The sequence below is a fragment of the Paucibacter sp. DJ2R-2 genome, assembly GCF_025717675.1.
Lineage (GTDB): Bacteria > Pseudomonadota > Gammaproteobacteria > Burkholderiales > Burkholderiaceae_C > Paucibacter_A.
The window spans coordinates 57,091-172,433 of sequence record NZ_JAJIRT010000003.1 but is presented as its reverse complement, the minus strand read 5'-3'; the positions used below and the strand labels follow the sequence as shown (position 1 = coordinate 172,433).

The window sequence follows — 115,343 nt, the reverse complement described above, 5'->3', positions numbered from 1 at the left end:
CCAAAGCAAGCGGTCGACGCAATAGTTTGGAGATGGAATCCGCCATCAACAAATGGCAGAGCCAATTGACTCAATATGAAGACTTATGCAAAGAACTCGGCGAACAGCCTGCGACTATTGGTTTAGCTTGGCTGCTGCACAATCCAGTTGTGACGGCGCCGATCATCGGGCCCAGAGCAATTGACCAATTGGATAGTGCGATTCGAGCAACAGAAGTGGTTTTGGATGCAGCCACCCTAAATCGCTTAGATGAAATATTCCCCGGCCCAGGCGGCGAAGCCCCATATGCATATGCTTGGTAAGGGCAACAAACTATTGAAGAAGCATAGCGACTTCGTTCAGAAAAATAGGTGGGCACGACGGAATTGACCGCCACAAAGAGAGAGTAAAGTGAATTTTACTTTGAGCACATATGGGATGCAGAAAAGAAGCAAAGCCACACATGCCTTTGTCTTCCCACCTTTTTAAAGTCCTGCTCATGCAAAGAGCCATTTCTCGAAAGTCAACATGGCCTTTTCGATGACTTCCACTCCCACTTGATCAGTTTCAGTTTCTTGATTGCTACAGCATCAAAGGCAACTGCTAAATTGCCAAGGCGCTCACCCTCTCACGCTTCAATTGCCGGGATAGTGCTGAGCCGATTAAACCTGCACCGTTTTCCTCAAATACGTTGTCAAGCAATTCATCCATCTCCACGGACAAACCAAGCAGCCCGGCACGCTTGTCGGGGGTGTCAAAGATGCATCGGGTGCCGTCCGGCACCATCAAGCTCTCAGCGAGCGCTTGATTCGCATATAGGGCATCGAGATGCCGCTGAGTCTCTGCAAGCACTGCGAGATCGGTGAACTGACCCGCGCGCAAGGCGTTCATATCTGCGTGATACATGATCGCGCCAATGTCGAAGCTTGAAAGTTGGATGCCGCGCTCGGAATCCGCCTTGATGTTCTTGCACAGCCGAATCGCTTTGCGTAGTCCTCCACCGATCAACTCGCAACGACTTCTGATTCGGTCGATGTGAACGAACGGGCGGTTTTCAATCGTCTCGCCGGTCTTCTTGTTGTAGATCGTGACGGCTCTATCCATCTCTCGGTCACTGAGTTGGTAGCTGGTCGTGTCATGCCAGTGCGAAGGCACCACATCGACGTCGCGAGGCAACGACCCGCCAGAGGCTTTCACCGACTTGGCACCCATCGTGTCGACCTTCGCAGCCGGAAACGCGTTAGGCAAGTCTGCCTCGACCTGCTGACGGAGCTCCCGCAGCAATTGAACAGAAGTCTTCTGAGATGGGTTGCGATACTCGCCTAGGCGAGCCTTGGCCCCGCTCGAATCGTATGTCCAGAGCTCCGTTGAGATTGCAAGAAGGTCTACATCACTGACACCCTGGATGTGAACGTTCAGTGGGACAGAGCCCTGAAGTCGGAATTCGGCATGGACGCCGGCCCTTGCAAGTCGATCACGAAGCTGATCAGCCACTCGCAAGCCGGTCTCCAGGCTGATTTCGGTAGACCTATGGCTCACCGCCTGCATCGAGCCGATCGCATAGCGTGTCCAGTGCTGTGTAGCGCCCCCCCGATTCTCCCAGGCCTCGGGTGTCACGACCGTCGCTGGGCGCAAACTTGCAGTCGCAGCTTTGGCAATCGCCTCCATCGAGACGTTGTCCGGGCCTTTACGGCGCTCTCGCAAACGTGTGAGTCGCGTGTTGATGTCCTTGGCCATCAGTTCCTCTTCCTCCACTGCATCGTTCCGAAGTTCAGACGCCCGCGGCCGTTGAAATATTCGCCCGTAGCGGATTCGAGTTCCTTACCGATAGTCATCACGGCACAACCCGCATGAGCCGCAAGATCTCCAGGCCCAGGCTTAGGTTCGTTCCGATAGTGGTACAGCAGCACGAAACCGTTGATGCTGTCGTGGGCCACCGCTGCGGAGATGCTGCTCGACCCTGAGGTACTTGTCTTGAGCTGAATCCTCAGCTTGTCCCAGCACTGTTTGATCGTGATTTCACCCTGCCAGCAGTGCTTCGGCTTGCCCACTGCATCGAGGGTCACGCCTTCACAATCCCAGGCCCCCGAAATATCGGGCACCTTGATCAACCACGTGACCACAGGCCATTTCCAGGCGAACCTGCTCAGCAGGTAATACAGAAGCCCGAAGAAAGCGCCCGCGCCGACAAGTGACAACACAGCAGGAGGCAAATTGACGTTCCAGCCCAAAGCCCTCGCCAGGTCTACCGCCGACAACAGCCCGTAGACAGCCCAGCTAGAAAGCACTCCCGCACCGAGCGCGAGGACCCGACCAACTCTCGCTCGGTTGACGCCGCCCATGACGGAGTATTCGTGATCGTGTGGTGCCACTTTGGGTACTTCCCTTTGAGACTCGAAAGAAGGGCCTGTCGTCAAACGGAAATGACGACAAGCACACCAACTTCATGTCTCGAAATGTTTAACTTGAGTTTGCGATAAAGGACTCGAAGACTCAGCGCTTACCAGCGCTGACGGTCAACTTTCTCGACCCAAACGGAGTGACGGTCGCGCGGATGCTGTAGCCGGCCGGCGAAAGGCCCATGATGGGCAAAATGGCAATTCAGAAGGCCCGCCGAGCACGCCACTGGTCAGCCTTAAGCTGACTTCACATTGCTAACGGTTGAATTCCTCGCTTCATCCCTATCCCCAACCCGCACTTTCCAACTGCTCCGCACCCATCAGCCGTTCCGGCAACGGATACCTGACGACGCGACGAAACGACCAGCTTGCACAAAGGCCAGTGCGATTCACGATGACTCAAAGTGCGCAACCAACAACCCTAGACTCAAGTCCGCGCGTCACTCACCACCAACTGGCTCGCGATCGTCGCCGCTGTCTGACTCAGGTGCGCCAACGCTTCATCTTGTGTACAGACCATGCTGGATGACTTGACGAAGGGCACGGTCAAAGCAGCAGCGGCAAATTCACCGCGGCAGATAGGCGCAGACAAATCGGTAACGCCAGCGACAAAGTTGCTAGGCAATACGCCGTAGCCGGACTTGCATATCTTGTTGACTCGCTTGATGAAAGCATCCATCTCAGCGTCGTAGTCAGCGGCATCAGTGTCGAACCAGCGTGCCCAACGCTCGCGCGTCTTCTCGTTCTGGAAGGCATACAGCACCGCGCCAGAAAGCGTGCTGATCAGGGGACGGCGATAGCCCACTCGTACCGAAAACCCGATGTCCTCGCTGGACTCCATACGAGCAACGACCACCATCTGGCCTTGCGAGTGCAGGACCAAATGGCAGGACTGCCCGATGTCTTGCGAAAGCTGGCGCATGCACGGTAGCGCCACTTCTACCAGCCCCTTTACCGCCGGCTGGTTCATGCTGAGGGCAAACAACTTGTCCGTCAGGTGATAGCCTTCCGTGCCCTGGGCGCGTTCCAGGAACCCACGGAACTCCAGCACCTGGATCATGCGGAAAAGCTCACCGGTGGACCGGTCAAGCTGGCGCACGATCTCAGCCACCGTGATCGGCCCACGTTGCGCGGCGATCAACTCCAAGATGTCCAGACCTTTTTCAAGGGCAGGCGCCTTGTACAAGCGCTCGTCAGCCTCAGGGACAGGTTTGGATTCGACTTGTTTGGGCATGTAGCTCAGCCTGTGTAAAGAGGGGTCATGGCCACCCAATGGGTGGGGTGCCGAAATCATATCGGACTGCTACACCCGTTAACCCACCCCTAGGGCTGCGGCCCGACGTTGCGCCCGGCGCTCCAGGCGCTTGCGAATCACCCCATGACGGGCACGAGATAGGGGCAGGCGAGAAGCACACCAGGCCGCGCCAAAAGCAAGGCATGCCGGCACAAATGCCATTGCCATACAGATCCCGAAAGCGGCAGAGGCACTGTGGGTGTTGTTGGCTGGATCAAAGCCAAAGGCACTTGCCAAGGCGAAACCAAAAGCGGCACCCAGGCCAGAGATGGCCTTGTAGAGAAAGGCGTAGATGGCATAGAAGGTGGCCGTCTGATCTACCGAGGTCTTGAGCGTGGCGTAGTCAGACACGTCGCCCAGGATGGAAGGCGGAAGAATCTGCCAGGCAGGCTGCACCAGCTGCAAAGCCGCAAACACCAAGAGGTACTGGATGAAGGCGTTCGGACCGGGCCGGATGAAGCCCAGCAGGATGAAGAAGAAGCCGCTCAGAGCGATGCCAAGCAGCAGCATATGGCTCTTCTCAAACCGGCCCATCCACTTCAGCCAGACTGGGATCATGATCAGGTTGAGCGGGAGGCACACCGCATAGATGAAGGGGGCCTGCTTGCCCAACTGCAGATAGCTGGCCAGGTGCAGATACGCCAATGCCACCTGCATGCCATTGCCGATGAAGAACAGCACCACCATCGCCGAAAAAATACGCAAGGGCCGGTTGGCGCGCAAGGTGCGCATGAGCTCTCTAGGCGAGACCCGCTTCGCGGCCTGCTCCGCCACTTCACCTTGTGGGCAAAAGCGCGTGGCCAAAAAGATGGTGAGCGGAAACACGAAGGCGATCAACATGAACGCAATTCGCAGCGTTTCACCGTTGTACTCTGCCAGCAACAGCGAGTGCACATTGCCGGTCTTGTGCAACTCGATGATGAGCGGCAGCACCAAGAACAACAAAGTGCCAGCAAACAAGAAACCGGTGCGGTAGGAAAAGATGCGCGAACGGTCGTCGTAATCCCGGCTGAGCTCGGCGCCCCAGGAGAGGTGCGAAACCTCCACCACCGTCCATCCAAGAAGGGTGACAAAGTAGGCCACGAAGAAGTAGCCGTCGAACAGCCGCTCTTGGGTGGGATTGAAGAGGAAGTAGGCCCCGATCAGCAGGATCACCGAGCCCAACACCACCCAGAACTTTCGCCCACCAGGCCAATGGCGCGTGCGATCAGACAGCATACCAACCACAGGGTCAGTCAGTGCATCGAGAATCTTGCACAGGGTGATGGCTGTTGCGATGGCGCTGAGGCTGACACCGAACTCACGCGTGTAAATGCCTTGAATAATGCTGCCTGCGGGGCCGACCATGATGGCCAGGAAGAAGATTGGCAGTGCATATAAGACTGCCCTCTTACGATCAAACATGAAGTTCCTTATGTAGCATCAAACCCACCGGTACGGACCGAATTCCTCAGGAGGCGAGCCCAGTGACGCGAAGCTTCAGCCCAGGTGTGCCCGCCGCATCAAGCACGACCGTCGAACCCAAGCAAATCTCCAGCATGCCATCCTCGGTTTCGCTGAACTTGCAGTCATGCACCAGCCCTGCAGCGTTCAGTTCAACGGACTCGACCTTGATCCCCTCGGGTGGGCGCACCTTCAGCGTCCTCAGCTTGACGCTGCCAAACTTCAAATACAGGTCCGCCTCAATTCCATAGCTGACATGCTTCTGAGAGTAGTTTCCCCAGCCCTCAGCAAACAGCACCGGTGCCTTAAAGCTCTCTTCGCCGATCTTCGGATCCATCGTCAGAGACTGGCGAGGTCCGTGGTAGTCGAAGCCACAAGCCGTGATGTACACACCGTAACTCGCCATCGCCCGCGAGTAGTGATCGCCGCATTCGACTTCGTTCCACGGATTCCGAAGCGAAGGCGCATAGCGGTCGTGAATAGCTCGGGTGAGACTCAGCCCCTCAAAGACCATACCCTCAGCCAGCATGTGCGCAGCAACCTGATACTCAAATCCGGTCATGCATTCATTGAGGTAGCCCTCCGACGTGATGCCAAGACCAATGTCTGCCTGGATCCGGCCGCTGGGGTCGTACGCTGCCTGGGGCCAAGTGCACATCAGCATGCCAGCTTCGCCTGGCATGGCATACCAACGCCCACCGCTGACTCCAGTGAACCCATTGCGATACGGACCCACATCGACCGCAAAGTTGTAGCGCCAGAGTGCGGTAAGTGCAGACACGCTGTGCTTTTGTGAAATGACACGCTCGACGCCCACCTGATGCGCGAAGCTTTGTCCCAGCACCTGATCGATATAGCACCCCTCTTGCAAGTCCACGGCCCTGGGCCTGGTCGCATCCCCAACGTGCTCAAAGTAGCGGCCGTTGAAGAGCTGCTCAACAAAGCTCTGGCGACCAACTGCAAGCAAGGCTTCGCAACGCGCTGCGAATTCTTGATCATCGATATCGATCGCCATCTGCTTACCAGCCGCCAGAGCGGCCAGGTAGAGTGAGCTGATCCATGGAATCTTGCCGTACCAGGTCGCATCCAGAGTGTTGTATTGCGGCCCCTCAAGCAGCCCGTCTCCATCACGGTCAAACTTCATGAGGAACTCAAGACTCTTTCGGACTCGGGGCCAAAGGCGACGCAGAAACTGAATGTCGGGGGAATGCTTATGCTCCCGAAGCACGCGAATGATGGTGCCGGCCGTCCCGTCCACGGCCATGATCGCTTCGCCTACAGCTTCGGCTGGCGCCACCGCCTGGTCGCCATGACTGGAGGCCTCAGCTCTGTAGTCCATGGAACCATCGGAATGGAAGGCGATCCCATAGTCCACATGCTCGCGAGTCAATCGCTCCAGGTCAGGAAAAACAGCAGCAACGGCTTGAGCGTACTGCCACACATGCTGGCAAGTTCCGGGGCAAGAGTCGACCCCCTCCCAGCCGTAGAAGCGACCATCTTCGAAGCGATGCGCAGTTTGCGTCGCCAAGATGGAGGTATTGATGAAGGTTCGGTCCATGAACCAGCGCGGCAAACTGGTGTCATACCAGGTTGAGACCCACAGCTTGGTGGCAGCAGACAGTCGTTCAAAGTGGCGCTCGACATAGCGTGCCACCTCCAAGCTGTCAGAAAACTTGGTGGCGTAATAGCGCCGCTTGCTGCTGAGCTTTGGAATCGTCTCCATCGTCGAGAAGAAGACCTTTCCGCCCGAGTACCGAGGAAAGTGCCAACTGACGACAAAGTTGAGCTCAGCAAAGCCACCAACCGGAAGCATGATCTTCTTGCTCAGGCCGCCCAGGATTCGCTCATTCAAGTCTGCACTGGCCTGTCCGCAAACTTCCGAGGCAAGGTCCAGAGTCTGCTCAGTAAAGTCACTCGGATTTTGCAAGTCAAGCTTGGCATGTCCGGCACCACCAGGGTGCAAAAGCGCCAAGGACATGGAACCCCATCCGTCAACAACAACGCTCGGGTCCTCCAACTCCGCCGTGCAATGAAGAACGACGCTGTCGCGGGAGGTATGGATCTCATTCTTGCGACGACCTTCTGGCTTGATCTCGAAGGGAAAGACCGCGTTCTCCATCCAGGCTCCAACGGTCAGTTCCTGAATCTCCGTCGAAAGATTCCTGAAGCGATAGGTGAGCACGGTAGCCGGCAGCCCCGAGTCGTCAGAATTGAGGGGCACGAAAGGTGAGAACGCTTCCAGCTCTACGCCGATGGAGCAATCCGGGTCATTGAAGCGAACCCTACCGATAGGGTAGGTCCCTTCAAAGTCAACGTTCTTGAAGCCTTGCGCATCCAGGGTGCGCAGCTCGCCATCTGAAGTTCGAAAAGCCACTCCAAGAAGGAAAGGCTGATCAGGCACCTGCGGCTCTGCGTAATGCGGCCCGTGCGGATCCCCAGTGTCCTTGCGCCCACCATAGGCCTTGAAGACATCCCAGTGGCAAAGGCGCCCATCACCACTCAAGTACACCTGTCCCGTGCAAATTCCGCTGACGGGCATTCCGACATAACGCAAATCTTCACCATGAAGTCGCAAAGCATCAGCGTCACCGCTCAGACGATCCAGCCAGTCAGCGGGCAGTACTTTGTCCGCAGGAAGCAAACGCGCGTGCTCAACGTTTTCTGGAGGCAATGCACCGTCGAGCGTGGGAAATTGGGTGAGTTTTTCAGCAGTCACAGCGAGGTCCGACATGGGAGGCAAAGGTTTCTTGTTTCGCCGACAAACATAGGCGGCGAATGAAGAGCAAAGGCGAGCCTCGTGCCGTGCACAAAGCTCGCCCTGCTCTCGACTTACACGCTTAGAACGAGCGCGTCACACTCAAACGCCAATTGCGAGGTTCGTTCCATTGCTGAATCGCGCCGAAGAAGTCAGGCACGACAGCCACAGTCGAAACTGGGCGACGCTGATTGTTCAAGTTCTGACCAATGAAATCGACTCGCCACTTTTGGTCTTCAGTGTTCAGCGAGACGCCGGCCGAAATCAAGGTCACTGCTGGGCTGATGTAATACTTGTCGGTTGCCGGATTGGCTCCAACCAAGCCCAGGCCAGAACTCTCAGACGCATTGGCTGAATTGATACCCACCTTTGAGCGATACGCCGCATTCGCGAAGATGCGAGCAGCCAGACCCGAATTGAGATTGAACCTGTAGTCAAAGCGCACGTTGCCCTGCAGGGATGGCGACAGCGTCGGGACATCCAGGAAGGTGTTCGCGATGTTGACCGGACCTGTCGGAGAGGCAGCCATCACCTCAGTGACCTTGAACTGGTTGTAGGCGACGTTGGCGGTCAACAGCAGTTCGCGAGTCACTTGGTAGCGAGACTCCAACTCAATGCCAGTGCTGTGTGCCGCACCTGCATTCTGCGGAACGCCAGCAAATCCGGTTGCGCTTACAGCGATGGGTACCGCCGTATTCACCGAGACGAGAAGGTCCTTGTATCGGTTGTAGTAGACCGACGCATTCAAGCTCAAACGGCCATCAAGGAAGGTTCCCTTGTTGCCCAACTCAAGAGCATCTACACCTTGCGCGTCGGTACTGAGTGCGGCACCCGGCACCACATTCGAGGCCGGGAAAATGCTGCCCGCTTGGAAGCCACGCTTGACCGATGCGTATGCCATCTGATTCCTTGCGTAGCTGTAGTCCACAGTGAACTCCGGCGTCACAGCACGGTACTTACGCTGCCCAGAAAGTTGTGCACCGAAGGCGGTATCAATGATGGTCGCGCCCTGAGGCACGCAGAAGCACGAATTCGTGCTGAAGTCCGCCAGGGAACCGCCAACAAAGGTCGTGCTCGGACGATTCCCTTGGGTGGCCTTGTCGTCTTCGGTGAATCGGATGCCGCCGGTCACATTGACGTCTTTGGTCAACGCATAGCCGGCATTGACGAAAGCGGCCTTCGATGTGACTTGCTGGGACAAGCCGTCAAAAACTCGGCGAATGTCAACAGCTGTCTGGCGACCATTCGGGTCCGTCACATAGCTAGCCTGGTGCTTCGAATCGAGGAACGAGAGGAAGTTATTTACCTCACCACTTCGTGAGCTGGTGTCCTCCTGATAGTAGAAAAGGCCACCGATCAGACTGAGGGCTCCGCTGGTCCAGTTGGCCTGCAGCTCGTGACTCTTGCCGCGCAAATTCAATTGCTCACTGACTGCAAGGAAAGGTGCCGCTGTGCCTTCGATGTCGAAGATACGACCATTGCTCATCTTCCGATCTGCACCGAGGTACTTGATCACCAGCTCGTCCGACACCTGCCACTGGGCAGACCAAGTCAAGCCTCGGGCCTTGACGGTCGAATTACCGTAGGTGTCGGTGTCAAGGACATCAGGATCTGTCGAAGACTGCAAGCGATTCGGCACGATCTTCGGATAGCCAGACAACGGACCCGTATTGAAGATGTCCTTCATACCGCTGTTCGTGATCTTCAGCTGCTTCGCCGCCGCATCGGCGTCGGTCTTGTCATAGGCGACAGTGAAGCGCAGCTTGTCGGTCGGGTCGAATTGCAGCTTGCCCTTCAGCACCTTGGTGTCTTCACCCCAGCCCTTTTTTCCGGTGTTCACCAAGGTCTGGTAGCCGTCACGCATGAGAGAAGCTGCGCCAAGATTGAAACGAAGCATGCCGGGCACCAAGACACCACTCATCTCGGCCTTGACATCACGACGGTTGCTATTTCCAGTGGCAACTTCAACGTAGCCATCAGCCCTGTCGTTGAGGGGCTTGGTGTAAACCTTGATCGCACCGCCAAATGCATTGCGGCCGTACAAAGTGCCCTGCGGACCGCGCAGAACTTCCACGCGATCAACCGAGAACAGATTGATGTTGGAGCCCAGGCCCGAGGGCGTGTAGACATCATCAATGTAGACCGGCACGGAAGGCTCAATACCCACGGCTGGCGTCGCCGTGCCCATGCCGCGAATGAAGAAGCGTGCCGTGTTGTTGTCCACCCCTTCTGCAACATTGAGACCCGGGATGTACTGCGTGAGGCCCGCGACGCTACTCACGCCCGCCGACTTCAGCGCAGCGGCGCTCATGGCGGAAACGGATGCCGGAACGTCGGAAAGACGTTCTTCACGGCGACGCGCCTGAACCACCACCTGCTCCAGCTGAACCGCGCTTTCACCTGTCTTGCTGGTCTCAGTCTGCTCTTCAGCAGCCATCGCACTTACGGCGAATGCAATGCTTGAAACCGCAAACAAGCCTCGTGCCAAATCTCTCATCGACGTCTCCTTAGTTGGGGGAATTTTTCAACGATTGAAGAGTATCACCAATGAATCTTAATCTCAAGGATGAAAGTAGCAGGGTTTACATCTATGCGCGAACCAAGCTCGCAACACACATGAAACGAACGAAGAAGGCACCCTCGAATGCCCGAAAGAACCCAATGGTCTACGGAGCAGTTGGCACCCATTGGTTGACCCCAGGAGCGGACATCACACCTTCGCCGTGGCAGTGCAATCACGTCATTCGATGCATCAAGCTCAGTACCCGAGTCACGAGAAATGCGTGGAAGGAACTCGTCCCGGCGATGTGGCCATACACGGTGCGGACGGCCAATGCCCCACAGCAAGCAAGCAGCACCGACGAGCTTTGGATGAAGGAGCGCCAAGGCAAGCTACGCTCGGTTTGAATGCCATCCAAAATCTGCACCATTCATGTGACTGCGCAAGCTTCTTTCGGATTCCGCAGCGCTGAAAATCTCCTTCATTCGACAAAGCCAAACAGCCCCGTGCGAAGAGACACCCACACACACTCGACTGCCATGCATACGGGATGCAATCCAACTACAAATTCACCGCAGTCGTGCTCTGCCCCAAGTAGGCCGGGAAGCCAGGCAGCACACGCTACGCAGTGCCGGGAACCCTCCCCGTCCTCTACCCGACTGGTGTGACCGCCAATGCGGATGGGAACAAGCCACGAGTTTTTCAACGGCATGAGACTGCACTGGCCAGCCCAATCAGTGCTATCACCTATAAGCAGTCATTGCAATGATGAATTTCAGGTCCGACTGACTACAAGGCCGTAAATACGGCGCTCGAGCGACTCACGTGGCTTTGTGTGCACAAAGCAACGTGAGCGAGGCATGCTGCCGACCCAAGTTCAGTGCCGACCAGCTACGATTAATTTCATCTATCAAAGCTTGGACATCTCCCTTATGCGCGACGATCTGGCCATAGTTGTTGGCGCGCAATTTCTCGTTTATGCCGTAGCCTGGGCAGGCATAGCCTGCGTGGACAAACGGCGCCGTGTTTCGAGCTCCTACTGGGCCCTCTATGCCCTGTTTCAAGCACTGTCGATAGCGCTCTTCGCTCTTTCGATGACATGGAATTCGGGGGGCGTCGGTGCCCTGAGCCTGCTTCTCGCCATTTGGGGCTACGCGCTTTCCAACGCGGGCGTTGACCACTTCTTGAACGAACGTGTTCGATTCGCTTGGATCTGGATCTGCCTCTTAGCAGCGTTCTCAATAATTGCGCTCAATCCCCTCGCAATGCTGCGCGAGCAAACAGCACAAGTCATCAGCCTCAATGGGAGCGCCATTGCGTTTTGCGCCATTGGAGCTGCAATGTTTGCTCGACCTCTGCGTCGAGAGTTCGGGACGGCCGGGCTGATAGCGCTGCTTCCGAGCATCCTGTATGCGCTGCTTCTGGCTGTTAAGACCATCGCGTTTTTTGTCGGATCAGGGGTATCCAAGACTGAAGTCCCTTCGAGCGACTCCCGTTTGGGCCTCTTTGTTTTCGTCATATCTGTTGCTGGTGCTGTCAACATTTCATTCCTGGGTCTGTATGTCTCTCGTCTGCTGAAAAGCATGAAGAAGGTCGCCACAACCGATAGCCTCACTGGGCTTCTCAACCGCTTTGAGACAGCAAGGATCTTGCGTGGCGAATGGGCGCGACATGAACGCAGTGGCAAAGTCCTCGGCCTCGCATTTGTTGACATCGATCACTTCAAGCGCATCAACGACTTAGGCGGACACAAGCAAGGCGACGAGGTATTGCGAACCACTGCAGCGCTGCTGAATCGCGAGCTGAGAACCTCCGACATTGTTGGGCGCTGGGGCGGCGAAGAGTTCTTGATCATTCTTCCCGAGACGAGTGCACAGGGTGCAGTTGCAGTGATGATGAGACTGCATCAGGCGCTTCAACTGGAGAGGGTCGAAGTACCTGCTGGATGCGAACCACTCACGATAAGTGTTGGTGTGTCTAGCTCTGAAGGCGCGCCCACCCGGAGCGATGTCGACGAACTGATTGCTCAAGCGGACCAAGCCATGTATCAAGCGAAATCCACCGGGCGCAATAGAACCGTAGTTCATGCGGTGTCAGCAGCCTCCAGCGTAAAGTGAACTTTGTGCGGGGGTTCGACAAGTCAGTACCCCACCCATTGAATGCTCACAGCCACAGAAAAATTTCACAGCCGCGAAAAATCTGTTCGCACCATCACGGGCGAAGTGGCTCTGCATATCGACCAAGTATTTTCTTCAGGGTGCCGTCGACTCGCATGGTGTCTATCGCCTTTTCTAGCTGAGGGATCAGGGCTTGGTGTTGGCTCTTCAGGCTGATTCGAAACTGAATTGATACCGATTCCCCTTTAAGTGGAATCTCGAGCAAATCGTTCTCAACCTGAAGTTGCCTGGCCGTGCTTCTGAGCATCAGGCCGTCGTCGACAATCAAATCGGTTCTCTTCAAAAGAAGCATTCGAACCAGCGCTTGTGGACTGTTTGCAAAAGAAAGCGTCCCGCAGGGCAAGTGCTTTCTTACCCAGCCATTTCCTCTGACTGCGCCAGTCTTTGGACTGCATAGAGCCTCTAGGCTGACCGCTGCACCCGACAGTTCCTCGCCATCTTTGGCTCGTACGAACACACTGGCGCGCCAAGGAATCAAGCCGCCGCCGATAGGTCGGGAAAACAGATTTCTATCTGGCGTCTCGACCGCAAAGAAGAAGTCCGCATTTCCCATGGACACATCAGCTTGTGCTCTGGCCCAGGGGAGTACACGGTGCTCGACAGCCAGACCCATGCGACGCTGCAGAATTTCTTCGGCGAGCTCAACCTCAAGACCCTGGACCTGAGTTCCTTCCTGCCACGAGTACGGCCGATACTGCTCAGCGTAAACAACCAAGATTCCCGCGTCTGCATGTGCCGGCGGTACGAAAAACACCAGGAGTGCCTGCAAGCCCCAAATGGCGATGTGCTTGAGCACCGGCAGTAGGCGCCCACCTTCATCACGACATGTGGCACTCGCGCCGGCCCGATACCTTCCTTTGCTACAGCCTAAAGCCCATCCGTGAAAGCGTTGGGGCGCACCTCCGATTTGAGAATCGCCGTCGCCGTGGTCAGAGTCCACGGCCATTGCGCAAGGTCGATCGCATCTTTCCCAGTTCTCAGACATAGAGTCTCTCTACGGTTTGAAACGTCAACAGACGCTGAGGTGGCTGCTACTGTTTCCGAAAAGTGCAGGACACGAGCAGCAGCTTTCCGAGCTTGGCCAGCACAGTGTCACCGATACGACCCGACGTGATGTGGGCAAGATAAGCGCAGTCCCTTACCCAATCAAATTGCCTGCAACGCCAAGAACAACAAGGGAAACCATGATTCCACATATCCACACGAATTGGAACTCCCATCACGAAAGTGAAAATCACCCTGACCTGCAAGTTCCCCAGAAGGCTCTTGGATTGACCACCGTTCACGGCACATTGAATCGAACTCATAGCTAATTGCGGTTCCAATGAAGCAACACGATTGCAGGCCCATTGAACCTGCAGGCAACCAGCAGGGACATACAGGCCGACTTCACGAAAGGTGACGGCGTGCTTTCCATCCTGGTCGCCCACAGTTTCTTCCTGCGCTTCGACAACAAGCAGTTCGAACGCGCTAAGCCCTACCCTCCGCTTGCGACTTTGCAAGTTGCAGCATTGCTGCAGCGCCTCGGCCATGAGGTCACCCTCTTCGACGCGATGCTGGCGGCTGGCACGCAGGACTTCGACGACAAAATCGCTGCCACACAGCCCGAGGTTGTGCTGCTGTACGAGGACAACTACAACTACCTCAGCAAGATGTGCCTGGCCAAGATGCGCGAGGCCGCTTGCCAGATGATCGCCAGCGGCCGCCAGTCCGGAGCGCGCATCGTCGTGGCTGGCTCTGACGCCAGTGACGCGCCCGAGGTTTACCGGAACGCAGGTGCGGACGTGGTACTCCGCGGAGAAGGGCTTGACGTGCTTCCAGCGCTGCTGCAGCGCCTGCAGGATAGACCTAGACTGAGCGACGCGGACCTTGTCGCCGGGCTCGAGCAGCCGATCAACTTCAGACGCAAAGAGACCACTGAGCTTGAAGCACCGGTCGCCTGGGAACTCGTTGACATCGAGCGCTATCGCACCACCTGGGTGGCAGCCCATGGCCACTTCGGTCTCAATATGGCCGCATCCAAAGGCTGTTCTTTTCGCTGCTCCTGGTGCGCCAAGCCCATCTGGGGCCAGCGATACCAACAGCGCAGCGCTGCGGCCGTAGCCGCGGAAATGGTGGAGCTGAAGGAGCGCTTCGCCCCGGATCACATCTGGTTCGCCGACGACATCTTCGGCTTCCGCGTCGACTGGGTAGAACAGTTCGCGGCCGAGCTGGCGAGGCTCGGCGGCGGCATCCCCTTCTCCATCCAGACCCGGGCCGACCTGATCACCGAGGCCATGGCCCGGGCTCTGGCCGATGCCGGTTGCCGCGAGGCCTGGATTGGCGCCGAGAGCGGCAGTCAGAAGGTGTTGGACGCCATGAACAAAGGCACCACGGTGGAAGAGATCCTGCAAGCCCGACGGGACTTGCAGGCGGCAGGCGTGGGCGTGGGCTTCTTCATCCAGCTCGGCTATCTCGGCGAAGGCCTGCCTGAACTGCTGCAGACTCGCCAGCTGATCGAGGAGGCCCGGCCCGACCACATCGGCGTCAGCGTCTCCTACCCGCTGCCAGGAACAAGCTTTCACGAGCAGGTCAAGGCCCAGCTGGGCAGCAAGACCCATTGGGACGACAGCGCCGAGCTGGCCATGATGTTCCGCGGCAGTTTCAGCACCGAGGTCTACCGCGCCGTGCGCGATCTCTTGCATGAACAGGTGGATCTGGGCCGATTGGACGCCTCAGTTCGCCAGCACGCGGGCGACGAAATCAGGCGCCGCTGGTCCCAGCTGATCGACACCCTGCAACCGGCTGCGGCTCTCATGCCATGAGCAACCCCTTCACGGCCAGCGCCCCGCCACGAGGATGGCTGCCGCGGCGCAGCTCCCAGCCATGAAGCCGCGCGCAGCGTTGGGCAAACACAGCCCAGCCGGGCTGGCCGGCCGCATAGGGCTGGCTCTGCTGCAGGCGATGGAAAAGTTCATCGGCGTCGAGGCGCCGCAGCAGTTCGCCGTCGCCCGCCGGCTCCGGCGCCGCGAACACCAGATGCGCCAAGCGCAGCGGCTCTGCGGCCAGCGACGCCCAGCCTCCGCGCAGATTCAGTTCGTATTTCTCGACGCCGCTGCGTCGGCGGATGACCGGTGCGGCTTGGATGCGTTGGCGCTGCGCTGCATCGTCCACCCAGCGCAACGCGTCCTGGCGCAGGTGCAGGAAATTCGCGATGCCCGTCGCGCGCAGCGTCAGCGGATCGACGAAGCTGGCATCCTCGGTCAGGAAGTCCAGTCCCTCGCCCAGCGCGTGCAGGGTCAAAGTCGATTTACCGGCGCCGCTCTCACCGATCAACAGCGCGCCAATGCCGCCCAGACCCACGCAGCCCGCATGCAAAGCCAACTGCCCTTGTGTCCGGCAGGCCAGCGTGAAAACGGCGAACTCGATGAGTTCATAGCGCACGTGATAGGGCCACGCCAGGAGCGCACGCGACACCTGCACGACGGCGCGACCGGCGGCTGTATTCACCAGCGCCAGGTTGTTCGCATCCATAGCTGCGCCCAACAAGCCGGCTCCGCCCAACATGCGTGCAGAGGGCGGCTCACGGCTGAACTCTGCGCCTTCTTGCACCAATCGAAGCTCGACCTGCAGCGCCGGCCCGCCCATCGCATGCGCCGGCAAACCGGCGTAGGCCTCATCCGCGAGGGCAAGCAGTTCGGCACTGTTGCTGCAGAACTCGACGTCAGCGCCGAGCAGAGTGAAGCGGTGCCGCAGGGGCAAGGAGGCTTGTTCGGCAAACGGGTCGGCAATCTGCCGGGGATCGGGGCGCCAGGTGCTCATGAAGGAGTCGTCCGTGAAGGAAGTTGAGATGGAGAAAGATACGGCGGTGCCGGCATCTGCGCTGCGAGCTGCGCTGAAGGCCACGACGGAGCGTCTGTCCGCTGAGCTGACCCAGGCCACGCACCAAGCGCCGGCCTGGAGTGATTTCGAATGGCGGGCTGCGATGGCCGTGTCCGTCATGCACGGCGTGAGCGCGCTGCTGGCCAATCGGCTTCAGTGGGCGGGGCCGCCGGCCTGGCAGGCCTTTTTGGCCGAACAGGCCGAGCAGGGGCGCCGGCGCGAGCGCAAGGTGCGCTCCTTGCTGGAATGCCTGCATCACGCGGCCCGCGACGCCGGTTTGCCGCTGCTGGCAATGAAGGGCTCGGCCCTTCTGAATCTGAGTATCTACGCGGAAGGCGAACGCCCCATGAGTGACGTGGACCTGCTGGCTCAGCCGGTCGACCTTGCCGAGAGCGGCAGGCTGATCCTTGCCGCCGGCTACGCGGTCGGTATCACCAAGCAGCGCCACATCGCCTACGAGCCGCTGCAACAAGCCGCAGACCGCGCCTTCGGCGAGCATGAGCACAACCCGATCAAGATCGAGCTTCATGAAGCCGTGCGCGAGCCATTGCCACTGCGCGAGGTCGACATCACGGCGGGGCTACTCTCTCCAGGTGCCAAACCAGGCTTGAACCCGTACTCCAGCCTCGCAGCGCTGATGCGCCATCTGCTTATGCACGCAGCGGGCAATCTGTGTGTTCGCAGCGTCAGGCTGATCCAATTGCACGACATCGCGCAGCTCGCTGAGCGCATGAGCACCGCCGATTGGAATGAGGCGCTGGCTCCGGCCAACGACGGCCGCGCCGCTTGGTGGGCCTTGCCAGTTTTGACACTGACGCAGCAACTGTTCCCTTTGCAATTCCCTAAGCCGATGACCGCCCGCCTGACGCCCAGCATCGTTGCAGCGTCTGCAGCATGCCCGCCCTGGCTGCGCCGAGCCTGCGGCGGCTGGCAGTTGGCCGACGTGTCGCTGTCGCGGCTGGACATTCCGCTGCTGCCGGGCATCGAATGGTCGCACGGGCCTGCCGATGCGCTGGGCCTGGCGTGGCGGCGGCTGCATCCACCGGAGCAGGCCGCCACCGCGATGATGCTGCAAGGCCAGCATTCCCTGGCCAGCTCGGACTGGACGCGCCGGCCGCACTGGCGCAAAGCGCTGAGCTTTGTGCTCGGCGCGCAGCCTCGGGCGCAGACGCTGTATTCCATGCACCGCGCCCTCAACTATCGACCGGCCAACTCGGCATGAAGCTGCTCGAACTGGCCATGACTGAAGTCGGCATCTTCGGCGCGCGCCAAGCGCTGAGCTTCACGCGCCAGCCGCAACCGCAAGACCTCATCACCGTTCACACGGGCGATCAGTGCCGCCATCCCCTGCACATCGCCTGGAGCCACGACCAGCGCCGCCTGCGGCGTCCACTCGACCAGATGGCCTACAGCAGTTCCAATGCTCGGCACGCCAAGCACAGCAGCCTCGAGCATGGCAAGCGGGCCAGCTTCGTGGCGAGAACTGACAACATACAGATCCGCTCGCGCCAGCAACGGCCGCATTTCAGCCTGAGTCAAAAATCCATGAAAGCGCACACGACCGCTGACCCCCAGTTGCGCAGCGAGCGCCTGCATCTCGCCGTTCAAGGTATCCTCGCCTATCACGTCGAGCTCAGCCCTCGGCACTTGCGCCAAAGCACGCAGCAGGCAGCTCTGGTCCTTTACACGGTTGAGGCTGGCCACCTGCACGAGGCGCAGCGCGGCACCGACCACGCGCGGTCGTGGTTCGCTGAGCGGGAATTCGGCGAGGTCCACGCCCAGCGGCAGGCGTTGACCCGCATGACCCAGCGCAGCCAATTGATCAAGCACCGGCCGGCTGGCCGCCGTCAGCACATCAGCGCCGCGCAGCACCAGGGCCTCGCGCAGGCGACCGCGCCACGCCAGGCGGCCGCCATAGCCGATGTCGTGCAAGGCCACCAGTTCGCCACCGGCCACATGCACCGCACTCGGCAGCCCGAGCAACTTTGCTGCAAGCACAGCCACGAGTCCGGCGGGTCCCGACCAGATCGACTGAATGAGTTCGAAGCGGCCGCGCCGGTGCTCCTTGGCAATGGCCCACAGGGCAAGGGCCTGACCCAGCGCCATGCTGGGCCCACCGATGTTGTGCACGCGCGCGCCGCACAGCCACCACTGGCCCGGATCAGGTTCCTGCCGCAGAGCGAACACATGCACCTCGTGCAGCACGGCAAGGCGCTTGAGCAAAGCCAACAAAGCCGGCACAACCCGCACCTCGCCCGAGCGATCCACACCGCCTGGCACCACGATCGCGATTTTCAAAACGAGCCCTCCGCATGAAGACACAAACCCAATTGCTTGACACTCAAGAAGCCTTCGACAGCGTCGCCGCAGACTACGACGGCCCACGCGGGAACAACACCGCCATCCAGGACATGCGAGCCGAGATGTGGCGCTGGCTGGGACGCAGCTTCGAGCCGGGCAACCGGCTCATCGACTTGGGCTGCGGCACCGGACTGGATGCTGTGCATTTGGCAAGCCAAGGCCACTTTGTGACGGCGACGGACTGGTCCGAACGCATGGTGGAGCGCACGCGCGACCGCGCACGCGCCGCTGGACTGGCCGTCGACGCGCGCGCCATCGGTGCTCACGAGCTGCAACACCTGGAAGGTGATGCCAGCTTCGACGGCGCCTACTCCAACCTCGGCCCGCTGAACTGCGTTCCTGACCTGGGAGCCGTCGCCGCCCAATGCGCGCGGCTCATCAAACCCGGCGGCCGCTTGGTCTTCACCGTCATCGGCCGCTACTGCCCCTGGGAGATCGCCCACTATGTGCGGCAGCGCCGCTGGGCACGCGCGGGCATCCGCTTTGCGCGCGACACCGTGGCTGTGGGCATGAACGGCCGTACCATTTGGACGCGTTACTACACGCCAAGAGAGTTCCATGCCGCCTTTGCATCGCACTTCGAATTGGAAGTGCAGCGTGGCCTCTGTGTCTTTGTGCCGCCGCCCTATTTGACGTGGTTGGCCGAACGCCACCCACGCTGGCACGAAAGGCTGTGGGCACTGGACAGGCGCGTGGCCGGCTGGCCGGGCATCAATCGACTGGGTGATCATTTCCTGCTCGTCATGCGCCGTCGCATGAGCTGAAGCGCCTCGTCCAGCAGCGGGTGGCGGCTCCAGCGCATGGCCGCCAGCCAGGCGATCGGTACGAAGACCAGCGGCACGGCCAAGACCGCCAAGGTCGCAAGCAGACTGCCACCCAGCGCAGCAGCCAGCGCACGCGGCGACTGGTCAAGATGCCGGGCGGCCAGCCAGAGCTGCACCGGCAGCGCCACGGCCGCCGCCCCGAACAAGGCCCAGGCAAAGGACAGCAGGCTGCCGTCGAAGAGTGCCGCGCCCAAGACCAAGCGAGCAGCCAGCGTCACGCCAATCGGCAGCGCAGCCAGCTCCGGCCGGCCGATGGCGGCCAGCGCGGCATTGAGCTGCGCGAACACCAGCCCCAGCGCGGTCATCAGCGCCAGGGGGAGCACAGCCGGCGTGCAGTCGACCCAGGCAGGACCATAGAGCAGCCCAAGCAGCGCCTCCCGGTGAGCCACGGTCAGGGCTAGCAGCGGCCAACCCAGGCCCGTCAACAGCGCCGTGGCATGGCGCAGCGCGGGCTCCAAACTTTGGCAGTTTGCATGCTGGCGGGCCAGCATCGGCAATGCACCAAAACTCAAGGCATGGCCGAACACGGCCTGCAGCAGGCCGACCACGGCCTGGGCGCGGCCCAACAGTCCCACGAGATGGGCTGAGCCAAACCGCCCCAGCCACAGATCAGGGAACGCGCCGTTCAGCCCATTCAGCAAGTTGACGAGCAAAGCGCGGAGGCCAAAACGCAGCACCTCGCCCCAGCCACGCCACGATGGCCACCAGTTGCGCCCTGACGGCAGGCAGGCATAGGCCAGTCCGCAAATGCAGACGTTGGCAACCTGGGCCCAGGCCAGGCCCAGCGCACCATAACCCTGTACTGACAGGAACAGTGCCACGACCGCATGGCCCAGCGTGCCGATGCGTGAGACAAAGGCAATGCGCGCCGCAGCCAGCTCGCGCACCTGCAGTGCGGCCATGACACTGCCGAATGCCGACGGCAGCAAGCCCAGCGCCATCACCTGCAGCAGCGCCGCCAGACCGGGTTGCGCAAATTGCCGGGCCAGTGGTTCTGCCAGAACAAGCAGGGCCAGCGTCGCCACCACGGTTGTGCTCGCCATCAGCCCCAGACATGCCGAGAAGCGCTGCGCCGTCAGCTCGGGTTCCCGCTGCAGATAGGCCGACAAGCCAACGTCACGCAGCAGCTGGGTGATACCGAACAATGTCGCTGCCACCGCATACAAGCCCAATTCGGCCGGCAGCAGCAGGCGCGCCAGCAGCAGCCCCAGCAAAAAACGTGTCGCAACGCCGCCGATCGATGAAGCGAGGTTGACGAGGAAGGCGCGCCGGAAATCGACGACTGCGGGGGCCAGGGCCACGTCGCTCATACGGCAAGCAGGTCCTGATAGGCAGCCATCAAGCGGCGGCCTAGGGCCTCCACCGAGCAGTGCGAGTCAAAACGCGCCCGGGCCAGCGCGCGACGCTGCGTCGCCGGCAAAGCGGCCAGCTCCACCAGGGCATCGGCCAGCCTTGACGCGTCACCGGCCGGCCACAGGCGTGCGGCTTCACAGCCGCCGGTGAGCGCCCGGAAGGACGGGATGTCGGTCACCGCCACGCCCAGGCCGCAGGCCAAGGCCTCGATGACGCTGTAGCCCGTGGCCTCGCGGTGGCTCCCCTGGACCAGGATGTCGGCCGCGGCCATCAAGGTCTCGATGCGCGCATGCGGCTGGGCACCCAGGAGATGCACGCGCCCGGCGAGCAAAGGGTCACGCATGCGTTCCCGAACGGCGTCATGCAGCGGTGATCGGCCATAGCAGAGCCACATTTGCAGGCCGGGCAGGCGCGGCACGGCCAAGGCCACGCCGTCAAGCACGGTCAATGGGTCCTTGTTGCGATCCAGGTGTGCCACCCACAGCAGGCAGGGTTCACCAACCAGCTGGGCGTCGGCGCGCGCAGCTGCCGGGTCGCGGGTTTCGAAGGCGCAGCTCGAACCAGGGACTTCATAGATGCGCGTCTGCGCAGCGATCAAGCCTCGGCGGCGAAAGGGCAAGGCCTGTTCGCGCGCGCAGAACATCAGGCCGCGGGCCGTCTTCAGCGCGCGCCGCCAGGCCGGCCAGTGCCAGGGACGCGGCGGTGCATCGGCGCGGTCCTGCAGCACCATGGGGCGACCTGGGACCAGGGAAGCGAGCGCCCTCACTTGCTGGACAAAGCCCAGGCCCTGGACATGCACCAGCTCGTGTCGCAGACGATCAAGCAGCTTGGCCAGTCGCTCCGGTTCGCTGTCGCAGGGCAAAAAGTGGTAGCCGATACCGCCTTGCCGCAGCTGCTCCTCAGAGGCACAGGCCTGTACGACCGCCACATCAGCGCCTGCAGCGGCCGCGGCCTGAGCGAGTTGAGGGACAGTCGGCCAGACCTGCAAAAGCTGCGCTGGCGCCCGCCCCTGCGGGTCACGATGGAAACTGATCTGAACGACCCGTGCCATCACAGTGCATTCAGTTGGGGATCCCACAACTTGACGGCGCGCTCCAGCCAGCGAAGCTCGCGCGGCCGGTCGTAGCGCGCCGTCCGGTAGCGCCAGGCCGAAGCGGCGCGCAGGGCGGTCTTCTGCCAAGCGGGCGCACGGATATCGGTCAGCGTCGGGAAGCGGCAGCCCAGCACCGTTCGGAAGTCGCGAATGCGCTCGCGCAAGGCAGGACTGAGCCAGGCTGCGTCCTTGTGGCACCAGTAGTCCACCCATTCCTTTTGCGCCCAGGCATCGGCACTGTCGGGGAACACAAAGCCCTTGGGCAATGCCGGGTCACGCGGCGTCCAGCGCCCCTCACCCAGCCGCCGCGGCGGCAGCGGCGTGTGGATGTGCAACATGATCTCGGCCTGCGGGTGCAGGCGCTTGACCTGACGGATGAAGTCAAAGGTCCTCTCCGTCTCGCCCTCGGGGTCGTGCGGCGGCGCCAGCATGAAGGACAGCTCGGGCACCACGCCGTTGGCGCGGCAGGTCTCGACGACGGCCAGAGTCTGGTCAGAGCGCGTTCCCTTGCGCATATCGCGCAGCATGCTGTCGCTGGGCGACTCGGCCCCGATATAGGCCATGCGCAGCCGGCTGCGCCGCACCTGGGCCCAAGAGGCAGCGGACAGGCCCTGCAGCGCATCTGCGCGGGCATAGCACCACCACGGCATCTGCACGCGAGCCAGGACCTCCAGCACCGGCGCCATCTCCACCTCTCGGTCAAAGAAGTTGTGGTCGTAGAACTGCACCGAGTCAGCACCGAATCGGCTCTGCAGCCGACGCAGATCCCGCTCCAGGCGCTCGGCTTCGGGTAAGGCCGTCTTGCCACGGAACATGGCGGCCACGCCACAGAAAGTGCAGCGATAGCGACAGCCCAGGGCGGCCTGATAGCCGGTGGTGCGGTGGCCGAGATAGGTCGGGCCCAGATAGCGCTGCGGCTCGTCCACCTCGTCATAGCTGAGCTCGAGCTGCAGCGGAGCGGTCGAGAAGGTGCGGTCGGCGTTGTGCACGATCTCCCCCTCGCGGCACCAAGACAGGCCGGCCACCTCGCCCAGCGGCTGGCCCTGGGTCAGCGCATCCAGCAGTTCGACAAAGCCTTGTTCGCCCTGGCCGCGTAAGGCGTAGTCCACGCAGTCGCTGTTCAAGGTGGCGTCCGTGCACAGGGTCGGGAAATAGCCGCCCCAGACAATGGGCAGTTCGGGTGCCACGGCGCGTATGGCGCGTGAGACGGCCAGCGCCCCCGGCAGCTGCGGCCCGCCCATCACCGACAGGCCCACGGCGGCATAGCCACCCTCGCGCACCGCGGCAGCAGCCGCCTCAGGCACATTGGGGTCAAGGTTGCCGTCGAGGATGCGCGTGGCATAACGGCCCCTCAGCGCCGCAGCGAGATGCATGACAGCGAGAGGGAAGCGCGCATTCGAGGTGATGCGAGGGTTGATCAGCAGCACGCGCTTCATACAGAGGTCCCAGGGTTCAACAATTCCAACCCGGGCTCAGGGGCGAGGAGATGCCGAGCCAGGGCCTTGGCGCGGCCGTCCACCCGCACCGGCATCAGCTGGAGCGCCTCGCCCAGATCGGCATCGGCATAGAGCGCCTGCCCGGCCACGACGACGAGGCGCAGGTCGGCCCGGGTCGCTTGCGCCAGCGGCAGGCCAGGCGGCAAGGCAATCAGATCAGCCCGCAAGCCGGGCTCCAGTCGCCCGCGATCGCTCAAGCCCAGCAGGCGGGCGGCGCCTTCGGTCAGCCAGGTCTCCAAGCGTTCGTCATGCCAGCCCGTCAGCGCTTGCACCAGGGCCAGCTCCGCCAGAAGATCCCGCCCGCCGCTGATGCGCGAGTCGCTGCCCAACAGCAGCCGACCCTGTTGAAACAAGGCGTCGGGGTCCAGCGTCCGGCCGAACAGATGCAAGTTGGAGCCTGGACACCAGACAACAGCAGAGCCCGCCTGAACAAGACGGTCTTGCTGCGCGGCACTCAGGCTCAGGCCATGAACCAGCAGCGTGCCCGGCGTGATGCAGCCCAGGGCTTCGAGCCGATCAAACTCCAGCGCCGCAGCGCTGTCGATCCCCTCGGCCGCATGGATGATCCAGGATTGACCGAGCGGCGTCGCCTGATGCGAAGCGCGCACGGCCTCATCGCCGTCCAGCGCCAGAGAATGCGCCCATCCGCCAGGCGCCGGCGCGTCGACCGCAAAGCCGGGCTCGTCCAGCACGGGATCCCGCGGGTCGTGATGCAAGACCGTCGTCACGCCACTCAGCAAGTTCTTCAGTCCGCCTGCACGCAAACGCTCTACACGCGGCCTGGATCGGTGCTCAAGCAGGCACGGATCGGTTGACAAGCGAGGGGTGATGTCGGCAATCCATTCGCTCGCATTGCGATAGCCCTCGCGAAACTTCAGGCGCGGCAGTGCGCCGTTGAGCTGCAAATGGTCGTGGGCGTTGATCAGGCCGGGCAGCAAGCGCGCACCGCCGAGGTCCACACGCAAGCCCCCCTCCCCGGCAGCAATCAAGCCACCTTCCGTGCTCAGGCTCATGCCATCGGCCGCATTGAAGAAGTGAAAGCTCACGGCTTCATCAGCCTCAAGGCCAAAACAACAGCCAGCCCCGCCCAGCGTGAATAGAAAGCCTCTGAGCCGGTGAAGGGCTCACACAACTCGCGCCCGACACACACTTCGCGGCTGGCCTCCAACACCAAACCAGCCTGCCCGGCAGCCGCCAGATGGGCGTCGAGGTCATAGACGGCATGCAGCAGTTCGTGGCGCTCGCCAGCAGCGTCGGTGAAGCTGCGTGTCATACCAGCGCGCGCGGCCGCCGGGTGAAAATCGGAATACACGAGATGGCCACCAGGAGCGAGCACGCGAGCAGCCTCGGCCATCCAGGCACTGAGGCTGGGCGCATGGCCGACGGCGAGTCCACTCACAATGACATCAAAGCTTGCCGCGGAGAACGGCAGCCTCCCCATATCAGCCCGCACACGGTGGGCCAGCGGCGCACGCGCCAGCATGCCGGAGGACAAGTCGGTACCGACAATCAGGCTCGCGCCGCGCGGCTGAAGCCAAAGGCCATAGCGCCCACTGCCGCAAGCCAGATCCAGCACGCGCCGGCCAATCACTTCCGGCAGCAGGCTCAGCACAGCGCTCTGCTCGGCGTGCATCAGCGGGTTGTGCGGCAGCGGCGGGTAGCTTTCGGCCCAGAGGTCATAGGCCGCTTCATTGGCAAAGCGACTCATGTCGAAAACCACTTGGAGCATACGCAATGCCGACACTCGGGCCGCAGGCCAGCGCGGATGTCCGCGCGCAAGTGGCGCATGGAGGCGGCGTTCAGTCCCTCGCTCAATCCGGCTTCGCCAAGCTGGGTAGGGCCGGCAATGAAGAAACAAGGCCTCAGTCCGCCGTCTGCTTCAACGACGATCGAGTGCTCGGGTGCATTGCAGCGTACCGGCGGTGCTTCGCCCTGGCCGAGCAGGGCCCGGTAGTGGGCCTCGATCCGGCGCAGCTTGGCCGGCGTCTCGACGATAAAGCCGCTGTCGAAGTCATCGCCATGGTCTCGCTCCAGCGCATCAAGGGCCGCGACAAGCACAGGTAAGTCCTCCGGGCGCAAGGCGACACCCTCGGCGACTTCGCTATGGCGACCAAAGGCCTCGCCATGACTGACGTCCGCAGCCAGGAAGGAAATCCCGCCCACGCCCAACTTGCGCGCGAGCCGAACCAGATCGCCCAGCTCGCTGGCATTGCGCCGCTGCACCGTCACGCGCAACCCCACGGGCACACCTTCGCGCACCAGGGCTCGGATGCCGGCGCAGACCGCCTCGAAGGCATCCAGCCCGCGGATGGCTGAATAGCTCGCGGCCGTGCTGCCATCCAAGGACACGGTCACCTGCTCGAACAGCCCTGCAACCTCAGCTGCGTTCTTGGCAAGACTCAGGCCCGCTGTCAACAGCCACAAATTGAGGCCGCTAGATTTCAGCAGTTCAGAAATCTCAGCCCATTGCGGGTGCAGAAGCGGCTCGCCACCAGAGACCAGCACGGTCTGCGTGCCGAGCTCACGCAGCCCCGGCAGCATCTGCTGCACGGTCGCAAGCTCGATGTCTCGTCGACCGTGCCGCCAATAGTCGCAGCTCACACAGCGCGAGTTGCAACGCTCCGTGAAGTAGATCGTCGCCAAAGACAGCTTGGTGAGCGGCTCGGCCATTTCTGTCCGACGTTCCAAGAAGATTTCAGAACATGCCATGGAGCTCGACGAAGCTCTGTCGCCGGTTGTCGATTGCGTTCTGCGGGATGCCGCCGAACTTTCGATAGCCCATGCGCAGCTGCAAGAAGGCAATGGGCGTGTACTCATACACGAGGCTATATCGCACTTTGTCGTCATGAGCCACGCGGCGGTCGGGATCGAGATGCTCACTCGTGAACTTCAAGTTATGGCCCTGCCGCACCAACCAGTTGGCTTCCAGTAGCGCGGCAACTTGACGACGCTTGCCCTCCGGATATCCGGCATCGCTGACCAGGTCGATTTCGGCCAGCCAGGCCACCGGCCCCGTCGTCGTGCCCGCGAACAGACCATACGCCTGGCGCCCCCCTGTCGCAGACTTGACCTGAGCAGCAGCGACACCTAGACGGCCCCAGGGTTGCATCCAGGTGGCTTGGGCCGTGGTCTGGTGCCCCTTAGAAGCACCCGTGTTGCCAGGGCCATTGCTTCGCACCAACTGAATCGACCACTCATCGCTCTCGTGCCCCAACTCCAGCCCCTTGTCGGGCACGGTCATGCTCACGCCGCTCAGCTGGCGCACAAAAGTCAGGTTGTCCTGCAGGCGCCATCCAAAGGGCAAGTAGAACTGGCCGGCCTTGGCGTACCAGCCCAGACCTGGCGTCTGCAGCCGCACGTAGGCCTCCTGCCGTTCAGCCTTGCCGGGTCCAACCTGCTGATCGAGGTAGACGCCAAGATAGTCCTTGATGAGCTGCACGTCGGCATAAAGCCGCACCTGCTCGGTGCCGCCAACGCTGCGCACGGGCTGACCAGAGACTGAGGTACGCGTCGTAGCGCTACGCGAATCGCCGCCCAGGCGCAGGCGGTCATCGAACAGCGATCCATTCCAACCCTGAAGCGCCTCGGGCAAGGAAGTAGCCGGGATGGCGCCTTGAACGAATGCATTACCAACGGCATTGCGCAGCCCTCCGCCGGTGGGGTTCACATGACAAGCGGCGCATTTGAGACCGCTTCGAACAGCGAGATAGGGCTCAGCACTGACACTTGAAAACAGCAGCACAAAAGCCATACCGATGAGCAATCGAAAGGCCTTCATTTTTGTGCTCCGTTGTTGATCCACTGACGAATGAGCCCGATGGTCTGGGCGTCCAGATAGGGACCACCCAGGGGCATGCGAGCTCCGACGGCCTGATGGCCCTCGAGCTTGTGAATCAAGTAGCTGTTGTCCGCATCACCTGGCGCCACGCGCTTGAGCGCTGGCACACCTCCGCTAGACACGCCGACCAGCATCACAAAGCTGTTGCTCGCGTCCAAGCGCAAACCGCGAGGCGCTGCAGCCCCGGAATGGCAAGCCGTGCAGGCGGGCGTGAACACATGGGACTGGATGGAGCTGAACTTGGCCGTCATCGGTCCCGCTGGATCGTCGCCCTCACCGATCGGCCTGCCATTGGCATCTAGACCTTCGCCGCTGCCGCCACCACAACCGGCGATGGCCGCCAATGCAGCGCATAGCCCGTACAACATTACCTTGGAAGCTTTCCTCATGTCCGCCCTTTCTTGGCACTCATTGCCCGGTGAGTACCCGTCCGGCGGGGTCAGGTTCAAGGCTAGGTGAAATGAACGACAGGCGGCAGGATCTGCAAATAATCAAAAGGCAGTCGTGAGTCCGAGCACCGCAGTTTGGCGACGACTCGAATCCGTCCAGATATAGGGCCCGCCACGGCTGACTGACACCCAAGCGAGTTGCAAGTCGCTGCTGGCGCCAAGCTGCCAGGACACGCCGAGGCGAAGGTCCACGCGAGTCGGTCCATGCGACCCGACATAGGACAGGATCCGCCCTCCACGCCCATCCAGCACACCGACATGGCCAATTGCAGCAACCCCATTGGCGAGTGGCCACCGCAGGTTGAACTCCGCATAGGCACTGCGGTTGCCGCTGCCATAGTAGTCCGGCGAGTGGAAAAAACGCACGCTCCAGCGCTCGCCCAACAGCCCTGCGTAGACCTCATTGAAGTCATAAGGTCCTGCCCGGTGAAACGTGTGGGCCAAGGCACCTACTTCTGCGTCGAGCCCCGGCAGGATCGCGAAGACCCGGCCACTGTAGCCCTGCAGCCAGGCGCCCTGCCGGCCTGCGGTAAAACGCGCTTGCGCCATCTGTACGCCGCCATACCAGCCCGCGTCGCCATCCCACGCCAGACCCAATTGAACGCTTGGCCGATTGCTGCTGTAGGACATGCCTCGATTCCTTGCATCGGTCTGCATAGACAAGGTCCCACCCAGATCGGCCCACGCCGGCCCGGTGACACCGAGCAGCGAGACAATCAAGAGCGTCAAACGAAGCAAGCGCGCGGAGAACATCAGTCGGAAGTTTGCCCCAGCGCAAGGCACACGGGCCCACGGCGCCCAGCATGGTGCGCCAAGGTCGCACAACCGTCGATGCGGCCTTTGTCGGTGATCAACGTCGCCTTCAACACATCCAAGGGCTGAGCTTTTGCATCCAATTCACGCACCAGCGCCAGCAAACCTGAGGCATGCGCGGCCGCAAAGGACGAACCCGTCACCACTGTCCAGCCACCGCCCGGTGCGGCGCTGGGCACATCACGCCCCGGCGCGAACAAAGTTCCTTCCGGCCCGGGCGGTGCGCTGCCAACGACCAGCACACCTCGATGGCTGGCCGGAAATGGCCCGCCCCGCATCGATTGCGCCGCAACGATGGTGGCGCCGCGCGCCTGCGCTTGGTCCAGCAATAGCGCCAGCAAGCGATCATCAGGGCCACCCAGGCTCATATTGATGATGTGCGCGCCATGCTGGATCGCCGCATGCAAGGCCTTGGCCAAGCCAAGGCTTGTGCACAGCGTCTGGTCCCGCGGTGCCTGCCAGCAGGCGCGCAATGCCAACAGCCGAGCTTGTGGCGCTACGCCGACGATGCCGGCGCCGTTGTCAGCTCTCGCCGCAATGATGGAGGCCACCGCAGTGCCATGAGCCTCCGCCTGCAGAGGCCGGTCGTCGACAAAGTTCTCGCTGAAGGCGATCTGTCCAGCAAGATCCGGATGACGCGTCTCGACGCCACTATCCACAACCGCCACGCGCACGCCACGGCCGGTGGCAAGCTTGTGCAACTCAGCCAGTTGCCACTGTTGGGCTGCGGGCTGCGCCGTATAGAGCGGCTCCTTTTGACTCACTGACGCTAGGCCTTGCGCTTCATAGAGACTCACCGCTTGAGCCCAGGCGACTCGATGGTCTTCCCCCACCTTCTGAGCCGATTCATTCGCTGAGCGAGGATCACCCTCAGGCAGACGCATGACAAAACAGTCCACGCCAGCCAGCGGCATCGCCCACTCGCTGAGCATCTCCAGCCCATGCGTACGGGCCAAGGCCTGAGCCACATGCCGGCGCGACTGCCGGCCCACGCCTTCGCCATACGTACCAGCGTAGCTACCATCCGGACGGTAATGCGCCTTGGGAAGTTGCAGCATGACAAGCACTTGACGTCGCGCTTCGTCCGCTTGCAAATTTCCTTGCGCCCACGCACCGCCAACAAGCAACCAACAGGCCCACAAAACAAGGGTGTTCCGCCAAGCCCTCATCGCGGCGGTCTCGGTTGCAGTGACTCTGCAAGCGCAACGATAGGCGCTTTGCGGAGTGCAGCGAGGCCTTTCGCATCAACGCGCAACAACCAAGCGCCGGTTTCAGTAGGTCCACCTACAACACTAGCCCCCTCGGACAGCAGCAACTTACGCACTGCGCGTTCACTCGTCTCGGGCTTGAACATGACCAATGCATCCGCAACAACAGGCACGCTGTTAGAAGCCGACAATCCTTCATAGACCGACTCAGCCGGGCTCGCCTGCAGCCACAAACCCAGCAACATGGCAATCGCCGCCCCCTGTAGGCCCAGTACCCAAGCAATCCACCGCGGCACCGTAGATGCCGTCGACTTGGCAGGCCGCATCAGTGCGTGCATCTTGGCTAAGCCCACCTCGACATCACCGCAATCACCTTGAGCTCGCGCCACGGCCAGCACCGTCTGCATGGGTTGCTCAGCAGCCAACTCATTGCGGCAAGCCTGGCAGTGCAACAAGTGTTGCCGCACTTGCTTCAAATCAGCCTCCCCGAGCTTGCCGCGCGCAAACCAGGGCAGCAGGGCCTGCACAGCCACGTGTTCATCTTTTTCCATGTGTACGACCACGCTCATCACAATTCACCTTGCCGCCCGGCCAAGTCGTCCAACAGCAGACGTAGCCGCCGCCGAGCGTAAAACATTCGCGTTTTCACGGTCTCGGGTGGACAGCGCACCACATCAGCAATTTCGGCATAGGCCATATCATGGAAATAACAGAGCTCCACAACCGTCCGATGCTCGAGCGACAGCTCTGCCATTGCTTCACGCAGCCGACCACGCAGTTGCTCGAGATCCAAACGCTGCTCCGGTCCTGGCCCGGGATCCATCGGCTCATCAACGCTTCCGTCGTCCACCGGCAAGTCCTGCCTAGCCAATGCCTTAAGCGCCTTGCGGTAGGCGATACCAAAAATCCATGTCGACAGCTTGCTGCGCCCGTCAAAGCTCTCAGCGCGCTGCCAAACAACCATCATCGTGTCATTCAACACCTCCTCGATCGCTTCCGGGCGGCGCATCATGTGCGCTAAAAATCGCCACAACCGGGGGTGATAGATCCGGTAGAGGACGTCAAATTCGCTCCGCCGTCCACGCTTAATGGACTCCAGCAGCGCCAACTCCGCGGACTCAGCCGACGGCGTTCGACCATCAACCGGGGCATCCTCACGCATTTTTTTGGAGCTGGGCCACTTCAACATTCTTGTCCTCGAAAACCCTTGAGTTCCAGACGAGCAACAAAAGGTTCAATCCAAATGCAGCATCCGTCACCGCAGCAATGGACAAAGCCTCACTTTCTGTAAGGCCAGTCCTTCGACGCATGGTTGATCTGAACTGAAGCGCACACCTGCTTAAAGAGAGCGTCGTACTGCTTGAACGTCGATCATGAGCTGTCGAACCAAACACTTCGACAAGGCGATATTTCTGCATGACTGCCTGCGCACTGAGTACACCTCTCATTGCAGGAGCTATTGCAGACGACGCAGTCACGAAGCTGCAGCCAGCGTCTCCTTGCTTGACTCGAGCGCCGACGTCACAGCTACCTCCCGCACCGCGATTAGCGCCCAAAGGCCCAGAGAGCAAGGTGCTAGCCGACACCGACTCACCCTTGAATGTGTTTGGACCGCTCGGCAATGCGTCGACGCCCCCCTGGGCGCCCGGAATGCGATTGCCAGATCTGGCCGGGGCACGTTCGCCGCATTTAAGTACGGCAGAACTGCCTAGCGACATGCCAATTCGCACTCTCGCGAGCGTCGACCTTTGGAACTTCGCGGAGTCCAGCAGATTTTTGGTATCAAAGCCTCGTAGATTTCCATTAAAACTAAGAGTCGCAGTCTCCACCAATGCCCCCTCGGCCGACTCGCCTCCACCAAAGTGGCACACGCCCAAGTGGCAAACTCCTTCAAGGGTAGACTGGCAAACACACCATCCTCCAACTGGCTGGACCTGGCCGGCGGATGAGGCATCTGCCTCCAACGGCGTCATGTCCGTGGATTTCACCAGACACCCGGCACATATAAACATGCCGAACTGAGGTGTAAGCACGCTCCATCCAATTCGTAACGAAGCCATCGGCAACGGACGCCTATCTGTCGGCCCGACTGAGGCTCGTCGTCCATCGAACTCTCAACCCATGGCTGCTCATACATAGGAACTCCGCTCTTTCATCCTTTGGGATCAGAAGATGAACAGCCTCACAAATACATGAGGTCTCTATGCATCCCCAGAACCACGGCACCACATCTGGGTTCTGCGGATCGCCGGCCTAGGAGGCAAAGGGCGATCGCCAACGGATTGAATGCACTTCAGGCCCAACAGTAGCCCGAGTCCACAAGGCAAGACTCGAGCAGAACCACTCTCTCGCCAAGGTACTTGATATGACAGAGACCCTTGACACTGGGCCAGCTGCGAGCGGGGAGCCGCAAAGTAGCGGCACCATCGAATAGTTGACCGCAAAGCATGGTGCAGGCAAGAAGGACCAGCTGCAAACTGCGCAACCGACGAGCAGAAGAAGCAGCAACAGTCCATTGCCCCCTTCTTCCGGGAAACCATCTCGTCTGGCAGGGCCTGCACCATCAAAATCAACCGCATCTGACCATTGCCACCTTGCTCTGGATTTGATGGCTGACAAGCACCCACCCCTTACGCTTGAAATCGAGCGACAGCGTCCACCAATTGGCTAGATTGATGTTTCAAGCTTTCAGCTGCGGCGGCCGATTGCTCGACCAATGCAGAGTTTTGCTGCGTAACTCGATCCATCTGACTGATGGCTTCACTGACCTGTCGAATGCCATTCGCCTGTTGCACGCTTGCTGCCGCAATGCCGCCTACCCTCGATGTAACGATTTCAATCGAATGCAACAGCTCCGCCATGGTTGAGCCTGCGTGCTCAACCATCGACGTTCCTTTTTCAACGGAAACTGCACTCGCACCGATCAGTGTTTTGACATCCTTCGCGGCGGCTGCGCACCTTTGCGCCAAAGCCCGGACTTCACCCGCAACCACGGCAAAGCCACGCCCCTGCTCCCCTGCGCGAGCGGCTTCCACAGCGGCATTGAGCGCCAGGATGTTCGTTTGGAAGGCGATCTGATCGATGGTGCCAATGATTTCAGAGATGCGGGCGGAGGCCGAGCTGATTTCCCCCATGCTCGATACGACTTCACCAACGACCTCGCGGCCACGGATCGCAGTCTTGGCCACCGCATGGGCCAGCTCATTCGCATCCCTCGCATTGTTCGCATTGTTCTGGACCGCGGCATCCAACTGACTCATGGTGGCCGCCGTTTGCTCCAGCGCACTGGCTTGCTCTTCAGTGCGCTGACTGAGATCAGAGTTTCCAAGGGCGATCTGAACACTTGCAGTGGCGACGCTGTGAGCATTTTCTCGCACGCTGAGTACCAAGCCAGAAAGTGCCCCTTGCATCTCGCGCAGCGCCTGAGACAGCACACCCAGCTCATCACTGGTGACGTTGTCAATTCGGGCTCGTAGATTTCCGTTTTTGATTTGCTCAGAGAAGTCAATGGCCAGCGCTAGAGGCTTGGTGATGGAGCGAGTAACCAGCCAAGCGAAGAAGAGTGCAGCCGCGATACCGACGGACGAAGCGCCAATCGTCAGCTTCATCGCTGTAGCCCGGTCCTCCGTTGCCTGCTCGTACTCGTTCTTCGCTACATCGGTTTGCAGCAAGATCAATTCATCCAATGCTTTCTGCGCCATGGGTGCAATTGGATGAATAACGTCTGAATTGACCTTCAAGCTCTCTTCCAACTTGCCAGCTTGCATCGCCCGCATCGCTGGCAGTATTCCTTCTTTCACGTAACGCGAGCGCACAGCAATGAATTGCTCAGCCAAACGCTCTTCGTCCGGAGCCATCGCTGTAGATTTGTACGCGTCCCAGGCCTTCCCTACACGCTCGACGTTGCTCAAGATCTCAACGCTTCGCTTTGTCAAATTCTCTTGATCTGGCCTCTGTTGCATGTCGAGAACGAGAACTCGATTGCGCACCATGAGGTAGTTGATTTCCGCCAGAGACTGGATCGCCTTCGTTCGATCCAAATAGACAGTCTTCAGTCGACCGTGAACCTGGTCGATCAAGGACAGAGACAAAACAGCGCTAATCGCAAGCAGAGCTGCAATTGCGCAAAATGACGCCATCAAACGGGTTCGAATACTGACTCTGTTTAGTACGTACATCCTGGCTCCTGAAATTGGTCCTACCCCGCATCAGCTCAATAGGCCATCGGCTTGCGCACTCTTGATTCAAGGCAAGCGATGCGCCACCTTATTTTGGGAAACAATGATTCCATAAATGCGCGACAATCGGTAGACGGAGTTGCACGGAATTTCCAGGCAAATCTTGGTCTACGAGAATCTATCCAGTTGAGCAGAGCTTGTCTCTATGCCAATGGTCGCAAGAGCGTTCTTGAACCAACCTCACCTGAGCAAAGCGCTGGTGTTCGGTACGCGCTCGAACTCAAGCCGAGAGAACCCACTGAGTCAAACGCCCTACTGGAGCAGCCAGGTGCTTGAGACCATCAACCCAAACACATGGGATCCATCAGCCAATTGCATCTTTCAGGATGGGGCCAAGTTGGCGGCAGATCGCAGGCCGTTGCGACCACGGCTATTCAACGAAAGCCACGCTCCACATTCCGTGAAAGCTATGTCGACAATTCTCGCGACAGAAGGTACGCCGACGAAAACGCTAGTCTTGACCGCAATTTTCTCCGCGGCTCGTCCGCGTCCAGTTGACTCACGAGGTGCCACCGGATGAGGCTTTACATCGACGAGCCCTTACAGGATTTCGATGAAGAAGCCTTCAACCATGTCGACGCTACTCTTGAATACTCAAACACCAGCAAGAAGGGAGTGTCCCCGTGAAGTTTGGAGGTTATGCGCCAGAGATCCGTAGTTTCGAAGTACATCAGATCAACGAAACCCTGATGGCCTGCCTGTCCCCGGTTGGGGAAGTGGTCTTCCTGTCCCCGATTGAAGTCGAGCAACTTCTACGGGATCCCGCCGGCCTTCCAGCAGCCACGGTCCGCGAGCTCAAGTCCAGGCACGTGTTGAAAAGCGCTGGAAACAGCCCAGGCCTGGATCGCCTGTATGCCGCCAGACTGAGTGCGAAGCGCTCGATCGCCGCCAACGGGCCGGAACTACATATTCTTGTCCCAACCCTGCAGTGCGCGCACAGCTGCCAGTATTGCCAGGTCAGCCGAGCAATCGATTCAGAAGGCTTTTCGCTCACGCAGGATCAACTTTTGATGGCCTGTGACACCATCATGGACAGCGGCGCGAGCTCCCTCACTGTCGAGTTCCAAGGGGGCGACCCCTTGAATCGATTCGACCTTGTTGAGTTCGGAATCGAAGCGCTGGCACATCACCACAATCGCCGAGGACGCCCCATTCGCTTCGTCATCGCCTCGACGCTCCACCAACTCACTGCCGACATGTGCCGATACTTTGCCCAGTACGACGTCAAGTTATCGACAAGCATTGACGGGCCCGCCTGGCTGCACAACAAGAACCGCCCTATTCCAAGTCGTGACTCCTACGATCGCACGGTTGCTGGCATCAAGTTGGCTGTCGAAGTACTGGGCCGCGAGAGCATTTCTGCCTTGATGACAACCACCAAGACCAGCCTTGATCATCCTGAGGACATCGTTGATGAATATGTGTCGCTCGGGCTGCACGAGATCTTCCTTCGCCCGCTCAGCCACTACGGATTTGCGCGCCGCAACCTTGGACTACTGGGATACACCACAAACGCCTTCATGGCTTTCTACCGACGAGCGCTCGACCGAATTCTCTGGTGGAACGACAGAGGAGTGCCCATCCGGGAAGTCCACGCGAGCCTCGTATTGAACAAGCTGATTGGCAGCTTCGACGCGGGCTATGTGGACCTGCAAAGTCCGAACGCAGCCGGCAGCGCCGTGCTGGTCTACAACTACGACGGGCATGTCTACCCAAGCGACGAGGCGCGGATGCTCGCTGAAGCGGGTGACACCAGCTTCCGGATGGGACTCATCGGTACGCCTCTCACCACCTTGCTGGCGAGCGAAGCCGCTCAACGCATCGCCCGTGAAGGCTCCGCCGATGCTGATAAGGCCTGCAAGGCCTGTTCGTTCAAGCACCATTGCGCTCCCAGCCCTGTCGATGCAGCATCATTGAGTGGCACTGCTCGGCCAACGGCCAGCACTGAGCACTGCCTCAGGAGCAAAGCACTCTTTGGCGAGATGCTGCAAAGACTGGTTGCGACCCGGGAATGCGGGGGCAGCGCTGGGGTGCTCTTTCATGCCTGGGCAAGTCCGGCCGGACAGGGCTCGTAGTCATGCGGAATGTGCACCTAACGACTGAAGCACATGCCTCTGGCATGTTCAGGGTGGACCGGATCGACCCTGACCTGGCTCAATTGAGTGGGTCTAACTGGACAGGCCCTATCACCATCGAAGTTCGAACGCGAACTTCAGCTCAGGAACCTGGTGCGCTCGGCTCCCTCGAGGTCGGAGACATTGTGAAACTGGCGCAGGGTAGCTCCCGCGCCGTCGTCTGCTTTCGCCCCAGCGACCGCCATCACACTCTGTTCGTCACCAATCAGTGCAATAGCCGCTGCCTGATGTGCTCGCAGCCACCGACTTCAGACGATGACGGTTGGCTTTTCACCGAGGCAGAGCGCATTGTCGAACTGGTGTCCGTTGCGCCGGAAGTGGTCGGGATCACAGGAGGGGAACCGACGCTCCAGCCAATGCGGCTGCGAAAACTCCTCGATTGCATCCATTCGCGGTGGCCGGATACCAAAGTGGAGGTGCTCACGAACGGCCGCTGTCTTGGCGATGACCAGGTGGCGGAGGCCCTCCTCAGCGGACTGCCACCTGGTCGTACCAACTGGCTTATCCCGCTGTATGCAGGCAACGATGAAGTCCATGATTTCGTCGTGCAGTCCGCCGGAGCCTTTGACGAAACGCTCTCGGGGCTGCTCAATCTTCAGCAATTCGGCCAAGGCATTCAGCTCCGAACCGTGATGGTGAAGCCCGTGATTGAGCATCTTGAGCAATGGGCCCGTTTTGTAGGGCACAGTTTGCCATTTGTTAAAGCGGCAGCCTTGATGGCCACGGAACCGATCGGGTTTGCGTTGGCCAACCAGGAAGCGTGCCTCGTCGACGTCACTGAATATGCCGACGAATTGGGTGTCGCCGTCCAGAACTTGGTGCATAGCGGCATATGCCCAGTCCTGATGAACATGCCTCTTTGCAAAGTACCCGAACCACTGCGGCGATTCGCAGCTCGAAGCATTTCAGACTGGAAGAACGACTACACGCCCGCATGCGAAGGCTGCGCACTCAAAGGAGCGTGTGCAGGCTTCTTCGTTTGGGACAAGAGCTCACTCTATCGAACGGGCATCAAGCCCGTCCCTGTGCAGGTTTTTGGAGGCGCACATGTCTAAATTCATTCATACCCTGGCTCTCTTCATCGCCAGTGCCCCGCTACTCGGCACAAAGGCCAATGCCGAGGCCGCGACAGGATCCGCGTCCCCGCCACTCGAACCCAAGCCCGTGTCTCTGAGGCCGCTGAACCTTGAGATGGACAACCTGTTCGCTGGCCACCGATCCCATTCCAGCCACCGATCGCACGCCAGCCACAGTTCGCACTACTCCGGGTCTGGTACAGGGTCGGCGGCGCCAAGTCCACCACCGTACTATGTACCAACGCCAGCCCCCACCCCGACGCTGACTCCGGCTCCGCCGCCGCGACAGTCTTACTCCTTGGTGCCTGAAGACTCGGGAGCGGATCAGAAGGGTACGAAGTCAAAGGCTCCAATCCCCGCGGCAGCGCAGCCACTGGGAAGCGCCTCAAAGGCGTCGGCTCAGCAAGACGAGGGCGCGGCACCAGACTTGACCCGAGGCGAGAAGCTCCGTTTACAGGTCATGCGTGTGCAAATCGCATTGAAGCGCCTGGGCCTGTTTCATGGGGTCGTGGACGGCGTCTTCACTGCTGAAACGCGGGAGGCCTTGTCGAACTTCCAGACGGTGAAGAACTTGCCAACCACCGGGATGATGACGACACAAACAATGAACGCGCTCGGTCTTCCTGCTGTGAACTAAGCGAGCATCTCAGCGATGCGTATTGGTAAGCTCATTCAGCACTTGCAGTTACACCAAGTCGAAGAGCTGGTGGATGCCGGCGAAGCCCATCCCTGGCCACTTTCGAGCGTAGACGCCCCATTTGGATGAACGGTGACGTTCGGGCTGGAGCTCTGGCATCGATGTCTAGCCTGATGCTGATGGAAAAGTCGATGAAGACGCGCCAGCAAGCACCACCAAGGCATGGACTTCGACACAAACCAAACCCATACCCCAAGCCCGAATGTGAGACCTGTCATCAAGGTGCCCTTCGCACACACGCTGGGGCGACATCCGTACACCTATGCTGCGACACATCCAATGGCGCACATTCCGAAGCCTGGGTATTTGTCTAAGCGCAGTCGCTGGTCACTCGACCGTCAAGGTGGCGAGGACTCTGCTACTTCCTCTCGCAGCTCGACGAAGAGGCAGCTGTGCACTGCCAATAGACACTAGAACTTCTGCCTCCTTCTTGCCTCGCGACTGCGAGTCTCTCATCCAGGCAGCTTGAAGGTGCCCACCTCAGTAGCCAGCCCGGCCGCTTGCTCCATCATCGTGTTGGAGGCCGCCAGCGTCTCCTCAACCAAGGCCGCGTTTTGTTGTGTCATTTGATCCAGCTGGCCCACCGCTTCGCTCACCAGACTGATGCCAATGGATTGCTCTGCGGTAGCCCGAGCGATATCAGCAAGCAGTTGATTTATTCGACCCGCTGACAAGACAATCTCCTCCATCGTCGCGCCGGCCTGACGCACAACCCGCACGCCGGATTCGGTCTGCTCGACGCTGACGCCGATCAGCCCCTTGATCTCCTTCGCTGCATTGGCCGATCGTTGGGCCAAACTACGCACCTCAGACGCGACCACAGCAAAGCCTTTGCCCTGTTCACCCGCACGAGCCGCTTCGACCGCCGCATTCAACGCCAGGATATTGGTCTGGAACGCGATCGAATCAATCAAGCCGATGATGTCATTGATGGTGTTGGCTGAAGACTGAATGCGCTGCATCGTCGCCACGACCTCGCCAATCACCTCACCGCCGCGCGACGCCACGCTGGCATTTCGCTCCGCAAGCGCGGCCGCTTCCCGAGTCGTTGCAGCAGTGCTGGCCACTGTGACTTGCATCTGTTCCATGGAACTGGCCGTCTTCTGCAATTGCGCTGCGGTCTGCTCGGTACGATTGGATAGATCTGATGTGCCGATTGTCAGTTGCTGGCTGGCCGAAGCGACTTGATCGGCTGAGCGCTGCACCTTACCCAGCGTTCCGGACAGACGTTGCTGCATATCGCGCATATGCAACAGCACCTGGCTCAATTCATCACGACCGCGCACTCTGACTGCTGTCGTCAAATCACCATCGGCCACTGCGATTACCTCGCGTGTCACCGCGCGCATGCCTGCATTCATGGCCAAAGCAAAGGCATAAAACAGATAAGCCGCCAGCACAATGAAGCCGCTCACCAGCGCCAGGGTCGATGTCAGCCGGCCACCCAAATCAGCTTCCCGCATTTCCAACATGGCGGCCAACAATTGGTTGTACTTGCCTTGCAGCTTCCAGAGTTGCGAGACCAATGCATCCGCACTGGCGGAGACCTTCTGCGCCTGCTCCACACCACCCGCACCCGGTGAATCGGTGGCCAAATCGCGGAACTTGGCAATCTGCTTTGGCAATTCGGCAAGGTCCAAGACAGCCGCGAGTTCCGTCCGGGCCTTGGCCACTTTAGAGGCATCGTCGATGAGGCGGGCTTCGAACAGTTCGATCAGCGCATCCATTCGCGCCAACTCCTGCGCCGCAATATCAGCCCCCTGTCCGGCGGCCGAACTCGTGGCCGAAAGAATGCCCATCTTGCTCACGTGTTCGATCAATTCCGGGAGCACCAGAAAGGCAGCGTCCATCGTGAAATAACTATCCAGATCAGGGTCGAGCACCAACCCGCTGGAATCCACCACCGCACCCAGAACCCGCGACCAGCCAGCCACATGCTTCGCATGTCCAGCATAGAGCTTGAAGAGGCCCTCGCTGCTGCCCGGCAAGCTCGCCAAGGCCTGCTCAGCCTTTGCCAATGGTTCGGCCGTCTCGAAGGATGCGCCAAACTGCGCATCCAGCGGCTTCAGCGCCTTGATCGCGTGAGTCAGTGCCGTGGCGCCACCTACTTCACCGCCAGCCATTTTCACGCTCTGACGCAACACTGCATCGCGATGCACTTGCGCTTGCCGCAGCACAGGCAACAGCTTGGCTACGTATTCAACGCCTCTGCGCTCCACACGCGTAGCCTCGATCAGTTCACGCTTGGTCTGCCAGAACGAACTGAGCAAGACCAGCATGGGAATCAAGAAGGCCGCGCTGATGATGGCGGCTTTGGCCGAAAACTGGCAGCGCTGCATAAGGCGCAGCGCTGGCGAGAACAAGCGCTTGAATCCTTGGTGATTCGAACCCGACCTGGAAACATCCCTCGGCATTTAAAACTCCTCAATTTAGAGCGCTGCGCCACTTCCGGTCAGGTTCCAACCAGAGGGAAGCGCGAAAAGCAAACATGAAGCGGCACCCGGTCAGACTCAGACGGGTCCCTCAATGGGCGGTTGTGGTCGTGATCTATGGCAAGTGCGGTCGCTTGAGAAAATAGGAGCCGTGCCTGCTGGGTCAACGTTATGGAATCGTCCATCTGCCTTGGATGAGCGCAGTTCAGATAGGCCCATTCGGCACCACATGCGGACAGGTGAAAGAGGCGCGGCACAGACAAAGGGACTGGCGCTGCGCTACCCGTCAACCATCAAGCCCGCATGAAACTCTCCCAACTGCGAGAAATCACCCTGGCCTTCGCCTTGGCCAGAACCCTGTCGCGTCCGACTGTTGCGGCAGCGAAGGACAGCAAGGGGACCAAGCGCATCTCGGCGCCTCTAGCCAAGCACCAATGAAGCTTCAGCGTGATCGAACAACGGAATCCGCACCATGAAAGCGCCGATCTCCGCCCGAACCTGAATCGACTTCGCTAGTTCCAAATAGACAACCTTGAATCGACCGTGAAAGCGGCCGCTCAAAGACAAAACAGCGCCAACCATGGGAGAAGCTCTGATCACGCAAAACGACCTCATCGAACGCGCTCGAATGCTGACTCTACTTAGGACGTACATCCTGATTCCTGCAAATGTTCCGCCTCCTTGGATCAGCTCGATAGGCCTGCGGCTTGCGCGCACCTGGATTGAAGCCAGACCGGCGCCACCGATTTTAGGGAAACAATGATTCCATACATTTACAACAATCGGTATCGAAAGTTGCAAAGAACTGGCGGACCGTATTGTTTTATGCGACAAACAAAGGTGAGCCATTTGCCTAGGATGCGTCACTTCCAGCTCGCTCTCTTTAACCGCTTCTGCCGTTGTCCGCATGAAGCGACCCGCCGCCCCGAAACCGGACCGCTCACCCCACTCAACCCATCTTCTACGGAGCCCGAATGAAACTCTCCCGACTGCGCGTGAGCGCCTTGGCCGTCGCCTTGGCAAGCGCCTACACGCTTCCAGCTATGGCAGCTGCCAAAGACAGCAAGGAAGCAGAGCGCATCAAGGCGCTCGAAACCAAGTTGGAGAAGAGCCTCGCAGTGATCGAGCAACTGAACCAGCGCCTGGCCGAGTTGGAAAAGCAGCCCAAAGCGGCGATGGCGTTAGCACCTGCACAGCCGGCAAAGACGCCAGTTGTCGAACCTGACCCGGTAGCCCAAGCTCGAATCGAAACACTGGAGCAAGGCGTGCGCGACCTGGCAGCCGCCACCGCAAGTGCTAATAGGGGCACAGACACTGGCGTGCCCCTGCATGGCTTTCTCGATGTCGGCTATGTCCACCACAACAAGAGCGCCGATGGCCTGCGTAGTGGCAGCAAGCTCGGTGTGATGGACATTTACCTAACCCCTCAGTTCGGCAGCAACGTGCGCAGCTTGATCGAACTGGCGTTCGAGTACGGCGAAGGTGGCTCGCTGGCCACAGACGCCGAACGACTGCAAATCGGCTATGCCTTCAGCGATGACTTCGTGCTCTGGGCGGGTCGCTTCCACACCCCCTATGGCTACTGGAATACCGCCTTCCACCACGGCGCGCAGATCCAGACCGCGATCACCCGGCCGCGCTTCATCGCCTTCGAGGACCAAGGTGGAATTTTGCCGGCACACACAGTCGGCGCCTGGGTGACCGGCCGGGCATCCACAGATTTAGGTCGGGTGAACTACGACTTCTACACTGGCAACGGCAATCGCATCAGCGAAGGCGTTCTGGACTTCAATGCCAGCGGTGATGACAACCGCAGCCCTATGCTCGGCTTCAATGTCGGTTTGAGCCTGAAGGCGGTGCCCGGCCTGACTCTCGGTCTGCACGGCATGCGCCAAACGGTCGGCGGAGAAAATGCCAACGGCAGTACCCAGGGCAAAGCCCGCACCCAGTTCCTTGGGGGCTACGGTTTTTGGGAGGGCGACAGCTTTGAGCTGATCGGCGAGTACTACCGATTCAACAATCGCGATCTCGCCAGCGGTGGTGGTAAGCATCGCTCCTGGGCCGCGTACATGCAGGTCGGCTACAACCTCGCCAGCAGGCTGACTGGTTTTGTCCGAGTCGAGAAGGCCTCGCTGGATAGCGCCGACCCCTATTTCGCCCTGCAGGAGAGCGGCAGTTCCTACCGTCAAGCCAGCATCGGACTGCGCTATGACCTTGATCCAAGGTCGGCTGTGAAGGTGCAGCTGGACAACAACCGGGATGCCGCCAATCCCTTGGGCACCGTCAATTCGCTGCGTGCGCAATACGCGATCCGTTTCTAAGGAGCAGGCCGTGCACAAACCCACTTCTCTGCTTGCCGCCGCCCTCACCACCTCACTGCTGCTGTCGCAAGCGGCTCAAGCCGGTGATGTGTTCATGATCGCCAATGCCAACGTCACACTCAGTGCGGACGAAATCCGGGAGGTCTTTGTCGGCGACAAACAAACCGCCGGCGGGACCAAGCTCGCTCCGATGGACAACAGCGCTGCGCAAGCCGACTTCCTCGCCAAGGTGATCAAGGTCGATGCGGCAAAGTACGCTTCCATTTGGGCCAAGAAAGGTTTCCGCGAGGGCATCAATCCGCCGCCAGTACGCGCAAGTGATCTTGAGGTGATCGCTGCGGTCAAGTCCACACCGGGCGCCGTAGGCTACGTGTCCAAAGCCTCGGCTGACGTCAAGGTGCTGCAGAAATACTGAGCAGCCCATGCGCCAAAACTGGTTCAATGCAACGCTGCTTTTTGCCCTGGTGATGGCCGTGCCGGCGGCAGCGCTAGCCGGCAGCACCGCAGATAGCGGCACGATGCTGTGGCGCCTGCCTGGTCGCTTCGTCGATGACCACGAGCGCCAACACAACCTCGCTGACTTCGCTGGCCAGCCGGCCATTGTGGCGATGGAGTACAGCGAGTGCCGTTTTGTCTGCACGGTCAATTGGCGCAAATTGACCGAAATCCAGGCCGAAGCTGACCGCCGTGGCCAAAAGCTGCGCTTCTTCGTCATCAGCATCGACCCTGAGCACGATACGCCGACCCTGTGGCGGGAATACCGCGAGATGCGCGGCATGAAACGAGAAAACTGGCACTTCCTGACCGGCAAGCGTGCCGACACGGATCTCGTCGCCAAAACTCTGGGCATACGCTGGTGGCTCTACGACGGCCGGGTGATGCACGACTTCCGCATCTTGCGCCTCGACGCCCGGGGTCAGGTCTTGCGCGCGATGGACGCCTTCGACATCTCGGCCGCCAGCTTCCTGGCTGATTGAGTTCACCACGTCCGCCTCAGGCTGCAATGCCGCGGCCCTTGCAACTCGCGGCCTGCTTAGGCGGTCTGCACGCTGTCATTCAGCAGCATCGCAGCGTGCTGCAGCGCCAAATGTTGGGCGGCATGAACTCAGTCCTACATACGTTCGCTGGCGTTCGGCCCAAGGGCGTCAAGAATTTGAGGCGACTCGTTCGCCCCCTGCCATCGAGCCACACGGGACCGATGCAAATCAGCAACGGGTACCGTTTAGAAGCCAGCAATAGTCGCGATTGGAGTGCATGCGAGCTTGATTCGTTCAAGCTCCATGCGTTCGAGCGTTCGCCGGAAACTACGCGTCCCGGCGATCAGGTAGGTACTTGGTTAATATTCCTGCGCATGCGCTTCAGGTGGACCGGTCTCGGGGAATTCCATGAATTGCATCTGCGCCCCGTGAATTCGCAGTCGGCTTTCACACCACTCAGTCAAGTCAGGTCGGTCGGCATGCAGTGCCTTCAATCCTATGTACGCTTGGCAGATGCGTCGAAGGCACTCTGGGAACGTTGCTGCTCGCGCCATTTCACCAATACGGCGCGCCTGCGCAATCTCGCAGGGGCAAACGTTGAGCCTTTGCGCGAGCTGTAAAACCTGCTTCTGTTCGTCCGCCAAAATCCGACATGCTGTCTTCGCTCGCCGATATCCCATCAGCTGGAGTTGGTGTTTGGCGCTGTCCGTGCTGCATGCAACTTGAGCCAGCCACAACAGTGCGAGCAGGTCCGCCCAAACGGAGCGGACCTGCGGCGACGTCGACACCTCCAACGTCGCGGAACGCATCACTTCAAGTCGAAGCGATCAAGGTTCATCACCTTGTCCCAAGCACCGACAAAGTCGCGGACAAACTTGGCCTTGCCGTCCTCTTGGGCATAGACCTCGCACAAGGCGCGCAGCTGCGAGTTCGAACCAAAGGCGAGGTCAACGCGCGTTGCCGTCCAACGCACTTGGCCACTCTTGCGATCGCGTCCTTCGTACAGGTTGTCCTCGACCGGGCGCCATTGCGTCGACATGTCGAGTAGATTCACAAAGAAGTCGTTGCTCAATTGGCCCGGACGTTTTGTCAGAAGTCCTGCATCGGCATTGCCGACATTGCCGCCCAACACCCGCAGACCACCGATCAAAACCGTCATTTCCGGCGCCGACAGCGTCAACAGTTGCGCACGATCCAAGAGCATCTCTTCCGGGGAGACACTCAGGGCCATCTTGCGCCAATTTCGGAATCCATCAGCTTGCGGCTCAAGCACGGCAAAAGACTCAATGTCCGTTTGCGCCTGGCTTGCATCTGTGCGACCTGGCTTGAACGGCACCACGACCTCATGACCGGCTGCCTTGGCAGCCATTTCAATGCCAGCGGCACCACCCAACACGATCAGATCGGCGAGCGACACTTGCTTGCCGTCGGTCCTGCCCTGATTGAAGCTGCTTTGAATGCCTTCCAGCACAGCCAGCACTTTGGCCAGTTGCGCCGGCTGATTGACCGCCCAGTCCTTTTGCGGCGCAAGGCGCAGGCGAGCGCCATTGGCTCCGCCGCGCATATCGCTGCCGCGGTAGGTCGAGGCTGAGGCCCATGCAGTACTGACCAACTCAGTCACAGTCAAGCCGCTCGCTCGAATGCGGGCCTTCAATTCGACAACATCGTGCATCTCAATGAGCGCATGCTCGCGAGTCGGCACCGGGTCTTGCCAGATCATCGTTTCGCTTGGCACTTCCGGGCCGAGGTAGCGCCCCTTCGGGCCCAAATCCCGGTGAGTCAGCTTGAACCAGGCACGTGCATAGGCATCGGCGAATTCTTCCGGCTGGGCAAGGAAACGACGAGCGATCTTCTCGTAGGCAGGATCAAACCGCAAAGACATGTCGGCGGTGGTCATCTGCGGCGCATGCATCTTCCCGGGGACATGTGCATCCGCAACCATGTCTTCGGGCGCGACGTTCTTGGCCTGCCACTGAATTGCGCCCGCCGGGCTGGTGACCTGCTCCCACTCATACTTGAAAAGCACTTTCAAGTAGCCCATGTCCCAGGTGGTCGGATTGGGTTTCCATGCGCCCTCGAAACCGCTGGTGGTTGTGTCAACGCCCACGCCGGTACCCAGCTTGTTGATCCAACCAAAACCCATTTCTTCGATTGGCGCAGCTTCAGGCTCTGGACCGACGAGCGTGGGATCGCCTGCCCCGTGCATCTTGCCGAAGGTATGACCGCCAGCCACCAGCGCGACGGTTTCTTCGTCGTTCATGGCCATACGGGCAAAGGTTTCGCGCACATCGCGACCCGAAGCGATCGGATCTGGATTGCCATCAGGGCCTTGCGGGTTCACATAGATCAAACCCATTTGCACGGCCGCCAGCGGATTGGCCAACTGGCGCTCGCCGCTGTATCGACTGTTGGGTTTATCGCTGGTCGCCAGCCATTCCGACTCCGCGCCCCAGAAAATGTCCTCCTCCGGTGCATAGATGTCGGCTCGCCCACCGCCAAAACCGAAAGTCTTGAAGCCCATGGTCTCCATGGCCACGTTGCCGGTGAGGATGAACAGGTCAGCCCAGGAAACAGCGTTACCGTATTTTTGCTTGATCGGCCAAAGCAGTCGCCGGGCCTTGTCGAGGTTGCCGTTGTCCGGCCAGCTGTTCAGCGGTGCAAAACGCTGATTGCCATTGTTGGCGCCGCCACGGCCGTCAGCCGTGCGGTAGGTCCCGGCAGCGTGCCAGGCCATACGGATAAAGAGCCCGCCGTAATGCCCCCAATCAGCAGGCCACCAATCCTGGGAGTCCGTCATCAGCGCAGCCAGATCAGCCTTCAACGCCGGGTAGTCCAGAGTCTTGAAGGCTTCGGCATAGTCGAAGCCCTCATCCATCGGGTTAGAAGCAGCTTGGTGCTGGTGCAGGATCGCCAGATTGAGCTGATTCGGCCACCAGTTGGCGTTGGACTGCGCGCCATGTGTGCTGCGGGCCGCAGTCTGGTGAAAAGGACATTTAAGTTCTTGGGTCATCGTTCGCTCCTGTGGTTGACAAAACGAGCCCTATTGTTTTTGCTATTGGACTCCTCAGTCTAATTGGCATTGCCTATGCCGCTGATTGATGGAATCTGAGTACCTCTGATGGGGCCTCTAGGTTCAAACTGCTAACCCCTGGGCTCACTGACACCGACAATCCAGGCACGATTGCATGTCCTTGGTACACGACCACCCTCGCCTGCGCCCTTTGGCCCTGCTTCCATCTCAATCAGCCCGAAGCGGCACACACTGCAGCCCGACCGAATGGGCCCATCGATCCATGCGCAAATAATTTGCAGACATCCCATCAAATCAGCCTTGCTTGAGTGACGGCGATGTCGTACGGACGCTAGAGGCGTCCGAAAAGGAGCTACGTCGTAGCCCCTGAGATGCGCACGCAGGTCAGGGCCGCCATGGCCAGACCCTACGTAGACGGTACGAGCGGGTCCATTTACGCCTCTTGCGTGGCCGTCGATCCCCGTGAAACCAACTACGCAGGCCAATGGTCGCGAGCAGTGTGCTGCCCAACAGTACCCAGGCTTGCAACTGAAACGCCATGAAAGCATGCAAGCCGCGTGTCAGACGGCGCAGCAGCGCGTAGATCACCTGAGGACGCATGCTGCCCCATTCAGGCAGGTGGACAGTCTCAAATCGTGAGCATTGCAGGCTCTATCGGATGTCAAACACTCCGTACTGGACGGATTCAATATGGATGGGCCGATCCAGGTTGAGATTGCCGCGCGCCACGATCTGTTCCTTGAACACCGCAACTCTGTCGGAAGACGAACGCCACGTTGGATCTGCAACGAGTACGCGATAGCGGATGTCCAGATAGGCATTGAGCCAGCGGACTTCGTCGATACCGCTCGACGGAGTGCCAGCCAGCTCCTGTGTCGCTTGGGACACCAGTGCGTCCACCCCTTCCAATCCATGATTGATCGCACTGTCGTAGATTTGGGCGATCGCAGCTGCAGTCTTCAGGCCCAGCTTTTGGGCGACCTTCAGCGCGGGAAGGTAGTACTTCAGGTCGCTTTGGTGATTCTGGGCTCGTTCAAAATCCGCATTGAACTCGCCACTTGCTGAGGCATGAACTGCTCGAATGAAACCGGCCTCATCGCTGACTGCCATGGCCCGCAGCTGCGTCAAAAAAGGACTCAAGGGGTTATTGGGATGCAGGCTTTCAAACTCTTCCAGCACGGCGATGGCATCGCCATCGGCCGTGGTGAAACCGACCCAGCCCCAAGTCACACCACGGCCATCCCGAATGTTCTCGGCATATCCATAGGCCTTCTCGATTTGCCCGTTTTCCCAAATCGCCATCAATGACTCTGCGCGCCTTCGCTGCTCGGGCTGCAAAGCCCGAGCAGCCGCGACAGGAACCTCAACTGAAGGTGCGCTGCTTCCATCTGGGCTGGTGACAGCACTGCCGCCACCGCAAGCACAAAGCGCACAGACACTCAGCAGGGGCGCCACCCACTTTCGAAGCAGAGTTCTCAAGATCTAGACTCCGAGAATGGGCAGCACCGCTGGGCCAGTTGCGAGCAATCCGCTGAACTCACTGCCAAGCCATGTTCTTCGACCACCGAACTCCCGAGGTCGGGCATTTTCCGGAGTTGTTCGGATAGCTGCCGTTGATGACTTGATTGACAACGGTCAGACTGGACATCGTAGGGTCCTTCTTATAGATGTCCAGAGCCATGTTGGCGCGCCAGCAATTGGACGCGTCATCGCCCAAGCTCGGCGACTTCAACCAGCGAATGTATTGATCGGTCAGGTAGGTGGCAAAGCAGGTCTCTGCGCTCATGCTGCCGCAGTTGCCTGCCTGGCGCACCGAGGAGAAGGAAGAAGCGCTGGCTATGGAGCCGGTGTTCACCTGCACCTGAAAAGCCAAACCGACCAGATTGAAGCTGCTGAAGTTCGTGAAGCCCAGGCCCTTCAGAGCAGTAAGCACGGGTTGTAGCTTGTCGTTGTCGATGTGCGCGTAGTGGCTCATCACATACTGGACTTGCTTGGTGTCAAAGGCTGCCTGCAAAGCCTGACAGATCTTGCCCAGAGCTGCGCGTTTGGTGGCATTGGAACGCGCAAGATTGGGATACGGATCCAGCCTCGAATCGTCAGCCTTGAAGCTGGCTGCCGGCACGCCCGTGACCTGAACGCCCCAGGCCAACATGTCAGCGTTAGTGGCGTTAGGCTTGCCCAGAACATTGGGGGCAAAAGCCTTCTTGAAATAGTCAGGGAAGTCACCGACCGTGGTCACGCCAACGGGGCCAAAGGTGTTGCCGCGATAGTCTGAAATTCCCTGTGCAGCTTCGTAGTCCACCTCGCAATAGCGCCAGGGACCGGGGTCTTGGTAGTTGGTCGTGCTGTTCTCAGGGTAAGCGTCCATGCTCAGGACCGCTTGCCACTGGTTGACGCTCAGCTTGCGCCCCTTGTCAAAGGCTGCGCCGTAAACACGCGTGTCGCCCACACCAATGACACCTGCCACCGCTGCGGGCTTCACCGCGGTCACGAGCGCTTGCCCGGTCGCAGTTTGAGTGTTGGTGTAGAGCCAGCCATCTTTGATGACCGCGGTCGACTTGGCACCTTCGTAGTGCGTTGCTGCGGTGGCCAGAGAGGCCATGCTTGCCAGCGCCATCAGCGCGCACAGTTGCAAAGGTCGGAATGCATGCATAGTGTCGGTCTCCATTGCTGTCGGTTTGTTGCTATCGGTCGTGCTGCCCCCAACCAAATTGATCGCCAAGTTGGTCGTGCAGGAATGCCGCCTGAATAGCGACATCGGGCCCTGCTCTCAATGCACACGGGCGAACCCGTCTTGCATCAAATGGTTTCCGTCACCTTGCGCAGCAGAGGTGGCTTATCTGGATCCAGGCCCCGGGCAACGGCGAGGGCTGCGGCGAGCTGATAGGCCGCTTGGGCGCACAGTAGCGGCACCAAGGCCGCCGAGGCCTCCGCGAGAGGCAAAGAATGGGGTCCCGAAGCCTGGATACCGGCCAGAAAAACGCGGTGCCCATCGGCGCTAAGCTGCTCCGCCAACTCCCGCGTAGCGGGCTCACTGGCGTCCCGCTGGCCGAGTTGCAGCACCGCGATATCGTGCTGCAACAGCGCCATAGGTCCATGGCGAAATTCGGCGCTGCTGAATGCTTCAGCGTGCAGGCCGCAGGTCTCTTTGAACTTCAGGGCAGCCTCTTGCGCCACGGCCAGGCCCACACCACGCCCCAGTACTATCAGATGCTGGGCCGACAGAAGTGCTGCGCCAAGAGCATCCCAGCGGTGATCCCAAGACTCCCGTAGCTTCTGCGGTATCAACTCGACGTCACGGCGCAGTCCCTCGTCCTGCGTCCACTCGGAAACGAGCCGCAAAGAAGCCGCCAAGGTGCAGAGGAAAGACTTAGTCGCCGCCACACTCAATTCGGGACCGGCTCGCAAAGGCAAAGTGTCATCCGCCAGAGCAGCCAGCGGCGAGTCCTCGACATTGACCAAGGCCAGCACATACGCACCAGAGGCCTTGGCTGATCTCGTGGCAGCAAGCAAATCGGGGCTGCGCCCTGACTGCGAGATGGCAATGAACACACAGCCGGAAAGATCCTGCTGCTTGCCGTAAATCGAGCTCACAGATGGAGACAGCGAGGCCCCTAGCACCCCCAACTCCACCTCCACCAAGTAGCGCAGATAGGTCGCTGCATGACCCGAGCTGCCGCGCGCACAAGTCACCACGGAGCGCGGCCCCAAAGCGCGCAGCTTCTCCCCGATGCGTCTATAGAGATAGGCATCTTGCGAGCCCTGTAACGTGATTCGATCAGCAGCTTCGCGCGCCTCTCGCATCATCAACGTTGCACCCAGCTTTTCTTGGAATGAGAGTAGATCGGACATAGAGAGGGTGGGATTCAAATGTTGGAGTCAACTCACCTAGCGCGTGTTGCGAAGGTCGGTCGGTTTTCAATGCCCAGGGCCGAGGACTTGCTGGTCAGTTCTCTGAGTCAACACATTGCCGCCAAGGAGCAAACAGAGGCGGCTGCAGCGACTCCTATCAGCCGCACTGCGCGCCCCTCCAAGCCAACTCCAGCGGAAGCCACGGTTCGCCGAAGGCCAACACGGACGGTCGTCTTGCTTTTCATGAGAAGCACTTTAGGACGCAAGCCATCTTGCGTCAATACTTACATCCAGTGGGTGTAATAAATTGAAAGCGCTCTGAGCAGCTGCACTTCAAGATTGATATGCCAGCCAGGGCAGGCTTCGCCGAACTCGCCCGTGGAGGCACCAAGGTTAAGAACAAAGGTTGCAATCACATTGAAGACGAGCGGCCGCGCTGGCGAATGGATTCACAACGTAACAATTCCCCTGGCCCCTCGACCAGGCCAGGGTCGTAGCTCTCCAGACAAGATCTGGCAGAACGGGTAGAACTTGAAAGCGACACGCAAGCAGCGCGCACTGAAGCTTGGGGAAGCCAAGCATTCGTGGAGGCACAGGCAGCACTGCAAGCAGAAGGCAGATACAAGCCAAGCGCCAGCGGCTCCTCACTGAGGCCACCCAGACGTGACGGCCCTACAGCGCCCGAACCTCTCCATACATACTCGCTGGCCGCGCAAGTTGCGGACCTCGCAAGCACCAGATTGGTTCATCTGGCCACGCTTCAGCATTCATGTATGAAGTGCCAAGTCAGGCATGAGGTGGTCACACCAATAAGCGGAGGCTTGTCGCGGAGCGCCACGTCAAACGATCCACGAATTCGAATCTTCAGTGATACATTAATGAAATTGTGTTTTACCCATGAAATCATGAGCACGATCACTTGCATTGAAGACCTGCGCCAGCTTGCCCAACGACGTGTGCCTCGAATGTTCTATGACTACGTAGACAGCGGCTCCTGGACTGAGTCTACGTACAAGGCCAATGAAGCTGACTTTCAGAGCATCCAGTTCCGCCAGCGCGTGGCCGTGAACATGGAAAACCGTTCGACCGCGACCCGTATGGTCGGACAAGCGGCACGCATGCCCGTAGCCATCGCACCCGTTGGTCTCACCGGCATGCAGCATGCCGACGGTGAGATCCATGCCGCTCGAGCCGCTGAGAAGTTCGGTGTCCCCTTCACCCTGTCCACCATGAGCATTTGCTCGATCGAGGACATTGCAGAAAACACCAGCAGCCCATTCTGGTTTCAGCTCTACATGATGCGCGATCGTGATGCAATGCGAAAGATGATCCAGCGCGCCCATGACGCAAGGTGTAGCGCTCTGGTCCTAACACTGGACTTGCAGGTCATTGGTCAGCGACACAAAGACATCAAGAACGGACTGAGCGCACCACCCAAACCCACAGTTCGAAACATTCTCAACCTTGCCACCAAACCAAGTTGGTGCCTGGGAATGTTGGCCACTCAGCGCCGAACGTTTCGCAACCTGGTTGGCCATGTCAAAGGCGTCAGCGATATGCGTTCGCTCTCTGCTTGGACGAACGAGCAATTCGACCCGCGACTCTCCTGGTCCGATATCGACTGGGTTCGGGATCAGTGGGGGGGCAAACTGATCCTCAAGGGCATCATGGAAGTGGAAGACGCTGAACTGGCAGCAGAACATGGAGCCGACGCCATCGTTGTGAGCAATCACGGCGGCCGCCAACTGGATGGCGCGCCATCCACCATTCGAGCACTCCCTGCCATTGTCAAAGCCGTCGGTTCCAAGACTGAAGTTTGGATGGACGGCGGCATACGTTCAGGCCAGGACGTCCTCAAAGCTTGGGCTCTTGGCGCTCGAGGCACGATGATTGGCCGTGCGATGGCCTACGGCTTGGGTGCGATGGGCGAGGCCGGAGTGACGAGTTGCTTGCAACTGCTGCACAAAGAGCTGGACACCAGCATGGCGTTCTGCGGCCGCACAAACATTCAGACAGTCGACCAGAGTATCTTGGTGCCAGGCACCTTCCACTCTTGACTCACCCACCTGAAGAATACTCAGGTGCAAATTTTCAGGTATGGCCTGCGCGACTTCGATCTGCGAATGCCCGTCCGGCAGCCCTCCCCGGGGCTGTTCGTCGAGCGCGGGTCAGCATTGACCTGCGAGGGCATGGGCCGGCGCTGAGCGCCATGGCGAAGTCCCACCCCACCAGTGTTTCCGCCCTTGTGAGCCTGGTCCTAGCTGATTGGCTGAGAACCCGCTCTTTTGCTGGCTTCGAATGGGGTTAGAGATGCCGTTGACCGGCACCGTGTTCTCGCGGCCCCTTTGATGGCTGTGCTGACGCCAGTCCTGCGCGCCAGTGTCCGGTTGCAGGCGCCTTCATCCAGTCTGTGGACAGCATGGCGTCGCTAAGCAATGGCCCTAGGATTGACGGCGGGCTGATGCAGTGGGGAGATCGGTAGCTGAAACCAGGCAATCGCATAGGCAAAGCGCCACGCACGCCTCGCCTGGACTCTGGATGCATTGCCGAGCTGATGCGATCCGTCGGCGCATCGAGTCCACCGCGGTCAGGCCAGCGCCTCAAGTGATGGTCAAGACAACGTCATGCGCTGCCGCGGCGACCGCTTCATGCCGAAGGAGGAGATAGGCAAGAAACAGCCCAAATCCGGCGTAGGCGCTGCCCAGAAATCTGTCGTACTGAATGAGCTCCAGCAGGTCAGTGCCAACGAGTCTCCGTAGAGTCGGGATTCCTTACCCTCATGGCATCAACGTTCGCCGCCTTGCCTCCAGGATCGCATCCTCTCGCGTGCGCACGTTCAGCTTGGAGAAGATCGCCTTCAAGTGATGCTTGACGGTTTCTGGGGACAACAGCAGGTTCTTGGCGATCAGCTTGGTTGTGTGGTCCTTGGCGAGTTCGCACAGCACGTCAACCTCGCGTGGTGTCAGCGGGCTGTCGGCGTCTCCCAGAGCGCGGCTGCGGAAGCGTTGCTCCCAAGTGTTTACCAGCGCCTGCGCCCATAGCAGCTCGGGGCTACTATCGGCCGCCGAGGCAGTCGAAAGCCAGCTGCGTACCTGGGTGATCAGCTCGGCGCCGAAGTCGAGACAGGGCTGGATTGCACCGCTGTGTGTGCCCAGGACCAAGACATGCAGCAGCGCGCGCTGGGCAGCGCCGGCATTACCTAGCGCCTCGCGTGCACGCGCCGCCATCAAGTGAGCGTGCAATTCGCCGAGGCGATGACCGGTGCGTTTCGCCAGGCCCAGCAACGCTGTTGCGGTCGAATCAGCCGCCGCTGCATCGCCGTACCCCATCTGCAAGAAGAAGCTTGCCTGCGCCAGCCCTTCGACCGAGATCCAGGGCAAGGCGAAGGGTTCCTGTGCCAGGGCCCAAAGCTCGTCGAGCTTGATGCGCGCGGCCAGCGCCTGCGCACCGTCCAAGTTGCCCAGGCGTGCCAACAATTGCACTTGCGCGGCACCAGCCAGCACCTCCAGATGCGCTAGGCTTTCCTCGAAAGCAAGGTGGCGGGCAACTTCTAACAATTCCATCGCACGATCCGCATGACCCAGCGCGAACTCACACAGCGCGGTCTCGATATGGCCGGCGTACAGCACCTCCAGCAGCCGCGTGGGTCCCCACGGCACCATGGCCGAGAAATGTTCCAATGCGACCTCGGTCTCGCCGCGCAGGCGGGCGATATGGCCCAGCAGGCTGCTAACCAGTCGGCTCAGCGAACCCTGGCGGAAGTTGAGAAAATTCGCGTCCTGCTGCAGCGACTGACGGATGTCACGCTCAGCCTGCGCCAGGTCGCCGCGTGCCAAGGCACTGCGAGCGTGGTAGACCCATATCCAAGGGCTGTTGTAAGTGTAGGCACCACTGGCGAACACTGCCTCAACCTCTCGGATGCGGCGCTCGCAGCGCTCGACCGGGCCGTAACGGTGCAAGAAAAATATCTCGATCGGCACGGTGCAGCCCAACGGGCGCTGGTCCTGCCCAGCATGAGCGCGCGCCAGCCGCCGCGCCTGGTCCAGCACCGACCAGGGCGAAAAGCGCAGATTGTGCTCGGCCGGGTTCATCTGCATCATGCAGCGCGACACCTCCAGGTCAAATCGTGCCGGGTCGTCGGCGCCGGTGTCGGCCGCGCGGATCTGCTGCTCCAACCGTTCGAATTCCAGGGCCGCACTAGCCGGGTCGGCCTCCAGCACTTGCAGTACCAGTTGCAGCAGGCGCAGCCGCGGTCGCTTGCGTATCGTCGCCTCGGGCAATTGCTGTAGCAGTAAACGCGAGCGCACCGCGCCCTCGTTGGCAAGCAGCAGAAAGCCGCCCGCAGCCTCGATCAGATCGGCCCCCATGTCTAGCCGCCCACCGGCCACCGCATGGGCCACCGCCTCATGAAGCTGGCCGCGCTCGGCCAAGTGACGGGCCGCGCGCAGGTGCAGGCTGGCCATGCGCCCCGGTGAAATCAGTTCGGCAGCGTCGACCAGATAGTCGCGCAGCAGCGGATGAAGCCGCGCCGACCAGGGAGATTCATCGACCACGGCAATCGGCTTGATGCGCGCCAGTTGCTGGATAAGCGCCAGGCTGTCGTCCCGGCCGCGCAAAGCATTGGCGCTGGCCACATCGACGATGTCCAGCACCGCCACGTCACCCAGGAATTCGAGCAACTCCGCAGGCAAGGTGGCCAGCACCTCTTCGGCCAGGTAATCAAAGATCTGCCGGCGCGGAATCTTCGCCTGCGCATCGACCGTCCAGTCGGTGGTCGCCGCGCCGCCGCTCACGCGCAGTCTCGCCAGTTGCAGCGCGAACGGCCAGCCATCGGCGTAGGCAGCGACCTGCTGAGCGGCGGCCTCGGGCAAGGCGTCGGACAGCAGCTGCACCGACTCAACGCGGGTGAAGCGCAACAGCTCGGCATCGACCAGGCGCACCTTTCCGGCCAGCTGCAGCCGCGTCAGGTGTTGATGGGGCGCTTCGCGGCTGGCCAGTACGATGTTGACATTGGCCGGCGCGGCCAGCACCAGCTCCTCGACGATGGCGTCCACCGCAACGCTGGACGCGCATTCGTAGTCGTCGAGGCAGATCAGCAAGGGCTCGCGCAGCTCGGCCAGGCGAAGAGCAGAGGAGGCAGAGGAGGCAGAGGGTCCAGACGGGCTGGCACTTTGGCTCAGCTTGCAGCGGCCCAGCGCGGCCTGCAGGTTCTCGGCGAACAGCACCGGGTCCTTGTCGCGCTCGTCGCAGTTCAGCCAAGCGACAACAGAGCCTTCGCCGCGTGTGTAGTCGGCCAGCTGTGCCAGGACCGTAGTCTTGCCGAAGCCCGCCGGTGCGCTCAGCAGGGTCAGCCGGGCTGAGCTGGGGGCGGCGTTCAGCAGCCGGTCGATCACGCGTTGGCGCCACAAGGCCTCGTCCACATGCACGAAGGGTTCAAAGCGCAGGGCGGGCTCGGCGGTCGATGTCATGCCGGTTCATTGTGCATGGCACGTTCGGCCGCCGCTCGGCGTCATGCGCTCGGGTTTGCCCCATCCCCCGTTTTTTCCGGCCATGCCCCCCGCCAGATGCGTTGCCCTAGCGGGCTGCCTCGCCCAGACTTCATTCATCCCCTTGCCAACCTCGAAGGACCCTTACATGAAGTGCTCATCGCAAGCTCGCCACGGGCTGAAACCCCTCACCCTGGCCGCGCTAGCCCTGCTCACCAGATCGGCTTGGAGCCAGGTCAGCGAGCCGCCCGCCGCTGCCGATGCACCGCCCAAGCTGGAGACGGTGGTCGTCAGTGCACAGCGTCGGCTTGAACGCCTACAAGACGTGCCAGCCTCGGTGAAAGCCTTCTCGTCCAAGCAGATCGAGAGCATGGGCATCAGTAGCACACAGGACTTCGTGAACCTGACGCCGAACATGTCCTTCGACAACTCCTTCACCTACGGCAACTCCTTCATCGTGCTGCGTGGCGTGACCCAGATCAACAATGCCGACTCTCCGGTGGCGGTGGTGGTCGATGGCGTGCCGCAGAACAACCAGAAGCAGCTGAAGATGAATCTGTTCGACATCGAACGGATCGAAGTTCTGAAGGGCCCGCAAGGAGCCTTGTATGGCCGCAACGCCATCGGCGGGGCGATCAATATTGAGACCAAAGCACCTGGCAACAAGCTGGTGGGCTTTGTCGGCGCGGAGGTCGGCAATGGCAATGTACGCGAACTGTCTGGAGGCGTCAGCGGCGCGCTGGCGCCGGACACGGCACTGTTTCGCGTCGTTGCGCAAACCAAAAGCAGCGACGGTCTGATCACCAACACCTACAGCGGGGCCAAGGTCGATGCCGTCGGTCATGACAACTCGCTTCGGGCCAAGCTGCTGCTAAAGCCCAGTGCCGGCCTGCAGATCGACCTGCGCGCCAACGTGATCGACTATGCCGCCGGTGCGACCTGGGACAGCATAGTCACTGACCGCAATCCGGCGACGATCGTGGCACCGCGTTCCAACATCCTGGGCCGCACCGAGGGCCACACCGATGACCTCAGTGCCAAGGTCCAGTATGAGCTGAATGTAGGTACGCTAACGTCCATCACCAGCTACACAAATCTGACCGAGCGCTACCGCGGCGATGTCGATTTCTCCAACCCGACCGACTCGCGCGGCGGTTTTCTGGGTCTGGGTTTCCAGGCCGGCCAGGGCCAGAACCTCGGTGTACGCATGACCAGCCAGGAGTTGCGCCTGACCTCGCCAGACGACCTGCCTGTGCGTTGGATCGGCGGCCTCTATTACCTGAACACCCTGCGCAATCTGGAAACACGCGCCTTCATCGATATCGATAGCTCGACCGGCCAGTGGGACGATGCCGCCAAGACCATTGTCCATCTGCAGGAATCCAACCACAACCGCTCTTCGGCCCTGTTCGGCCAGGTCGATGTGGACTTCAGCAAGCAGCTGACTCTGTCCAGCGCGCTGCGCTATGACCGCGACCAGCGCAAGCAGACAAATGTGCTCAATGGCAACGAGCGCTCGGCCACCTATTCCAAGTGGCAGCCCAAGTTCACTTTGACCCAAAAGTACAGCCGCGACACCCTGGCCTACGCCACGCTGAGCACCGGCTTTCGCTCCGGCGGCTTCAACGCGCCGAGTATCCCGGACTTCAAGGCCGAGACCTTGAGCAATGCCGAGATTGGCGCGAAGACCATCTTGATGGAGGGACGCTTCTTGTTCAATGCTGCACTGTTCGTCTCGCGCTCGAAGGACTTCCAGTTCTTCAAGGTCGATATCGCCAGCGGCTCCCAGGTCATTACCAATATCGACTCAGTGGCGCTGAAGGGCCTGGACATGGACTTCCGCTTCCTGCCGATGAAGGGCCTTGAGTTCGATGGCGGTCTGGGCATCACCGCCAGCAGCATCCGTCGCAGCACGGCCGAACCAGGCACGGTCGGCAACCACACGCCGAAGACAGTGCCCTTTAAGATCAACTTCGGTGCGCAGTACACGCAGCCGCTGGGCAATGGATTGGAAGGCCTGCTGCGCGCCGACTACGAACACCGTGACAAAAAGTATTGGCACCCGGACAACTTAGCTGTGTCGCCAGCACTCGATCTGCTGGGCCTGCGCATTGGCGTGCGTGACGCCAAGGACCGCTGGTCGGTCACCTTGGTCGGTCGCAATCTCGCCAACAAGCGCTACTACGCCGACTACAACTCGTCACGCTACAGCGGCCTGCCCTACGACATCGGCTCGCTGGCCACAGGGCGCACTGTCGGTCTCGAAGCCAAGTTCCGCCTGTGAGGAAGAGCGCCATGATTCGAGTGGGTATTGACGTCGGCGGCACCAACACCGACGCCGTCGTGATGCGCGGCCGCGAGGTTTTGTTCGGGCTGAAGACGGCAACCACCGCCGACGTGATGAGCGGCGTGGTCGATGCACTGAAAGAGGTGGTGGCCGGTGCCGCCATCGAAAGTGCCAACATCGGCGCTGTGATGATAGGCACGACGCACTTCACCAACGCCTTGGTCGAGCGTCGTCACCTAGCGCCGGTGGGCATGATCCGCTTGGGCCTACCGGCTACCAGCGGCCTACCGCCCACCTCAGCCTGGCCCGAGGACATGCTGGACGCTGTACCGATGCACTGGCGCCTGGCCCAGGGCGGCTACGAGTTCGACGGCCGAGAGCTTGCCACCATGCAGCCAGAGCAAATCCATGGCTTTGCGCAAGAGTTCGCGGCGCTGGGGCTGCGCGACGTGGCGATCGCCGGCGCGTTCTCCTTCATAAACGATGCGCAGGAACATACTGCCGCCGCACTGGTGCGCGCGGTGATGCCCGACGCGCGCATCACCCTGTCCTCGCAGATCGGCCGCATCGGCCTGCTGGAGCGCGAGAACGCGGCGATCCTGAACGCCTGCCTCGGCCCGCTGGGACTGGACGTCGTGGCCGCCTTCGAGCAGGCCCTGAAGGACAGCGGTATCAACGCGCCGTTCTACCTGACACAGAACGACGGCACGTTGATGAGCGCCAAACAGGCGGCGAGCTTCCCCATTCTGACCGTGGCCTCCGGGCCGACCAACTCGATGCGCGGCGCGGCCTTTCTGTCTGGGCTCGCCGACGCCATCGTGGTGGACATCGGCGGCACAACCTCGGACGTCGGCGTGCTGCAGGCGGGCTTTCCGCGCCAGGCCGGCATTGCGGTCGAGGTCGGAGGAGTGCGCACAAATTTCCGCATGCCCGATGTTTACAGCATCGGCCTGGGCGGTGGCTCGCTGGTCAATGCCGACCAAACGACCTTTGGCCCGCGCAGTGTCGGCTACAACATCCACACTGAGGCACTGGTGTTCGGGGGGCGCACCTTGACGGCCACCGACATTGCCGTGGCGGCGGGCGTCGCAACCCTGGGCGATGCAGGCAGGGTCGCGCACCTGGCTGCTGACGCGGTGCAGCGCTGCCACGCCCGGCTGCAGCAGATGGTCTTTGATGCGGTCGAGCGCATGCGCACCTCGGCGGTGGTGCTGCCGGTGGTGGTCGTCGGCGGCGGCAGCATCCTGCTTCGGGAGCACGTCGGCGAAGCGCTGGTGACGATTCCGCCGCACTTCGGGGTGGCCAATGCGGTCGGTGCGGCGATGGCCCAGGTCAGTGGCGAGAGCGACCGCGTCCTGCGGCTGGACGAAGGCATGACTCGCGAGCAAGCAATTGCCCGGGTGCGGGCCGATGCCGAACTGACGGCAGTGCAGGCCGGTGCCAACCCACAAACTCTGACCCTGCTCGATGTCGAGGACGTGCCGCTGGCTTACATCGGTGGCAACGCCACCCGCATCCGCGTGCGCGTGATCGGGGACCTGAACGAAACTGGAACTGCGACTGGAACTACGGCATGACCCTGATCGAAGCAATAGATATGGAGGCCATTGCCATCGGCGGCGCGGTCTACGGCACAGGTGGCGGCGGCGACCCCTACCTCGGCAAGCTGTTGGCCCAGCGGGCGATCCGCGAACATGGGCCGGTGCGGCTGATCGAGATCGACGAGCTTGACGACGACGACCTGATCGTGCCGGTGGCGATGGCCGGTGCACCGGCCGTGATGCTTGAAAAGCTGCCCGAGATAGGACCGATGATCGCCGCGCTGCGGAGCCTCGAAGCACTGCTGGGCAAGAAGGCCAAGGCGGTGATGTCGATCGAGGTCGGTGGCCTCAATTCGACGATCCCGTTCAGCATCGCCAGCGCCACCGGCCTGCCCCTGATCGATGGAGACACGATGGGCCGCGCTTTCCCCGAGATCCAGATGACCCTGTGCACCCTGCAGGGCATTGCGGCCAGTCCGCTGGCCCTGGCCGACGAGAAGGGCAATACGCTGACGATAAGCACAATCAGCAATGCATTCACCGAGCGCTTTGTGCGCAGCGTCACGATGGACATGGGGGGCTCTTGCTGCATGGCCATATACCCGATGACGGCGGCGCAGGCGCGCAAGGCGCTGGTGCGCGGCTCGATCACGATGACGCAGCGGGCCGGCCAGGCGCTGTTCGACGCTCGCGCCCGCCACCTCGACCCGGTGGCCGAACTGGTGCGCGTGACCGAGGGATTCTGTCTGTTCAAAGGCAAGATCACCGATGTACAGCGCACGACGGACGGCCGCTTTGGCCGCGGCGTAGCCCAATTGCAAGGCCTCGACGACAACGCTGGCCAGCGCCTGCAGCTGCAGTTCCAGAACGAGTTTTTGATGGCGCGCACCGACGAAGCCGTGCTGTGCACGACGCCGGACCTGATCGTGCTGGTTGACTTGGAAACCGGCGAGCCGATCACCGCCGAGCAGGCTCGCTTCGGCCTGCGCGCTGCGGTGCTGGGCCTGCCCTGCGTGCCGGCCTGGCGTACGCCGGAAGCCATAGCCTTGGTCGGGCCGCGCTACTTCGGCTACGACCACGATTACAAGCCGGTGGAGCAGACGGTGATGGACCGTTGAGGCATGCAAACAATGACGCCCTTGAATGCCCCCCGCGCCAGCGCCTGGCGCATCGTGCTGATCCTCCTGGCGGTAATGATTGCGCTGCCGGCCTTCGTGATGGGCGCCGAGCTGAGTCATGCGCTCGGTGCCGTCCGCGCGATCCAATCCAGCCTAGCAGGCGGTGCGATCCTGGCACTGATCGCCGCTCTGGCCGGTGCCGCCGGCGCACACACGCGCAAGACCACTTACGAGCTGATCACCGATGCCTTTGGCGAATATGGTGCACGGCTGGCCAATGGCGTGCTGGGCCTGAGCATCCTCGGCTGGTATGGCGTAGTGGCGATGATGTTCGGCCAGGCGTTGGCCTCAGTCAGCCCGGCCTTGGCCAGAGCGCCGATCTGGGCCTTGGCGCTGGGCGGCTGCGTGCTGACCACGGTGACGGCGATGATCGGCTTTCGGGCGCTTGATCTGCTGTCGGCCATAACCACGCCGCTGAAAATGCTGCTGCTGGCCTGGACCTTTATTGCCGCGCTAAGCGGTGGCCTCTCCCCGGTCTGGTCTTTCGTGCCGGCCATCGCCATGCCGATGGGCATGGGTGTGTCGATGGTGGCCGGAGGCCTGATGGTCGGGGCGGTGCTGTCACCAGACATCTGCCGCTTCGCCCAGTCGCCCCGCCATGCGGCCTTAGCCTGCGCCTTAGCCTATGGCCTGGGCTTTCCGCTGGTACTGACCTTGGCCGGTCTGCCTAGTTTGGCCAGTGGCGACAAGGATCTGGTGCGAATCATGTTGACCCTTGGGCTGGGCGTGCCGGCACTGTTGATCGTCGCTCTGACGGCTTGGTCCACCAACAGCTTCAACCTCTATGCCACCACCCTGATCGGTAGCACCCTAAGACCGCGCCAGCCCCCCTGGCAGCTGACCTTGGTTGCCGGTCTCGTCGGCACAGGCCTGGGCCTGGCCGGCATCGGCGAGTTGCTGGTGCCCTATCTGCTGTGGCTCGGGGTGTGCATTCCGCCGATTGCCGGCATCTACCTGGTCCATGTAGCGCTGGCCCCAAGTGATGCAGCCATTGCATCGCGCTGGCGAGCCGACGCGCTGATCGCCTGGGCTGTCGGCAGCACCTGGGCAGCCCTGTCACCGCCCTGGAATCTTGCATTGACCGCGGTGCCGGCACTGGACTCGATAGCGGTGAGCGCGCTGATCTATGGCGTTGTTCATCGATTGCTGCGATACCCCGGCGCAGAAATTTCAGTGGTCGCGAAGCTCGGGCAAGGAACGACGCTTTCCGCAGCGGACCGTTCGGTCGAGAAGTTCTAGCCGAATTCCTGGTGCCGGTTGGTTGAAAACACTCCGGATCAACCTTGGCCATGCTGACGAGCCAAATGATTGCCAAAGCTGAAGCAATAAACCGCGCTGAGGCAAGGCCATTGAACGACGACGAACTTGCCTTCCCATCACTCCAAATAGACCCGGCGGCAAGTCACCGCATACCCGTCGCATGCGTGCCCCAGGAAGAAGGCTGGTGGTGAGTACTCAAATTGCCAACAGCAACTTGATGAACTCCACGCCATGAAGGTGTCCAACCCAGTCAGGCGAGCACGAACACCTCGGCAGACAACCAATGCATGTATCGTGTGCGTTAGAAGTTGCTTTGATCAACGACCGATGCCGCACTCGAGAACACGGAATGCGGCATCGTGGTTTCACTGGGAGGTGAGGTTATGCCATCAAGAGCAAAGAAGGAAAACACAGAGCGGATTCACAAGATTCTGAGTATCGTTCGGCACAAAAACGGCGCAACGATGCAGGAGCTCATGAATGAACTCGGAGTGTCACAGTCCACGATCAAACGCGACATAGCTGTTCTACGTGACCGCATCGACTGCCCAATCGAGTTTGATCGCGACATTGAAAAATGGGTCGTCCACGATCTTCCCGGAGGGAAGCGATTTGAGCTACCGGGGCTGTGGTTCAACGCAAGCGAGCTGTACGCTCTACTGGCAATGCAGCACTTGGTCAGTGGCATCCAACCCGGACTGCTGGAGTCTCACCTTCACCCGCTGCAGCAGAAGCTTGAGAGCCTGCTTGGAGAATCGTTGGCTGCCGCGAAGGATGTTAAGAAGCGCGTCAAGCTCATCCACTTCGCTGGCCGGCGCATCGAGGTGAAGAACTTCGAACTGTTGACCCAGGCTGTCTTGGAACGCAAGCGTGTGGTGATGCGCTACTTCAACCGAGACAGGAACGAAGAGACCCAACGCGAGGTGTCGCCGGTGCGGTTGGTTCACTACCGCGAAAACTGGTTGCTCGATGCTTGGTGCCACCTACGGAACGAGTTGCGTATCTTTGCCTTAGACGCCATCCAGGAAGTGGATCTCACGGAAAAGGCGACCTTCGAGGTGAGCCAGGAAGAATTGGACGGACATTTTCGGAGTGGGTACGGCATTTACGCGGGCAAAGCCGACAAGCGCGCGGTGTTGAAGTTCAGCAAAGCCCGAGCCCGTTACGTCTCACTAGAGCGCTGGCACTCGAAGCAAACCAGCAAGTGGCTTACCGACGGCTGCTACCAATTGGAGGTCCCGTACTCCAAGGATCAAGAATTGGTCACAGATGTGCTGAGGTTCGGCGCCGACGTCGAGGTCCTGGCGCCGCCAGAGCTTCGTCAGCGTGTGGCAGAACTCTTGAGGGCCGCGGCGGAGCTCTACTCGTAGGCTGTGGTTTTATCCAGGTCACTCCGTGATCTAGCGACCGTTCAGACTTCCCCCATGCCTGCACTTTTACGCGGGCAGGGAGTTTGGAATGCAGATCAATTTTGCGCATCTTCGGCAACCGGCAGTTAGCGGCGGCGACGTCAATTTCGCAGTATTCGACGCACGGTCGAGCAGCGGCACCACAACCGCGAACAGCGAGCTACTGGCGCAGCTGACAGCAAGGGCTCGGGCAAATTCGCTGCGCATTGACCAATCGGCGCTGGCCTTCCGCTCAGGCGGCCAGATCCAGTTCTTCGGCAGCAAGCACCTGGTGGACTTCCTAACCCGCAGTGGTTTGCCTCGTTGGACCCATACCCTCAACGTTTAAGGAGTACATCATGGCTAAGAACCCACCCGTTGGCGACAATGCTCGCCGTGGCGCCGTACGCGACCGCTCGCAGACCCACAACCCCGTCACGGATACCTGGGTGAAGCGGGACACCGATACAGGACGCTTCATGGACCAGAAGAAAGACGGCACGCCTTTCAAGGGCGTGCGCAAGGAGCACGGCAAGTAGGCCTGTTGCCCTGCGGTGGTCGAGCCCTTCGGGCTCGGCCCCCGGGGCCTCGTCCAAGTCTATTCCCCTAGCTTTTAGCTAGCAGGCTGGAACGCGGCCTTCCAGGACTTTGTCATCGCCTTCCCGGCACTGAAGGCGTGATCCAGGCTTTCTCTGGTAGATCCGAAATCAGCGACTGGCCTGTTTCACAAAAGACCGGCTGGGAACAAGAGGCTTGTCACGCTCTGAATTCGGCTGCTGGCACATCGCAACATACCCAGCACTTTCAGGTCACTATGGCGTCCGCTCGCTGCCAACAGGCCTTCCTCTCTACGCCACAAGCCTGCATCCGCATTGAGCAGCCCCAGTAAGCAGGTCCTTTGCGTGTGTCAACAGTCGCCAGCTGAGGCAAGGCTCTCGCGAATGCTGCGCGCAAGTCCATTGGCAATCTTGACTGCAACGCGAGTCGGTGCTTCACATCTCCCCTTGGAGATTGAAAGTTCTGCTGCGCGCAAATGGTCACAAATTGCGCCGACGGCATCATTCAGCTCCACCGATTTGCCCTCCATCGACACACACAAGCGCGCGAGCAACATTTGTTGATCGGCTTGGGTCAGCAAATCATGCAGCTTGAGTTCCCAGGGTGTGGAAGTCCTAACGCTTTTGCAAAGCAGCTGCAGCAGATTGTCGAGGTCAGCAATGCGCTTTGCTATTGAATCCAAGGATGTCATCGATGGTTGAAGCTCAATGCGAGCTTCCGGTAAGTCGGGGCGAGTCAGACTCGATGGACCCCATCGATAGAAAACCCCAGGCAAGAATGCGTGCTGAACCAACGAAACCGCGGCGAGGTCCAGCGCCAGTGGCCGGCTCCCGACCAAGCCTTCATTGTCATCCATCCTGACAGCAAGAAACTGCTCTCGGTCCCTGCACACGGGTATCTTGAAGCTCCAGCAGCTAGTGCTCCACAGAGCTTCATGTTGAAGATTTCCCACCCCAACGCCGCTGCCTGACTGCAATGCTTCTGGTGCAAAGACACCGGAAGCTTCCAACGGCTGTTCAGCTGGTGCTGCACGCCAACCTGGAGAGCCCGTCCGACTGACATGCCAGTCACGCCACTTCGGAATCTACCGAGCCGTCGCGTGAAAGTGGGGAATTGGGCACAGGACGTTGACGGTGATGGGCTACTGGGCGTTCTTGATGAAAAGCTCCCAAAGAAACTCCGCGGCACCTTCCGGCGTCAACTGCCTGTCGCGGTCGCTGTTGAATGACATTCCCATCATCGTCAAGAACAGGGACTGCTCGTCTGCCTTCACGTTCAGCAGCTCGTTAAACGAGCCCTGGTGTACCGATGCATCGTAGGAAAACACTATGCCGTTTTCGCGGCTAAAGCCATCCACCCTCACTGAACACTCAGCGATTTTCTTGCCGCCGCGGTAAAGCAGTGCCGCCATGCGCCTGGAGTCGATGCGTTCGAAACGGCCTGTGACGTCAGGATTACGTTCACCCACAGCGTGAATTGACCCGTCGAAGAAATTGCAAACGTACTCGAAGGACGAGCTAAGGAACTCGTCGCGGTCCTGCTCGGTGTACTCTTTCTTCAGGCGCAGGTTGCTCGAACGGGGCAACGAATTGATGAGGCTAGACGACGGTGCGCGTTGGGTGGCTGGCACGACAGTGGGAAGCCGAGAGGCCGAGCCGGTGGCGAGGACAACTTCGACCGCCTTTCGAATCTGCTTGGACACGTCGGCCAGTGCTTCGTCGCGATCGGGCCACGAGGTCACAGGCTTGCCGTCTCGAGGCGCGGCCATGAGCTTTCCAAAGGGCGCGCTAAGCCAGTCGCAGTGACGCAGGATGACCGGGATGACGCGGGCCTCATTGGCGTCGTGTCGCTCCATCGCCCGCTGCATCTCCCGGGAGTAGCAGTATGTTGAGCTAAGGAAGTCCGAGCTGACCAGCAGCAAGATGATGTCCGCCGTCTCGAGCTTCTCGAAAATGCTGTCGTCGACATCGCTGCCGGCGACGATTCTGCGGTCGTACCAAGCCTCAATCAGCCGCTGGTTCTTGAGCAATGCCAGATGGGTTTCAAGCTGGTCTCGCAGAGCTTCGTCCTTGTGGCTGTACGAGAAGAAGACGCTGGCCATTTCCTACCTTCAACTATTGATGACCCCTATTCTCGCGTAGGCCTCGGCAGCCAATGTCATGACAACTAGGTTCGGTGCTTCCTACTATCGCGCTTTGCCCTCGCCTTCCCGGCTGTCCGCGAGATCACTGCACGTGAGTGCGATGCATGCTGGCTGTTCAAAGGGATGCGCCACTCGCAGCTCGATGGATTAGATGGCACTGCCCGAGCGGCAGGATCGCCAACAACCTGGGCATGATGTGCACACCCTGGATGTGCTCGCTCCTGGCGCCGGTCTCGCTTGCGCTAACGTTTTGTATTGGCGTGCGCGAGCGCCGCAAAGGCCTGCGGAAACGATCCATTAGGCCGTGCCCGTCCTGCCACTGAGCGGTATTCACCAGCGTCAAACAGAAGTCGCCCCTCAACATTGCCAGTCACGATGCACACAGGCAAGGCGTGCTTGACCCCGACGGATCGCGCGATGTTTTGTGTGTTGGATCTGCCCTCGGCCAAGCGCACCCCTTCGCTGACCTAGGCTCTCATCAACTGTGCGCCACCCTCCTCACCTGCCGAACGGCGACTGCAGTCGGCGTTGTGATGCCCGTGCCGAATACATAGACTTCTGTTTTTAACGAATAGAAATTCGCCTATATTTGCGTTTGTGAAGTTAAAAGACGAGCAAAAACTAGAGGCTATAGCCCAGGCCACCTACCGATGTGTGCTTGCGCGGGGGATCGGTGCGCTCAAGTTGTCCGAAATTGCCCGAAGTGCCGGAATCGCGACCAGCACTTTGTACGTCTACTACCCGTCCAAGAAGGATCTGTTGGACGCGCTTTACGAACGAGCCAAGACTGTCACGTTTGCCCGATTGCTCGAGGGGGACCTCAGCCAGGCGCCCATCAAAGCTCGAATTCGCCAGCTGTGGCTAAACAGTCTGGAAAACCGCCTGGCCAATCAGGCGGAGCTGGTCTTCATGGAGCAATACGCCAGCTCGGAGTACATGAGCGAAGCCAACCGTTCCCTGAGTGCGCGCCTGGCTGCTGTATTTCAGAGCCTTCTGGCGGCTGGTCAGCAAGAAGAGACCTTGAAGGATGTGCCTTTGCCGTTCTTGATTGCCAGCCTGGTGGGCTCTGTGCATGAGACCGCCAAACTCATAGGCCAACACTCTGTAGCCAACGACACCGCCACACGCAACACTGCCTTCCAGATGTGCTGGGACGCCATCAAGGCATAGCCATCCACTTTTTTTGATTATTAAGCGAATTTTCATTCGGCAATGATCGATATTGAGACTCCTCAACCACCAACAGAACTCTGAGCAAATATGAAAACCATTTTGATCACCGGAGCCTCCACTGGCATCGGCCACGCCGCCGCCCTACGTTTCCATGCAGAGGGCTGGAATGTGGCGGCCACTATGCGCAAGCCCGAATCTGCAGGCGATCTGGCTGGCTTGGAGCGTGTTGTCGTGCTACCTCTGGATGTAACAGACCGCGCCAACATCGCGCAGGCCGTGCAATCGACCTTGACGGCATTTGGAGGTATCGACGTATTGCTCAACAACGCAGGCTATGGCCTCGTGGGCCCGCTGGAAGCCGTGCAAGCCGCGCAACTGGAGCGCCAGTACGCCACCAATGTGTTTGGTCCCATCTACACCACCCAGGCCTGTCTGCCGCACTTCAGGGCACGCAAGGCGGGCCTGGTGATCAACGTGTCTTCCATCGGCGGGCGGCTGGCACTGCCCTTCAACTCGATCTACCACGGTACAAAGTTTGCAATTGAAGGGCTGTCCGAATCGCTCGCGCTGGAATTGGCGCCTCATGGCATCCAAGTCAAGCTGATTGAACCTGGCGGTGTGAGAACCGACTTTGGCGGGCGCTCGTTAGACTTCATGCAGCAAGCCGGCTTGAGTGCCTACGATGCCTCGCTGAAGGCTGCAATGTCGACTTTCATGGAACCAGATCGGGCAAAAGACTACTCTGATGCCAGCCAAATTGCCGAGGTCATTTACCAAGCCGCGACCGACGGCTCAGCTCAACTGCGCTATTTGGCCGGCAAGGATGCGCAGGCCATGTTGGCCCACCGAGCAAGCCTGACCGACGAAGAGTACAGAGACTGGGTGGTAGCTAAATTCCATTTATGAAAGTCCACGATTACTCCCGCACACAACTCACTCCCGAGTCTGTTGTCTTGCTGGATGGCTTGACCGCCCTTGGCCAAGATTTTGTCCATACCGTGCCAGTAGGCGGGTTTGATTCGGCTTGAATCGCCTCGGGGCAATTCGAAGCGGGTTTTTACTCAATGGCGGAGGAACAAAAAAAGGCCCGGTCCATCACAGACCGGGCCAAGCCAGGGGACATCTCTATCTTCGGTAGTTCTTCTTCTTCCTCACGCCCTCACTGAATCAAGCCGGTCGCGGTGATCTTCTGAACGTTCTTTCCGGATGTGAACACAGCTCGCACGGAGTACGGCTCCGTGTTGGCACCCGTCGTGAAGCTGACGTTTCCACTGACACTGCCACCCACAGGGACCGTGGCGGTAGCAGTGGCACTTCCCATCGTCCCGCCAGCCCCCGAGAAGGCCATGCTTGGCGTCGCCGCAGAAGAACCGAAGTTCTGCACCGTCCAGGTCATGGTGTAGTTGGTGCTCTTGGAAGCGGTGGCAGGCACCCCAGTGAACGCCGCACCGAGGTAGTTGCTCCAATCCACCACCCAGGCCCCAGAGCCACCACCCACCGTGTTGACCGGCAAGGCAAAGCTGGCAAAGCCTGGCCGCTGCGCCTGCAGCACCACCTTCTGACCCAAAGGCAAGTCAGTGATGGTGAGTTTGCCGCTCGAAGGCACCGTGTAGCTGCGGGTGGCGATCGATGCATTGGCCGGGAAGCTGGCCTGAACCGTCGCCCCAACGGTGGCTGCGCCCTCGGAGAAGTCAAGCTCCACGCGATGAGGTGCTTCCAGATTTGCCGCCCCCATCACGTAGGCATGGCTATGTGCAATCCAACTCTCGTCACTGCCGCCGAACACGTTCGGTCCATCTGCCGGGATGACGTGCTCATTCGTCACTTTCGTGTAGAACGCGGTGTTAAATGTTGTGGTCGAGTTGAATCCGTTGTTGATGGACCCTTTGGGGGCATATGGCTCCATGAAACCCGCGGCCAAAGATGTTGAAGGCACACCCTTGATCATGGATGTAGGTTTCACTTCACCGGTCGAAGCAAGCACGGCACCGGGATTCAGGCCCGTGTACATCTGCACATTGGCATTGGCGAGCACCTGATAACTCTCGTCATTCAAGTAGTTGCCCATACGCAGCAAACTGCGAGCCGCTTGCCCGAAGACATCGCTGCCCCCATGCAGACGATTGCCGAACCAATAAATAGAAGCATCGCTCGTCGAACCATCACCATTGGGGTCGGGATAGACCGTGTTGGGTGCGATCTTGAAGGGATTGGCCGCTGCTGCGGGGCGTTCATACGCTTCCGCCCAGGCGCGCGCTGCACGATCCCACGATGCGGCCTTGGCGTCGGTCGGGGCCAACTTCAGAAGGTCCAAGAACCCATCCAGGTTGGTGTAGATGTAATTGCCGAGATGCACCCACCCGGCCTGTGCTGACTCACTCAGGAATGCCGCATGCCCCCCTGAATTCGCGTCGGTCTGGCTGAATTCCCGGAACATGCCATACACGCCATCGAACTTATTGCCGTGGTCAAGGTACTGGCGACTCATCAACTCGTCTGCGACGGCAACGGCTTCGTCCAGGTACTTTTGCTTGGCACTGCCCGACTCATCAGTGATTTGGTACAGCGAGGTAGATGCCCAGAGGAACTCTAGCAATTCACGCGAGCGCAATCCCTTGTAGTTGGTGGTCTGCTGCGACACAGCCTTGAAGCTCCAGTTGTCGTCTGTGATGCCATAGAAGCCACGAGCCAACTCATTCGGGTTTTCCCAAAAGGTATAGCCAGCGTAATAGCCCGGTAGGTTGCTGATCTCAACGTCTTCGGCGAGGTAGTACGGGCGAGCCTTGGCCACTGTCCAGGCCTTCTTCGCGGCGGTCAGATAGGCAGTCGCATTGCTGTTGAATCCGGTCTGATTCTTGAGTGCGGTGTACGCCTGCGCGAGGGTCACAATGCCCACCCCTTGGTTGTTCCAGGGGTGGACGTTGCCAGCCCACCAGGCCGATTCGGCGCCGACTTCACTCGCGAGATTGACCATGAGCGAATGCCGGAACCTGCCGTCTCGCAAACTGTCGCCGGGATGCGACTCCTGCAATCCCACGATGTAGTCAGCACCTCGCTTGATGTTGGTGAGCATCGTCGACTGATTGGCTGCCGAGAACTGGCTCTTGTTCAAGGTGTACAGCTCCACCAAGGCTCGAGTTGCAATCGAAGCGGATCCCATTTCGGTGTAGTTGCTGCTGCAGTCAACCCAAATCTTCGGGATCGCAGGAGATGCGTCCGCCGTGGAGCCCGCCGAAACCGGACCGTTGCCCGGATTGTTGGAAAGGCGGATATCCGAACGAGCAGTCCCTGTGGCCGGCAAATAGCCGCCGAGCAGGGTCATGCCTGTCGTAGCGAGCGCAGAAGGAGTCGGTCCTGCGTATCGGTCTTCCAGCTGCTGCACGGCAATCGTGTACATATCCGTCTGCAGCAATGGAGCGTCACCAATCTTGAAGCTGCGCGATGTCTTCAGGCTCCCGTTGACCGTCACCTCCAGCGTGTAAGTGCCCGCGGCCGTCACCGAAGAGAAATCGATCGGATAGAAGTCAATGCCCCACTTACTGGTCTTTGCGCCGACCGTACCTGTGGCGACCGCCGTATTACTGCTGTTCTTCAAGGCCCAGGAAGCCCCCGCGATGGAAAGCAATGCACTGCCTGCAGGCGTGGCACGCAAGAGGCCACGCTTTTCTGCATAAGTTTGGTAGCCCAGCTCCGACGTATGCAACGTCGCGCTCAACGCCGTCTGGGTGATGTTGTTGAAATTAGCACCCGTACCGGCTCGGAACAGGCCAAACTTTCCGGAGGTGTATGGCGTCGAAGTGTCTGTGTAGGTCAGCGTCGGTGTGCTGGAATTGTTGAAGTACACCTGCAAGGTGCTTCCAACCGCGTCAATGCGAAGGTGGTATGCGGTGTTCCAAGCGAGTGCTGAAATAGCCTGACTGGTTTTGAACACACCGTTCTTAAAGACTTCCACGGTGCTGTTGCCATTGGCCAGCCGATGCAGAAGCACCAGATAACCGTTGGCATAGCTACCGGAGCTTCGGAGGACCAGGCCCCCTTGCGATGCTTGAGAGCCTGAGCCCTGCAGCATGATGTCTGCCTCAATGCGGGCATCACTGCCCGTTTGGAAGGTGGAGATGTCCAAGGCCGCAGTGGCCGAGGCGGTAAGGCAAGCTGAGGTATCGAGACTGGCCGTCCATCCAGTAGCTGGCCAAGAATCAAAGCCAACGTTCAGACAGGCCGCGACAGCAGTCTGCGCGACGCAACTAGATCCGATCAGTGCGGCAATTACCAATGCCTGTTTCAGAGATTTAGCCATTTGATTGCTCCGTGAATTGTTGTCGGTCGGTACCCGGCGAGCTGTGTAATCCGCAATTGCCGAATCGACCATTTAGAAACGAGTGGACCTGGGGCCACTCCACAAACCGCCCCGTATTGGCGACACGGCAGGCATCAAACATGGCCCACATGGCTATGTCTTTCAGAGCTTGACTTGCGCTCCAGCCGCATTGCAATCGTGTGAATGGTCTGCACTCTGTAGGTGCACGCCGGCCCAAAAGGCCGGCGCCCGGCTAGACGATCCAATCACGCCCGAAAAATATCACCCATAAAAATCATTTGCAAGGGTGAATTTACGGAGAATGTAACTTTGTGTCGCGTGCGGCCAGGCACGTCAACCAAGACTGAACACATTGCGCGCAAGTCCTATAGGCCGCGTGATGCGGCAAACGCTGACGTGCTCGACCATTCGAACCATCGCCCTGACGGCAAGATCGCATCGAGCGTTGATCGCCCTTCCCCCCAGTTTCAGAGCCCAAGCATTCGTGCCCAGTTGCTAGGATGACGCCATGACCTTGAATACCAACAACGAACAGTTTCGCGATCTTGTCGCCTCGACCGGCCTTCCTTCTGCGGTGGCCATGACCATCTTCAACCGAGGCTTGGGTGCCAATGCCTGTACAGCGAGTGCTTGGGCAGGCTATCTCAGCGAACCGGGATCGCCACAGTACCGGGAACTGAATGCTGACCTACTGAAACACGCAGAAGCCCAGTTCGCAGCCGCAGTACGTTGAGCCACCGCGACCCTAACAACACCGCCGGCGCAATCGCTCAGCCTGGGGCGCTGCACCGGATCAGGCATCCCACCAGGGCCATCGCGAACAAGAGTTTGGCCACCAGCCAGGTGGTGAAGCGGTAACGCCCGTTCATGGCGACAGCCCGGTGCAAGCGCGAGCACAAACTGAGAAAGGCGAACCCGCAAACCATCAGCCACAAGTCGCCCGAAGCCGGGGGCAAGGACCTCGAGCCGACCATCCAAAGACCGGGCCACAGCACGGCATCCAAAGCAGCCAGCAATCGGCGCCCCGGCCAGTAGGCGGCATCCGGTTCCGGCTCAGGTTCGCGCACCCAGATCACCCACATGACTCGCTCCTTGATCCCCTGGAGCGGCAAGGGCGTCACTCCATCGTCCCTGTATTGACGTTTGACGGAGCATCACCCTCAAGCGGTCCCGCTTCCGAGGTCATACCTCCCAAACTTGACCGGCCCCACGACACGCTGAATTTGAGGCAGAAGTCATCGCAGGGTCCCCAGCAACGTCGTCCTAGAGTTTCAACACGCAGCCCGAGGTGGACTGCAAAGCTCCTGGAGACCATCGTGTCGACTTCGCTACCCCTTTGCGATCTCAAGCAGCCTCACGCCGCGTCACTCGCACTACGAGGATCGCTGGGGTTCAGCATGGCGAAGCGGGCAGCCGGGCTGCTGCTGGCCGCGATCACGCTGACAGCCACACCGGCCTTCGCCGTCGACGGTTGCCTGGTATTGCTGTGCTTTGCCGCGCCGAGCTGGCGGGCGATTCCCCAATGTGTGCCCGTGATTCGCCAGCTGCTTCGCGATCTCGCACGCGGCCGCGTTTTTCCGCACTGCGGCATGGCTGGCGCAGGCAATAGTGGCACCCACGAATGGGCCCAGGCCCCCGGCAACTGCCCACCCCAGTACGTCCACTACGTCGAGCGGCCGAACGGCGTCATCCCCGTCTGCGAATTCGACGGGGCCGTGGCAGTCAACCTTCGCAGCGACTTTTGGTCCCGCACTTGGTGGTCTCTCAATGGTGACAGCGTGACCGAATTCAGCCCGGAGGCCAAGCGGCAACTGAGCACATGGGACCCACGCTTCGACGAAGACTACGCCCGTTGGCTGTCCATGCAGCCACCACCCAACGAGTGCCCAGGCTGCTGACGCCATGGACGCCGCCACCTTTGCAGCCCTGGCCCTGGCCTGCGCTCCGGCCGTCCATGTGGACACCGCGCGCGCATTGGTCGCCGTCGAGAGCGGCTTCAATCCCAATGCAATAGGCCTTGTCGGCGGCATGCTGGATCGTCAGCCCCGCCACCTTGCCGAAGCCGTGGCCACGGCTCGCGCCCTGCATGCCGTGGGCTGGAACTTCAGCGTCGGTCTCGGCCAAATCAACGTCAGACACTTCAAACGCCTGGGCATGGCCCTGGAGACGGCATTTAGCCCTTGCGCGAATCTTGCTGGCATGCAAACCGTTCTGACCGAATGCTTCAAGAGAGCGGCGCCAAACAAAGGCCAAGGCCTCGACCCTCAATCGGCACTTCGGCGCGCCTTGTCCTGCTACTACAGCGGCAACGTCATAACTGGATTTCAGCACGGCTACGTCCGCAAAGTGATGGCGGCCGCCCAGCGATCCACATCCCCTTCCCCAACACACCCACCGAAGGAGAAGACATGAAACGCATCGATCTTGTGCGGCGCGACACGCCGATCTTCATCGCCCTGGCGCAAGCACTGGTGTCCTCGTCCGCCATGGCCCAGGGCTTCGAAAAAATCAACACCACGGTCACCAATGTGAATGCCATCCTCGTGACCATCTCAGTGGCCGTCGTGACCATGGCCATCATTTGGGCTGGCTTCAAGATGATCTTTCAGGGGGCGCGTCTGGTTGACGTGGCCAACGTGCTGATCGGCGGTACCTTGGTCGGCGGCGCCGCGGCCTTCGCCAGCTTCATCGTGCTCTGATCGCTGACGAGCACCATCATGCAAAGCGAGGCCATCTACAAAGGCGCTACTCGTCCGGCCATGAAGCTGGGCGTTCCATTGGTGCCACTGGTTCTGCTCTCCGGCAGCGGCTTGCTGATATGCCTGTGGGGCGGCCTCCTGCTCAGCGGTTGGATCGCACTGGCCGTGCTGGCCGCTCTGCTGCCCACCTTCTTCTGGATGCGCATCGTCACCAGCCGCGACGACCAGCGTCTGCGACAGATGCTTGTGGCCTTGAAGCTGCGCCGCTGGGACCGCAATCACGGCCTCTGGAACGCACGCAGCTATGCACCCAACCTGTACCGGGGGGCCTCCGATGCTTGGCATACCTGACACCAACGCCGCGGACCACGCGGCACCGAACCGAAGCCTCTTTCGTGGCCGCCGACCGCGACACTGGGAACAGATCCGAGCCGAGAACCCCATGGCGCGCTTTGTGCCCTTCTCGTCCCTGGTCAGCCCTCATGATGTGATCACCCGCGGTGGAGACTATCTGAGGGTGTGGCGGCTTGAAGGCGTGGCTTTCGAGTGTGCGGACGATCACCAGATCACAGAGCGCCATGAAGCCTTGTGCAGCCTGCTGCGCAACCTCTCGGGCGGCCAGTGGGCGGTTTGGACCCACCGCATTCATCGGACCGTTGGCGACCGCCTGCGCGATCCGGCGCATCCAGGCTTTGCGCAAGACCTGTCACGCCGCTACCAGGACGGTTTGAATCAACGGCCCATGATGAGCAATGAGCTCTATCTGACCTTGGTCTACCGCCCCCATGCCTTTCGCATCAGCCGGGCTCTCCAGGCTCGACAACGCACGCGAGCTGCCATCGCCGAGGCACAAGCAGAGGCCTTGCGCGTCATGGAAGAACGGTCAGCCCTCGTGGAGCGGGTCTTGCGTGGCTTTGGTCCGCAGCTGCTGGGTACCCGACAGCATCAGGGGCGCAGCTGGTCCGAGGTGGCCGCCTTTTTGGGATTTCTGGTGAATGGTTGCTGGCGGCCAATCCCGATGACGCCGACCCCTCTCTATCGAACCTTGCCTACGGCACGTCTGTCCTTCGGAGGCGACAAGCTTGAACTCCGGCAAGGCAGCCACATCCGCTACGCCGCACTGGTCGACATCAAGGAATACGCCGATGCCGTGGAGCCTGGCATCTTGAACGCATTGCTCTACGAACACAGCGAATTCATCGAAACCCAGAGCTTCTCCATCCTTCCGCGCCGGCAGGCCATGCGCGCACTGGAACTGCAGCGCGACCAACTGATCGCCAGCGACGACGCGGTCGCCAGCCAAGTGGCCGAGATGGACCTGGCCATGAACGAGCTCGGAGATGGCCAGTTCTGCATGGGCGAGTACCACTACTCACTGATCGTCTTCGGCAAGGATGTCGCCGATGCCGGCCGACGGGCAGCCCAGGCCATTGGGGCTGTCGGTGAAGCTTCGGCACTGCAGATGGCACCGGTGGATCTCGTCGCCGATGCGGCCTGGTTCGCCCAAATGCCAACCAACTGGCAGTGGCGTCCGCGCGAAGCCAAGCTCTCATCGCGCGCCTTTGCCGCCCTGGCCAGCGGACACAACTTCGCGCGCGGCAAGCGTGACGGCAACCCCTGGGGAGAGGCCCTGGCGTTGCTGCGCACACCGTCAGGACAACCTTTCTACCTCAACCTGCACAGCAGCCCCGATGGAGAAGACTCGATCGACCAAAAGCTGCCAGGCAACACCCTGATCATCGGCTCCACCGGCGTCGGCAAAACCACGCTGGAGATGTTCCTTCTCTCCCTGACGCAGAAGTGGCAGCCTGCTCCGCGCCTGGTCCTGTTTGATCTGGACCGCGGATGCGAGATCGCACTGCGAGCACTCGGCGGCCGCTACTTCACGCTTGAAGCCGGCAAGGCAACCGGATGCAACCCACTGCAGCAACCACCCACGCCAGCACGTCTGCAGTTCTGGGAGCAGCTGATTCGAACCTGCATCACCAGCACTGCTCTGCCGCTTCTACCCGCCGACGAGCGCGCCATCGCCGATGCAGTCAAAGCCGTGGCGATGATGCCGGCGCCGCTACGCCGCTTTTCAACGCTGCGCCAGAACCTGCCCAAGGCCGGAGAAAACAGCCTCTATGAGCGCCTGGGCCGCTGGTGCGAAGGTGGCCCGCTCGGCTGGGTGTTCGACGAAGCGCCTGATCAGCTGGGAGACATGCCGCAGGCCACCATCCTGGGCTTTGACACCACCGAATTTCTGGAGCTGCCCGAGGTCCGCACACCGATCATGATGTACCTGCTGCATCTGATGAACGAGCTGGTCAATGGAGATCGACTGATCTATGTGATCTCCGAGTTTTGGAAAGCGCTGGACCACGACATCTTCAGCGATTTCGCCAAGCACCAGCAAAAGACCATCCGCAAGCAAAACGGCCTGGGCATCTTCGACACCCAGAGTCCCTCGGACGTCCTGCGCCACCCCATCGGCCGGACCTTGGTCGAGCAGAGCGTGACCAAGATCTTTCTAGCCAATCCTGAAGCGGTGCGCGAAGAGTACGTAGATGGCTTCGGCCTCAGCGACGCGGAATTCGACATCGTGCGCAGCCTGAGCGCCCAAGGCGGACGCCGCTTTCTAGTCAAGCAAGGTCACCACAGTGCCATCTGCGAGCTCGACCTGACAGGTCTGGATGACCTCATCACGGTGCTTTCCGCCACCACCGACAACGTGGCCCTGCTCGAAAGTCTGCGCTTGGCTCATGGCGAAGCGCCCGCGCAGTGGTTGCCCCGCTTGCTCCAGGACGTGCAGCTTCGCAAGGCCCGCAACTCAAGGAGTTCCGCATGAATCTGGCTCACCCCACGATAGCCCTGCTGTGCCTGGCAGCGCTGACGGCCCAAGCCCAGTACGTCAAGGGCAATGAGGCGGTGCGCATCCTTCCCGGCGGCAGCAAGCGTATCGAAACACCGCCCACCACTCACGCACTATTGCCAAAGCCTTGCGCCGCAGCGAGTCCTGGCTGTCTGGGGGGAGGCTGGCGCATGGTTGAAACCCCAGAAGGACTGATGGAGTGCACCGAGATCTATGCCCGACCCACCACCTGCCGTGCGTCTACCTATGGCGCACAGAAGCGCTCACGCTTGTGGATTGTGAAGACGGGTGGGCAATGGATGCATTGCAGCTACCCCGACTTGAACCAGGACTGCGTGAGCACCAAAAGCCTGCCGTCCCCGGCTGTGCAATAGGCAGTCGGGAGCCACGCCATGTTCACCTGGGTCGGCAATCAGCTACATGCAGTGCTCGGCACCTATGTGCTGGGTGTGGTGACAGCATTGATGACGGCCATCACCCCGCTCGCACTGACCTGTATGACTGTCTGGGTGACGCTCTATGGCTGGGCGGTGTTGCGCAATGAGGTGTCAGAAAGCATCCCGGTGTTCGCGTGGAAGGTCTTCAAAGTGGGCTTGGTCCTGGCCTTTGCACTGCAGTCTGCCTTCTACATACGCCACGTATCCGAAACCGCGGAGGCATTGGCTTACGGTGTAGCAACAACATTCTTACCTTCGTCATCAGATCCTCTAACGGTGACCTCGCCCTACTCGCTCTTGGACACCTTCAACGACCAGGCCAGCCAACTGGTCTCTGACCTCTTCCGGGAAGTCAGCCTCACACGACTGGACCTGCTGTTCGCCGTTGTCTTGACATCAATCGGCAATGCAGTCTTTCTTTGCATCGCCCTCTATGTGGTCACACTCGCAAAGCTCTTCCTCGCCTTTGTCCTCGCTGTCGGGCCCTTGTTCATTCTCTGCCTGGCATGGCGGCCCACCGCTCGATTCTTCGACAGTTGGCTGTCTATGGTCTTGAACGCCGTGGTCCTGACCTGGTTCTCCTTCTTTGCCCTGGGCCTGAGCCTGCACATGGGTCAGGCGATGGTCCACACCATTGAAGACCACGGCGGCTTTCTTGGCCCCAGCTTCAACGCTGTGACCGAGTCCATTCGGTACTGCATCGTCATGGTCTTGATGGCCATCATCTGCTTCCAGGCGCCAAACCTGGCCTCGGCGCTGACGGGCGGGGCAGCCGTCCAGCAAGGCATACAAATGATTCAGAACGCGATGACGGCTTCGCGTGGACGCTCGGCACCCTCAGCCTCTGAATCAGGCTCCGCCCCAGGGGGCGTGATGCGAGCAGGCGCAGGTCTTCCCTATGCAGCAGGACATCGGGCGGCCAACACGGGCCGTACTGCCAGCGCGGCAGTGCAGGAACTTGGCGACATGGCTCGCCGTGGCTACGGCGCCGTCCGAAGCGCCGCCTACAAACTGGCCGCCCAACGCGGCCGCAGCTGATCTCCGCAGTCCACAGGAGGACTCAATGGCTCACACCTTCCAACTCATCTCCGCACTGTCGGCTGCGCTCAGCGCTGCGCCTGTTCTGGCCCAAGGCATCCCCGTGATCGATGTGGCCAACCTGGCCCAAACCGTTCAACAGGTGGTCAACGACATCACCCAGATCAACAACCAGGTCGCCCAGATTCAGCAGATGCAGCAGCAAATCCAGGCGAGCACCGGCAGCCGCAACCTCGGCACCGTGTTCAACAACCCGCTGCTGAAGAACTATGTGCCTGCCGAGGCCTACACCCTGCTCAATGCGAGCGACAGTTCCGGCTACGTCGGCTTGAGCACCACAGCCAAGGTCTTGCGCGACCGCGGCATGGTCTACAACTGCTTGGATCTCAATGGCGAGGCACGCAATCAATGCCAGGCGCGGCTGGCGCAGCCGTACCAGCACAAAGGCTTGCTGCAGGACGCGATGCGAGCCGCAGCTGGCCGCTTGACCCAAATCCAAACCCTCATGGCGCAGGTCAACGCGACGACCGATCAGAAATCGGTGCTGGAAGTTCAGGCGCGCATCGGCGCAGAGAACGCCTTGCTCTCCCATGAGATGTCGCAGATTCAGATGTTGCAGGGCATGGCCGACAGCGAAGAACGCATCGCCCGCTCGCGTGACCGCGAGCGTCAGTACCAGATGCTCTCCCGAAGGGGCAAGGTATCTGACTTCCTGCCCTAGAGCCCCCACTGGCCCACCTCGCAACCCACCACACGCCATCAAGCAGAACGCACGCTGAGCGGCCGGTACCGCAGTGCCATCGGAGATCTTCATATGAGTGCCATCCTGAACAGAGGTCACGCTGCCGCATGGCCAGACCCCAAGGCCGTTTCAAATCCACCACCAGCTGATGTGGAGGCCATAGAGTGCAATCGAGCCTGGGAGATTGATCGGTCCGTGATGCTCGAAGCCTCTGAGCGCCGCGCCTGGTGGGTGGCGATCGCAGGCCTAGGTCTGGGTCTCATGGGCATCGCGGCCGTCTTTGTGCAAGGGCCACTGCGTCGCGTGATCGAGATCCCCATCGTGGTGGACCGCGTCACTGGCGAGGCCACCATCCAGCAGCGACTGAGTGTGGAATCCATTCCGCCTCTGGAGGCCCTGGACAAGCACAACCTGGCCACCTTCGTGCGTGCTCGCGAGGGCTACAGCTGGATGTTCCTTCAACGCGACTTCGACCAAGTCGCCCGCATGGCAGTTCCCACAGTGTTTTCCGACTACAGCCGGCAGTTCGAAGGTGATGCTCCGCTGCACAAGCGTGTGGGTTCCAGCGAAGACTGGCGCATTCAGGTGATCCACATTCGCCTAGCCGCATCGGGCCGCAGCGGCAATCGCGGTGAAGCCACGGTCACCTACGACAAGATCGTTCGAGCCAGCGAGCGCAACATGCCGGAGCTAAACAGTCGCCACGTGGCCAGCGTGGTTTACCAATACCAACCTGAGGCACTGGCAAAGGAACGCGACCGCCTTGAGAACCCGTTCGGCTTCGTCGTAACGGCCTACCGATCCGACCCCGAAATCAATACCAACGTGCCGGGGCAACGGCCATGAATCCGCGAACACTGCTTGCAGCGGCCACGGCGCTGTTGACCTGCCGCGCAGCACTGTGCACGCCACCAGGCATTCCGGCAACACCCGAGCCGCGCCTGCGCGAGGTGATCTACAGCGCTCTGTCGGTGGTCACCGTGCCGGTACGGCGTGGCATCGTGACCCATGTCGTCTTGGACGGCGACGAAACCATCCGGGAAGTGGCGGCGGGGCTCGGTGGTGACTGCCTCAGGGCCGACTCCGCCTGGTGTGTGGTGGCCCAGGCGGGTGACCGTCATCTGTTCATCAAGCCCAAGAGCACCGCCTCAGCGGCCAACAACCTGGCTGTTGTCACCGACCAGCGCGTGCATGCCTTTCGCTTTGAAGTCTTGAGCGACAGGAACCCTCATCCGCCGGTGTACCGCCTTCGCGTCAAGGCCCCATCGACACGAAAAGAAACAGACAACTCGCAAGAAATCGCTGCGCCGACACGCCCGTTCTCCTGGCCGCCCCATGTGCTGCACAGCTTGCAGCAAGCTGCCCTGCAGCCGCCCCTCTCCGACTCGCAAGTCGTGGCGGAAAGGCTCCATTCCAAAGCGCAGCCCATCAACACTCAATACTCGATGGCAGAGGGCTCCGATTCCCAGGAGATCCTCCCGTCACTGGTGTTTGACGACGGTCGCTTCACCTACCTGCAGTATCCCGGCAATCGTGAGGTGCCCGCGGTCTTCCAGGTCCAGGGCGACGGCAGCGAAAACGTGGTGAACGCCCGCATGGAAGACGACATGCTGGTGATTGATCGCGTCAGCAGGCATTGGATGCTCCGCACCGGCGCGGCCGTGATTGGCCTTTGGAACGACGCCTTCGATCTGGACGGGAATCCGCCTTCTCATGGGACCACCGTGCCGGGTGTGGTGCGCTCGCTGAAGCCTGGCTTTGAAGCAAGGCGCGCTGCCAAATCTGGAGGCTTGCCATGAGCCCAGACACCTCCACGAAGGACCGGACCGGCTGCGCTGAGCCCTCCACACCCAGTGGCCACAGAGATGCCGACGCCCAACCAGGGTTCGACAGCCAAGCACCCGGCATGGCTCCACTTCCAGGCGAGCCTGCCATTCCTGATGTGTGCGACAACACGAGGCGCAAGTGGTCAAAGAAGGGACTGTGGGCGGTGGGTCTGCTGATTTTCGCGCTGAGTGCGCTGACAGCGATGGGCATTCAGCGCCTGATGACATATCTCAAAAAGCCGGCAGGCACTGAGACCCGGTCGCTACGAGACAGGCCCATGGCCGCCTCGCTCGAGCTACGCAAGTTCGACCTTGTAGCCAACTCCGCTGATCCCTCCTCCATCAGCTTCCCTCCCGCCAAAAATCAAAACCCGAGCCCCTCGGGCACTGTCGCTACGGTCACCATCCCTGCACCTATCCCCACTTCGGAAGACCTGGCAGATCCCATCGGAGTTCGGAAAACCAGCGCCTCCAACCCGGGGAGGTCTGAGCGATCAACTATGCATCCCGAGGATGCCCCGATTCTGCTGGTCAGCACGCGACCTGTTCCAAGCACGCTCATCTCAATGGCAACGCTCCCCCGAACTGCCAATGAATCAGGCGACGCCCCGCAGCAGGCAGCAGGAGCAATCGGCACGACGGATGCCCTGGATGCCACCGCCCGCAACCTTCAGGAATACCAAGCCCGTCTGCAAACCCTGCTGGCTTCTTTGACTCAAGGCGCCGAGCTGGCTGCAAGCCCCAAGCTCCAATTGAATGAGATGCCCGCTGAAGACCGAGACGGCGAGCTGGCCGTGCGATCCGCCGCTTCGCGGGGTTCACCCATCTCAACCCCTGGCGATCAGGCCCTCGCCGGTTTCCGCCCCACCGAGAGGGCCGCATCCGGCAACGGACTCTTTGGAGGACAACTCCAGGCATCCAGCACCGCGAGAGTGATGGCCTCGCGCCTGAGCCCTCGCAGCCTGATGCTGCCCAAGGGCACCGCCTTTACCTGTGCACTCAAGACACGCGTCATCAGCGCCACCTCTGGCCTGCTTGGGTGCCAGGTTCAACGCCATGTGTACAGCGAAGACGGCCGCGTGTTGCTGATCGAGCGCGGATCCCACTTGGACGGAGAGTACCGGGTCAGCGGCATGAAGCCGGGCTCGATCCGCATTCCGGTCCTTTGGACACGTATACGAACACCACTGGGCATCGTCGTGGACTTGGATTCACCCGGCACAGGGCCGCTGGGTGAGTCCGGCATCGAGGGACATGTCGACAAACGCTGGGGCGAACGCATAGGCGCAGCCCTCCTGCTTTCGTTGATCGACGACTCAGTGAAGCTGGTGATCCAAAACCAGAGCGAAAGAGAGCCCAGGCGGGGGGGCAACGACACCGTCGTGCTGCCCTCCACCACTGCCAACACCAGCAAGCTGGCGGAGAAGGTGCTGGACAGCACCATCAACATCCCCCCGCTGATCTATCAGAACCAAGGTGCATTGGTGGGCATCTACGTCGCCCACGATGTGGACTTTTCGTCGGTATACGAGCTGAGGCCGGCGCCGCGCAGCAATCCGCGCCAGGAAGCGCCATGAGCGAGATCATCAAAGAGTCTCCTGGGGAGTTCAAGGACGACTCCAAATGCGACGCCGCCTGGCTCGGAGATGCCACCTCCGTCACTGAGTTCCTGCGTCCCTTGCGTGAGCAGCTCGATCAGGCCGGCGTTTACGAAGTCTGCGTCAACCGACCCGGCGAACTGATGGTGGAGACCGCCAGCGGCTGGAAAGCTGTACCGGCACCATGCATGACCCAAGAACGCTGCCTGTCTCTGGCCACCGCCGTCGCCACCTTCTGCGATCAACAAATCAACCAGGAGCACCCGCTGCTCTCCGCCACATTGCCCAGCGGGGAACGCATCCAGTTCGCCATTCCCCCTGCGGTGTCACGAGGCACGGTCTCAATCACCGTGCGCAAACCCTCGACGCTGAACAAGTGCCTCGATGACCTAGCCCTTGAAGGACTGTTCTCCCGCCTGCATCAGGACATCGAAGCCAGCGGCCTTGAACCCATCGAACAAGAACTTCTGGCCCTGCAGTCACGCGGTCGCTATGTGGAGATGCTGCGCCTTGCGATCCAGCGCCGCCAGACCCTGATCATCAGTGGGAGAACCGGCTCAGGCAAAACCACCTTCATGAAGAGCTTGATCGACGAAGTCCCAAGGCAGGAACGATTGATCACCATCGAAGACACCCCGGAGCTGACCCTGCCCCACCACCCGAACGCAGTGCATCTCTACTACAGCAAAGACGATCAAGGCACAGCGCGGGTCACTGCCAAATCACTGCTGGAAGCCTGCCTGCGGATGAAACCGGATCGCATCTTTCTGGCCGAGCTGCGTGGCGACGAGTGCTTTCATTTCGTGAGATTGGCCGCCTCCGGACATCCGGGCAGCATCACCTGCGTGCACGCAGGCAGTTGCGCCCTGGCCATCGAACAGATGGCGCTGATGATCCGCGAAACCGAAGCTGGCAGCGGCCTTAGCCTGGAAGAGATCCGACGCCTGTTGGACATTGTTGTCGACGTCATCGTTCAGTTCGAACGGGACGAACAAGGCCGATTCATCTCCGAGCTGCAGTACCGCCCACGCAGTCTGCGAGCTCGCCACCTGGGCCAGCCAAGCCGAAGGCCACTGCCAGGGATGGCAGAAGCAACGGATCTGAAGCCCATACAGAACCGTGCTGGGAGCCCAGTATGAGCCGCGCTGGTGCATTGCCGGGCCCAGCATGGTCCCCAAGTCGCAAGCTGGCTGCGGGCATCTTCGGCGCTGCAAGCCTGCTAGCAATGGCCGGTATCGCCAGCTACCTGGCTGCGGTCCTTTTCTTGGTCTGGTGTAGGGCGGACCCGCGCCTGGCCGGGCCCACCAGCATTTCTAGCTACTGGCGCCTGTACGCCAACGACCCCATGCTTCGCAAGCGTCTTCAGCTCGCCATCGGCATCGCAGGAATAGGGCTGCTGGTGCTGCCCACGGCGGCCATGGCCGCAGGCGTACGCACGCGCCGACCACTGCATGGAGACGCACGCTTCGCCACGCAGGCGGAGATTGCGCGCACAGGACTCTGTTCCAGCGACGGCTCACCGGCCATTCTTCTGGGACGCCATCGCGGCCGCTTTCTGAGCCTCAAGGGGCAGTTGTCCGTCATGCTGTCGGCCCCCACTCGCAGCGGCAAGGGGGTGGGTGTCGTGATCCCCAACCTCTTGAACTGGCCCGACTCTGTGGTGGTACTGGACATCAAAGGCGAAAACTACGACATCACGGCCGGCTACCGGGCCGCACACGGACACGCGGTCTATGCGTTTTCTCCATTCGACGAGGAGGCGTGCAGCCACCGCTGGAACCCTCTGGCCTCCGTCAGGATCACGTCCCTCCATCGTGTCGGCGACCTCCTGGCCATTGCACAGACATTCTTTCCGAGCGAGAGCGGCAGCACCTCGTCCGAAGCTTTTTTCAACGATCAGGCGCGCAGCCTCTTCATGGGGCTGGGACTGCTACTGCTTGAAACGCCTGAGTTGCCCCGAACCATGGGCGAAATGCTGCGCCAGTCCTCGGGCAAGGGGCGACCACTGAAAGAGCACTTGAGCAGCTTGATGAGCGAACGAAGCCGGAGCCTGCGACCGCTGTCCAGCGAATGCGCCGACGCACTGCAGCGCCTGCTCTCCAACTCAGACAACACCCTCTCGAGCATCGTTGCAACCTTCAATGCGCCATTGACCCTGTTTGCCGATCCCGTGGTGGATGCCGCGACCAGTGGCCAAGACTTCCGAGTTGAGGATCTGCGCCGTCGCCGAATGTCCATCTACGTGCGCATCCCTCCCAATCGGCTGGCAAATTCCAAGCCTCTGCTCAATCTTTTCTTCTCGCAACTGATCCACCTGAACACCCGACGCTTGCCTGAACAAGACAGTTCGCTGACGCTGCAGTGCCTGCTGGTCCATGACGAGTTCACATCCATGGGCCGAGTGCCCATCATCAGCAGCGCCGCCGGCTTCCTGGCGGGCTACAACCTGCGACTGCTCACCGTGGTCCAGGCCATGTCCCAGCTCGATGTGGTCTACGGGGACAAAGACGCACGGTCCTTCGCCACCAACCACGGCCTGCAAATCCTCTACTCACCGCGCGAACAGCGAGATGCGGACGAGTACAGCGCCATGCTGGGCTACTTCACGGAGCGCAGCACCTCTCGCGGGCACAGCCAGTCCTTCAGCGCCCAGGGGCACAGCACGGTCAGCCGCAATGAAAGCGATCAGCGCCGCGCACTGCTGTTGCCGCAGGAGTTCAAAGAGCTGGGCAGTGAACGCATGGTGCTGATCTTTGAGAACTGCAAACCCATTCTGGCCGAGAAGATTCGCTACCACCGGGATCCGGTCTTCATGCGTCGCCTCCTGCCACCGCCCGTGATTCAGCCCATCAACATGGAGCTTCACCTGGCTCGCGTGCAGCAACGTTGGCGCCATATCAAAGACGAGCTGGCGCCAGGAGAGACGCTCAATGCTGACACCTTGGCATACGACTTCAGCTCACTCCCGGAGAAATTCGAAGGCTCGCCAAGCACCATCGCCGAGGCACTGCTCAACTTTCTGAGCGATGAGGGAGCAAACCTGGGCACATACGGAGGAACGATCAGCCCGCTGGCTGACGCCGACGGTGTGCTGATCCATCACGAACTTTTAGAGGACAGCGCAGCGCCCTGCCCTGCGCCATGAAACTATCACCACGACTCCAAGCCGACGGAGACCCGCCATGCCAACAATCATGGATAAGCACGACACCTGGCCTCAATCGAATCACACACCCAAGGCACCGTCTGCAGCATATCGCCGAGGCAAACCACTCCCCAGACGAGCCGGCCTCGGCCTTGCACTCGCTGCCCTACTGACTCTGAGCTCATGCAGCTCAGCGCCAAAGCCCCCAACGGTGGATGAGAGCCGGCGGCGCCCGGCCAACACTGCCAGCACGGTCAGTTTGTATGCGTGCAGGAGTGAGCTCCACAACGCCAAACTTTTGAATCAGGACGCTGAACGTGGGCGTCAGGAGGCGCTGGCGGCACGCACTGCGACGACAGCGGAACTTACGGGCTTGCTCAACACACATTTGCAGCTCCTAGCCAGCATTCCTCCACATAAGAACTTGCCACCAGGGGCCAATCAAGTGCTGACGCTGTTCTTTGAGCCGGGCAGCTTACGACTCCAATTGCCTGAACCAAGCGCCAATGCTCTGGTCGAAGCAGCAAAAGCCGCACCCCTGGTGGTGATCCGAGGACGAACCGACGGCAGCTCGGCCACTCCAGCCGAAATCCGCATCGCCAGCGGCCGCGCCAAAGCAGCATTTGATTTCCTCGTCGCGGCAGGCGTCCAGCCCGACCGCATTCGCAGCACCTACCAAGCCAACGGGGATCACGCAGCCGACAACAGCACGCCCGAAGGGAGGAGCCGCAATCGCAGGGTTGAGATCGAAATCTACCGCACGCTTCCAACGAATTGGACGCCGCCAAACGGCAGCAGCTCGACCCCGAACTGAAGTTCGCACTGGCCACATCCCACACGGAGCTAGAACATGGACGCTGACAGCGCACCGACATACGGCCCGGCATCCAAGCCCGGCGGTCTCGTTGAACCCCAGACTCGCACTGCTATGACTGGCACCATAGGCCCATCCACCACCCGCTCCGCTGCCAAGCACTACGAGCTGCGAGATCCGTTCGAGGAGGTGACCTATCGAATACCCACCTTCTCAGGCATGGTGAGCAAGGCAGAGAGTCTAGGCAGCAGCCGCTTTGTCGAAGTGGCGGAGGACGGTTCCCGAATCCAAGTGGTAAAGACCGCTGGCACATGGGTGCGAGCCGTCCAAAGGTCTGAGCCTGCAGCACCTGCCCGAGCACCTGCGCCTGGGGCGATTGACAGTGCTAAGCCTGGCCAAGCCCCCGCTTCATCAAAGGCAAGCACGCGCCTGGTTGGCGATGTTGCCCCTCCTGTGTCGACAGTTCCTGAGAAGGGCTCACGAAAAAGCCAACGAAGCCTGTTGGTGGCCCAGATCGAAGCTGCGCTGGAGGAGCGCTATGTGATCAAGCGCAGCCCTTTATCCCTCGGCCCTCTAAGCATTGGCCACACCGAGTACCGGTTCAAAGGCGACGGCGCACGTGTGGCCTTCATTGAATCCACCGTCCGGCTGGCGACGGAGACCAACAACCCCTCGGTCGCCCGGTCCATGGTGGACGTGGCAGAGGCCCGCAACTGGAAGGGTCTGCGTATCTCGGGTCATGAAGACTTCAAGCGCATGGTCTGGCTAGAAGCGTCGATGCGGAGGATCAAGACTGTCGGCTACGAGCCCCAAGCCAGCGACTTGGAGTTGCTACAGCGAGAGAAAGTGGCCCGCATGAGCAATAGGATCGAGCACGCCAAAGAAACGCCTGAAAGCGCTTCACAAGCAGCAGCTCCCAAAACATCGGCCAGAGGCAACGGAGGCAGGAAGGCCGTACTCACAGCCATCGAAGCCGTGCTGATCGCCAAGCAGGTCCCCGACGGCATGCGTGTCGCCGTCATGGCAGCAGCCACAGATCAGCTGATGCAGCGAATACAGACAGGCCGCAGCCCGAAGGTCAAGGTGTACGACATCACAGCTCCCTCGCGAGCTCGGACCCATAACCCGCCGCCTGAACCTCAACGAGCCCGAGATCGAGAGGGTTTGACCCATGCACGCTGAGACGCAAAGGAAAGATACCGACCTGACAAAGCCGGAAGCTACGAATGGCGACATCGGTTGGCACGCGGGTCGGTTCTTAGTCGGCCGCCAAGAGATCGGCGCCTCCGATCCAGGCTTTGCTCAAGCCATCCGCGATGCTCATGAATCTCACCAACGACCTCGCTGTCTGTGCACCCCCGAGGGCGTCGAAATGTATATCGCGCGTTACGGTTCCGACCACATCGTCAAACGCATGCCAGATACGGGCCATTGCCATGCAAGCCAGTGCAGCTCCTTCGAGCCACCAGCCTCATGGTCGGGCCTCGCACCCTTGATTGGACATGCCATCCGTGAAGACCCTAGAACAGGTGAGACCCAGCTCAAGGTGGACTTTTCCTTGAGCCAACGAGCTGCACGCCAGGGCAACTCAGACGCCCACTGTGATGCGCGTGAGTCCAGAGCCGCGAGCAGCGCGGGTGCCACGCGCATGTCGCTGGGCTGCCTGCTGCAGTACCTCTGGGATCAGGCGGAACTGACCCGATGGCATGCAGGGTTTGCGGGCAAACGAACCTGGAGCACGGTCAGGAGGATGTTGCTTCACGCGGCCGAGTCCAAGCAAGTTCGCGGACAGGCCTTGCTCACCCACTTGTTTATTCCCGAGAGCTTCTCCGTGGAGCGGCGCGAAGAAATCGACGCTAGGCGCCTCGCCCACTGGAACCAGCTGCGCCGCGCACGTCGGCCTCGCCCATTGATGTTGCTGATCGCAGAACTCAAAGACCTGATGCCAGGCCGTTTTGGCTACCAAGCAGTCGTGAAGCACATGCCCGATCAAGCCTGGGTACTCCAAGAGCCCCTGTTTCGACGCCTTGAACGGCGATTTCAAACGGAGCTGACGCTCTGGAGCTCGTCACCAGAGTTGCGGCAATTGATGATTGGGGCCTTTTGGGTCAGTGAAGCAGGCGTCCCCACACTTGAAAGCCTGTCCTTGATGCCAGTGACGCCCGAGTGGCTGCCCGTTGAGGACCGTCAAGACCTAAACCTACTCCACGAGCTTTTGACAGCGCGGCGCTCCTTCATCAAGTCACAACGCTACCGTTTGCCACGCACGGCGCCTTCCGCGTCTGCCATCCTGACCGACACGGGCCGATCGCCAATACCGCTCTACATCGACAGATCAACATCTCAGGATCAGCCTTCTGCACTCGGCTGCACAGGAACCACTCTGCATGGCGGCTCAGACGGCTGGTGTTGGCGACTCAGTTCAGGGACCATGCCCACGCTGCCTTCAGCCAATCCTTGCTTTCGTCAGACATAAAGGCTTGGAAAGGCGACATGCGCCCAACGCGCACGGTGCCCTGGCGCAACTGCCTCAACGGCAAACCGAAGAGCTAGAAAATCGCCACGCATCACATGAGTGCAGACTCGCATCGACCGCGTCCTAGCTCTATCGCGAATTCAACGATCACGTTTGAGATCCTGGATGGCCTGGGGCAATGAAAGAGCAGTGCCCAGCATGGGCCTGCGCGAATGCACGGCACGATCCCGCTGCGCCGCCAATTCTCTGCCAAACGTTGACTCCTGAAGAAAGCTGGAGATGCGTGCGGCGAGCTCCCGATCTTCAGCCTTTGTCGACGCTCTGAGCGCGGACACGATCTGAGCCCAAGCCTCCAGGGCGCCGACTCGATTGCGTCGATAGGCCCCACCTGACTTTATGAGCGAAGCAGGCCTCTTAAGGCGACCTTGCTCTTGAGCGCTGCTCTGCCAGAGACTTTGATAACAACGCCCCTCACCGCGTGTGGCCTGGCGTGTCGCCTCGGCCTCAATACCCAGCCCGCGAAGGCGCTCTGCAAATGTCTCCCGCCAGCGATGCAAGTCAGCCTTGCGAGGATTCAGTCGCACCCCGTCCATAGATTCAGCCCTGACACACAGATGCACATGCGGATTTTCCTGATGCTCGTGAAGCACCATCACATAGCAATGCTCTTTGAGCTCGATCCGAGCAAACTCTCGAGCTGCCTGCAAGACACTCTGCCCTGCAGTACCCCGAGGCATTGAGAGCATCAAATTGAAGGCCTCGCGCCGGGGGCTGTTCTCTTCAATCAAGGAACCTCCGAAACGCCACTGCTCCAACAAGGCGCTCATCGCCTCGCGGCCCGTGTCTCTGACGCCACGATCATCCTCAAACTCTAGGCGACCGTTCTTGCTCATGTAGCGGAAGTGAGCAGAAATGGCCCCCATGCCGCGACCGCCACCGGTCACCTTCACCATGACTTGAGGGGCCCTTCTGACAACAGTCGCCTCTATTCGCCGCCGAATGGCTCCCGCTTGACGCTGAAGCGGCGCGCCCAATCGCGGAGGTGGCTTGACCCTAAACACCCGATTGCTCGGATAAAACAGGCGATCGCCCCAGTGCACCAGAACACCATCGATGTCACGGTGTGGAAGCATTGAGCTCTCCCTGTTCTTTCCGCGCAGCTTTGGCGCTCACAGCTTGTCGAAGCGGGCCAGACCTGACGGACGGCTGCAGCGCAGTAACCATGGGTGCAAGCAATGCAAGATGTTGAACGACAGTCTCTGTCAGTTGCGCTACCGACGTGTCACAAGAGGCAGGAACCGAAGCACAGTTCGCACGAAGCGTCGCAGTCAAACCCCTCAGATCAGCAGCCAAGGCCGCAAGCATGGCGTTGGATCGAATCAACGCGGCGCGGCTTTCTCGCTGGTCTGGCGCGACTGGACGAGGTGGGCAAGACGCCATGAGCTTCGCCACATACAGCCCCTGAGGCACGCAAGCCTCGCGTGCAGCCGACGCAAGCTCAAGCGCGCAATCAAGCGGAAGCCTCAAGGTCACTTTGACCCGAGCATTCGTGCACTGTTTGGACTCGAACACCCTCATCGAAGCGCCGGACTCAATCAACGAAGCACGCTCCAGCCACTCAAGAATTGCAGCCCTCAGCAAGGATGTCACGGGCACATTCTGTGACCTCGCAACGGCCAACAGGGCGCCATGACAACCTCGCAAGTCGACGGACATCCGTACGCGCCGCCCTGGACGATTTCCTGCGTCGGCTAAACAGCGCTCGCGTTGATCTGCTTTGACCATGATGGGCAATGTGCTTCAAATGCCGACACCGCCTCGCGGTGAATCATTCGCCAAATTCACCTTTGCTCGTGGTGCGGGCACTCTTCGCAGCTCTTCTGAACCGATCTAACAGCCTGCTCACGCGTATCAGGTGAAAACCTGTTCGACTTGCTAGTAGGCTTGCGAACCTCGCAGTCGCTGCGGGCCTACACCAGGAACTGAGCGCCATGGTTCGTCCGTGTCTGCAACGCGACAGCAGGGGTGCACGATTTTCTGCCACTGAATTTGCGAGAGAGGCAGACATCAATCCCGGACTTATCGCGCTACTGCTTTGCGTACCTTTGTACTACGTGTTGTGGAAGGTCTTCTTTGGCTCGCGTGAAGAGTTCCTTGATGCGCTCAGGTACTGGTTTCAACCCAACTGACTGTCATATCTGCACGGCGATTTCAACAAGGACAAACGAACAGCCGCATGAAGGACTTCTTTGACCCGGCGGGGATTGCATGACGTACCGAACTGGAGGGCGCCACACTGGCGGCGGCCATCGCAGACACCTTTGCGAGGCGGCAAACTGATCTGCCTACTCAGCCCCCTTGGCATTGACCCAAGCGTTCAGCCAAGCTACGCCAATGGCAGCCCTTCCTAAACAAGAACCGCCTTGATGCGGCTGGCCTCTATGAAACCGTAGCGCTTCTGATTGACTCACTGTGCCCCCTACGCACGTCGAGGCCGCCAAGAGTCCGGAGACAGCCACATGGAACCCCGAGGATCTGCGCTGGATTTGAACTTCAGGCTATGGGAATTGCCCCTAACCGCGCCGTCAAGCGCAATTTCCAAATCTCCATTGCCATACGCCTGCGAGTGCTCTTGCTACTGTCTTGAATCGCCCCGGTATTGAACTGCACGCCGAGGCGATTCCAACATCCTGCCTGCCAAGTGGGGCAGGAAAGTTGGGGACGTGCGCCGTTCCCCAAGGCTCACCATGTCTCAATCGCAGCACCACTTGCAAAAGTTACACCGGAGCGAGCAGGCGGCCGCCACGCGCTCAACCCAAATTCCAATGCGCCCAGGCCGCCACCTGATCAAAGAACAGTGCATAAAGCAGAATGGGTACCGGCAGACCTATCAATGTACCGAGCAGGTAGCTGCGCCAACCTACCCCTGACAACGCCAACGCAACGTTTAGCGCCGGAACGGTCTGGAACATCAGGCGCAGCGCCGTGACGCTTTGCAGCGGGTGACTGTCAAGACGCGCGAATAGTCGTTTCGCGATCGTGCCACTGTTGCTCCATTGGCGCAGCGCGTCGCCACCCAGCAAACGGATCAAGCCGAAGGTGCTGAGGCAGGACGCACAGGCTGCCAAATATGTGATCAGGCCGCCCCATACTCGCCCAAGCGCTAGCACTGCGGCGGCCAGAAACAGCCAGCCCGGAATCTGGAGCAAATTGCCGGCCGCAAACAGGGCGGTGAAAATCAGTACCCCAGCAATTTCATGTGCATTGAAAATAGTGCGCAAGCCGGCCAGCGTGAAATGCTCGCCAAATTCGCCGAACCGCAGCATGGCCCAGGCCAAAGCCAGGAAAACGAGGACGATGCTAAGACGGATCGATCGGTTGTGCATGCCTCGAATTTAAGGCATTCGCGCGACAAGCGCCTCAGCACAGCAAGTCAAGCAGCGTGCGCCGCAGAATGGGCAAGGATGCATAAAGGCCGACATCCCGGAACCGTCCAGGCCAACGCTAGCCGAGGCGATCAAAATTGCACCGTTGTACAGCCGCCGCATCGACCCGGTTGATCCCTAAAGCCGACGTTTGGCAATGGCTACTCCATGCGGAGGGCCAGGTTTCACCAATGCCAAGCAGATGACAGCAAAAGGCTTGTTGCAGTCGGTCGGATTTGGCAATCGTTGGGCGGCAATGTGCCTATTGCAGGTATTCGCACGGATTCGTTGAATTCACGCAGCCGACCAGAACTCGCCACTCACGAATGCCTGCTTTCGGGCACACTGGGTTTTCCCAATCACTTGGCTGGATGGCCGATACACCGATACCAGCATGAACTTCGGCGCCGCCATCACGATAAGAGCATGCGATTCATCAGGCGTCTCTTCAGCAAGCGAAGTACACCCACGGCGGAACCATCCGAACTTGGCGACGCCAGGCCGGAGTTGACCCCCCAGACTTGGTTGCTCGAACTGTTCACACGCCATGGGTTGGCGTCAAACGCCCATGACGGCTGGGTGCTTCCCAAGGGTGAACTGCCTGCCATCCGTGGCACCTGGCAGCCTGGTGAGACACACGGTCGACTCGATATGCAGGTCTTGGTGCGCGACGACGTTGTCATCGAGGAGTGCTTCGCGGGTCTCGGTGCGGGCGATGCCCGGCTGTCAGTTTGGCTCGAGAACTTCACGATCAACTCATTTCATGCACTTCAGTCGTGCCTCTGGTCTTGGGAGCTTGAATCGGTTTCGTTGACACATCCACCTAACGAAGGAAGTGTTCAATGGGAACAGCAGGGCCAAGAAAAGTTCACCGTTACGAGCTGAGTTTCAAGCTCAAGGCGGTGCTGATGAGCGAGCAGCCAGGGGTGCTGATCAAGGACGTGGCGGAGTCCTTGTGCATTCATCCCTTCATGCTGTCCAAGTGGCGAAAGCAAGAGCGTGATGGCGAGCTGTCCGGCCCCATCGAGCCGGTTGAACCCGCAGCAGTGGCGGAGCTGCGCCGGCTGCGCGAAGTCGAGCAGCAGTTCAAGCGTTTGCAGACGGAGCACGATCTGCTAAAAAAATTCATCCGGTTTGCAGCAGATCAAAAGCGGAAGTCTTCGCCTTCATCGCGGCAAACCGGCAAGCCCACTCGATCCAAGTGATGTGCAAGCTGTACCAAGTCACCCGCGCAGGCTACTACGCCTGGTGCCGGCGTGAGCGCAGCGTCAGAGCTGCCGGCGACGAGCAACTCATTGAGCAGGTGCGCTTGGTTCACGAGCAAAGCCGAGGCTACTACGGCAGCCCGCGCATTGCGCAGCAGCTCAAGCAGCAGGGCGTTCAGGTGGGGCGCCGTCGGGTGGCGCGTCTGATGCGCAAGGCGGGCCTGCAGGGGCGCAGCGCCCGGCTGTACCGGCGTGCCAAGGTGGGGCAACGCAAGTTCTTCGCCAGCGTACCCAATGCGCTGCGAGACGTGGCGCTGAGCGATGCAGACCAGGCCTGGGTCGGTGACGTGACGTACCTCAAAGTGGCGGGCCAGTGGCGCTACATGGCGGCGGTGATGGATCGACACTCCCGGCGGCTGGTGGGCTGGAGCCTGAGCCGGCGTCGCGATGCTGCGCTGACGCGTCAGGCTCTGAATCATGCCGTGCGCAAGCGCCAGCCGTCGCCGGGTTTGATCTTCCACAGCGATCGGGGCATCGAATATGCGGCATACGAGTATCGGGAGCAACTGAACCGGCTGGGCATCAAGCAGAGCATGAACCGGCCCGGAAAAATGAACGACAACGCGCACATGGAGTCGTTCTTCCACTCGATGAAGACCGAGTCCTTGCATGGCATGTCGTTCGAGACGGACAAGCAACTGCGTACCGCACTGCGCAGCTACATCGGCCTCTACAACCAGCAGCGGCTACATTCCTCGCTGAGCTATCTATCCCCGGTTAAATTCGAGCAACAGCAGCGGCAGCAATCATGTGTCAACTGAATCGGCGCAAGTTCCACCAGCAGAACTGGTTGCCCCCTAGCAGGCCACAACAATCCGCTATAGAGGCTTCCGACCGTTTGCTGCAACTACCTGAAAGCAGCCTCAGCACTGAGCGAACATCCACTCATCTGACGCCCAAACCCAATGTTCGAAGTCCAAGGTAGAAAAGGACCCTAGGGCACCCACCCTGTCAGCTCAATGTCGCCGAGCTTGATCAGACGGCTGCGCTTCGCGGCCACATCAAAGTAGGCGATGTAGGTGGTCGAGCTGGAAATAATGAAACCTCTGCCAACCACCTTCCCTTCGTCGCTGAGCTCCGTGCAAACGCCGCGCTTTCCACTACGCTGGCAACCCAATTGGATCTGACCCTCCTTGTGCTTCGCCCATTTATCCGCTGCATGCTCGCCAATAATGGGCGCTACGGCCAACGCAATGAAGGCAGCCAAAACCAGGTAATACAGAAGTCCAACTATCAGCCCCGAAAGCCCAAAGGATGAGACAAGGCTCTTGAGCCAGCGAGGAAGCCGATCGGCATTACGCTTCAGCCACCTGCCCAGTCGCGTGTTTTCTGGAGGGTAGTTTCTTGTGGCGGAGGTTACCCAAAACTGAATGGCACACATGAAAAAAATGGCCGCAAGGAAAGCACCGCCTGCTGGACTATTCAACAATGTGTGCAAGCCTTCGAGTACAGCCCTATAGCCGTAGTGCACGCGAATGCTGGTATCCAGCGGCAGCAACCCGCTGTCAAATCCCCAATGAAGGAGGTACCGGTCGTAAGCCTCCTGCCCGATGAAGTGAAGCGCCGTCGCGATGGCGCCCAGAGCAGCGACAGCAGCCTTGCCGAGAGCGGACCAAGGAAGGCTTCTGCGTGATGTGGTTGGTGCGTCAGCCAAAGACCTACTCGGTTTGGCAGTCGGAAAAGTTGCATCTGAGTCGCTCATATCGTTTCCCTGTTTCGTGGTGCACAAGCGCAGAGCGTGCAGCTTGAAGTGCCCATGAAGTCTTGCGCCTCAAAAGCTCACCAGATGAGCCACCGGGGAAATACCGAGAACCAATAGAAGACGAAGCCCGTTTGCAATGCATAGAAAACTCGAAAGGGAGGGTCGCATGCATTTGAAGCTGATCGATGTCACGGGCGTATGACTTGTTGGCGCCAAATCCACAGAGCTAGGCTTCGAAGGACTCAAACACCATGCTGTGGTCCTTAGGCGCAGAACCATCGGTCAGCAGGTCTATGTCGCAGAACTGATGAACCATGGATACCTGGTCACAACGGTCATAGACTTCGATCTAAGCTACGCAGCTAACGGCGACCTCCGTATTGAACCCAATGCTGGCACCAATCTGCGCTACTCAGGTGCTCACACTCCCCGGAGGACATGCGTCGCGGGTGGAGCAGCCCGAGGCGCTGATCAACTTCATCCACGACGTTTGCGCCCGACATGAGTGAATCGTTTGAGTCGCCGTCTCAACGCAGGGCGTTCGTACAGCTTTGCGTCTCTACCTTCTTGTTGTTTACGACCGGCTCGACGCTCGCGTTGCTATCCCTCGTACTTGAAAGGAATGGACATTCGAGCCGCGAAATCGGTATCGTGCTCTCAAGCCCGATTGCCCCAGTGATCATCGCCATACTGGTGACCGGAAGGCTTCTTCGAAGCCTGAATCCACTACAGGTAGCATTTGCGGGCCAAGTGTTGATGATTCTGAGTTTCGCAGGATTCGAATGGTGGATACGCTCAACGGTCGGCGGGGCCATCTGCAGGGCAGTTTTCGGCCTGGGTTTCGGCGTTTACTTTGCCGCCTCCACGTTTGTAGCGCGCGACATGTTGAGAGGACCCAGGACCACATATCTGTTCGGACTGTTCGGAAGCATGATCACGTTGCCTAACGCCATCGGGCCGGCCGCGGCGGAGTTCGTGCTGGACCACGTCGGCCTGCGAGGTTACTTCCTGTGGTTGTCCGTGCCCGGACTGTTGGCCGTTGCAATCCTGGGTCGCCTTTGCGTCACGCACGCAGTCTCTAGGTCAACGATAGTGCCGCCCCCGGTTTCCTACCTGTCATTCTTCAGGTCAGGTGCGTTCCGACTGGCGTCAGCGACAAATTTCGTTATGGGCATCAGCTGGGGCATGGTGTTTGGATACTGCGCTTTGCACCTCAGAAGCCATGGGATTTTGGTGGGTGCTTTCTTCTCATCGATGACTCTTGCCTTCTTCACGACGCGTTTCGTGCTGATGACCTGGATACAGAAGCGGCCTCGCGAGGAGGCGGTCGCAGGGGCGTTCGTGTGCATGGCACTGTCATTCATTGCGCTAGGGGCTTTTCCCACCATCTGGACAGCAGTGGTTGCTGGCCTCGTATTCGGAATCGGCTACAGCGCGGTGTCGCCGATTCTTAGTGTGTGGGCCTCGGACGTGTTTCCAGCGACGAGTCGGCCAATGGCCATGGCCTTGTTCAACACGCACTTCCACGTCGGCTTCTTCGCCTTTCCGATCTTCATGGGAAGTCTTGCCTCCTTGCAAAAGCTGGACCGCACGTTGATAGCTCTTGGTTTGCTAAGTCTGCTTACCGCTGGTTGGTACTCGATGTGTGCATTACGGCCGAAGGCCGACGCTGCGATAGCGCCCGTCAACTGAGTCCCTAAAAACATGAAAAATCCCGCCTGGGAGGCAGTCGAACGGCTGCACCTCGATATTCCCAATGAGCTGTTTGATCAGATACGACACGGCGAAACTGCGTCCACGATCTGCCCGTGGCCAGCCGTCTTTTGCGTGTATTGACGAGAGTGGCGCATACCGCGAGTTCGTCGCAGATGTTCCAGAAGTTCCTTCTTCAAGGCGCCGAGCGCTTGAATGAACAGGCTTCGGTAGATGGTCTTGTGCGACACGTGCTGGCTCTCGTCGCTCGGATAAGTATGCTTGAGCCCGCCGGCGATCTGCTCGGGAGACCACCGCAGACGCAGCTTGCTGGCCACTGTGCGCGCCAGCTCTCGATCTTGAGTCAGTTTGCATTGCTTTGGGCGATGCGCGCGATCCCATGCGGCACTGTCGGCATGGCTGGCTCGATAGCCGATGCGCCCGCCATTGCGCTCGATCTCTCGACTCACCGTGGATGGCGCTCGGCCAATCTGTGCGGCGATGGAACGGATTGACCGGCCGAGCGCCAGTCCAATTGAAATCTTTCCCCCCGCTCAGCCAGGGGCAGCGCGAGCCGTGAGTGGCTGCGATCTGTTGGGCGAATTCCGCCGGTCCGGGCAATGATCTGTTGGAGCGACGAGTGACCTCGGTCGAAAAGCTTCCCAATCTCGTGCAGTGTCCAGCCATCCTTCCAACGCTCCCGCATCAGCTCCTTCTGGCTGTCTGAGTAGTAGATCCGCGGTCGCTGTTTCATCTCCAACACTCCTTCGGCCCGAGCGGGTCCTAGTGTGCTGCATCGACCAGTTGAATCCGCCCTGCATAGCTGCCGGCCGGCAGCCAACGACGCCTCCAGGCTGGTCGGAGTCATTCGCATCTAGGGATTGAGCGGCCGCTTTGACCGTCACCCGCCTTTCGCCGGGTAGCAACTCGTACGGCGGCTTTGCATCCGTCACCGGACACTCGACACGGCGCGGCAGCGAGGTGCTCGTCAACGACTGGTTCGGCGCAGCGCCACCTTGCGCTGCCGACCCACAGCAGAAGTTGGCGAGCCCAAATCCGGTACCGGAAAGCATTCATTGGGGGGCCGCTCCACACCAGCACCGCATGCTGACAGCGGGACATTAACCTGCCGTCACATCCAGCAGGGCTTCCGCTGGTAGACTTACACAAACCGTTGCAGAGCCACAAAATGTCTTCCCGTACCAGCCGTAACACCCTCACCGAACGCGGTATGCAGATCGTCGAGCGACGCATTCCGGCGCTGGCGGCGAAGGCTGGTCATGAGGCCTACCGGACCACGCTGCAGCAGACTGGTGCAGTGACCGTGAAGACCAGCAATGGTCAGGTCGTGAAGCGCGCGCTCGATGGGAGCGTGACGGTCATCAAGAGCTTGCCGGTCGGCAAGCGCGTCAAGACCGGCACCGTCCTCAGGCGTGTCAAGTAAGCCGCCCGGCGCGGATGCAGCGGCTAAGGCCGCAAAACCACCTCAAGCGCCAGCGGCACAGCCCGCGCAGCCTCGACTCCGGGTTCTCGCCGGTCCGAACGGATCGGGCAAGAGCACCATCAAACCAGACCTGAAGCCCCAGTGGATTGGCGTCTTCGTGAATGCCGACGAGATGGAGCGAGACCTGGTCGCCTCTGCGGGCTTCCTGAGCTTGCGCAGCCTCGGCGTCAGCGGCGAGCCAGCTGTGGTTCTCAAGCGCATCAAGAAGAGCCTGGAGACCTTCGGGCTGGAGAAGCGGCTGGACCTACAGGCCCTGTTGGCGGGCATGACACTCGATGACGCGATGAGGCTGTGGGTGCCAGGGCCCTACGACTCCTATCTCGCGGCGTCGCTTGCCGATGCCGTGCGCCAAGAGTTGCTGGAGGAAGGCCAGACGTTCACGTTCGAGACCGTGATGTCGCACCCGTCTAAGATCAATTTCATGCGGCAGGCGAGGGAACGCGGCTACCGCGTGTACCTCTACTTCGTGGCCACCGACGACCCGACGATCAACATCGACCGCGTGCACCGGCGTGTCCTGCAGGGTGGGCATCCCGTGAAAGATGAGCTCGTGGTAAGCAGGTACCACCGCTCCATCGCCCTGATGACCGAGGCATGCAAGGTGGCCCACCGGGCCTACATCTTTGACAACTCGGGCACAAAGCACAAGTTGCTGGCCGAGGTGACCGACTTCGAGGAAATCCGGCTCGGGGCCAGCCGGATCAGCCCTTGGTTTCTCGAAACCGAGCTCTGGAAGCAGTTCTCCTGAGTTTCCCGAGGGTGCCAAGCCGTGGCGCCCGCCTCACACGCTGTTGCCAACCCTCCTGCGCGTCGCGCGGTTGCAGTCGAAGGGCACGGTTGATCTGGCGCACGCGGGCGGCGCCAATGCAGCTCGAGTGGAGCTCTGCATCCAAACGGCGCACGAATAGGGTGAAGTTGGTATCCAGGATGACCGTGCGCTCGCTGTCGTTGCATTTCGCTTGGCTTCGAGCCAGACGACGATGCGAGTGCAGCCGCCATTCCTTGACACGCCGTTGCAGCGGCCACGTCAACACTTGGTCGTTGGGATGCAGACCTTCGTCCACGACCGCTTGTGGCCGGGACCGGGTGCCCAGCAGATCCGCCGTTAGCCGCCCCGGGCCCGCCGCATCCATCCACCGAAGGTCAGCTTACTGTCTCGCCAGGCAAGACCCGGTGCCGGCGACAAACTGCCGGCGGCGACCGTCGGCTTCGCGGTGGCTCAATTTCTTGCTGGCTGAGAGAACTAGGTGCTTGCGATAGGTCCGTCGAGACGGCGGCGGCGGGCTGCTCATGGAGTTCGGCCGAAAGTCGTCGGGCGACCGCTGCTCTCACCATCCAACATTCAAAAAGCATGAGCCCGAGCAAAGCGCGCCTAGCCCAGTAGGCAAGCCACCGCGTAGACCCCCGGACCTGCGAAGTCAACCGCCGGTACCGGCATAGCACTTGTCCGCATTCGGCGGGAGCGTCGTCAGGGCCGTGATGTTGGCCATGTCCGAGTCGACCTCCGCATTGCGTGCAGCCCTCTCCGTAACGTTGGCGATGCTAACGATTCCGGCCCGTAGCTCCTCGCCTTGTTTGATCGCCTTGTCCCGTGCCTCTCGTTCTTTGTCATAGGCAGCTCTAAGACTCTCCATGTTGACGCCCGAGAGCTTCAGTTCGCGCTGGTCCTTCATGAGGCGCGCCAGCGCCTTGTTCATCGTTCGGTTCACCGCGGGAAACACATCGTTGAGCGTGGCCAGGGCGCCCAGCCGCTCGCTCTCTGTCCCAGTGAGCAGTGAGGTGTTCTCCTTCTTGAAGGCGCCGGTCGCGTCCAACATGCTCCACGCGGACCTGGGCACCTTGTCGACCGCTTCGGAGATGCACAGCATCGTGGCCGAGGCGGTCTGGTAGTTCTTGGCCTGGGTCTCGACCCGATAGGTGTCCGAAAATGACCCAAAGAGCGCAGCGAAGATTCCCGCGTAGCGGGCCTCCTTCATGTGGTTCTTGACCGCGTAGTAGGCAGCGGTAAGCACCGCAACGTCTCGCCCCCGGCCCGGGATGTCGCGCCCGAGCAAGAGGTACTCGCCCTCGGTGTCGCGCCAGAACGCAGCGTAGAGCTCTAGCTGCGCTTGGAGGTTCGGCTGATCAGTGGTCAGAGGAATGCGGTTTCCATTGGTGCGAAGTGCGTCTGCATCCGCGAGCGCCTTCACCCACGGGTCCTGGATCGCACTCTTCGTACTTCCGGTCCCAGTCGTGAGCGGTACCGGTTTGGGTACCGCTACCTGGCTTGGCGTCAGTGCGCAGCCGGAGAAAAGTGCGCAGGAAATAGCTAGCGCCAGTGCAGTTTTCATTCTTCGCTCCCTCGCGTGTTTTTCCGATCATTCGGGCTACCGAGGGTTGCCGCCACGGTACTTACCCCTTCATCAAAAAAACGGATTGAGCACCAAGAACCCGACATGGTGCGGCGCGCGCGTACCCGATCTTGGGCGGTCGGGGTCAGGTCTCGCCAGCCACCCTACAAGCTGCTGATGATTCGTGTGCCGCGGCTTTAGGTAGGGTGAAAGACTTCTATACGAGCCAATGTTGTTCGCCCTTAGCGCGCGAAATTCTCCCGCCGCCCCTGTCTGGCAGAGTAGTTCTCCGCAGGCGGCCCAAAGCCAGCCAGGGCGCCTCAAAAGCGAGCATTGGTGCGTGATGACCTCGCACGTAGCTACGCTGTAGCGCTACGGCTGCGCTTCGCACCTGGCGACACCAGCCTATCAGCGCCTGAAGCATTCAAGCCGAAGTGCTTTCTGCGAAGGGAAGTGATACCTCATCAATAGTGACGAGGAGACTAGACGAACGGAAGTCACCAAGCCATAGCGTCGCAAAGCTTGGACTGAACGTTGGGGATAGGGCGTCTTGCGCAACTCCCCCGGCCTTGCCATGCTGACGCACACAGCTGGTCAAGAAGAACAACCTACGAGCCGCTGCAATAATCGTCAGCAATAAAGCGGGCATGCGCCAAAAGGCGCGGGGAGGTCAGGGATAGATCCAAGCTGCCGGATTGGTCTGGCGTCCCCTTTCGGGTTACATACTGACACGGCGACTGCGGAACCAGTTCCTGATCGTCCGGCTTGCCGGAATCAATTTCACCAGCATCTGTGGCGGCTTAGGGTGGCAGCGAAAGCTCAAACTGTAGAGAAGCTGTCGCCGGTGTGACGCCAGCCGACACTCGCGAGTCCTACGGCTGCAATACCTCGTACAGCTGACGTTCACACCACCGCCGGTCGCCAAGCCCAGTGTCCGCTTGGTACCAGTCAGCGTGAGTTCGCCGTCCGAAGGCCAACGGCCGGAACCGCTGCGAAGCGGCCTATAGGCTATCGACGTCGTCTTCAGGCACGTGCAAAACAAGCAGATTTTTGAACCTAAGGTCTGCATGGACAGAAAGCTGCCAATTCAAGGGAGCGATCCCGGGCAACCACCGATGGGAGAGACATCCCACCCTTGACCCACAGATCCCAGGATGGACCCAGAGCTTTTGAGAGCTTGCTGCAGCCGTGCAAGCGAGACGGTCCCGAGAGTCTTTGCAAAACACGGACTTCTGAGCGACCAGAACCGCATTTACTAAGCTCAAGCTGCGTTGGACGGCACTATTCTGTCGAACTCTGGAATAGAGGCGGACGCTTCGACGCACTAGCGCAACATGAGCCGAACAACGAATCAACTCAACAAATACTGGCACCAGACTGGCACCAGCACCGGGACGAAAAAAAGCACCTAGGGCCGTTTGGCGCTAAGTGCTTGATTTCATTCTTAATTTTGGTGGGCCCTGAGTGACTCGAACACTCGACCTACGGATTAAGAGTCCGCTGCTCTACCAACTGAGCTAAGAGCCCTACGCTTTTGTCTTGCTTGGCGTTAATTTCTTAGCAACCTTGCAAGCCTTGCAGTATAGCATGATTTTTTAGAATTTCCACTGTTTCAGCGAATATCTCAAAAATCTGCTTTTCAGCTTCTTCGCACTTACCGAGCAACAGAGTTGCTTTTAGCAAGATGGTGGGTCGTGCGGGACTCGAACCTGCGACCTACGGATTAAAAGTCCGCTGCTCTACCAACTGAGCTAACGACCCATCAAGCGAAGCCCATCATTATAGCCAGGATTTTTTGCTTCCGGCAATACTTTCACAAGAACTTCTTGTGCAATGAAAAGCGGCTCCTCAGCGCGCACGGGCCAGCACGGCCTGGATCAAGGCCGCCGCCGCTGCCATGCCAAAACTGGCCGTCACTGCCACGCTGGAGCCATAGCCATGGCAATTGAGCGTGCCGTCGACGGCACAGGCTTCACCGCCCTCTCCTTCCTCGGGCGGGCGGTGTACCGCCTCACGCGAAAACACACAACGCACACCGAGCTTGCCTTGCCGCGGAGCACCGTATTCCTTGCGCAGGCGCTGGCGCAGCGAAGCGAGCAAAGGATCATGGGTGGTGTCCGCCAGGTCTTCGATGCTGAGCAGATGGGGTTCGCGTTTGCCACCTGCGGCACCCACCGTCACAAAAGGCAGCTGGCGCGCGCGCGCCCAGGCCGCCAAGCAAGCTTTGGCACGCACTTGGTCGCAGGCATCGATCAGACCGTCTACCCGAGACTCGGCCTCGCTGCCGCCCAGCAGGGCCGGCCAATTGCCAGGTTCGACAAAGTCTTCGATCACCCGCACCTCGCAGTCGGGATGGATGTCCTGGATGCGCAAGCGCAGGGCCTCGCCCTTTGCCATGCCCACCGTCGACCCTAGAGCCTGAATCTGACGATTGATGTTCGATTCGGAGACCTGATCCAGATCGATCAAGGTCAGGCTGGCCACACCGGAACGCGCCAGCGCTTCCACGGCCCAGGAGCCGACGCCACCCAAGCCGACCACGACCAGATGCGCAGCGCGCAAGCGCAGATAGTCGGCTTCACCGTACAGGCGCCGCAGACCACCGAAACGACGCTCACTGTCGGCCGGGAACTCCGCCAGGCCCGACAGGTCGGTGACTGCATTCATGGCTTCGGCCATATCGTCTTGTCCTTGCATATCCATCAAGCCAGAGATCCTGTTGGCGCACAAAAAAGGCTCTGCACGCAGAGCCTTGAACGGTCGGGAAAAGCCAGCGCCCTTACTTGAGCGCGGCCAGCCGTTCCTTGCCAGCCTGCGCCGCTTCGGAGCCGGGGTAGGCCTTGATCAAATCACCGAGACTGCGCCGGGCTGCCTTGGTGTCCTTGAGCTCGATCTGGCAATTGGCCAGGGCCAACAAGGCTTCGGCCGCGCGCGGGTGCTCGGGGTTGCCGGAAATGAAGGCCTTGAAGGTGGCGATCGCTTCCTTGTACTCACGCTTGCCGTACTGGGCATTGCCCTGCCAGAACCGCACCGAGTCGCTGTAGCCACTGGCCGGGAAACGACGGGCAAAACTGCTCAAGGCCTCGCCCGCTTCGTTGAAATCGCCGCGCCGAACCAGGCCCATGGCCGCCTCGTACTGACGGCGCTCCTCTGGGTCCACCTGAAACTCGCGGCCATCGAGTGCCACTTTCTGTGGCTCCATGGGCTTCAAGCGCGAATCAAAGGCCTGCAACTGATCATTGAGCTTGCGCTGGGTCTCGGACAGCTCGCGTGCCAGCTGCTCGTTCTGGCCGCGCAGCTTGGCGATCTCGGCACGCAAGGTGTCGATCTGTCCATTGAGGTCCAGCAGGCTGCGACGCAATGGGCCGAGCTGGTCCTGCACCAGCGCGCTCAGCTGCTCGGCGCGCTGACGCTGGGCGTCCTCGCTCTGTTGCAGCTTGGCACGCAGGTCGAGGATGGCCTTGCGAGCATCCTCGTCCTCAAACAGACCGGCACGCGCCGGTTGGCTCAAGGCCAAGCCCAGCACCAGGCAGAACGGCAGCAGCCGCGGCAACTTCATCTCACTTGTCCTTCAGCTCGACGCGGCGGTTCTTGGCCCAGGCGGCCTCATCGCTGCCTTGGGCGGCCGGGCGCTCTTTGCCAAAGCTCACAGGCTCGACTTGGGCTGCACCAACGCCCAGCAGGCCCAGGGACTTGGCCACCGCTTCGGCACGCTTCTGACCCAGGGCCAGGTTGTATTCGCGGCCGCCGCGCTCGTCGGTGTGGCCTTCCAGGCTCAGAGCAATCTTGCGGTCGTTGTTGAGGCGCTTGGCATGGGCTTCGACCAAGCCACGGAACTCGTCCTTGACGGTGTAGCTGTCCAGATCGAAATAGACCACGCGCTGGTTGGCGACGGCTGCGGTCAGCTGAGCGCCCAGATCCACGGTCTGAACCTTGGACTCGGCCATGGGCTGAGCATTTGCAGTGGAATTGGTGGGGGCCACAGGCGCCACCGGGCGGGTTTCCACCGGCGCTGGCTCGTCCAGCTTCACGGCAGTGCTGCAGCCAGCCAGGGCGGCAGCGGCCAAGAGGGACAGAGCAAAACGCGTCATCTTCATGAAAAGCACTCCTGTTTCGATCACATGGATCTGTCTTGAAAAAGTTCCGCCGCTAACCGGTCCGACCGGCGCATTGACAACTGCGAATTGTCATACAGCTTGCACAAGTTTCGCTCGATGCAAGCGCAAAGAAATCAACGGCCGAAGGGACCCCAGGTCGGCTCTCGCACATCGGCCAAGGTCGAAATCAGCTTGGCTTTGATGCGGCCGTCCAGGGTGCTGGTCATCAACACATCGCGGCCGGCGGAGCGAGTGGCATAGACGATCAGACGGCCATTGGGAGAGAAGCTCGGGCTCTCGTCGTCGCTGCCATCGCTGATCTGCTGGACCACGCCCGAGGCCAGATCCATCACGCAGATGCGGAACTGGCTTCCGTTCAGGCGGGTGACAAAAGCCAGGCTGCGGCCGTCGGGGCTGACGGTCGGGCTGATGTTGTAGTTGCCGCTGAAGCTGACGCGCTCGGGCGCGCCGCCGCCCACCGCCACGCGGTAGATCTGCGGGCTGCCGCCCCGGTCGCTGACGAAGTAGATCGAGCGGCCGTCGGGGGCAAACACCGGCTCGGTGTCGATGGCCGAGCTTTGCGTCAGGCGGCGCACGCCGCTGCCGTCACGGTTCATCACGAAGAGCTGGGAGCCCCCCTCGCGCGACAAGGTCAGCACCACCGACTCACCATCGGGCGAAAACGCCGGCGCGCTGTTGCTGCCGCGGAAATCGGCCAGCTTGCGTCGCCGTCCAGTCTGCAGATCCTGCACCCAGACCACCGCCTTGCGTGTCTCGAAGGACACGTAGGCCAGCTCGCGGCCATTGGGCGACCAGGCCGGCGAAATGATGGGCTCGGGGCTGGCCAGGGCAACCTGACCGCCCTCGCCGTCCGCATCGGTGATGCGCAGGCTGTAGCGGCCGCCAGCACGCGTGACGTAGGCCATGCGAGTGGCGAACACGCCGCGCTCGCCGGTCAGCTTTTGGTAGATGGTGTCGGCAATGCGGTGGGCCGCCAATCGCACATCCTCTGCGGTCACAGCATGGGCTTCACCGCCCAGGTCAGCGCCCTTGACCACATCCCAGAGCTTGTAGCGCAGATCGAAACGACCATCGGCTAAGCGGCTGACCGAGCCGGCAGCCAGGGCATCGGCCTGCTTGCCGCGCCATTCGCTCCAGTTCGGTGCGCTGCCTTCGAACAGGCCCGGAGCCGAATCGATGATCTTGAACTGGCCGCTGCGCTCCAGGTCAGCGCGGATGATGGCGGCCACGGCCTGGCCGCTGGCCGACTCGTCACGAAAATCCGGCAGGGCAATGGGCAGCTGCGAGCCGCCAACGCCGGAGATTTCCACCCGGAACTGGGCCAGGGCAGGCCCAGCCAGCACGGCGGCGGAAGCCGCGGCGGCTTGCTGCAGGAGGGCTCGGCGCGAAAATAGGTCGGACATGGAGGTGCTCATAGAAAACAAAGCGAAGGGGTCCACAGCGCAGGCCGCGGGCCAGGGTCGGGATTTTGCCTGAGGGCGTTAAAGCACACCGCTGATGCGGGCGTTGTAGCGCCAGGCGGCACCGACGGCCGCAATCAGAGCAACACGATGTCGTAATGCTCGGTCTGATTGGTCGGCTCGGCCGTCAGCGAGATCGGCTTGCCTATGAAATCCGACAAGCCGGCCAGATGCTGGCTTTCCTCGTCCAACAGCATCTCCACCACATTGGCCGCTGCCACGACGCGGAACTCCTTGGGCGAGAACTGGCGCGCCTCGCGCAGGATCTCGCGCATGATGTCATAACAAATGGTTCGAGCGGTCTTGACCTGGCCGCGACCTTCGCAGGTCGGGCAAGGTTCGCAGAGCATGCGCGAGAGCGACTCACGCGTGCGCTTGCGCGTCATCTCGACCAGGCCCAGCTGGGTGAAACCGCCCAGGGTGACCTTGGTACGGTCGCGGCTGAGCTGCTTGCGGAACTCGGTCAGCACGGCCGACTTGTGCTCTTCGCGCGTCATGTCGATGAAGTCGACAATGATGATGCCGCCCAGATTGCGCAGGCGCAGCTGGCGCGCGATGGCGCCGGCCGCCTCGAGATTGGTCTTGAAGATGGTGTCGTCGAAATTGCGGGCGCCGACGAAACCGCCGGTGTTCACGTCGACCGTGGTCATGGCCTCGGTCTGGTCGAAGATTAGGTAGCCGCCCGACTTCAGATCGACCCGCCGGGCCAGGGCGCGGCTCAGCTCGGCATCGATGTTGTTGAGGTCGAAGATCGGCCGCTCACCGCGGTAATGCTCAAGCTTGGCCGTTGCCGCCGGCATGAAGGTCTCGCCAAAGGCATGCAGCACGTCGTACTGCAGCTTGGAATCGATGCGGATGGAGCCGGTGCGATCGCTGGTCAGGTCACGCAGCACCCGCTCGACCAGGCTCAGATCTTGGTGCAGCAAAGTGCCCGGCGGAGAGTTGAAAGCACGCTCACGGATCGCCGCCCAGGCCTTGCGCAAATAGGCAATGTCGGAACCCAGCTCCTCGTCGCTGGCATCCTCGGCATTGGTGCGCAGGATGAAGCCGCCACCGCCGCCCTCCTCGGCCTTGCCGACCAGGATCTGCATGCGCGCGCGCAGCTGTTCGCGGGCTTCGTGCGAGCCGATCTTCTGCGAGATGCCGATGTGCTCGTCCTGCGGCAGGAACACCAGCATGCGACCGGCAATGCTGATCTGGCTGGACAGGCGCGCGCCCTTGCTGCCGATCGGGTCCTTGATGACCTGCACAGTCAAGGTCTGACCCTCGAACACCAGGCGCTCGATCGGCGTGGCCACGCCGGCTTCGCCATGGTGGCCTCGTCCCGCCTGGGTGCCGGTCAGGTGCAGATCAGCCACGTGCAAAAAGGCGGCCCGCTCCAGGCCGATGTCGATGAAGGCGGACTGCATGCCAGGCAGCACCCGGGCGACCTTGCCCGAATAGACATTGCCCACCAGGCCCCGCTCCAGCGTGCGCTCGACGTGGAGCTCTTGCACCGAACCGTTTTCCACCACGGCCACGCGCGTTTCCTGCGGCGACCAATTGATCAGGATGTCTTCCATGGCGTCTCGTCTCAATCCTCGAATGCTGTCGCAAATGCTGTTGCAAGTGCTGTTGCATGAGGGCCGTGAAACGTTCGGGCCTTCATGCGACAAGACTCGGTCTGTCGTCGGCGCCCCTGCGCGAAGATCGGATCTCAGAAGCGCCAGCCCCAGGCGCTCAGCAATTGCGCGGTCTCAAACAGGGGCAGACCCATGATGCCTGAATAGCTGCCCTCGATGCGCGAAATCCAGGCGGCCGCCTGACTTTGTATCGCATAGGCGCCCGCCTTGCCGAAGGGCTCCCCGCTGTCCACATAGCGGCGCAGGGCGTCCTCACCGACCGGCGCGAACTCGACTTCGGAAACGTTGAGGGCAGCCTCCCGCCGCTCAACTTGCCCCACAGCCACCGCCGTGATCACGCGGTGCCGACGCCCGGCCAGCAGACGCAGGGTGCGCAACGCGTCCTCCACATCGACCGGCTTGCCCAGGATCTGCTGATCCACCGCCACGGTGGTGTCGGAGCACAGCACCGGTGCTTCGGGCAGGCCACGCGCAGCGCGACGCAAGAGCGCAGCATCGAGCTTGGCTTGGGTCACGCGCGCCACATACGCCTCAGGCGCCTCGCCGGGCAAAACGGCCTCCAGCGCCTCAGCATCTTCCTCGGGCCCGGGCAGCAAAAGCTCATGGCGCACGCCGAGTTGCTCCAGCAGCTGGCGCCGGCGCGGGCTTTGCGAAGCCAGATAGATGAAATTGCCGGAGCTGCTCATTCTCGGTGGTAGGGGTGGCCGGTCATCACGGTCCAGGCGCGGTACAAGCCTTCGGCCAGCAGGACGCGGGCAAAGGCATGCGGCAGGGTCAGGTCGGACAGGCGCAGGGTTTCATCGGCCGTGGCCTTGAGCTCCGGGTGCAGGCCATCGGGGCCGCCGATGAAGAGGGCCGCATCACGGCCCTCACCCATCCAGAGCTGCATGCGCTCGGCCAGCTGTTTGCTGGTGCGGCGCTCCCCACGCTCATCGAGGATGATGCGGCGCACGCCCTTGGGGCAGGCCGACTCCAGACGCTGCGCCTCGGCCGCCATCAATTGCTCGGCCGTTTTGCTGCCCCGGGTTTCGGCCTTGACGACCTTGAGCTCCAAGCGCATCTCGGGCGGAAAGCGCTTGGCAAAGTCCTCATAGGCGGTATCCGCCCAGGCCGGCTGACGCTGGCCCACGGCGATCAAGAACAAACGCATCGTTCAGACGGCGCTCAAACGTTCTTCTTGAGCGCTGTCTTTTTGGCGGCCGGTTTGGTGGCCGGCTTGGTGGCCGGTTTAGCGGCGACCTTCTTGGCCACAGCCTTGACGGCTGGCTTGGCCGCGGCTGCCTTGGCCGGGGCCTTCTTCACACCCACGGTCTTGGTCGCAACCTTCTTGGCCGCAGGTTTCTTGGCAGCGGGTTTGGTCGCCGGCTTGGTGAGGCCAACCTTGATGGTCTTGGCGGCCGGAGTCTTGGCATCGACCTCTCGGCTGCTGGCGCTCTTCTTGGCCGGAGCCTTCTTGGCCGCAACCTTCTTGGCCACAGGCTTGGCTTCCGCGGCAGCTGCCGCCGCCTTCTTGCTCACGCCCGGCTTGCCCGGCAGCGAAGGCTTGACAGCCGCTTTCTTCTTCGCCGCGCTCTTCTTGACTGGAGCTGCGTCTTCTTCTTCGTCCTCTTCTTCCGAGGCCTTGACCAGCTTGGTCTTGCCATCGTTCAAAGCCAGCTTGACCGGCTTGCCGCCCCAGATTTCTTCGAGATGGTAGTAGTCGCGGATGGCCGGCTGCATCACGTGGACGACGGCCGCGCCGCAGTCGACGATGATCCATTCGCCGTTCTCTTCGCCTTCGCAGCGCAGCACATCCATGCCACGCTCCTTGACTGTCACGCGCACGCTGGAAGCCAGGGCCTTGGTCTGCCGGTTGCTGGTGCCGGACGCGATGATCACGCGTTCGAACAGCGGCGACAGGTGCTCCGTGTTGAAGACCACGATGTTCTGGGCCTTCACATCTTCCAAACCATCGACGATGGCGCGTTGCAGCTTACGAATGTCCATTCAGTACCTACTCACTGTAAAGACGGTGCTGGGCAATATACCCCGCGACCGCGTCGCCCACCAAGGGGCGGATGTCCTCGCCACGCGAGGCCAGCTCGCGCACTTGGGTTGATGAAACCTGCATCGCTGGCAGGGCCAGTTTCAGCAAGGAATGGGGCTCCATCTGCACATCGGCAGAACCCCGAACTTCTTGACCCGCCCGTGCCGCCACCGCCAGCGTCACCCGCTGCAGCAACTCGCGCCACTCGCGCCAGCTGTGCAGGCGCTCGTACTGGTCTTGGCCGATGACGAGGAACAGGTCCTCGTCCGGATGTGCGGCCTGACGGGCCCGCACGGTGTCGATGGTGTAGCTGGCGCCGTCTCGCTCCAGCTCGCTGTCGTCAATGACAAAACGCGACTCACCCGCCAGCATCAGCGCCACCATGGTGCGCCGATGCTCGGGCGAGGCCAGGCCACGCCCCGTCTTTTGCCAGGGCCGACCGGCCGGCAGCCACAGCAGCTGATCCAGCTCCAATTGCTCCAGCGCACAACGCGCCAGGGCCAAATGGGCCACATGCACCGGATCGAACGAGCCCCCGAACAAGCCGACCCGTGCCCGGCGCGGGCCGGGTGAAGCCGACAGGGCGGGGTCTAGAGCCATAGATGGGTGGCCGGCTCATGAGCCCAGTCGCGCGGGCGCAGGAAATCGCTGTACAGCCGCGCTTCCTGCGTGCCCTCTTCCGGCGCCCACTGATAACGCCATTTGACGATTGGCGGCATGGACATCAGGATGGACTCGGTACGCCCACCCGACTGCAGGCCGAACAAAGTGCCACGGTCAAAAACCAGATTGAATTCGACGTAGCGTCCGCGACGGTAGGCCTGGAAATCGCGTTCATGCTCGCCATAGGCATAAGCATGGCGACGCTCGACGATAGGCAAGTAAGCCGGCAGGAAGGCATCGCCCACCGAGCGCATCATGGCAAATGCCGCCTCAAAGCCGCCCTCGGCGTGGTCATCAAAGAAGATGCCGCCGATGCCGCGCGGCTCGTTGCGGTGCTTGAGGAAGAAGTACTCGTCGCACCACTGCTTGAAATGCGGGTAGAGCTGTTCGCCATGCGGCTGCAGGGCCGCCTCGCAGGTCCGATGGAAGTGCTGGGCGTCGCGCTCGAAGCCGTAGTAGGGCGTCAGGTCCATGCCGCCACCAAACCAGACCACAGGCTCTTGCCCCTCGGGCAAGGCCGCGAACATGCGCACATTCATGTGCACGGTCGGCACAAAAGGGTTGTGCGGGTGCATGACCAGGGACACGCCCATGGCCTCGAAGGGCACACCGGCCAGCTCGGGCCGATGCTGGGTGGCCGACGGGGGCAAGACCCGACCCCGCACATGCGAGAAATTGCAGCCGCCGCGCTCGAAGACCGCACCGCCCTCGATCAGACGCGACAAACCATCCCCTTCCAGGCGGCTGCCGGGCTCGCGCGTCCAGCCATCGCTGACAAAGGGGTTGCCGTCCACCGCCTGCAAGGCCGAGATGATGCGGTCCTGCAGATCGAGCAGGTAGTCGCGGACCCGCTGCGTATCGAGGGTCGCCGTGCCGAAGCTGGGTGGAATGCTCATGTCTTGGTGTTCATCCGGATCGGACTGGCCAGGTGGTGGCGCTTGCCGCGATAGGGGGCGAAATGCTCGGCCATCAAGGCCAGATCGGCCTCGACATCGCCACTCAGGCGTACGAAGCGATTGAGCGCAATGGTGCGGGTGGCGAAGTCGAATGTGGCCAGGCCGACCGGCGCGCCGGCTTGCAAAGCCACCTGGTAGGCGCCCGAACGCCAGCCCTGGGCCAGCGAACGCGTGCCCTCGGGTGCAGCGGCCAGCCAGAACATCTGGCCCGCGCGTGCGGCTGCTTGCATTTGTGCGGCCGTGTCGCCGACCAGACCGTTGCGGCTGCTGCGGTTCACCGCCACGCCACCGAGCGAACGGATCCAGGGCCCGAACACCGGCACGCGGAACAGGCTGTCCTTGGCCCAGAAGCGCAGGCGCACGCCCAGCGCCGCCTTGCCCAAGAGGCCGAGGACGAAGTCCCAGTTGGAGGTGTGGGGGTAGACCAGGATCACGCCCTGCTGGCCCGGCAGACCCGGGAAATCGAGCCGCCAACCCGCCAGCGCCAGCAGGCCACGGGCCAGGCGGCTGCCCTGCGGCTGCACCGGCATAGGGCCGCTGATCCACTGCGGCACGGAGGGCAAGCTCGACTTCGCTTTACTCAACGCTTCACCGCACGGTGACCGATGTCCTGGCGGTACTGCTTGCCATCGAACTGGATCTGGACCAGGGCCTCATAGGCCGCCTGCTGCGCCGTGCGCACCGACTCGCCAAGAGCCGTGACGCAAAGCACGCGGCCGCCGGAGCTCTGCAGCTTGCCGTCGACCTCGGCGGTGCCGGCATGAAAGACCATGACATTCTCCGCGTCGGCCGGCAGGCCGCTGATCGCGTCGCCCTTGCGCGGAGTGAGAGGGTAGCCGTGGGCGGCCACCACCACGCCGAGCGCCACGCGGCGGTCCCATTGCAGCTCGACCTGGTCCAGCGTGCCATCGGTTGCATGCAGCAACAGATCGAGCAGATCGCTCTTCAGCCGCATCATGATGGGCTGAGTTTCCGGGTCGCCCATGCGGGTGTTGAACTCGACCGTGCGCGGCTGGCCGTGCTCGTCGATCATCAGGCCGGCATAGAGAAAGCCAGTGAAAGGAATGCCGTCGCGCGCCATGCCCTGGATGGTGGGCATGATGATTTCGTGCATGGCCTTGGCGTGGACATTGGGCGTCACGACCGGGGCGGGCGAGTAGGCGCCCATGCCCCCGGTGTTCGGGCCTTCGTCGCCGTCCAGCAGGCGCTTGTGGTCCTGGCTGGTGGCCAAAGACACGACATTCTTGCCGTCGCAGAGCACGATGAAGCTGGCTTCCTCGCCGTGCAGGAACTGTTCGATAACGACGCGCGCGCCGCCCTCGTTGTGCACCACGCCCAGCTTGTTGTCCGCCAGGATCCAGTCGATGGCCTCATGCGCTTCGGCCAAGCTCATGGCCACGACCACACCCTTGCCGGCAGCCAGGCCGTCGGCCTTGATGACGATGGGCGCACCTTGGGCGTCCACATAAGCATGGGCCGCCGCGGCATCGCTGAAGGTTTCGTAAGCCGCCGTGGGAATGCCGTGGCGCTTCATGAAGTCCTTGGCGAAGGCCTTGGACGACTCCAGCTGCGCGGCCGCCTTGGTCGGGCCAAAGATGCGCAGGCCACGAGCGCGGAACTCGTCCACCACGCCGGCGGCCAGGAAGGCCTCGGGGCCGACCACGGTCAGGGCGATCTTCTGCTCCTCGGCGAAGTCGGCCAGCGCCTTCACGTCGGTGATGGGCACATTCTTCAGCCGCGCATCGCGGGCCGTACCGCCGTTGCCTGGCGCCACAAAGACCTGGCTCACGCGTTCCGCCTGTGCCAGCTTCCATGCCAGCGCATGTTCGCGCCCGCCATTGCCCAGTACCAAGACCTTCATTCGATGACTTCCATGCGCTGCGTCAGCGCTTTACTTGCGGTTGCTCTTGCCTGCGCGAGGCTGCTGTTCAGCACGGTGGGCCGGATCAGACTTCGATGGCGGCGTTGTGATAGACCGCCTGCACATCGTCCAGGTCTTCGATCACGTCGAGCAGTTTCTGCATCCGGGCGGCATCATCGCCGCTCAGGCTGATCGTGTTCTCGGCCCGCATCGTCACTTCGGCCATTTCGGGCTTGAAGCCGGCGGCCTCCAGGGCTGCCTGCACCGCTTCGAACTCGGTCGGCGGCGTCAGCACTTCAATTGCGCCGTCTTCGTCAGTCACCACATCGTCAGCGCCGGCCTCCAGCGCCACTTCCATGATCTTGTCTTCCGAGCTGCCGGGGGCAAAGATAAGCTGACCGCAGTGCTTGAACTGGAAGGCCACCGAGCCATCCGTGCCCATATTGCCACCGTACTTGCTGAAGGCATGACGCACCTCGGCCACCGTGCGGACCTTGTTGTCCGTCATGGTGTCGATCATCACGGCCGCGCCGCCGATGCCGTAGCCCTCGTAGCGGATTTCCTCGTAGCTGATGCCGTCGAGGTTGCCGCTGGCCTTGTCGATGTTGTACTTGATGCGGTCGGCCGGCATATTGGCGGCCTTGGCTTTTTCCACCGCCAGACGCAGGCGAGGGTTGTCCTTGATGTCCGGGCCGCCCTGGCGCGCTGCCACCGTGATTTCACGGATGATGCGTGTCCAGATCTTGCCGCGCTTCTCGTCCTGGCGGCCTTTGCGATGCTGAATATTGGCCCACTTGGAATGACCAGCCATATGGCTCTGCTCCTGCTGGATGCGCCTCGGGCGCACCCTCATTTGAGTTGGATAGACTGCGATTTTAGCTTTGCCACCCGGACACCCCATGCCTGACCCGATTCTGCTGGCCCGCCGCGACGCCATTGAGTGCTTTTTGCTGCCCGCCCTGGCCAACCGCCACGGCCTGATCACGGGCGCCACCGGCACCGGCAAGACCATCAGCTTGCAGACCCTGGCTGAGAACTTCAGCCGCATCGGCGTGCCCGTCTTCATGGCCGATGTGAAGGGCGACCTGACCGGCATCTCGCAGGCCGGCAGCCTCTCGCCCAAGTTGCAGGCAGTACTCAAGGACCGCGGCCTGGA

The 115,343-nt window shown here is 60.7% G+C and carries 96 protein-coding genes, 2 tRNA genes and 1 pseudogene (2 of these 99 only partly in view); 46 read left to right on the top strand and 53 right to left on the bottom strand.

From position 1 onward, the window contains the following. Nucleotides 1–302 carry the final stretch of an aldo/keto reductase gene (locus tag LNV28_RS10090; protein ID WP_263568877.1) on the top strand. Its footprint begins 718 nt before the window's first position, so 302 of the gene's 1,020 nt are visible here — the last part of the coding sequence; the start codon falls outside the window, past its left edge; the stop codon is at nucleotides 300–302. 280 nt (nucleotides 303–582) lie between these two features. Here the strand turns inward: LNV28_RS10090 and LNV28_RS10085 are convergent, their stop codons facing one another. The 6 genes from LNV28_RS10085 to LNV28_RS10060 form a co-directional block, all read right to left on the bottom strand. Then, nucleotides 583–1,716 (bottom strand): nucleotidyltransferase family protein, encoded by a 1,134-nt coding sequence (locus LNV28_RS10085; protein ID WP_263568876.1) that lies wholly within the window; start codon nucleotides 1,714–1,716, stop codon nucleotides 583–585. Next, nucleotides 1,716–2,321, bottom strand: a complete 606-nt coding sequence (locus tag LNV28_RS10080) for a Cap15 family cyclic dinucleotide receptor domain-containing protein (protein WP_263568875.1) — start codon at nucleotides 2,319–2,321, stop codon at nucleotides 1,716–1,718. The genes LNV28_RS10085 and LNV28_RS10080 overlap by 1 nt, the downstream gene beginning before the upstream one ends. Before the next feature lie 484 nt (nucleotides 2,322–2,805). After that, nucleotides 2,806–3,612, bottom strand: coding sequence for an IclR family transcriptional regulator (locus LNV28_RS10075; RefSeq protein ID WP_263568874.1), 807 nt, complete (start codon nucleotides 3,610–3,612; stop codon nucleotides 2,806–2,808). A 78-nt stretch (nucleotides 3,613–3,690) separates the two neighbouring features. Then, nucleotides 3,691–5,076 (bottom strand): MFS transporter, encoded by a 1,386-nt coding sequence (locus LNV28_RS10070; RefSeq protein WP_263568873.1) that lies wholly within the window; start codon nucleotides 5,074–5,076, stop codon nucleotides 3,691–3,693. A gap of 46 nt (nucleotides 5,077–5,122) precedes the next feature. After that, nucleotides 5,123–7,846, bottom strand: coding sequence for a GH116 family glycosyl hydrolase (locus LNV28_RS10065; protein ID WP_263568872.1), 2,724 nt, complete (start codon nucleotides 7,844–7,846; stop codon nucleotides 5,123–5,125). A 106-nt stretch (nucleotides 7,847–7,952) separates the two neighbouring features. Continuing rightward, nucleotides 7,953–10,367: a TonB-dependent receptor gene (locus tag LNV28_RS10060; protein WP_263568871.1), complete on the bottom strand. Its 2,415-nt coding sequence runs from the start codon at nucleotides 10,365–10,367 to the stop codon at nucleotides 7,953–7,955. An 863-nt stretch (nucleotides 10,368–11,230) separates the two neighbouring features. On the opposite strand from LNV28_RS10060, the gene LNV28_RS10055 reads away from it, so the two are divergent. Next, a complete protein-coding gene (locus LNV28_RS10055) occupies nucleotides 11,231–12,487 on the top strand; it encodes a GGDEF domain-containing protein (RefSeq protein WP_263568870.1) in 1,257 nt (418 codons plus the stop codon). A gap of 94 nt (nucleotides 12,488–12,581) precedes the next feature. On the opposite strand, the gene LNV28_RS10050 is transcribed toward LNV28_RS10055, so the two are convergent. Continuing rightward, on the bottom strand, nucleotides 12,582–13,343 hold the full coding sequence (locus tag LNV28_RS10050) for a substrate-binding periplasmic protein (RefSeq protein ID WP_263568869.1): 762 nt from the start codon (nucleotides 13,341–13,343) through the stop codon (nucleotides 12,582–12,584). Between the two features lie 610 nt (nucleotides 13,344–13,953). Here LNV28_RS10050 and LNV28_RS10045 point away from each other — a divergent pair. After that, on the top strand, nucleotides 13,954–15,351 hold the full coding sequence (locus tag LNV28_RS10045) for a B12-binding domain-containing radical SAM protein (RefSeq protein ID WP_263568868.1): 1,398 nt from the start codon (nucleotides 13,954–13,956) through the stop codon (nucleotides 15,349–15,351). Here LNV28_RS10045 and LNV28_RS10040 read toward each other — a convergent pair. Then, on the bottom strand, nucleotides 15,341–16,348 hold the full coding sequence (locus tag LNV28_RS10040; protein WP_263568867.1) for a phosphoenolpyruvate carboxykinase (ATP): 1,008 nt from the start codon (nucleotides 16,346–16,348) through the stop codon (nucleotides 15,341–15,343). The two genes, LNV28_RS10045 and LNV28_RS10040, sit on opposite strands and share 11 nt — an antisense overlap. A gap of 13 nt (nucleotides 16,349–16,361) precedes the next feature. Between LNV28_RS10040 and LNV28_RS10035 the strand changes: the two genes are divergently transcribed. After that, nucleotides 16,362–17,630, top strand: a complete 1,269-nt coding sequence (locus tag LNV28_RS10035; RefSeq protein ID WP_263568866.1) for a nucleotidyltransferase family protein — start codon at nucleotides 16,362–16,364, stop codon at nucleotides 17,628–17,630. Here LNV28_RS10035 and LNV28_RS25185 read toward each other — a convergent pair. Further along, nucleotides 17,606–18,595 (bottom strand): glycosyltransferase family 4 protein, encoded by a 990-nt coding sequence (locus LNV28_RS25185; protein ID WP_411969958.1) that lies wholly within the window; start codon nucleotides 18,593–18,595, stop codon nucleotides 17,606–17,608. The genes LNV28_RS10035 and LNV28_RS25185 overlap by 25 nt on opposite strands. A 125-nt stretch (nucleotides 18,596–18,720) precedes the next feature. Between LNV28_RS25185 and LNV28_RS10025 the strand changes: the two genes are divergently transcribed. Beyond that, the gene (locus LNV28_RS10025; RefSeq protein WP_263568864.1) at nucleotides 18,721–19,533 is read left to right on the top strand and encodes a class I SAM-dependent methyltransferase; all 813 of its coding nucleotides are present in this window, start codon (nucleotides 18,721–18,723) and stop codon (nucleotides 19,531–19,533) included. Here the strand turns inward: LNV28_RS10025 and LNV28_RS10020 are convergent. The 14 genes from LNV28_RS10020 to LNV28_RS09955 all read right to left on the bottom strand — a co-directional run bounded on the left by LNV28_RS10020 (nucleotide 19,497) and on the right by LNV28_RS09955 (nucleotide 34,021). Continuing rightward, nucleotides 19,497–20,903, bottom strand: a complete 1,407-nt coding sequence (locus LNV28_RS10020) for an oligosaccharide flippase family protein (RefSeq protein WP_263568863.1) — start codon at nucleotides 20,901–20,903, stop codon at nucleotides 19,497–19,499. The genes LNV28_RS10025 and LNV28_RS10020 overlap by 37 nt on opposite strands. Next, nucleotides 20,900–21,997, bottom strand: a complete 1,098-nt coding sequence (locus LNV28_RS10015) for a glycosyltransferase family 4 protein (RefSeq protein ID WP_263568862.1) — start codon at nucleotides 21,995–21,997, stop codon at nucleotides 20,900–20,902. Before LNV28_RS10015 ends, LNV28_RS10020 begins: the two co-directional genes overlap by 4 nt. After that, the gene (locus LNV28_RS10010; protein WP_263568861.1) at nucleotides 21,997–23,475 is read right to left on the bottom strand and encodes a B12-binding domain-containing radical SAM protein; all 1,479 of its coding nucleotides are present in this window, start codon (nucleotides 23,473–23,475) and stop codon (nucleotides 21,997–21,999) included. Before LNV28_RS10010 ends, LNV28_RS10015 begins: the two co-directional genes overlap by 1 nt. Next, nucleotides 23,472–24,581: an amidohydrolase family protein gene (locus LNV28_RS10005; protein WP_263568860.1), complete on the bottom strand. Its 1,110-nt coding sequence runs from the start codon at nucleotides 24,579–24,581 to the stop codon at nucleotides 23,472–23,474. The genes LNV28_RS10010 and LNV28_RS10005 overlap by 4 nt, the downstream gene beginning before the upstream one ends. Continuing rightward, entirely contained in the window at nucleotides 24,578–25,243 is a 666-nt protein-coding gene (locus LNV28_RS10000) for a class I SAM-dependent methyltransferase (protein ID WP_263568859.1), read from the bottom strand. Before LNV28_RS10000 ends, LNV28_RS10005 begins: the two co-directional genes overlap by 4 nt. Then, the gene (locus LNV28_RS09995) at nucleotides 25,240–26,205 is read right to left on the bottom strand and encodes a radical SAM protein (protein WP_263568858.1); all 966 of its coding nucleotides are present in this window, start codon (nucleotides 26,203–26,205) and stop codon (nucleotides 25,240–25,242) included. The genes LNV28_RS10000 and LNV28_RS09995 overlap by 4 nt, the downstream gene beginning before the upstream one ends. A 25-nt stretch (nucleotides 26,206–26,230) precedes the next feature. Beyond that, nucleotides 26,231–27,313: a hypothetical protein gene (locus LNV28_RS09990; RefSeq protein ID WP_263568857.1), complete on the bottom strand. Its 1,083-nt coding sequence runs from the start codon at nucleotides 27,311–27,313 to the stop codon at nucleotides 26,231–26,233. Further along, nucleotides 27,310–27,762 (bottom strand): hypothetical protein, encoded by a 453-nt coding sequence (locus tag LNV28_RS09985; protein ID WP_263568856.1) that lies wholly within the window; start codon nucleotides 27,760–27,762, stop codon nucleotides 27,310–27,312. Before LNV28_RS09985 ends, LNV28_RS09990 begins: the two co-directional genes overlap by 4 nt. A gap of 102 nt (nucleotides 27,763–27,864) precedes the next feature. Then, nucleotides 27,865–28,575 (bottom strand): TorF family putative porin, encoded by a 711-nt coding sequence (locus tag LNV28_RS09980; protein WP_263568855.1) that lies wholly within the window; start codon nucleotides 28,573–28,575, stop codon nucleotides 27,865–27,867. Continuing rightward, nucleotides 28,575–29,693 (bottom strand): S8 family peptidase, encoded by a 1,119-nt coding sequence (locus LNV28_RS09975; protein WP_263568854.1) that lies wholly within the window; start codon nucleotides 29,691–29,693, stop codon nucleotides 28,575–28,577. Before LNV28_RS09975 ends, LNV28_RS09980 begins: the two co-directional genes overlap by 1 nt. A 107-nt stretch (nucleotides 29,694–29,800) precedes the next feature. Further along, on the bottom strand, nucleotides 29,801–30,412 hold the full coding sequence (locus LNV28_RS09970) for a zf-HC2 domain-containing protein (RefSeq protein ID WP_263568853.1): 612 nt from the start codon (nucleotides 30,410–30,412) through the stop codon (nucleotides 29,801–29,803). After that, nucleotides 30,412–31,032 carry an RNA polymerase sigma factor gene (locus LNV28_RS09965; protein WP_263568852.1) on the bottom strand — a complete coding sequence of 207 codons (621 nt, stop codon included), beginning with the start codon at nucleotides 31,030–31,032 and terminating at the stop codon, nucleotides 30,412–30,414. Before LNV28_RS09965 ends, LNV28_RS09970 begins: the two co-directional genes overlap by 1 nt. Next, nucleotides 30,998–31,261, bottom strand: coding sequence for a hypothetical protein (locus tag LNV28_RS09960; RefSeq protein ID WP_263568851.1), 264 nt, complete (start codon nucleotides 31,259–31,261; stop codon nucleotides 30,998–31,000). The genes LNV28_RS09965 and LNV28_RS09960 overlap by 35 nt, the downstream gene beginning before the upstream one ends. Nucleotides 31,262–32,473: 1,212 nt before the next feature. After that, on the bottom strand, nucleotides 32,474–34,021 hold the full coding sequence (locus LNV28_RS09955; protein ID WP_263568850.1) for a methyl-accepting chemotaxis protein: 1,548 nt from the start codon (nucleotides 34,019–34,021) through the stop codon (nucleotides 32,474–32,476). Between the two features lie 683 nt (nucleotides 34,022–34,704). On the opposite strand from LNV28_RS09955, the gene hxsB reads away from it, so the two are divergent. Genes hxsB through hxsA form a run of 3 tightly spaced genes read left to right on the top strand, consistent with a single transcriptional unit; the run spans nucleotide 34,705 to nucleotide 37,929 of the window. Then, the gene (hxsB, locus tag LNV28_RS09950; RefSeq protein ID WP_263568849.1) at nucleotides 34,705–36,156 is read left to right on the top strand and encodes a His-Xaa-Ser system radical SAM maturase HxsB; all 1,452 of its coding nucleotides are present in this window, start codon (nucleotides 34,705–34,707) and stop codon (nucleotides 36,154–36,156) included. After that, the gene (hxsC, locus tag LNV28_RS09945; protein WP_318013845.1) at nucleotides 36,093–37,271 is read left to right on the top strand and encodes a His-Xaa-Ser system radical SAM maturase HxsC; all 1,179 of its coding nucleotides are present in this window, start codon (nucleotides 36,093–36,095) and stop codon (nucleotides 37,269–37,271) included. The genes hxsB and hxsC overlap by 64 nt, the downstream gene beginning before the upstream one ends. Further along, nucleotides 37,264–37,929 carry a His-Xaa-Ser repeat protein HxsA gene (hxsA, locus tag LNV28_RS09940; RefSeq protein WP_263568847.1) on the top strand — a complete coding sequence of 222 codons (666 nt, stop codon included), beginning with the start codon at nucleotides 37,264–37,266 and terminating at the stop codon, nucleotides 37,927–37,929. Before hxsC ends, hxsA begins: the two co-directional genes overlap by 8 nt. A gap of 512 nt (nucleotides 37,930–38,441) precedes the next feature. On the opposite strand, the gene LNV28_RS09935 is transcribed toward hxsA, so the two are convergent. Continuing rightward, nucleotides 38,442–40,352 carry a methyl-accepting chemotaxis protein gene (locus tag LNV28_RS09935; RefSeq protein WP_263568846.1) on the bottom strand — a complete coding sequence of 637 codons (1,911 nt, stop codon included), beginning with the start codon at nucleotides 40,350–40,352 and terminating at the stop codon, nucleotides 38,442–38,444. A gap of 1,085 nt (nucleotides 40,353–41,437) precedes the next feature. On the opposite strand from LNV28_RS09935, the gene LNV28_RS09930 reads away from it, so the two are divergent. The 4 genes from LNV28_RS09930 to LNV28_RS09915 all read left to right on the top strand — a co-directional run bounded on the left by LNV28_RS09930 (nucleotide 41,438) and on the right by LNV28_RS09915 (nucleotide 44,339). Next, nucleotides 41,438–42,742 carry a hypothetical protein gene (locus LNV28_RS09930; protein WP_263568845.1) on the top strand — a complete coding sequence of 435 codons (1,305 nt, stop codon included), beginning with the start codon at nucleotides 41,438–41,440 and terminating at the stop codon, nucleotides 42,740–42,742. A 10-nt stretch (nucleotides 42,743–42,752) separates the two neighbouring features. After that, nucleotides 42,753–43,157: a hypothetical protein gene (locus tag LNV28_RS09925; protein WP_263568844.1), complete on the top strand. Its 405-nt coding sequence runs from the start codon at nucleotides 42,753–42,755 to the stop codon at nucleotides 43,155–43,157. A 7-nt stretch (nucleotides 43,158–43,164) separates the two neighbouring features. Then, on the top strand, nucleotides 43,165–43,719 hold the full coding sequence (locus tag LNV28_RS09920) for an SCO family protein (RefSeq protein WP_263568843.1): 555 nt from the start codon (nucleotides 43,165–43,167) through the stop codon (nucleotides 43,717–43,719). A 221-nt stretch (nucleotides 43,720–43,940) separates the two neighbouring features. Further along, on the top strand, nucleotides 43,941–44,339 hold the full coding sequence (locus tag LNV28_RS09915; protein WP_263568842.1) for a hypothetical protein: 399 nt from the start codon (nucleotides 43,941–43,943) through the stop codon (nucleotides 44,337–44,339). 188 nt (nucleotides 44,340–44,527) lie between these two features. Here LNV28_RS09915 and katG read toward each other — a convergent pair whose 3' ends face one another. The 4 genes from katG to LNV28_RS09895 form a co-directional block, all read right to left on the bottom strand. Continuing rightward, the gene (gene katG, locus LNV28_RS09910) at nucleotides 44,528–46,729 is read right to left on the bottom strand and encodes a catalase/peroxidase HPI (protein ID WP_263568841.1); all 2,202 of its coding nucleotides are present in this window, start codon (nucleotides 46,727–46,729) and stop codon (nucleotides 44,528–44,530) included. Between the two features lie 672 nt (nucleotides 46,730–47,401). Continuing rightward, nucleotides 47,402–48,052 (bottom strand): chitosanase, encoded by a 651-nt coding sequence (locus tag LNV28_RS09905; RefSeq protein WP_263568840.1) that lies wholly within the window; start codon nucleotides 48,050–48,052, stop codon nucleotides 47,402–47,404. A gap of 235 nt (nucleotides 48,053–48,287) precedes the next feature. Then, nucleotides 48,288–49,472, bottom strand: coding sequence for a hypothetical protein (locus tag LNV28_RS09900; protein WP_263568839.1), 1,185 nt, complete (start codon nucleotides 49,470–49,472; stop codon nucleotides 48,288–48,290). 77 nt (nucleotides 49,473–49,549) lie between these two features. Next, nucleotides 49,550–50,602, bottom strand: coding sequence for an SIS domain-containing protein (locus LNV28_RS09895; RefSeq protein ID WP_263568838.1), 1,053 nt, complete (start codon nucleotides 50,600–50,602; stop codon nucleotides 49,550–49,552). Nucleotides 50,603–51,507: 905 nt separating this feature from the next. Between LNV28_RS09895 and LNV28_RS09890 the strand changes: the two genes are divergently transcribed. Beyond that, entirely contained in the window at nucleotides 51,508–52,659 is a 1,152-nt protein-coding gene (locus LNV28_RS09890) for an alpha-hydroxy acid oxidase (RefSeq protein WP_263568837.1), read from the top strand. A gap of 720 nt (nucleotides 52,660–53,379) precedes the next feature. Here the strand turns inward: LNV28_RS09890 and LNV28_RS09885 are convergent. Then, complete coding sequence (locus LNV28_RS09885) at nucleotides 53,380–56,070, bottom strand: LuxR C-terminal-related transcriptional regulator (protein WP_263568836.1); 2,691 nt, start codon at nucleotides 56,068–56,070, stop codon at nucleotides 53,380–53,382. A gap of 166 nt (nucleotides 56,071–56,236) precedes the next feature. On the opposite strand from LNV28_RS09885, the gene LNV28_RS09880 reads away from it, so the two are divergent. The 7 genes from LNV28_RS09880 (at nucleotide 56,237) to LNV28_RS09850 (ending at nucleotide 64,281) form a co-directional block, all read left to right on the top strand. Next, the gene (locus tag LNV28_RS09880) at nucleotides 56,237–58,372 is read left to right on the top strand and encodes a TonB-dependent receptor (RefSeq protein WP_263568835.1); all 2,136 of its coding nucleotides are present in this window, start codon (nucleotides 56,237–56,239) and stop codon (nucleotides 58,370–58,372) included. An 11-nt stretch (nucleotides 58,373–58,383) separates the two neighbouring features. After that, a complete protein-coding gene (locus LNV28_RS09875) occupies nucleotides 58,384–59,952 on the top strand; it encodes a hydantoinase/oxoprolinase N-terminal domain-containing protein (RefSeq protein ID WP_263568834.1) in 1,569 nt (522 codons plus the stop codon). Next, a complete protein-coding gene (locus LNV28_RS09870; RefSeq protein ID WP_263568833.1) occupies nucleotides 59,949–61,034 on the top strand; it encodes an S-methyl thiohydantoin desulfurase family protein in 1,086 nt (361 codons plus the stop codon). The genes LNV28_RS09875 and LNV28_RS09870 overlap by 4 nt, the downstream gene beginning before the upstream one ends. Nucleotides 61,035–61,055: 21 nt before the next feature. Then, nucleotides 61,056–62,333 (top strand): cytosine permease, encoded by a 1,278-nt coding sequence (locus LNV28_RS09865; RefSeq protein WP_263568832.1) that lies wholly within the window; start codon nucleotides 61,056–61,058, stop codon nucleotides 62,331–62,333. Nucleotides 62,334–62,737: 404 nt separating this feature from the next. Beyond that, nucleotides 62,738–63,724 (top strand): helix-turn-helix transcriptional regulator, encoded by a 987-nt coding sequence (locus tag LNV28_RS09860; RefSeq protein WP_263568952.1) that lies wholly within the window; start codon nucleotides 62,738–62,740, stop codon nucleotides 63,722–63,724. Nucleotides 63,725–63,812: 88 nt separating this feature from the next. Further along, nucleotides 63,813–64,091: a hypothetical protein gene (locus LNV28_RS09855; protein WP_263568831.1), complete on the top strand. Its 279-nt coding sequence runs from the start codon at nucleotides 63,813–63,815 to the stop codon at nucleotides 64,089–64,091. Between the two features lie 10 nt (nucleotides 64,092–64,101). Continuing rightward, a complete protein-coding gene (locus LNV28_RS09850) occupies nucleotides 64,102–64,281 on the top strand; it encodes a hypothetical protein (protein ID WP_263568830.1) in 180 nt (59 codons plus the stop codon). Nucleotides 64,282–64,649: 368 nt separating this feature from the next. Here the strand turns inward: LNV28_RS09850 and LNV28_RS09845 are convergent, their stop codons facing one another. Continuing rightward, nucleotides 64,650–64,991: a hypothetical protein gene (locus LNV28_RS09845; protein WP_263568829.1), complete on the bottom strand. Its 342-nt coding sequence runs from the start codon at nucleotides 64,989–64,991 to the stop codon at nucleotides 64,650–64,652. A 450-nt stretch (nucleotides 64,992–65,441) separates the two neighbouring features. Next, entirely contained in the window at nucleotides 65,442–66,401 is a 960-nt protein-coding gene (locus LNV28_RS09840; protein ID WP_263568828.1) for a toll/interleukin-1 receptor domain-containing protein, read from the bottom strand. A gap of 639 nt (nucleotides 66,402–67,040) precedes the next feature. Between LNV28_RS09840 and LNV28_RS09835 the strand changes: the two genes are divergently transcribed. Together LNV28_RS09835 and LNV28_RS09830 are read left to right on the top strand one after the other, a co-directional pair. Next, a complete protein-coding gene (locus LNV28_RS09835; protein WP_263568827.1) occupies nucleotides 67,041–67,613 on the top strand; it encodes a TetR/AcrR family transcriptional regulator in 573 nt (190 codons plus the stop codon). Nucleotides 67,614–67,703: 90 nt separating this feature from the next. Then, nucleotides 67,704–68,522, top strand: a complete 819-nt coding sequence (locus LNV28_RS09830) for an SDR family oxidoreductase (RefSeq protein ID WP_263568826.1) — start codon at nucleotides 67,704–67,706, stop codon at nucleotides 68,520–68,522. Nucleotides 68,523–68,775: 253 nt separating this feature from the next. Here the strand turns inward: LNV28_RS09830 and LNV28_RS09825 are convergent, their stop codons facing one another. Then, a complete protein-coding gene (locus tag LNV28_RS09825) occupies nucleotides 68,776–71,913 on the bottom strand; it encodes a cellulase N-terminal Ig-like domain-containing protein (protein WP_263568825.1) in 3,138 nt (1,045 codons plus the stop codon). Nucleotides 71,914–72,442: 529 nt separating this feature from the next. Between LNV28_RS09825 and LNV28_RS09820 the strand changes: the two genes are divergently transcribed. Further along, nucleotides 72,443–72,667, top strand: coding sequence for a hypothetical protein (locus LNV28_RS09820; protein ID WP_263568824.1), 225 nt, complete (start codon nucleotides 72,443–72,445; stop codon nucleotides 72,665–72,667). A gap of 37 nt (nucleotides 72,668–72,704) precedes the next feature. Here the strand turns inward: LNV28_RS09820 and LNV28_RS09815 are convergent, their stop codons facing one another. Then, nucleotides 72,705–73,016, bottom strand: a complete 312-nt coding sequence (locus LNV28_RS09815) for a hypothetical protein (protein WP_263568823.1) — start codon at nucleotides 73,014–73,016, stop codon at nucleotides 72,705–72,707. 234 nt (nucleotides 73,017–73,250) lie between these two features. Between LNV28_RS09815 and LNV28_RS09810 the strand changes: the two genes are divergently transcribed. The 16 genes from LNV28_RS09810 to LNV28_RS09735 all read left to right on the top strand — a co-directional run bounded on the left by LNV28_RS09810 (nucleotide 73,251) and on the right by LNV28_RS09735 (nucleotide 89,563). After that, entirely contained in the window at nucleotides 73,251–73,832 is a 582-nt protein-coding gene (locus LNV28_RS09810) for a hypothetical protein (protein WP_263568822.1), read from the top strand. A gap of 4 nt (nucleotides 73,833–73,836) precedes the next feature. Further along, complete coding sequence (locus tag LNV28_RS09805; RefSeq protein WP_263568821.1) at nucleotides 73,837–74,346, top strand: lytic transglycosylase domain-containing protein; 510 nt, start codon at nucleotides 73,837–73,839, stop codon at nucleotides 74,344–74,346. Next, the gene (locus LNV28_RS09800) at nucleotides 74,343–74,633 is read left to right on the top strand and encodes a TrbC/VirB2 family protein (protein WP_263568820.1); all 291 of its coding nucleotides are present in this window, start codon (nucleotides 74,343–74,345) and stop codon (nucleotides 74,631–74,633) included. The genes LNV28_RS09805 and LNV28_RS09800 overlap by 4 nt, the downstream gene beginning before the upstream one ends. Nucleotides 74,634–74,651: 18 nt before the next feature. Further along, entirely contained in the window at nucleotides 74,652–74,984 is a 333-nt protein-coding gene (locus tag LNV28_RS09795) for a VirB3 family type IV secretion system protein (RefSeq protein ID WP_263568819.1), read from the top strand. Nucleotides 74,985–75,075: 91 nt separating this feature from the next. Next, the gene (locus LNV28_RS09790) at nucleotides 75,076–77,463 is read left to right on the top strand and encodes a VirB4 family type IV secretion/conjugal transfer ATPase (protein ID WP_263568818.1); all 2,388 of its coding nucleotides are present in this window, start codon (nucleotides 75,076–75,078) and stop codon (nucleotides 77,461–77,463) included. After that, complete coding sequence (locus LNV28_RS09785; RefSeq protein ID WP_263568817.1) at nucleotides 77,460–77,861, top strand: hypothetical protein; 402 nt, start codon at nucleotides 77,460–77,462, stop codon at nucleotides 77,859–77,861. Before LNV28_RS09790 ends, LNV28_RS09785 begins: the two co-directional genes overlap by 4 nt. 18 nt (nucleotides 77,862–77,879) lie before the next feature. After that, the gene (locus tag LNV28_RS09780) at nucleotides 77,880–78,962 is read left to right on the top strand and encodes a TrbL/VirB6 family protein (protein WP_263568816.1); all 1,083 of its coding nucleotides are present in this window, start codon (nucleotides 77,880–77,882) and stop codon (nucleotides 78,960–78,962) included. Between the two features lie 25 nt (nucleotides 78,963–78,987). After that, nucleotides 78,988–79,683 (top strand): TrbJ/VirB5 family protein, encoded by a 696-nt coding sequence (locus LNV28_RS09775; protein WP_263568815.1) that lies wholly within the window; start codon nucleotides 78,988–78,990, stop codon nucleotides 79,681–79,683. 93 nt (nucleotides 79,684–79,776) lie between these two features. Beyond that, nucleotides 79,777–80,550, top strand: a complete 774-nt coding sequence (locus LNV28_RS09770; RefSeq protein WP_263568814.1) for a VirB8 family type IV secretion system protein — start codon at nucleotides 79,777–79,779, stop codon at nucleotides 80,548–80,550. Nucleotides 80,551–80,585: 35 nt separating this feature from the next. After that, nucleotides 80,586–81,503, top strand: a complete 918-nt coding sequence (locus tag LNV28_RS09765; RefSeq protein WP_263568813.1) for a TrbG/VirB9 family P-type conjugative transfer protein — start codon at nucleotides 80,586–80,588, stop codon at nucleotides 81,501–81,503. Further along, nucleotides 81,500–83,107: a type IV secretion system protein VirB10 gene (virB10, locus tag LNV28_RS09760; RefSeq protein WP_263568812.1), complete on the top strand. Its 1,608-nt coding sequence runs from the start codon at nucleotides 81,500–81,502 to the stop codon at nucleotides 83,105–83,107. Before LNV28_RS09765 ends, virB10 begins: the two co-directional genes overlap by 4 nt. Then, complete coding sequence (virB11, locus tag LNV28_RS09755; protein WP_263568811.1) at nucleotides 83,104–84,267, top strand: P-type DNA transfer ATPase VirB11; 1,164 nt, start codon at nucleotides 83,104–83,106, stop codon at nucleotides 84,265–84,267. The genes virB10 and virB11 overlap by 4 nt, the downstream gene beginning before the upstream one ends. Nucleotides 84,268–84,353: 86 nt before the next feature. Then, nucleotides 84,354–86,273 (top strand): type IV secretory system conjugative DNA transfer family protein, encoded by a 1,920-nt coding sequence (locus LNV28_RS09750; protein WP_263568810.1) that lies wholly within the window; start codon nucleotides 84,354–84,356, stop codon nucleotides 86,271–86,273. 211 nt (nucleotides 86,274–86,484) lie between these two features. Continuing rightward, nucleotides 86,485–87,087 (top strand): OmpA family protein, encoded by a 603-nt coding sequence (locus LNV28_RS09745; protein WP_263568809.1) that lies wholly within the window; start codon nucleotides 86,485–86,487, stop codon nucleotides 87,085–87,087. Between the two features lie 504 nt (nucleotides 87,088–87,591). After that, entirely contained in the window at nucleotides 87,592–88,269 is a 678-nt protein-coding gene (locus LNV28_RS09740) for an LPD7 domain-containing protein (RefSeq protein ID WP_263568808.1), read from the top strand. After that, a complete protein-coding gene (locus tag LNV28_RS09735) occupies nucleotides 88,259–89,563 on the top strand; it encodes a DUF1173 family protein (protein WP_263568807.1) in 1,305 nt (434 codons plus the stop codon). The genes LNV28_RS09740 and LNV28_RS09735 overlap by 11 nt, the downstream gene beginning before the upstream one ends. Nucleotides 89,564–89,703: 140 nt before the next feature. Here the strand turns inward: LNV28_RS09735 and LNV28_RS09730 are convergent, their stop codons facing one another. Next, nucleotides 89,704–90,516: a relaxase/mobilization nuclease domain-containing protein gene (locus LNV28_RS09730; protein WP_318013844.1), complete on the bottom strand. Its 813-nt coding sequence runs from the start codon at nucleotides 90,514–90,516 to the stop codon at nucleotides 89,704–89,706. Between the two features lie 1,857 nt (nucleotides 90,517–92,373). Further along, entirely contained in the window at nucleotides 92,374–92,949 is a 576-nt protein-coding gene (locus LNV28_RS09725) for a TVP38/TMEM64 family protein (RefSeq protein ID WP_263568805.1), read from the bottom strand. 465 nt (nucleotides 92,950–93,414) lie between these two features. On the opposite strand from LNV28_RS09725, the gene LNV28_RS09720 reads away from it, so the two are divergent. The 3 genes from LNV28_RS09720 to LNV28_RS09710 are packed head-to-tail and all read left to right on the top strand — an operon-like array spanning nucleotide 93,415 to nucleotide 95,014. Continuing rightward, on the top strand, nucleotides 93,415–93,873 hold the full coding sequence (locus tag LNV28_RS09720) for a DUF6348 family protein (protein ID WP_263568804.1): 459 nt from the start codon (nucleotides 93,415–93,417) through the stop codon (nucleotides 93,871–93,873). A gap of 23 nt (nucleotides 93,874–93,896) precedes the next feature. Continuing rightward, nucleotides 93,897–94,193, top strand: a complete 297-nt coding sequence (locus LNV28_RS09715) for a transposase (RefSeq protein ID WP_263568803.1) — start codon at nucleotides 93,897–93,899, stop codon at nucleotides 94,191–94,193. Next, nucleotides 94,112–95,014, top strand: a complete 903-nt coding sequence (locus LNV28_RS09710; RefSeq protein WP_318013850.1) for an IS3 family transposase — start codon at nucleotides 94,112–94,114, stop codon at nucleotides 95,012–95,014. The genes LNV28_RS09715 and LNV28_RS09710 overlap by 82 nt, the downstream gene beginning before the upstream one ends. 173 nt (nucleotides 95,015–95,187) lie before the next feature. On the opposite strand, the gene LNV28_RS09705 is transcribed toward LNV28_RS09710, so the two are convergent. After that, entirely contained in the window at nucleotides 95,188–95,955 is a 768-nt protein-coding gene (locus tag LNV28_RS09705; RefSeq protein WP_263568802.1) for a hypothetical protein, read from the bottom strand. Between the two features lie 501 nt (nucleotides 95,956–96,456). Here LNV28_RS09705 and LNV28_RS09700 point away from each other — a divergent pair. After that, entirely contained in the window at nucleotides 96,457–97,647 is a 1,191-nt protein-coding gene (locus tag LNV28_RS09700) for an MFS transporter (RefSeq protein ID WP_263568801.1), read from the top strand. Between the two features lie 92 nt (nucleotides 97,648–97,739). Here LNV28_RS09700 and LNV28_RS09695 read toward each other — a convergent pair. Continuing rightward, nucleotides 97,740–98,401: pseudogene (locus tag LNV28_RS09695) on the bottom strand (transposase); the annotation flags it as partial. A 435-nt stretch (nucleotides 98,402–98,836) separates the two neighbouring features. On the opposite strand from LNV28_RS09695, the gene LNV28_RS09690 reads away from it, so the two are divergent. Together LNV28_RS09690 and LNV28_RS09685 are read left to right on the top strand one after the other, a co-directional pair. Further along, complete coding sequence (locus tag LNV28_RS09690; protein ID WP_263568800.1) at nucleotides 98,837–99,091, top strand: hypothetical protein; 255 nt, start codon at nucleotides 98,837–98,839, stop codon at nucleotides 99,089–99,091. A gap of 157 nt (nucleotides 99,092–99,248) precedes the next feature. Then, nucleotides 99,249–99,899, top strand: coding sequence for an ATPase (locus LNV28_RS09685; protein WP_263568799.1), 651 nt, complete (start codon nucleotides 99,249–99,251; stop codon nucleotides 99,897–99,899). A 670-nt stretch (nucleotides 99,900–100,569) separates the two neighbouring features. Here the strand turns inward: LNV28_RS09685 and LNV28_RS09680 are convergent. The 16 genes from LNV28_RS09680 to LNV28_RS09605 form a co-directional block, all read right to left on the bottom strand. Further along, a complete protein-coding gene (locus tag LNV28_RS09680) occupies nucleotides 100,570–101,481 on the bottom strand; it encodes a hypothetical protein (protein ID WP_263568798.1) in 912 nt (303 codons plus the stop codon). Between the two features lie 1,451 nt (nucleotides 101,482–102,932). Continuing rightward, a tRNA-Lys gene (locus LNV28_RS09675) sits at nucleotides 102,933–103,008 on the bottom strand. A 158-nt stretch (nucleotides 103,009–103,166) separates the two neighbouring features. After that, nucleotides 103,167–103,242 (bottom strand) — tRNA-Lys (locus LNV28_RS09670). An 87-nt stretch (nucleotides 103,243–103,329) separates the two neighbouring features. Next, a complete protein-coding gene (locus LNV28_RS09665) occupies nucleotides 103,330–104,148 on the bottom strand; it encodes a tRNA threonylcarbamoyladenosine dehydratase (RefSeq protein WP_263520636.1) in 819 nt (272 codons plus the stop codon). Nucleotides 104,149–104,260: 112 nt separating this feature from the next. Then, nucleotides 104,261–105,040: a tol-pal system protein YbgF gene (ybgF, locus tag LNV28_RS09660; protein WP_263520590.1), complete on the bottom strand. Its 780-nt coding sequence runs from the start codon at nucleotides 105,038–105,040 to the stop codon at nucleotides 104,261–104,263. 1 nt (nucleotide 105,041) lies between these two features. Next, complete coding sequence (gene pal, locus LNV28_RS09655) at nucleotides 105,042–105,578, bottom strand: peptidoglycan-associated lipoprotein Pal (RefSeq protein WP_318013843.1); 537 nt, start codon at nucleotides 105,576–105,578, stop codon at nucleotides 105,042–105,044. Nucleotides 105,579–105,712: 134 nt separating this feature from the next. After that, nucleotides 105,713–107,002, bottom strand: a complete 1,290-nt coding sequence (gene tolB, locus LNV28_RS09650; protein ID WP_263520589.1) for a Tol-Pal system beta propeller repeat protein TolB — start codon at nucleotides 107,000–107,002, stop codon at nucleotides 105,713–105,715. Between the two features lie 134 nt (nucleotides 107,003–107,136). Beyond that, nucleotides 107,137–108,621, bottom strand: coding sequence for a ribonuclease G (rng, locus tag LNV28_RS09645; protein ID WP_263520588.1), 1,485 nt, complete (start codon nucleotides 108,619–108,621; stop codon nucleotides 107,137–107,139). Between the two features lie 134 nt (nucleotides 108,622–108,755). Further along, nucleotides 108,756–109,367, bottom strand: coding sequence for a Maf family protein (locus LNV28_RS09640; protein ID WP_263520587.1), 612 nt, complete (start codon nucleotides 109,365–109,367; stop codon nucleotides 108,756–108,758). Then, nucleotides 109,364–109,831, bottom strand: coding sequence for a 23S rRNA (pseudouridine(1915)-N(3))-methyltransferase RlmH (gene rlmH, locus LNV28_RS09635; RefSeq protein WP_263520586.1), 468 nt, complete (start codon nucleotides 109,829–109,831; stop codon nucleotides 109,364–109,366). The genes LNV28_RS09640 and rlmH overlap by 4 nt, the downstream gene beginning before the upstream one ends. A gap of 14 nt (nucleotides 109,832–109,845) precedes the next feature. After that, a complete protein-coding gene (gene rsfS / locus LNV28_RS09630; protein WP_263520585.1) occupies nucleotides 109,846–110,667 on the bottom strand; it encodes a ribosome silencing factor in 822 nt (273 codons plus the stop codon). Between the two features lie 7 nt (nucleotides 110,668–110,674). After that, nucleotides 110,675–111,307, bottom strand: a complete 633-nt coding sequence (nadD, locus tag LNV28_RS09625; RefSeq protein WP_263520584.1) for a nicotinate-nucleotide adenylyltransferase — start codon at nucleotides 111,305–111,307, stop codon at nucleotides 110,675–110,677. After that, nucleotides 111,298–112,266, bottom strand: coding sequence for an oxygen-dependent coproporphyrinogen oxidase (gene hemF, locus LNV28_RS09620; RefSeq protein ID WP_263520583.1), 969 nt, complete (start codon nucleotides 112,264–112,266; stop codon nucleotides 111,298–111,300). Before hemF ends, nadD begins: the two co-directional genes overlap by 10 nt. Then, nucleotides 112,263–112,910, bottom strand: coding sequence for a 1-acyl-sn-glycerol-3-phosphate acyltransferase (locus LNV28_RS09615; protein WP_263568797.1), 648 nt, complete (start codon nucleotides 112,908–112,910; stop codon nucleotides 112,263–112,265). The genes hemF and LNV28_RS09615 overlap by 4 nt, the downstream gene beginning before the upstream one ends. Then, on the bottom strand, nucleotides 112,907–114,187 hold the full coding sequence (gene purD / locus LNV28_RS09610) for a phosphoribosylamine--glycine ligase (RefSeq protein ID WP_263520582.1): 1,281 nt from the start codon (nucleotides 114,185–114,187) through the stop codon (nucleotides 112,907–112,909). Before purD ends, LNV28_RS09615 begins: the two co-directional genes overlap by 4 nt. 85 nt (nucleotides 114,188–114,272) lie before the next feature. After that, the gene (locus LNV28_RS09605) at nucleotides 114,273–114,998 is read right to left on the bottom strand and encodes a YebC/PmpR family DNA-binding transcriptional regulator (RefSeq protein WP_263520581.1); all 726 of its coding nucleotides are present in this window, start codon (nucleotides 114,996–114,998) and stop codon (nucleotides 114,273–114,275) included. Between the two features lie 88 nt (nucleotides 114,999–115,086). On the opposite strand from LNV28_RS09605, the gene LNV28_RS09600 reads away from it, so the two are divergent. Then, nucleotides 115,087–115,343, top strand: partial view of a helicase HerA-like domain-containing protein gene (locus LNV28_RS09600; protein WP_263520580.1) — the start only. 1,288 nt of this gene lie beyond the right edge of the window; the window shows 257 of its 1,545 coding nt (coding positions 1–257); its start codon is at nucleotides 115,087–115,089; the stop codon falls past the right edge of the window.

What these genes read in the sequence shown, in the direction of transcription:
- LNV28_RS10085 (WP_263568876.1), bottom strand. Translation starts at nt 1,716, where the DNA reads ATGGCCAAGGACATCAACACGCGACTCACACGTTTGCGAGAGCGCCGT.
- LNV28_RS10080 (WP_263568875.1), bottom strand. Translation starts at nt 2,321, where the DNA reads ATGGGCGGCGTCAACCGAGCGAGAGTTGGTCGGGTCCTCGCGCTCGGT.
- LNV28_RS10075 (WP_263568874.1), bottom strand. Translation starts at nt 3,612, where the DNA reads ATGCCCAAACAAGTCGAATCCAAACCTGTCCCTGAGGCTGACGAGCGC.
- LNV28_RS10070 (WP_263568873.1), bottom strand. Translation starts at nt 5,076, where the DNA reads ATGTTTGATCGTAAGAGGGCAGTCTTATATGCACTGCCAATCTTCTTC.
- LNV28_RS10065 (WP_263568872.1), bottom strand. Translation starts at nt 7,846, where the DNA reads ATGTCGGACCTCGCTGTGACTGCTGAAAAACTCACCCAATTTCCCACG.
- LNV28_RS10060 (WP_263568871.1), bottom strand. Translation starts at nt 10,367, where the DNA reads ATGAGAGATTTGGCACGAGGCTTGTTTGCGGTTTCAAGCATTGCATTC.
- LNV28_RS10055 (WP_263568870.1), top strand. Translation starts at nt 11,231, where the DNA reads ATGCTGCCGACCCAAGTTCAGTGCCGACCAGCTACGATTAATTTCATC.
- LNV28_RS10040 (WP_263568867.1), bottom strand. Translation starts at nt 16,348, where the DNA reads ATGAGCACCTGGCGCCCCGATCCCCGGCAGATTGCCGACCCGTTTGCC.
- LNV28_RS10025 (WP_263568864.1), top strand. Translation starts at nt 18,721, where the DNA reads ATGAAGACACAAACCCAATTGCTTGACACTCAAGAAGCCTTCGACAGC.
- LNV28_RS10020 (WP_263568863.1), bottom strand. Translation starts at nt 20,903, where the DNA reads ATGAGCGACGTGGCCCTGGCCCCCGCAGTCGTCGATTTCCGGCGCGCC.
- LNV28_RS10015 (WP_263568862.1), bottom strand. Translation starts at nt 21,997, where the DNA reads ATGGCACGGGTCGTTCAGATCAGTTTCCATCGTGACCCGCAGGGGCGG.
- LNV28_RS10010 (WP_263568861.1), bottom strand. Translation starts at nt 23,475, where the DNA reads ATGAAGCGCGTGCTGCTGATCAACCCTCGCATCACCTCGAATGCGCGC.
- LNV28_RS10000 (WP_263568859.1), bottom strand. Translation starts at nt 25,243, where the DNA reads ATGAGTCGCTTTGCCAATGAAGCGGCCTATGACCTCTGGGCCGAAAGC.
- LNV28_RS09995 (WP_263568858.1), bottom strand. Translation starts at nt 26,205, where the DNA reads ATGGCCGAGCCGCTCACCAAGCTGTCTTTGGCGACGATCTACTTCACG.
- LNV28_RS09990 (WP_263568857.1), bottom strand. Translation starts at nt 27,313, where the DNA reads ATGAAGGCCTTTCGATTGCTCATCGGTATGGCTTTTGTGCTGCTGTTT.
- LNV28_RS09985 (WP_263568856.1), bottom strand. Translation starts at nt 27,762, where the DNA reads ATGAGGAAAGCTTCCAAGGTAATGTTGTACGGGCTATGCGCTGCATTG.
- LNV28_RS09980 (WP_263568855.1), bottom strand. Translation starts at nt 28,575, where the DNA reads ATGTTCTCCGCGCGCTTGCTTCGTTTGACGCTCTTGATTGTCTCGCTG.
- LNV28_RS09975 (WP_263568854.1), bottom strand. Translation starts at nt 29,693, where the DNA reads ATGCTGCAACTTCCCAAGGCGCATTACCGTCCGGATGGTAGCTACGCT.
- LNV28_RS09970 (WP_263568853.1), bottom strand. Translation starts at nt 30,412, where the DNA reads ATGAGCGTGGTCGTACACATGGAAAAAGATGAACACGTGGCTGTGCAG.
- LNV28_RS09965 (WP_263568852.1), bottom strand. Translation starts at nt 31,032, where the DNA reads ATGTTGAAGTGGCCCAGCTCCAAAAAAATGCGTGAGGATGCCCCGGTT.
- LNV28_RS09960 (WP_263568851.1), bottom strand. Translation starts at nt 31,261, where the DNA reads ATGCAGAAATATCGCCTTGTCGAAGTGTTTGGTTCGACAGCTCATGAT.
- LNV28_RS09955 (WP_263568850.1), bottom strand. Translation starts at nt 34,021, where the DNA reads ATGTACGTACTAAACAGAGTCAGTATTCGAACCCGTTTGATGGCGTCA.
- hxsC (WP_318013845.1), top strand. Translation starts at nt 36,093, where the DNA reads ATGCGGGGGCAGCGCTGGGGTGCTCTTTCATGCCTGGGCAAGTCCGGC.
- hxsA (WP_263568847.1), top strand. Translation starts at nt 37,264, where the DNA reads ATGTCTAAATTCATTCATACCCTGGCTCTCTTCATCGCCAGTGCCCCG.
- LNV28_RS09920 (WP_263568843.1), top strand. Translation starts at nt 43,165, where the DNA reads ATGCGCCAAAACTGGTTCAATGCAACGCTGCTTTTTGCCCTGGTGATG.
- LNV28_RS09915 (WP_263568842.1), top strand. Translation starts at nt 43,941, where the DNA reads ATGCAAATCAGCAACGGGTACCGTTTAGAAGCCAGCAATAGTCGCGAT.
- katG (WP_263568841.1), bottom strand. Translation starts at nt 46,729, where the DNA reads ATGACCCAAGAACTTAAATGTCCTTTTCACCAGACTGCGGCCCGCAGC.
- LNV28_RS09905 (WP_263568840.1), bottom strand. Translation starts at nt 48,052, where the DNA reads ATGGCGATTTGGGAAAACGGGCAAATCGAGAAGGCCTATGGATATGCC.
- LNV28_RS09895 (WP_263568838.1), bottom strand. Translation starts at nt 50,602, where the DNA reads ATGTCCGATCTACTCTCATTCCAAGAAAAGCTGGGTGCAACGTTGATG.
- LNV28_RS09890 (WP_263568837.1), top strand. Translation starts at nt 51,508, where the DNA reads ATGAGCACGATCACTTGCATTGAAGACCTGCGCCAGCTTGCCCAACGA.
- LNV28_RS09885 (WP_263568836.1), bottom strand. Translation starts at nt 56,070, where the DNA reads ATGACATCGACCGCCGAGCCCGCCCTGCGCTTTGAACCCTTCGTGCAT.
- LNV28_RS09880 (WP_263568835.1), top strand. Translation starts at nt 56,237, where the DNA reads ATGAAGTGCTCATCGCAAGCTCGCCACGGGCTGAAACCCCTCACCCTG.
- LNV28_RS09875 (WP_263568834.1), top strand. Translation starts at nt 58,384, where the DNA reads ATGATTCGAGTGGGTATTGACGTCGGCGGCACCAACACCGACGCCGTC.
- LNV28_RS09870 (WP_263568833.1), top strand. Translation starts at nt 59,949, where the DNA reads ATGACCCTGATCGAAGCAATAGATATGGAGGCCATTGCCATCGGCGGC.
- LNV28_RS09860 (WP_263568952.1), top strand. Translation starts at nt 62,738, where the DNA reads ATGCCATCAAGAGCAAAGAAGGAAAACACAGAGCGGATTCACAAGATT.
- LNV28_RS09855 (WP_263568831.1), top strand. Translation starts at nt 63,813, where the DNA reads ATGCAGATCAATTTTGCGCATCTTCGGCAACCGGCAGTTAGCGGCGGC.
- LNV28_RS09850 (WP_263568830.1), top strand. Translation starts at nt 64,102, where the DNA reads ATGGCTAAGAACCCACCCGTTGGCGACAATGCTCGCCGTGGCGCCGTA.
- LNV28_RS09845 (WP_263568829.1), bottom strand. Translation starts at nt 64,991, where the DNA reads ATGACATCCTTGGATTCAATAGCAAAGCGCATTGCTGACCTCGACAAT.
- LNV28_RS09840 (WP_263568828.1), bottom strand. Translation starts at nt 66,401, where the DNA reads ATGGCCAGCGTCTTCTTCTCGTACAGCCACAAGGACGAAGCTCTGCGA.
- LNV28_RS09830 (WP_263568826.1), top strand. Translation starts at nt 67,704, where the DNA reads ATGAAAACCATTTTGATCACCGGAGCCTCCACTGGCATCGGCCACGCC.
- LNV28_RS09825 (WP_263568825.1), bottom strand. Translation starts at nt 71,913, where the DNA reads ATGGCTAAATCTCTGAAACAGGCATTGGTAATTGCCGCACTGATCGGA.
- LNV28_RS09820 (WP_263568824.1), top strand. Translation starts at nt 72,443, where the DNA reads ATGACCTTGAATACCAACAACGAACAGTTTCGCGATCTTGTCGCCTCG.
- LNV28_RS09815 (WP_263568823.1), bottom strand. Translation starts at nt 73,016, where the DNA reads ATGTGGGTGATCTGGGTGCGCGAACCTGAGCCGGAACCGGATGCCGCC.
- LNV28_RS09805 (WP_263568821.1), top strand. Translation starts at nt 73,837, where the DNA reads ATGGACGCCGCCACCTTTGCAGCCCTGGCCCTGGCCTGCGCTCCGGCC.
- LNV28_RS09800 (WP_263568820.1), top strand. Translation starts at nt 74,343, where the DNA reads ATGAAACGCATCGATCTTGTGCGGCGCGACACGCCGATCTTCATCGCC.
- LNV28_RS09795 (WP_263568819.1), top strand. Translation starts at nt 74,652, where the DNA reads ATGCAAAGCGAGGCCATCTACAAAGGCGCTACTCGTCCGGCCATGAAG.
- LNV28_RS09790 (WP_263568818.1), top strand. Translation starts at nt 75,076, where the DNA reads ATGGCGCGCTTTGTGCCCTTCTCGTCCCTGGTCAGCCCTCATGATGTG.
- LNV28_RS09785 (WP_263568817.1), top strand. Translation starts at nt 77,460, where the DNA reads ATGAATCTGGCTCACCCCACGATAGCCCTGCTGTGCCTGGCAGCGCTG.
- LNV28_RS09780 (WP_263568816.1), top strand. Translation starts at nt 77,880, where the DNA reads ATGTTCACCTGGGTCGGCAATCAGCTACATGCAGTGCTCGGCACCTAT.
- LNV28_RS09775 (WP_263568815.1), top strand. Translation starts at nt 78,988, where the DNA reads ATGGCTCACACCTTCCAACTCATCTCCGCACTGTCGGCTGCGCTCAGC.
- LNV28_RS09770 (WP_263568814.1), top strand. Translation starts at nt 79,777, where the DNA reads ATGAGTGCCATCCTGAACAGAGGTCACGCTGCCGCATGGCCAGACCCC.
- virB10 (WP_263568812.1), top strand. Translation starts at nt 81,500, where the DNA reads ATGAGCCCAGACACCTCCACGAAGGACCGGACCGGCTGCGCTGAGCCC.
- virB11 (WP_263568811.1), top strand. Translation starts at nt 83,104, where the DNA reads ATGAGCGAGATCATCAAAGAGTCTCCTGGGGAGTTCAAGGACGACTCC.
- LNV28_RS09750 (WP_263568810.1), top strand. Translation starts at nt 84,354, where the DNA reads ATGGCCGGTATCGCCAGCTACCTGGCTGCGGTCCTTTTCTTGGTCTGG.
- LNV28_RS09735 (WP_263568807.1), top strand. Translation starts at nt 88,259, where the DNA reads ATGCACGCTGAGACGCAAAGGAAAGATACCGACCTGACAAAGCCGGAA.
- LNV28_RS09730 (WP_318013844.1), bottom strand. Translation starts at nt 90,516, where the DNA reads ATGGTGAAGGTGACCGGTGGCGGTCGCGGCATGGGGGCCATTTCTGCT.
- LNV28_RS09725 (WP_263568805.1), bottom strand. Translation starts at nt 92,949, where the DNA reads ATGCACAACCGATCGATCCGTCTTAGCATCGTCCTCGTTTTCCTGGCT.
- LNV28_RS09720 (WP_263568804.1), top strand. Translation starts at nt 93,415, where the DNA reads ATGCGATTCATCAGGCGTCTCTTCAGCAAGCGAAGTACACCCACGGCG.
- LNV28_RS09715 (WP_263568803.1), top strand. Translation starts at nt 93,897, where the DNA reads ATGAGCGAGCAGCCAGGGGTGCTGATCAAGGACGTGGCGGAGTCCTTG.
- LNV28_RS09705 (WP_263568802.1), bottom strand. Translation starts at nt 95,955, where the DNA reads ATGAGCGACTCAGATGCAACTTTTCCGACTGCCAAACCGAGTAGGTCT.
- LNV28_RS09700 (WP_263568801.1), top strand. Translation starts at nt 96,457, where the DNA reads ATGAGTGAATCGTTTGAGTCGCCGTCTCAACGCAGGGCGTTCGTACAG.
- LNV28_RS09690 (WP_263568800.1), top strand. Translation starts at nt 98,837, where the DNA reads ATGTCTTCCCGTACCAGCCGTAACACCCTCACCGAACGCGGTATGCAG.
- LNV28_RS09680 (WP_263568798.1), bottom strand. Translation starts at nt 101,481, where the DNA reads ATGAAAACTGCACTGGCGCTAGCTATTTCCTGCGCACTTTTCTCCGGC.
- LNV28_RS09665 (WP_263520636.1), bottom strand. Translation starts at nt 104,148, where the DNA reads ATGAATGCAGTCACCGACCTGTCGGGCCTGGCGGAGTTCCCGGCCGAC.
- ybgF (WP_263520590.1), bottom strand. Translation starts at nt 105,040, where the DNA reads ATGAAGTTGCCGCGGCTGCTGCCGTTCTGCCTGGTGCTGGGCTTGGCC.
- pal (WP_318013843.1), bottom strand. Translation starts at nt 105,578, where the DNA reads ATGAAGATGACGCGTTTTGCTCTGTCCCTCTTGGCCGCTGCCGCCCTG.
- tolB (WP_263520589.1), bottom strand. Translation starts at nt 107,002, where the DNA reads ATGTCCGACCTATTTTCGCGCCGAGCCCTCCTGCAGCAAGCCGCCGCG.
- rng (WP_263520588.1), bottom strand. Translation starts at nt 108,621, where the DNA reads ATGGAAGACATCCTGATCAATTGGTCGCCGCAGGAAACGCGCGTGGCC.
- LNV28_RS09640 (WP_263520587.1), bottom strand. Translation starts at nt 109,367, where the DNA reads ATGAGCAGCTCCGGCAATTTCATCTATCTGGCTTCGCAAAGCCCGCGC.
- rlmH (WP_263520586.1), bottom strand. Translation starts at nt 109,831, where the DNA reads ATGCGTTTGTTCTTGATCGCCGTGGGCCAGCGTCAGCCGGCCTGGGCG.
- rsfS (WP_263520585.1), bottom strand. Translation starts at nt 110,667, where the DNA reads ATGGACATTCGTAAGCTGCAACGCGCCATCGTCGATGGTTTGGAAGAT.
- nadD (WP_263520584.1), bottom strand. Translation starts at nt 111,307, where the DNA reads ATGGCTCTAGACCCCGCCCTGTCGGCTTCACCCGGCCCGCGCCGGGCA.
- hemF (WP_263520583.1), bottom strand. Translation starts at nt 112,266, where the DNA reads ATGAGCATTCCACCCAGCTTCGGCACGGCGACCCTCGATACGCAGCGG.
- purD (WP_263520582.1), bottom strand. Translation starts at nt 114,187, where the DNA reads ATGAAGGTCTTGGTACTGGGCAATGGCGGGCGCGAACATGCGCTGGCA.
- LNV28_RS09605 (WP_263520581.1), bottom strand. Translation starts at nt 114,998, where the DNA reads ATGGCTGGTCATTCCAAGTGGGCCAATATTCAGCATCGCAAAGGCCGC.